The sequence below is a fragment of the Streptomyces sp. RKND-216 genome, assembly GCF_004795255.1.
In the GTDB taxonomy this organism is placed as follows: Bacteria; Actinomycetota; Actinomycetes; order Streptomycetales; family Streptomycetaceae; genus Streptomyces; species Streptomyces hazeniae.
This window is the reverse complement of sequence record NZ_SSBQ01000002.1, coordinates 5,180,001-5,293,072: the sequence shown is the minus strand read 5'-3', so window position 1 is coordinate 5,293,072 and position 113,072 is coordinate 5,180,001. Positions and strand designations below refer to the sequence as shown.

At 72.8% G+C, this 113,072-nt stretch carries 103 protein-coding genes, 2 rRNA genes and 4 pseudogenes (1 of these 109 only partly in view); 47 read left to right on the top strand and 62 right to left on the bottom strand.

The features are described 5' to 3' along the window. From E4198_RS23270 to E4198_RS23235, 8 genes and pseudogenes are all read right to left on the bottom strand, one after another. Window positions 1-650: the 5' portion of a sugar ABC transporter permease gene (locus tag E4198_RS23270; RefSeq protein WP_210732887.1), read on the bottom strand. The gene continues 271 nt to the left of window position 1, outside the view; the window shows 650 of its 921 coding nt (coding positions 1-650); its start codon is at window positions 648-650; its stop codon lies beyond the left edge, outside the window. 18 nt (window positions 651-668) lie between these two features. Further along, window positions 669-2,030 (bottom strand): sugar ABC transporter substrate-binding protein, encoded by a 1,362-nt coding sequence (locus tag E4198_RS23265; protein WP_136184877.1) that lies wholly within the window; start codon window positions 2,028-2,030, stop codon window positions 669-671. A gap of 171 nt (window positions 2,031-2,201) precedes the next feature. Then, window positions 2,202-3,082, bottom strand: a protein-coding gene (locus E4198_RS23260; protein WP_136184876.1) for an IS5 family transposase whose coding sequence is annotated in 2 segments (ribosomal slippage) — window positions 2,202-2,722 and window positions 2,722-3,082 — 882 coding nt in all. Because the reading frame shifts where the segments join, the coding sequence is not laid out codon by codon here. Between the two features lie 338 nt (window positions 3,083-3,420). After that, on the bottom strand, window positions 3,421-4,413 hold the full coding sequence (locus E4198_RS23255; protein WP_247597809.1) for a LacI family DNA-binding transcriptional regulator: 993 nt from the start codon (window positions 4,411-4,413) through the stop codon (window positions 3,421-3,423). Between the two features lie 31 nt (window positions 4,414-4,444). Next, window positions 4,445-4,684: pseudogene (locus E4198_RS23250) on the bottom strand (hotdog domain-containing protein); the annotation flags it as partial. 64 nt (window positions 4,685-4,748) lie between these two features. After that, window positions 4,749-5,012 carry a DUF4190 domain-containing protein gene (locus tag E4198_RS23245; RefSeq protein ID WP_136184875.1) on the bottom strand — a complete coding sequence of 88 codons (264 nt, stop codon included), beginning with the start codon at window positions 5,010-5,012 and terminating at the stop codon, window positions 4,749-4,751. A gap of 197 nt (window positions 5,013-5,209) precedes the next feature. Further along, window positions 5,210-6,550, bottom strand: coding sequence for an MFS transporter (locus E4198_RS23240; protein WP_136184874.1), 1,341 nt, complete (start codon window positions 6,548-6,550; stop codon window positions 5,210-5,212). Window positions 6,551-6,804: 254 nt separating this feature from the next. Beyond that, a complete protein-coding gene (locus tag E4198_RS23235; RefSeq protein WP_136184873.1) occupies window positions 6,805-7,716 on the bottom strand; it encodes a LysR family transcriptional regulator in 912 nt (303 codons plus the stop codon). 187 nt (window positions 7,717-7,903) lie between these two features. Here E4198_RS23235 and E4198_RS23230 point away from each other — a divergent pair, with 187 nt between their 5' ends. The 3 genes from E4198_RS23230 (at window position 7,904) to E4198_RS23220 (ending at window position 10,885) form a co-directional block, all read left to right on the top strand. Beyond that, the gene (locus E4198_RS23230; RefSeq protein ID WP_136185578.1) at window positions 7,904-8,821 is read left to right on the top strand and encodes a CoA-transferase; all 918 of its coding nucleotides are present in this window, start codon (window positions 7,904-7,906) and stop codon (window positions 8,819-8,821) included. 29 nt (window positions 8,822-8,850) lie between these two features. Continuing rightward, complete coding sequence (locus E4198_RS23225; protein WP_136184872.1) at window positions 8,851-9,630, top strand: CoA-transferase; 780 nt, start codon at window positions 8,851-8,853, stop codon at window positions 9,628-9,630. Between the two features lie 94 nt (window positions 9,631-9,724). Next, window positions 9,725-10,885 carry an acyl-CoA dehydrogenase family protein gene (locus tag E4198_RS23220; RefSeq protein WP_136184871.1) on the top strand — a complete coding sequence of 387 codons (1,161 nt, stop codon included), beginning with the start codon at window positions 9,725-9,727 and terminating at the stop codon, window positions 10,883-10,885. A gap of 37 nt (window positions 10,886-10,922) precedes the next feature. Here the strand turns inward: E4198_RS23220 and E4198_RS23215 are convergent, their stop codons facing one another. Beyond that, a complete protein-coding gene (locus E4198_RS23215; protein ID WP_136184870.1) occupies window positions 10,923-11,141 on the bottom strand; it encodes a DUF4236 domain-containing protein in 219 nt (72 codons plus the stop codon). Between the two features lie 134 nt (window positions 11,142-11,275). Between E4198_RS23215 and E4198_RS23210 the strand changes: the two genes are divergently transcribed. From E4198_RS23210 to E4198_RS23175, 8 genes are all read left to right on the top strand, one after another. Further along, entirely contained in the window at window positions 11,276-12,202 is a 927-nt protein-coding gene (locus tag E4198_RS23210; RefSeq protein ID WP_136184869.1) for a Ppx/GppA family phosphatase, read from the top strand. Window positions 12,203-12,299: 97 nt separating this feature from the next. Then, window positions 12,300-13,175: an STAS domain-containing protein gene (locus tag E4198_RS23205; protein WP_136184868.1), complete on the top strand. Its 876-nt coding sequence runs from the start codon at window positions 12,300-12,302 to the stop codon at window positions 13,173-13,175. A gap of 22 nt (window positions 13,176-13,197) precedes the next feature. Beyond that, window positions 13,198-13,641: an STAS domain-containing protein gene (locus tag E4198_RS23200; RefSeq protein ID WP_136185577.1), complete on the top strand. Its 444-nt coding sequence runs from the start codon at window positions 13,198-13,200 to the stop codon at window positions 13,639-13,641. A gap of 62 nt (window positions 13,642-13,703) precedes the next feature. Continuing rightward, window positions 13,704-14,144, top strand: coding sequence for an ATP-binding protein (locus E4198_RS23195; protein ID WP_136185576.1), 441 nt, complete (start codon window positions 13,704-13,706; stop codon window positions 14,142-14,144). Then, complete coding sequence (locus tag E4198_RS23190; RefSeq protein ID WP_136184867.1) at window positions 14,129-15,145, top strand: SpoIIE family protein phosphatase; 1,017 nt, start codon at window positions 14,129-14,131, stop codon at window positions 15,143-15,145. The genes E4198_RS23195 and E4198_RS23190 overlap by 16 nt, the downstream gene beginning before the upstream one ends. Beyond that, on the top strand, window positions 15,145-16,374 hold the full coding sequence (locus tag E4198_RS23185) for a PP2C family protein-serine/threonine phosphatase (RefSeq protein WP_136184866.1): 1,230 nt from the start codon (window positions 15,145-15,147) through the stop codon (window positions 16,372-16,374). The genes E4198_RS23190 and E4198_RS23185 overlap by 1 nt, the downstream gene beginning before the upstream one ends. Before the next feature lie 121 nt (window positions 16,375-16,495). Further along, window positions 16,496-16,930, top strand: coding sequence for an ATP-binding protein (locus E4198_RS23180; RefSeq protein ID WP_136184865.1), 435 nt, complete (start codon window positions 16,496-16,498; stop codon window positions 16,928-16,930). Window positions 16,931-17,059: 129 nt separating this feature from the next. Next, entirely contained in the window at window positions 17,060-17,938 is an 879-nt protein-coding gene (locus E4198_RS23175; RefSeq protein WP_136184864.1) for an RNA polymerase sigma factor SigF, read from the top strand. A gap of 89 nt (window positions 17,939-18,027) precedes the next feature. Here the strand turns inward: E4198_RS23175 and E4198_RS23170 are convergent, their stop codons facing one another. The 3 genes from E4198_RS23170 to E4198_RS23160 all read right to left on the bottom strand — a co-directional run bounded on the left by E4198_RS23170 (window position 18,028) and on the right by E4198_RS23160 (window position 22,321). Next, complete coding sequence (locus E4198_RS23170) at window positions 18,028-19,560, bottom strand: APC family permease (protein ID WP_136184863.1); 1,533 nt, start codon at window positions 19,558-19,560, stop codon at window positions 18,028-18,030. Between the two features lie 52 nt (window positions 19,561-19,612). After that, window positions 19,613-20,551, bottom strand: coding sequence for a hypothetical protein (locus E4198_RS23165; protein WP_136184862.1), 939 nt, complete (start codon window positions 20,549-20,551; stop codon window positions 19,613-19,615). Between the two features lie 114 nt (window positions 20,552-20,665). Further along, window positions 20,666-22,321 carry an FAD-binding dehydrogenase gene (locus tag E4198_RS23160; RefSeq protein ID WP_136184861.1) on the bottom strand — a complete coding sequence of 552 codons (1,656 nt, stop codon included), beginning with the start codon at window positions 22,319-22,321 and terminating at the stop codon, window positions 20,666-20,668. Between the two features lie 118 nt (window positions 22,322-22,439). Here E4198_RS23160 and E4198_RS23155 point away from each other — a divergent pair, with 118 nt between their 5' ends. The 4 genes from E4198_RS23155 to E4198_RS23140 all read left to right on the top strand — a co-directional run bounded on the left by E4198_RS23155 (window position 22,440) and on the right by E4198_RS23140 (window position 25,510). After that, a complete protein-coding gene (locus E4198_RS23155) occupies window positions 22,440-22,835 on the top strand; it encodes a DUF202 domain-containing protein (protein WP_136184860.1) in 396 nt (131 codons plus the stop codon). Further along, window positions 22,832-23,137 (top strand): DUF202 domain-containing protein, encoded by a 306-nt coding sequence (locus tag E4198_RS23150; RefSeq protein WP_136184859.1) that lies wholly within the window; start codon window positions 22,832-22,834, stop codon window positions 23,135-23,137. The genes E4198_RS23155 and E4198_RS23150 overlap by 4 nt, the downstream gene beginning before the upstream one ends. Before the next feature lie 103 nt (window positions 23,138-23,240). After that, the gene (locus E4198_RS23145) at window positions 23,241-24,290 is read left to right on the top strand and encodes a phosphotransferase family protein (protein ID WP_136184858.1); all 1,050 of its coding nucleotides are present in this window, start codon (window positions 23,241-23,243) and stop codon (window positions 24,288-24,290) included. A gap of 5 nt (window positions 24,291-24,295) precedes the next feature. Beyond that, on the top strand, window positions 24,296-25,510 hold the full coding sequence (locus tag E4198_RS23140) for an acyl-CoA dehydrogenase family protein (RefSeq protein ID WP_136184857.1): 1,215 nt from the start codon (window positions 24,296-24,298) through the stop codon (window positions 25,508-25,510). A 39-nt stretch (window positions 25,511-25,549) separates the two neighbouring features. Here the strand turns inward: E4198_RS23140 and E4198_RS23135 are convergent, their stop codons facing one another. Both E4198_RS23135 and E4198_RS23130 read right to left on the bottom strand, forming a co-directional pair. Then, window positions 25,550-26,134, bottom strand: a complete 585-nt coding sequence (locus tag E4198_RS23135; protein ID WP_136184856.1) for a TetR/AcrR family transcriptional regulator — start codon at window positions 26,132-26,134, stop codon at window positions 25,550-25,552. After that, complete coding sequence (locus E4198_RS23130; protein WP_136184855.1) at window positions 26,131-26,991, bottom strand: SDR family oxidoreductase; 861 nt, start codon at window positions 26,989-26,991, stop codon at window positions 26,131-26,133. Before E4198_RS23130 ends, E4198_RS23135 begins: the two co-directional genes overlap by 4 nt. Window positions 26,992-27,253: 262 nt before the next feature. On the opposite strand from E4198_RS23130, the gene E4198_RS23125 reads away from it, so the two are divergent. Continuing rightward, window positions 27,254-27,790: a hypothetical protein gene (locus E4198_RS23125; RefSeq protein WP_247597808.1), complete on the top strand. Its 537-nt coding sequence runs from the start codon at window positions 27,254-27,256 to the stop codon at window positions 27,788-27,790. A gap of 101 nt (window positions 27,791-27,891) precedes the next feature. After that, entirely contained in the window at window positions 27,892-28,353 is a 462-nt protein-coding gene (locus E4198_RS23120) for a MaoC family dehydratase (protein WP_136184854.1), read from the top strand. An 85-nt stretch (window positions 28,354-28,438) separates the two neighbouring features. On the opposite strand, the gene E4198_RS23115 is transcribed toward E4198_RS23120, so the two are convergent. Further along, complete coding sequence (locus E4198_RS23115) at window positions 28,439-29,059, bottom strand: TetR/AcrR family transcriptional regulator (RefSeq protein ID WP_136184853.1); 621 nt, start codon at window positions 29,057-29,059, stop codon at window positions 28,439-28,441. 223 nt (window positions 29,060-29,282) lie between these two features. On the opposite strand from E4198_RS23115, the gene E4198_RS23110 reads away from it, so the two are divergent. Beyond that, on the top strand, window positions 29,283-29,924 hold the full coding sequence (locus E4198_RS23110; RefSeq protein ID WP_136184852.1) for a TetR/AcrR family transcriptional regulator: 642 nt from the start codon (window positions 29,283-29,285) through the stop codon (window positions 29,922-29,924). Window positions 29,925-29,976: 52 nt separating this feature from the next. Here E4198_RS23110 and E4198_RS23105 read toward each other — a convergent pair whose 3' ends face one another. Continuing rightward, window positions 29,977-31,083, bottom strand: coding sequence for a Zn-dependent alcohol dehydrogenase (locus tag E4198_RS23105; protein ID WP_136184851.1), 1,107 nt, complete (start codon window positions 31,081-31,083; stop codon window positions 29,977-29,979). Window positions 31,084-31,100: 17 nt separating this feature from the next. Beyond that, window positions 31,101-32,229: pseudogene (locus E4198_RS23100) on the bottom strand (aldehyde dehydrogenase family protein). Between the two features lie 194 nt (window positions 32,230-32,423). Here E4198_RS23100 and hmgA point away from each other — a divergent pair. Both hmgA and E4198_RS23090 read left to right on the top strand, forming a co-directional pair. Next, a complete protein-coding gene (gene hmgA, locus E4198_RS23095) occupies window positions 32,424-33,743 on the top strand; it encodes a homogentisate 1,2-dioxygenase (RefSeq protein ID WP_136184850.1) in 1,320 nt (439 codons plus the stop codon). Between the two features lie 49 nt (window positions 33,744-33,792). Continuing rightward, window positions 33,793-34,551 (top strand): GntR family transcriptional regulator, encoded by a 759-nt coding sequence (locus tag E4198_RS23090; protein ID WP_136184849.1) that lies wholly within the window; start codon window positions 33,793-33,795, stop codon window positions 34,549-34,551. 30 nt (window positions 34,552-34,581) lie between these two features. On the opposite strand, the gene E4198_RS23085 is transcribed toward E4198_RS23090, so the two are convergent. Further along, window positions 34,582-34,845, bottom strand: coding sequence for a hypothetical protein (locus E4198_RS23085; protein ID WP_078528512.1), 264 nt, complete (start codon window positions 34,843-34,845; stop codon window positions 34,582-34,584). A 218-nt stretch (window positions 34,846-35,063) separates the two neighbouring features. Between E4198_RS23085 and E4198_RS23080 the strand changes: the two genes are divergently transcribed. Further along, entirely contained in the window at window positions 35,064-36,197 is a 1,134-nt protein-coding gene (locus tag E4198_RS23080) for a DUF5925 domain-containing protein (protein WP_136184848.1), read from the top strand. Between the two features lie 67 nt (window positions 36,198-36,264). Then, on the top strand, window positions 36,265-36,840 hold the full coding sequence (locus E4198_RS23075) for an NADAR family protein (protein ID WP_136184847.1): 576 nt from the start codon (window positions 36,265-36,267) through the stop codon (window positions 36,838-36,840). Here E4198_RS23075 and E4198_RS23070 read toward each other — a convergent pair. After that, window positions 36,827-37,204 (bottom strand): GntR family transcriptional regulator, encoded by a 378-nt coding sequence (locus E4198_RS23070; protein WP_136184846.1) that lies wholly within the window; start codon window positions 37,202-37,204, stop codon window positions 36,827-36,829. The two genes, E4198_RS23075 and E4198_RS23070, sit on opposite strands and share 14 nt — an antisense overlap. A 115-nt stretch (window positions 37,205-37,319) precedes the next feature. Between E4198_RS23070 and E4198_RS23065 the strand changes: the two genes are divergently transcribed. Next, the gene (locus E4198_RS23065) at window positions 37,320-38,252 is read left to right on the top strand and encodes a GNAT family N-acetyltransferase (RefSeq protein WP_136184845.1); all 933 of its coding nucleotides are present in this window, start codon (window positions 37,320-37,322) and stop codon (window positions 38,250-38,252) included. 84 nt (window positions 38,253-38,336) lie between these two features. On the opposite strand, the gene E4198_RS23060 is transcribed toward E4198_RS23065, so the two are convergent. From E4198_RS23060 to E4198_RS23040, 5 genes are all read right to left on the bottom strand, one after another. Next, entirely contained in the window at window positions 38,337-39,884 is a 1,548-nt protein-coding gene (locus tag E4198_RS23060; RefSeq protein ID WP_136184844.1) for a tripartite tricarboxylate transporter permease, read from the bottom strand. Between the two features lie 3 nt (window positions 39,885-39,887). After that, the gene (locus tag E4198_RS23055; RefSeq protein WP_247597977.1) at window positions 39,888-40,379 is read right to left on the bottom strand and encodes a tripartite tricarboxylate transporter TctB family protein; all 492 of its coding nucleotides are present in this window, start codon (window positions 40,377-40,379) and stop codon (window positions 39,888-39,890) included. Window positions 40,380-40,462: 83 nt separating this feature from the next. Beyond that, window positions 40,463-41,446 carry a tripartite tricarboxylate transporter substrate binding protein gene (locus tag E4198_RS23050; protein WP_136184842.1) on the bottom strand — a complete coding sequence of 328 codons (984 nt, stop codon included), beginning with the start codon at window positions 41,444-41,446 and terminating at the stop codon, window positions 40,463-40,465. A 185-nt stretch (window positions 41,447-41,631) separates the two neighbouring features. Beyond that, window positions 41,632-42,990 carry a hypothetical protein gene (locus E4198_RS23045; RefSeq protein ID WP_136184841.1) on the bottom strand — a complete coding sequence of 453 codons (1,359 nt, stop codon included), beginning with the start codon at window positions 42,988-42,990 and terminating at the stop codon, window positions 41,632-41,634. An 81-nt stretch (window positions 42,991-43,071) separates the two neighbouring features. Continuing rightward, on the bottom strand, window positions 43,072-43,950 hold the full coding sequence (locus tag E4198_RS23040; protein ID WP_136184840.1) for an alpha/beta fold hydrolase: 879 nt from the start codon (window positions 43,948-43,950) through the stop codon (window positions 43,072-43,074). 534 nt (window positions 43,951-44,484) lie between these two features. Between E4198_RS23040 and E4198_RS23035 the strand changes: the two genes are divergently transcribed. Further along, window positions 44,485-45,438: an IS481 family transposase gene (locus tag E4198_RS23035; protein WP_136184839.1), complete on the top strand. Its 954-nt coding sequence runs from the start codon at window positions 44,485-44,487 to the stop codon at window positions 45,436-45,438. Here the strand turns inward: E4198_RS23035 and E4198_RS25625 are convergent. Both E4198_RS25625 and dnaE read right to left on the bottom strand, forming a co-directional pair. Next, window positions 45,435-46,394: a hypothetical protein gene (locus E4198_RS25625; protein ID WP_247597976.1), complete on the bottom strand. Its 960-nt coding sequence runs from the start codon at window positions 46,392-46,394 to the stop codon at window positions 45,435-45,437. The genes E4198_RS23035 and E4198_RS25625 overlap by 4 nt on opposite strands. 542 nt (window positions 46,395-46,936) lie before the next feature. Further along, on the bottom strand, window positions 46,937-50,392 hold the full coding sequence (gene dnaE, locus E4198_RS23025; protein WP_136184837.1) for a DNA polymerase III subunit alpha: 3,456 nt from the start codon (window positions 50,390-50,392) through the stop codon (window positions 46,937-46,939). A 162-nt stretch (window positions 50,393-50,554) separates the two neighbouring features. On the opposite strand from dnaE, the gene E4198_RS23020 reads away from it, so the two are divergent. The 7 genes and pseudogenes from E4198_RS23020 (at window position 50,555) to E4198_RS22990 (ending at window position 57,072) form a co-directional block, all read left to right on the top strand. Beyond that, the gene (locus E4198_RS23020; protein WP_210732886.1) at window positions 50,555-51,154 is read left to right on the top strand and encodes a TetR/AcrR family transcriptional regulator; all 600 of its coding nucleotides are present in this window, start codon (window positions 50,555-50,557) and stop codon (window positions 51,152-51,154) included. Beyond that, window positions 51,147-51,887, top strand: coding sequence for an ABC transporter ATP-binding protein (locus tag E4198_RS23015; protein WP_136184836.1), 741 nt, complete (start codon window positions 51,147-51,149; stop codon window positions 51,885-51,887). Before E4198_RS23020 ends, E4198_RS23015 begins: the two co-directional genes overlap by 8 nt. Then, on the top strand, window positions 51,884-52,651 hold the full coding sequence (locus E4198_RS23010) for an ABC transporter permease (RefSeq protein ID WP_136184835.1): 768 nt from the start codon (window positions 51,884-51,886) through the stop codon (window positions 52,649-52,651). Before E4198_RS23015 ends, E4198_RS23010 begins: the two co-directional genes overlap by 4 nt. 219 nt (window positions 52,652-52,870) lie before the next feature. Beyond that, window positions 52,871-54,667, top strand: coding sequence for a glycoside hydrolase family 18 protein (locus tag E4198_RS23005; RefSeq protein ID WP_247597975.1), 1,797 nt, complete (start codon window positions 52,871-52,873; stop codon window positions 54,665-54,667). A 107-nt stretch (window positions 54,668-54,774) separates the two neighbouring features. After that, complete coding sequence (locus tag E4198_RS23000; protein ID WP_136184834.1) at window positions 54,775-55,161, top strand: TraR/DksA C4-type zinc finger protein; 387 nt, start codon at window positions 54,775-54,777, stop codon at window positions 55,159-55,161. 126 nt (window positions 55,162-55,287) lie between these two features. Then, window positions 55,288-55,966 (top strand): annotated as a pseudogene (locus E4198_RS22995) (metallophosphoesterase family protein); the annotation flags it as partial. Between the two features lie 77 nt (window positions 55,967-56,043). Beyond that, window positions 56,044-57,072 carry an aspartate-semialdehyde dehydrogenase gene (locus E4198_RS22990; protein WP_136184833.1) on the top strand — a complete coding sequence of 343 codons (1,029 nt, stop codon included), beginning with the start codon at window positions 56,044-56,046 and terminating at the stop codon, window positions 57,070-57,072. Between the two features lie 95 nt (window positions 57,073-57,167). Here the strand turns inward: E4198_RS22990 and E4198_RS22985 are convergent, their stop codons facing one another. The 3 genes from E4198_RS22985 to E4198_RS22975 all read right to left on the bottom strand — a co-directional run bounded on the left by E4198_RS22985 (window position 57,168) and on the right by E4198_RS22975 (window position 60,733). After that, complete coding sequence (locus E4198_RS22985) at window positions 57,168-58,244, bottom strand: S1 family peptidase (protein ID WP_136184832.1); 1,077 nt, start codon at window positions 58,242-58,244, stop codon at window positions 57,168-57,170. 172 nt (window positions 58,245-58,416) lie between these two features. After that, window positions 58,417-59,376: a slipin family protein gene (locus E4198_RS22980; protein WP_136184831.1), complete on the bottom strand. Its 960-nt coding sequence runs from the start codon at window positions 59,374-59,376 to the stop codon at window positions 58,417-58,419. A 112-nt stretch (window positions 59,377-59,488) separates the two neighbouring features. Further along, entirely contained in the window at window positions 59,489-60,733 is a 1,245-nt protein-coding gene (locus E4198_RS22975; RefSeq protein ID WP_136184830.1) for a DUF5685 family protein, read from the bottom strand. Window positions 60,734-61,055: 322 nt separating this feature from the next. On the opposite strand from E4198_RS22975, the gene sepF reads away from it, so the two are divergent. Continuing rightward, window positions 61,056-61,502: a cell division protein SepF gene (gene sepF, locus E4198_RS22970; protein ID WP_136184829.1), complete on the top strand. Its 447-nt coding sequence runs from the start codon at window positions 61,056-61,058 to the stop codon at window positions 61,500-61,502. A 44-nt stretch (window positions 61,503-61,546) separates the two neighbouring features. Here the strand turns inward: sepF and E4198_RS22965 are convergent, their stop codons facing one another. Then, window positions 61,547-62,728 carry an acyl-CoA dehydrogenase family protein gene (locus E4198_RS22965; protein WP_136184828.1) on the bottom strand — a complete coding sequence of 394 codons (1,182 nt, stop codon included), beginning with the start codon at window positions 62,726-62,728 and terminating at the stop codon, window positions 61,547-61,549. A 32-nt stretch (window positions 62,729-62,760) separates the two neighbouring features. Beyond that, a complete protein-coding gene (locus E4198_RS22960; RefSeq protein WP_136184827.1) occupies window positions 62,761-64,455 on the bottom strand; it encodes an MFS transporter in 1,695 nt (564 codons plus the stop codon). Between the two features lie 472 nt (window positions 64,456-64,927). On the opposite strand from E4198_RS22960, the gene E4198_RS22955 reads away from it, so the two are divergent. After that, window positions 64,928-65,884, top strand: a complete 957-nt coding sequence (locus E4198_RS22955; RefSeq protein WP_136184826.1) for a phosphatase PAP2 family protein — start codon at window positions 64,928-64,930, stop codon at window positions 65,882-65,884. A 59-nt stretch (window positions 65,885-65,943) separates the two neighbouring features. Here E4198_RS22955 and E4198_RS22950 read toward each other — a convergent pair whose 3' ends face one another. Together E4198_RS22950 and E4198_RS22945 are read right to left on the bottom strand one after the other, a co-directional pair. Then, the gene (locus E4198_RS22950; RefSeq protein WP_136184825.1) at window positions 65,944-66,159 is read right to left on the bottom strand and encodes a hypothetical protein; all 216 of its coding nucleotides are present in this window, start codon (window positions 66,157-66,159) and stop codon (window positions 65,944-65,946) included. Between the two features lie 305 nt (window positions 66,160-66,464). Further along, complete coding sequence (locus tag E4198_RS22945) at window positions 66,465-67,430, bottom strand: YafY family protein (protein WP_136184824.1); 966 nt, start codon at window positions 67,428-67,430, stop codon at window positions 66,465-66,467. 208 nt (window positions 67,431-67,638) lie between these two features. On the opposite strand from E4198_RS22945, the gene E4198_RS22940 reads away from it, so the two are divergent. Further along, on the top strand, window positions 67,639-68,442 hold the full coding sequence (locus E4198_RS22940) for a hypothetical protein (RefSeq protein ID WP_136184823.1): 804 nt from the start codon (window positions 67,639-67,641) through the stop codon (window positions 68,440-68,442). Between the two features lie 123 nt (window positions 68,443-68,565). Then, window positions 68,566-68,931: a hypothetical protein gene (locus E4198_RS22935; protein WP_168711341.1), complete on the top strand. Its 366-nt coding sequence runs from the start codon at window positions 68,566-68,568 to the stop codon at window positions 68,929-68,931. 125 nt (window positions 68,932-69,056) lie between these two features. On the opposite strand, the gene der is transcribed toward E4198_RS22935, so the two are convergent. The 4 genes from der to E4198_RS22915 all read right to left on the bottom strand — a co-directional run bounded on the left by der (window position 69,057) and on the right by E4198_RS22915 (window position 73,181). Continuing rightward, window positions 69,057-70,523 carry a ribosome biogenesis GTPase Der gene (der, locus tag E4198_RS22930; protein ID WP_136184821.1) on the bottom strand — a complete coding sequence of 489 codons (1,467 nt, stop codon included), beginning with the start codon at window positions 70,521-70,523 and terminating at the stop codon, window positions 69,057-69,059. A 17-nt stretch (window positions 70,524-70,540) separates the two neighbouring features. Next, the gene (locus tag E4198_RS22925; RefSeq protein ID WP_136185573.1) at window positions 70,541-71,161 is read right to left on the bottom strand and encodes a lysophospholipid acyltransferase family protein; all 621 of its coding nucleotides are present in this window, start codon (window positions 71,159-71,161) and stop codon (window positions 70,541-70,543) included. Between the two features lie 74 nt (window positions 71,162-71,235). Next, window positions 71,236-71,928 (bottom strand): (d)CMP kinase, encoded by a 693-nt coding sequence (gene cmk / locus E4198_RS22920; RefSeq protein WP_136184820.1) that lies wholly within the window; start codon window positions 71,926-71,928, stop codon window positions 71,236-71,238. A gap of 164 nt (window positions 71,929-72,092) precedes the next feature. Beyond that, window positions 72,093-73,181, bottom strand: coding sequence for a prephenate dehydrogenase (locus E4198_RS22915; protein WP_136184819.1), 1,089 nt, complete (start codon window positions 73,179-73,181; stop codon window positions 72,093-72,095). Window positions 73,182-73,246: 65 nt separating this feature from the next. On the opposite strand from E4198_RS22915, the gene E4198_RS22910 reads away from it, so the two are divergent. After that, a complete protein-coding gene (locus E4198_RS22910) occupies window positions 73,247-73,651 on the top strand; it encodes a hypothetical protein (protein ID WP_136184818.1) in 405 nt (134 codons plus the stop codon). Window positions 73,652-73,716: 65 nt separating this feature from the next. Here the strand turns inward: E4198_RS22910 and E4198_RS22905 are convergent. The 10 genes and pseudogenes from E4198_RS22905 to E4198_RS22860 form a co-directional block, all read right to left on the bottom strand. Next, window positions 73,717-73,884 (bottom strand): annotated as a pseudogene (locus E4198_RS22905) (nucleotidyltransferase domain-containing protein); the annotation flags it as partial. Beyond that, a complete protein-coding gene (locus E4198_RS22900) occupies window positions 73,881-75,005 on the bottom strand; it encodes a pseudouridine synthase (protein ID WP_136184817.1) in 1,125 nt (374 codons plus the stop codon). The gene E4198_RS22900 and the pseudogene E4198_RS22905, both read right to left, overlap by 4 nt. Beyond that, entirely contained in the window at window positions 75,005-75,700 is a 696-nt protein-coding gene (scpB, locus tag E4198_RS22895) for an SMC-Scp complex subunit ScpB (protein ID WP_136184816.1), read from the bottom strand. Before scpB ends, E4198_RS22900 begins: the two co-directional genes overlap by 1 nt. Beyond that, window positions 75,697-77,007 carry a segregation/condensation protein A gene (locus tag E4198_RS22890; RefSeq protein WP_136184815.1) on the bottom strand — a complete coding sequence of 437 codons (1,311 nt, stop codon included), beginning with the start codon at window positions 77,005-77,007 and terminating at the stop codon, window positions 75,697-75,699. The genes scpB and E4198_RS22890 overlap by 4 nt, the downstream gene beginning before the upstream one ends. An 83-nt stretch (window positions 77,008-77,090) precedes the next feature. Next, window positions 77,091-77,765, bottom strand: a complete 675-nt coding sequence (locus tag E4198_RS22885) for a hypothetical protein (RefSeq protein ID WP_136184814.1) — start codon at window positions 77,763-77,765, stop codon at window positions 77,091-77,093. Continuing rightward, window positions 77,762-78,946 (bottom strand): ParA family protein, encoded by a 1,185-nt coding sequence (locus E4198_RS22880; RefSeq protein ID WP_136184813.1) that lies wholly within the window; start codon window positions 78,944-78,946, stop codon window positions 77,762-77,764. The genes E4198_RS22885 and E4198_RS22880 overlap by 4 nt, the downstream gene beginning before the upstream one ends. A 373-nt stretch (window positions 78,947-79,319) precedes the next feature. Then, entirely contained in the window at window positions 79,320-80,438 is a 1,119-nt protein-coding gene (gene ald / locus E4198_RS22875; RefSeq protein WP_136185572.1) for an alanine dehydrogenase, read from the bottom strand. A gap of 251 nt (window positions 80,439-80,689) precedes the next feature. Next, window positions 80,690-82,723, bottom strand: a complete 2,034-nt coding sequence (locus tag E4198_RS22870) for a tetratricopeptide repeat protein (RefSeq protein WP_247597807.1) — start codon at window positions 82,721-82,723, stop codon at window positions 80,690-80,692. A 269-nt stretch (window positions 82,724-82,992) separates the two neighbouring features. Continuing rightward, the gene (locus tag E4198_RS22865) at window positions 82,993-83,625 is read right to left on the bottom strand and encodes an NUDIX hydrolase (RefSeq protein ID WP_136184812.1); all 633 of its coding nucleotides are present in this window, start codon (window positions 83,623-83,625) and stop codon (window positions 82,993-82,995) included. Beyond that, window positions 83,622-85,325: a CTP synthase gene (locus tag E4198_RS22860; protein ID WP_136184811.1), complete on the bottom strand. Its 1,704-nt coding sequence runs from the start codon at window positions 85,323-85,325 to the stop codon at window positions 83,622-83,624. Before E4198_RS22860 ends, E4198_RS22865 begins: the two co-directional genes overlap by 4 nt. Before the next feature lie 304 nt (window positions 85,326-85,629). Between E4198_RS22860 and E4198_RS22855 the strand changes: the two genes are divergently transcribed. Further along, a complete protein-coding gene (locus E4198_RS22855) occupies window positions 85,630-87,441 on the top strand; it encodes a glycoside hydrolase family 15 protein (RefSeq protein ID WP_136184810.1) in 1,812 nt (603 codons plus the stop codon). A gap of 39 nt (window positions 87,442-87,480) precedes the next feature. Here E4198_RS22855 and E4198_RS22850 read toward each other — a convergent pair whose 3' ends face one another. Next, window positions 87,481-88,671, bottom strand: a complete 1,191-nt coding sequence (locus E4198_RS22850; protein ID WP_247597806.1) for a beta-1,3-glucanase family protein — start codon at window positions 88,669-88,671, stop codon at window positions 87,481-87,483. A gap of 154 nt (window positions 88,672-88,825) precedes the next feature. On the opposite strand from E4198_RS22850, the gene E4198_RS22845 reads away from it, so the two are divergent. Next, window positions 88,826-89,866, top strand: coding sequence for a LacI family DNA-binding transcriptional regulator (locus E4198_RS22845; protein ID WP_136184809.1), 1,041 nt, complete (start codon window positions 88,826-88,828; stop codon window positions 89,864-89,866). A 65-nt stretch (window positions 89,867-89,931) separates the two neighbouring features. On the opposite strand, the gene E4198_RS22840 is transcribed toward E4198_RS22845, so the two are convergent. The 3 genes from E4198_RS22840 to E4198_RS22830 all read right to left on the bottom strand — a co-directional run bounded on the left by E4198_RS22840 (window position 89,932) and on the right by E4198_RS22830 (window position 92,055). Further along, window positions 89,932-91,101 (bottom strand): glycosyltransferase family 4 protein, encoded by a 1,170-nt coding sequence (locus tag E4198_RS22840; RefSeq protein WP_247597805.1) that lies wholly within the window; start codon window positions 91,099-91,101, stop codon window positions 89,932-89,934. A 108-nt stretch (window positions 91,102-91,209) separates the two neighbouring features. Further along, the gene (locus tag E4198_RS22835; RefSeq protein ID WP_136184808.1) at window positions 91,210-91,713 is read right to left on the bottom strand and encodes a bacterial transcriptional activator domain-containing protein; all 504 of its coding nucleotides are present in this window, start codon (window positions 91,711-91,713) and stop codon (window positions 91,210-91,212) included. A gap of 18 nt (window positions 91,714-91,731) precedes the next feature. Beyond that, a complete protein-coding gene (locus tag E4198_RS22830) occupies window positions 91,732-92,055 on the bottom strand; it encodes a hypothetical protein (protein ID WP_136184807.1) in 324 nt (107 codons plus the stop codon). 294 nt (window positions 92,056-92,349) lie between these two features. Between E4198_RS22830 and E4198_RS25855 the strand changes: the two genes are divergently transcribed. Next, on the top strand, window positions 92,350-92,634 hold the full coding sequence (locus E4198_RS25855) for a trypsin-like serine protease (protein WP_348771319.1): 285 nt from the start codon (window positions 92,350-92,352) through the stop codon (window positions 92,632-92,634). Between the two features lie 100 nt (window positions 92,635-92,734). On the opposite strand, the gene recN is transcribed toward E4198_RS25855, so the two are convergent. After that, window positions 92,735-94,477, bottom strand: a complete 1,743-nt coding sequence (gene recN / locus E4198_RS22820) for a DNA repair protein RecN (protein ID WP_136184806.1) — start codon at window positions 94,475-94,477, stop codon at window positions 92,735-92,737. A 234-nt stretch (window positions 94,478-94,711) separates the two neighbouring features. Here recN and E4198_RS22815 point away from each other — a divergent pair, with 234 nt between their 5' ends. The 4 genes from E4198_RS22815 to E4198_RS22800 all read left to right on the top strand — a co-directional run bounded on the left by E4198_RS22815 (window position 94,712) and on the right by E4198_RS22800 (window position 97,861). After that, on the top strand, window positions 94,712-95,245 hold the full coding sequence (locus E4198_RS22815; protein ID WP_136184805.1) for a WXG100 family type VII secretion target: 534 nt from the start codon (window positions 94,712-94,714) through the stop codon (window positions 95,243-95,245). Window positions 95,246-95,374: 129 nt separating this feature from the next. Next, on the top strand, window positions 95,375-96,949 hold the full coding sequence (locus E4198_RS22810; RefSeq protein ID WP_136184804.1) for a peptidoglycan-binding protein: 1,575 nt from the start codon (window positions 95,375-95,377) through the stop codon (window positions 96,947-96,949). A gap of 4 nt (window positions 96,950-96,953) precedes the next feature. Then, on the top strand, window positions 96,954-97,442 hold the full coding sequence (locus tag E4198_RS22805) for a protease inhibitor I42 family protein (RefSeq protein ID WP_136184803.1): 489 nt from the start codon (window positions 96,954-96,956) through the stop codon (window positions 97,440-97,442). Between the two features lie 11 nt (window positions 97,443-97,453). Then, a complete protein-coding gene (locus E4198_RS22800; RefSeq protein WP_136184802.1) occupies window positions 97,454-97,861 on the top strand; it encodes a hypothetical protein in 408 nt (135 codons plus the stop codon). On the opposite strand, the gene E4198_RS22795 is transcribed toward E4198_RS22800, so the two are convergent. From E4198_RS22795 to E4198_RS22770, 6 genes are all read right to left on the bottom strand, one after another. Beyond that, window positions 97,858-98,802 carry an NAD kinase gene (locus E4198_RS22795; RefSeq protein WP_136184801.1) on the bottom strand — a complete coding sequence of 315 codons (945 nt, stop codon included), beginning with the start codon at window positions 98,800-98,802 and terminating at the stop codon, window positions 97,858-97,860. The two genes, E4198_RS22800 and E4198_RS22795, sit on opposite strands and share 4 nt — an antisense overlap. Further along, a complete protein-coding gene (locus E4198_RS22790) occupies window positions 98,799-99,620 on the bottom strand; it encodes a TlyA family RNA methyltransferase (protein ID WP_136184800.1) in 822 nt (273 codons plus the stop codon). The genes E4198_RS22795 and E4198_RS22790 overlap by 4 nt, the downstream gene beginning before the upstream one ends. A gap of 7 nt (window positions 99,621-99,627) precedes the next feature. Beyond that, entirely contained in the window at window positions 99,628-100,071 is a 444-nt protein-coding gene (locus tag E4198_RS22785) for a hypothetical protein (RefSeq protein ID WP_136185568.1), read from the bottom strand. A gap of 190 nt (window positions 100,072-100,261) precedes the next feature. After that, entirely contained in the window at window positions 100,262-101,020 is a 759-nt protein-coding gene (locus E4198_RS22780; RefSeq protein ID WP_247597974.1) for an ABC transporter ATP-binding protein, read from the bottom strand. A gap of 193 nt (window positions 101,021-101,213) precedes the next feature. Continuing rightward, the gene (locus E4198_RS22775; protein ID WP_136184799.1) at window positions 101,214-102,254 is read right to left on the bottom strand and encodes an iron chelate uptake ABC transporter family permease subunit; all 1,041 of its coding nucleotides are present in this window, start codon (window positions 102,252-102,254) and stop codon (window positions 101,214-101,216) included. Then, entirely contained in the window at window positions 102,251-103,303 is a 1,053-nt protein-coding gene (locus E4198_RS22770; protein ID WP_136185566.1) for an iron chelate uptake ABC transporter family permease subunit, read from the bottom strand. The genes E4198_RS22775 and E4198_RS22770 overlap by 4 nt, the downstream gene beginning before the upstream one ends. 134 nt (window positions 103,304-103,437) lie before the next feature. Between E4198_RS22770 and E4198_RS22765 the strand changes: the two genes are divergently transcribed. Next, window positions 103,438-104,475 (top strand): ABC transporter substrate-binding protein, encoded by a 1,038-nt coding sequence (locus E4198_RS22765; protein ID WP_136184798.1) that lies wholly within the window; start codon window positions 103,438-103,440, stop codon window positions 104,473-104,475. A gap of 23 nt (window positions 104,476-104,498) precedes the next feature. Then, on the top strand, window positions 104,499-105,365 hold the full coding sequence (locus tag E4198_RS22760) for a siderophore-interacting protein (RefSeq protein WP_136184797.1): 867 nt from the start codon (window positions 104,499-104,501) through the stop codon (window positions 105,363-105,365). 77 nt (window positions 105,366-105,442) lie between these two features. On the opposite strand, the gene E4198_RS22755 is transcribed toward E4198_RS22760, so the two are convergent. Then, window positions 105,443-106,468 (bottom strand): HAD hydrolase-like protein, encoded by a 1,026-nt coding sequence (locus E4198_RS22755; protein ID WP_136184796.1) that lies wholly within the window; start codon window positions 106,466-106,468, stop codon window positions 105,443-105,445. Between the two features lie 93 nt (window positions 106,469-106,561). Between E4198_RS22755 and E4198_RS22750 the strand changes: the two genes are divergently transcribed. Further along, a complete protein-coding gene (locus E4198_RS22750) occupies window positions 106,562-107,872 on the top strand; it encodes a DUF1015 domain-containing protein (protein WP_136184795.1) in 1,311 nt (436 codons plus the stop codon). A gap of 116 nt (window positions 107,873-107,988) precedes the next feature. On the opposite strand, the gene E4198_RS25230 is transcribed toward E4198_RS22750, so the two are convergent. After that, on the bottom strand, window positions 107,989-108,762 hold the full coding sequence (locus E4198_RS25230) for a tetratricopeptide repeat protein (protein ID WP_247597804.1): 774 nt from the start codon (window positions 108,760-108,762) through the stop codon (window positions 107,989-107,991). Window positions 108,763-109,116: 354 nt separating this feature from the next. Here E4198_RS25230 and E4198_RS25225 point away from each other — a divergent pair, with 354 nt between their 5' ends. Continuing rightward, the gene (locus E4198_RS25225; RefSeq protein ID WP_210732884.1) at window positions 109,117-109,623 is read left to right on the top strand and encodes a hypothetical protein; all 507 of its coding nucleotides are present in this window, start codon (window positions 109,117-109,119) and stop codon (window positions 109,621-109,623) included. A 76-nt stretch (window positions 109,624-109,699) separates the two neighbouring features. Here the strand turns inward: E4198_RS25225 and rrf are convergent. Further along, window positions 109,700-109,816 (bottom strand): 5S ribosomal RNA (gene rrf / locus E4198_RS22740). A gap of 118 nt (window positions 109,817-109,934) precedes the next feature. After that, window positions 109,935-113,060 (bottom strand): 23S ribosomal RNA (locus E4198_RS22735). Window positions 113,061-113,072 lie beyond the last annotated feature (12 nt).

Genomic DNA, 113,072 nt, shown 5'->3' with positions numbered 1-113,072 from the left:
GCGACGGTCCAGCCGCCGGCGCCGTCCGCCCGTGCGGCCTCCAGGACGTCCTGCGGCACGGCCTGCAGGGCGGAGTAGATGATCAGCATGTTGTAGCCGGTGTAGGTCCAGGTGACGACGTTGCCGATGGACCACAGCACGGCGCCGGGGGCGAGGAGGTCGGGGCTGGTACCGAGGTCGCGGAGCACGTCGACGACGGGCGAGAGCCGCGGGTCGTAGAGGAAGGCCCACATCAGGGCGGCGACGACGCCAGGGATGCCGTAGGGCACGAAGTAGACGACACGGAAGAACTTCTTCAGCCGCGCCACACCGGAATCGAGCAGCAGGGCCAGCGAGAGGGCGAGGAGGAGCATCAGGGGGATCTGCACGATGCCGAACAGCAGTACGCGGCCCACCGAGGCCAGGAAGGCGTCGTTGCCGAGGACCTCCGCGTACTGCTCGAAACCGGCGAAGACGGTGGTCGTACGGCCGAACGTGCCGCCGACGCGCTCGGTCCTGTGGAGCGACTGCCAGAAGGCGTAGCCGACGGGCAGCAGCGTGAAGAGGACGAAGGGAACGAGGAAGGGGGCGAGGAAGAGCAGCGGGGCGAGGGAGCGGCGCCGGCGTCCGGTGGGCGCGGGCGCCGCTCGTCGCGGGGCGGCGGATGTCACGGAGGGCCCTTTCACCCGTCAGTCGGCGACATTCAGGGACTGTTCGCGCAGCGACTCGGCGGTCCGGCGGTCGGTCTCCGCGAGGACGTCGCCCAGGGTCTTCTCGCCGCCCGTCACCGCCGCGGTGCCGTCGCTCAGGTGGCGGTAGGTGTCGGTCATGGTGGGACCCCAGGTGAACTCGGTGTCGACGTTGCGGGAGGCCTGCGCGAAGACGTCGAAGATCTTCTGGCCGTCGTAGAACTCGACGGGCTTCTGCAGGGCTGGCAGGTCGAGGCCGGCGGTGGCGGCGGGGTACAGGCCGCCCTCGCGGTTGAGAATCCGCAGGGCCTGCGGGTCGGTGTTGAGCCAGGTCGCGAACTGCGCCGCCTCGTGCGGGTGTTCGGTCCCGGCGAGTACGGCGGTGGTCGAGCCTCCCCAGTTGCCGGCGCGCTGCTGCCCTTCGGACCACTGGGGCATCGGTGCCACCGCCCATGCGCCCGCGGTCCTGCCGGCGTTGTCGCGGATGGTGCTGTAGCCCCAGGCGGCACCGATCCAGGTGACCACCTCACCGGAGTTCCATGCCTTGTACAGGGCGGGCGAGAAACCCTGGAGGTCGGTGGCGACGAGTTCGTCGTCGATCAGGCCCTGCCAGAACTCGGCGACCCGGCGGCTCTCCGGCCGGTTCACCGTGACCCTCCAGGTGTCGTCCTGCCGCTGGAACATCTCGGCGCCGTTCTGCCAGAACAGGCCGGCGAGCCAGTTGGGGTCGGTCTGGGAGAAGTGGGTGATGTACCGGTCGCCGTCCGCCTTCTGCACGGTGCGGGCCGCCGCCTCGTACTCCTGCCAGGTGGCGGGGGGTTCCAGGCCGAGGCGGTCGAAGACGTCCTTGCGATAGAACAGCGCCATCGGCCCGGTGTCCTGCGGGATCGCCCACACGCCGTCCTGGCCGCCCTCGCCGAAGGTGACCTGCGACCACGTCCAGTCGACGAACTCGGCCTCGGCCCGCTGCACCGGCTCGCAGGCGGCGATGTCCCGGAGTCCCTGCTTGAGCCGGAAGTTGGCGAGCGAGTCGTACTCGACCTGTCCCAGGTCCGGCGCCTCGTCCGCCTTCAGGGCGTTGGACAGCTTCTGGTAGGCGCCCGCGTTGCCTGCGGGGGTGGTGCGCAGTTTCACGCGGATGTCGGGGTGCTGCCGGTTCCACAGGTCGACGGCCTGCTGCATGCCGGGGACCCAGGACCAGTACTCCAGGGTCACCTCGCCCTCGGCCGGGGTGCACGAGGTGTCCGCGTTCGTCTCGCCCGCGTCGTCCGTCCCGGCGCAGCCCGACAGGCCGGCCAGCAGCAGGGCGAGTGCCGGGGCGAGCAGACGGCGTGAGCGCGGAAGTCGCCTTCGGTGGGTCATCGGTTCTCCTCATCCCTGGGTCACTCGGCTCTTCGGCGGACCGGCGCTCCGGCCTGGACCGATGCCGGACCGGTCGAGGCGGGCACCGTGCGGTGACTGGCGTACGCAATCGATTGCGTGCCGGGTAGCCAAACACAAAGACGGCAGCGGGGCTAGGGTCTGTCCGGCGGATCATGGTCGGAGCCACAATCGGATAGCTGCGGCTGTGACGGTGCCGTGGAAGACGTAGGCCCTCTTGTCGTAGCGGGTGGCCACGGCTCGGGAGTTCTTGAGCCTGTTGATGGTGCGTTCGACTTCGTTGCGGCGCTTGTAGTTCTCGCGGTCGAAGCCGGTGGGCCTGCCGCCTCGGCTGCCGCGCCGTTTTCGGTGGCCGCGCTGGTCCTTCGGTTCCGCAATCGTGTGCTTGATGTGGCGTCTTCGCAGGTAACGGCGGTTGCGGCGGGAGCTGTACGCCTTGTCCCCACCGAGGTGGTCCGGCCGGGTTCGTGGGCGGCCACCGTGAGGGCGGGGAATGCTGATGCGCTCCAGGACCTCGATCATCTGGGGCGCGTCGCCGAACTGGCCCGGCGTGACCAGCATGGCCATGGGGCGGCAGCCGCCTTCTCCGACGAGATGGATTTTGCAGGTCAGGCCGCCCCGGGACCGTCCAAGTCCCTCGTCGGGGCGGTGATGCCGGGGCGTCGTTCTTTTTTCGGGATGCGTGGCTTCCTCTTGCGTGCCCCGGCCGCGTGCTGGTGAGCCCGGCAGGAGGTCGAGTCGACGCTGACCATGCTCCAGTCGATCCGGCCGGCCAGGTCGGCGTCGGCCTGGACGGCACGCAGGATTTGGTCCCACGTGCCGTTCGCGGACCAGCGCCGGTGCCGTTCGTAGACGGTCTTCCAGCTGCCGTACCGCTCCGGTAGATCACGCCACGGTATGCCCGTGCGCAGTCGGAACAGGATCCCGTTGATCACCTGCCGGTGATCGATCCACCTGCCTCCACGACGCCCCGTCGTCGGTAAGTGCGGCTCCAGCCGGGCCCACTCCGCATTACTCAGATCACCCCGCCCCATGCCGAGCACAACGAGCCATCAACCCGAAAGTCACATGATCCGCCGGACAGGCCCTAGTGCTGTGGCCGGGAAGGTTTACCGGGAAGCTCGCGGCACCTGGTGCATGGGGTCTCCCCAGGTCCGCCAGGACCTGGGGAGACATCGCAAGGCGGAGGATCGCAGCTCGTACTTGTCCGTACTCGCGCGATGCGACAACGGTGGGGGCACCCCCGTGCCCGAAGTGCCACGGGGAGAGGTGCCGTGCCAGGCGTCGCGAGCCGGTGAACCTTCCCGGCCACAGCACTGGGTGTCTACGGGAAGTCGCTACGCCGTGAGCGGGGGCCGGATGCGGCGGAGTTTCAGGCCGAGGCGCGTGGCACCCAAGTGGTCGCGACGCGCACCGTACGGGCTGCGGACCTGCCGTCGAGCCTGCTCAGCAGCAGCCGGGCACAGGACCGGCCGACCTCGATCGCGGGGTAGCGGACAGTGCTCAGGCGGGGCCGGACCAGGGAGGCGAACTCGATGTCGTCGTGACCCGTCAGGGCGACGTCGCCGGGGACGTCGACGCCCAGCTCCTCGGCTTTCTCCAGGGCGCCGACCGCCGTGACGTCGTTGACGCAGAACACCGCGTCCGGGGGCTTCGGAAGGCCCATCAGGGCCTCGAAGGCGGCGGCGCCGGCCTCGCGGGTGTGCTCGCCGGGGACGACGTACGGATCGGCCAGCGTCAGCCCGAAACGCCCGGCCTCGGCGCGCAGCACGTCGAGGCGGGGGTCGCCGCCGGTGACGTCGCGGGGACCGGCGATCATGCCGACCCGGCGGCGGCCCGCCGCGGTGATGTGCGCGAGCGCGTCGCGGAAGGCTGCGGCCGAGTCGGGGGCCACGTGGTCCACGTCGCCGAACCGGACGTCCGCGCTGACGACGACGGGGATGCCCGCGTCGGCCAGCGGGCCCAGGTCGTCCGGCCCGATGCGGAAGGGGGTGATCACCACTCCGGCCATCCGCTGCTCCACTGCCTCCTCGAGGAAGGCACGCTCCTCGTCGCGCTGGGCGAGGGAGGAGCCGACGACGAGATGGTAGCCCGGGCCGCGCAGCGACTCCTGCAGGCCACGGGCGAGTTGGGCGTAGAAGGGGTTGGCGAGGTCGGGCACGACCAGCGCGACGATCGTGGACCGCCCGGTGCGCAGGTTGCGGGCGACGGTGTTGAGGGTGAAGCCCAGATCGGCGACGGCCTTCTCCACCGCGCGGCGCGTGTGCGGGGCGACCGGCCGTTTGCCGCTGAGCACGTAGGAGACGGTGGTCACCGAGACTCCCGCAGCGCGCGCGACGTCGCTCATGGTGACCGGTTGCGGCACCCGTCTTCCTCCCTCGGGACAGGCGACCACCTTACGTCACCTGCTTTCTCGGCACGGTCGCCACCGGCCTTCGGGTCAGGGGGCGCGCCACCGTCCGGGGCCGGCGGCAGCGCGACCTGGTCTGGGTGGTCTGCGCGAGGAGAGGTTCCCGGTCGTCGGTGAGGTCGTTCTGCACCACGATCAGCGTCCGGCCGACGTGCAGCGGGCGGGCGGTGGCGCGGACGGTGCCGGAACGGACGGCGCGGAAGAGGTCGGTCCTGGTCTCGATCGTGGCGGTGCCGGCAACGGTCGCCGAGGACCGCCGGAATCCTGAAGTGGTAGGAGACCCGGGGTGATCAGAAGAGGGGACCGAGCCAGTCGCGCTCCACCGCGAGGGACACCGCGAAGACGAGGACGTCCGCGGTTCCCAGGGCGAGTCCCAGCCGCGCGCGGCCGCCGAGCGTGGTGTCGCGCCGCAGTGCGAGGACGCCCAGCACGATCGCGACCGGGCCGAGGCAGATGGGCAGAACCACGAGGCCGACCAGGCCGAGGACGAACGCCGCGTTCGCCATGCCGTCGGGTCGGCGCAGGCCGGTGTCGCGCCGCGCGGTGTCGTCCATGGCGTACTCCAGGATCGGGCTCCCTGCGCCGGCCGCCGGCCGACATGACTGAGAAGCGTAACGCCGGAATCCGCGTGCGTAACGCGGACCGCCTTCTCGTAGGGATATCACCAGAGGCGGCATGCGCCGCTCCCGTTGCACGCGGCCCTCCGGGGGCGGCCCCGCTGGGAGGGCCCGCCCCTGGATGTGGTGGATGGTCAGGCGAGGGCGGTCGCGCGGGTGGGTTCCGGCCCGCGGGCGGCGGCGCGGTCGTCGTGGTTGGGGCGGCGGAGGAGCAGGAGGACGCAGCCGAGGGTCAGCAGCACCTGGAAGACGGCGTAGGCGATCACAGCGGTGATCGAACCGGTCCGGTTGAGCAGGAACTGGCCCATGATCGGGGTGGTGCCGCCGAGCAGCGTGCCGCAGAGCTGGTAGCACAGGGAGATGCCGGTGTAGCGCAGGTGGGCGGGGAAACGGCTGGCGAGCATGCCGGCGAGTGCGGCGTAGTAGAGGCAGTGCGGCACGGTCGCCACGACGACGCCGAACATCGCCAGCCCGTAGTTCTCGCTGCGGATGAGCAGGAACATCAGGGGCATCAGCACGATCTCGGGCAGCAGGATGAGCGTGACCGCCTTCGACCAGCTCCTCATCCTGGTGACGATGAGGGCACCGAAGGGCTGCACGACGATCTGCACCAGGGTGGCGACCAGAATGATCGTCAGGAAGTCGCTGCGTTCGAAGTTCAGGGCGGAGGTGGCCCAGGACAGGGCGAACGTCGTCTTGAAGTAGGTGGCGGACAGCCCGATGGTGCAGGCTCCGATCCCGAGGACGATGAGCGTGGGGTGCTTCCGCAGAATCTCGGACAGCGGCACCCGGGCGGCCTGCTTCTTCTCGATGACCTGGGCCATGGCCGGGGATTCGGCGACCTTGAGCCGGACGACGAGGCCGACGACGACGAGCACGGCCGACGCGAGGAAGGGGATGCGCCAGCCCCACGCGAGGAAGTCGTCGTCGGGGAGTTGGCTGATGAGCAGGAAGCTCAGGGTGCTGAGGCTGTTGCCGACGGGCGAGCCCTGCTGGGCGAACGCCCCGTAGAGGATGGATTTGCCCCGGGGCGCGTGTTCGGAGGCGATGAGGACGGAGCCGCCCCACTCCCCGCCGAGGCCGATGCCCTGGATCATGCGGATGGTGACCAGCAGGATCGGCGCCGCGACGCCGATGGAGGCGTAGCCAGGGAGCAGCCCGATCAGCGTGGTCGATATGCCCATCATGAGGAGCGTGATGACCAGGGTCTTCTTGCGGCCGAGCCGGTCGCCGAAGTGACCGAAGACGATCCCCCCGAGGGGGCGGGCGAGGAAGCCGACCCAGAAGGTGGCGAAGGCGACGAGCGTGCCGACCGGGCCCTCGAGTTCGGGGAAGAAGACCTGGTCGAAGACCAGGGCGGCCGCGGTGCCGTAGATGTAGAAGTCGAACCATTCGATCGTCGAGCCGACGAAGGCTCCGATGCCCGCACGCCCGGCCGTCCTGCGCCGTTCGCGGGCGGCTTGTGCCGCACTCATGCTCGCTCCCATCGGCGTCGTGGGGAGGGGCGGTGCGGGGCCGGGTGGAGCCGGCGGGCGCCCGCCTCGGAAGGTGATGGCGGTAACCGTGCCAGTCGGCACCGAGACGGGTCCAATACTGAATCGCTGATGCAGTGAGACGCTCTCCGTCTCACTGCCGACGGGATTCGGCCACGGACAGGGCGCCCTGGACGCGGCCGGCACGACACGCGGCCGCCCGCCGGCGAGGGTGCCGCGTTTTGGCGCGGGGACAGTCAGTCCCGCCGGGCGGCGGGCGCGGGGACGGGCAGCGCGTCCTGGGCGACGGCGAGGACCGTGCGCAGGGCGGCCGACGGATTGTCCCGCCGCCACGCGAGGGCGGCCTGAAGTCGCACCGGGGAGCCGGCCAGCGGCCGGTAGACCAGCCCGGTCTGCTGGATGTGCTGGCAGGAGGTGAGGGTGAGCGTCACGCCGACGCCGGCGGCCACGAGGGCGAGGATGGTGTGCGAGTCGGGCGCCTCCTGCACGATGCGCGGCCGGAAGCCCGCCTCCTCGCAGGTGCGTACGGCCGCGTCGCGCAGCGAGGACCCGGCGTTGGCGGGGAAGCTGACGAAAGGGTCGTCCGCGAGGTCCGCCGGGGCGATGGCGCTCAGGCCCGCCAGCCGGTGGTCCGAGGGGAGGGCGCAGACGAGTTCCTCCTCGGAGATCACCCGGGTCCGCACGCCGGGACGGTCGGCGGGCAGGCGGACGAAGCCGAGGTCGAGGGAGCCGTCGGCGACGCGTTCCAGCGCGACGTGGGCGTAGGTCTGGCCCTGCATGGCCAGTTCGATGCCGGGGTGGGCCAGGCGCACGGCGCGGGTGAGGAGCGGCAGCGTCTCGTGGCTGGAGGCGCCGGCGAACCCGACGGTGACCCGCCCGTACTCGCCGCGTCCGGCGGCCTTCGCGGCCCGGGTGGCGAGGTCGAGATCGCGGAGCACGGTGTGCACCGGCTCGAGGAAGGATCGGCCGGCGCTGGTCAGCCGCACCGAGCGGGTGTTGCGTTCGAAGAGCTGGACGCCGAGTTCCCGCTCGAGCTGGCGGATCTGCTGGCTCAGCGGAGGCTGTGCCATCTGGAGCCGCTTGGCCGCGCGCCCGAAGTGCAGTTCCTCGGCCACGGCGACGAAAGCCGTGAGGTAGCGCAGTTCCATCGTCGTTCCGGTCCGTTTCCATCGCCCGGGGCGACCTGCGGCGCACCCGGCGGCGCCGGGTCCACCCCTACATTCATCTCTCTGGCATCTTGATTCGACCTTAATTCGGTATTGGACACTAATCAATGGCGGCTGGCAGCGTGGAACGCCCGACCGCGACGCCGAGGAGCCCTTCGTGGACAAGACCATGACGATGCGGGAGGCCGTCGCGGCCTTCGTGCACGACGGCGCCACGGTCTGCCTGGAAGGCTTCACCCACCTGATCCCGACGGCCGCCGGACACGAGATCGTCCGTCAGGGACGGCGCGACCTGACGGTGGTGCGCATGACCGCCGACATCGTGGTGGACCAGATGCTGGCCGGCGGGTGCGTGTCGAAGCTCGTCTCCTCCTTCGTGGGCAACTCCTCGGCCGGGTCGCTCGGCGAGCTGCGCCGCCGGGTCGAGTCGGGCGAGCCGGAGCCGCTCGCGTTCGAGGAGTACAGCCACTACGGGATGGTGTGCCGCTACCTGGCCGGAGCGTCCGGCCTTCCCTTCCATCCGCTGCGCTCGTACGCCGGCAGCGACCTCCCGTCCGTCAACCCGGGCCTGCGCACGGTCGCCTCGCCCTACCCCGGGCCCGACGGCGAGCGGGAGCAGGTCTACGTGGTGCCTCCGGTGCACCCGGACGTGACCTTCGTGCACGCGCAGCGCGCCGACCGCAGCGGCAACACCCAGATCTGGGGGCTCACCGGCGTCCAGGCGGAGGCGGTGTACGCCGCGGCCCGGGCGGTGGTGGTGGTCGAGGAGGTCGTCGACGACGAGGTGGTGCGCTCCGATCCCAACCGGACCGTGATCCCGGCACACGCGGTGGACGCCGTCGTCGCGTGCCCCCGCGGCGCGCACCCGTCGTTCGCACAGGGCTACTACGACCGCGACAACGCCTTCTACCGGTCGTGGTCGCGGATCAGCCGCGATCCGGCGCGTCTGAAGGACTGGATGGCCGAGTGGGTGCACGGCACGACGGACCACGCCGCATACGTGGCCCTGCTCGGCGAGGAGCACTGGTCGGCGCTGGCCGTCGGAGAGGCATTCAGCCTCCCCGTGAACTACGGGCGGCGCCTGTGACCGCCCGCCACCGCGAAGGAGAACCGCCCATGCCATCCGCTCCCACGAGGGCAGCCGTGACGTCCTCGGAGCTGATCGCGGTCGCGGCGTCCCGCGAACTCGCCGCCCGGCGTACGGTGTTCGCCGGGATCGGGCTGCCGACGCTGGCCGCCTCGCTGGCCCATCTGACCGTCGCCCCGCGGCTGGAGATCGTCTACGAGTCCGGGGTGTGCGGCGCGCACCCCTCGCACCTTCCGGAGACCATCGCCGACGCCGTCCTGGTCACCGGCGCCGAGGCCGTCCTCCCCATGCCCGCGCTGTTCGGCTACGTGCTGCAAGGCGGCCACATCGACGTCGGGTTCCTCGGCGCGGCCCAGATCGACAGGTGGGGCAACCTGAACTCCTCGGTGATCGGCGACTGGCACCGGCCCGGAGTGCGGCTGCCCGGACCGGGCGGGGCGATGGAGGTGATGGCCGGTGCCCACGAGGTCTTCGTCGTGATGCGCCGCCACGATCCCCGGTCGCTCACCGACAGCCTCGACTTCTGCACCTCACCGGGGCCGGACCGGGCACTGCGGGAGGGCGTCACCCCACGCGGCGCCGGGGTCACGCGGGTCGTCACCGACCTCGGCGTCCTCGCCCGGAACGGGGCGGGCGACGAACTGACGCTGGTCGCCGTGCATCCCGGTGTGACCGTCGCCCAGGTGCGCCGCGCGACCGGCTGGGACCTGCGGGTGGCCGACTCGGTGACCACCGTCGAGCCCCCGACCGCCGACGAACTGCACCTGCTGCGGGACACCGTCGACCCCGACCGCGTGTACCTGCGCTGAACCGGCGGGGCCCGGCCGCACCGCGCGGGCCCTGCGCGCACCGACCGGTCCGGCCCGAGGGCCGGGCGCGACCACCGACCAGGAGGCAGGCACCGTGCTCGCACGCGACTTCGGACTCACCGGCACGCAGCGCGAATTCCGGGCCATGGCGGCCCGCTTCGTCGACGCCGAGATCGTGCCGCACGCCCGCGAATGGGACCGCGCCGAGCGGGTCGATCCCGGCATCGTGCACGCGCTCGGCGCGCTGGGCTTCCTGGGCCTGACGCTCCCCGAGGAACACGGCGGCGTGGACGCGGACATGCTGTCCTACACGCTGGTCACCGAGGAACTCGGCCGAGGTGACTCCGCAGTGCGCGGCATCGTGTCCGTCTCCCTCGGGCTGGTCGCCAAGACCGTCGCCGCGCACGGCAGCGCGGCGCAGCGGGCGGAGTGGCTGCCGCGGCTGGCCGCTGGGGAGACGCTCGGCTGCTTCGCTCTCACTGAGCCGGGAACGGGGTCGGACGCCGCGTCGCTGACCACCCGGGCCACCCGGGACGGCGACGACTGGGTGCTCGACGGGACCAAGACCTTCATCACCAACGGCTCGGTGGCCGGGGTGGCGCTCACCTTCGCCCGGACGAGCGACAGAGGCGTCACCGCGTTCCTGGTGCCGACCGATCGGCCGGGCTTCACCGCCCGCGAGATCCACGGCAAGCTGGGCCTGCGCGGCCAGGCCACCGCGGAACTCGCCTACGAGGGCGTCCGCGTCCCGGACGCGGCCCGCCTCGGGCCGGTGGACAAAGGGCTGGGCATCGCCCTCGGAGCGCTGTCCCGCGGCCGCGTCTCGGTGGCCGCAGGCGCGGTGGGGGTCGCCCAGGCCGCGCTGGACGCCGCCGTCGGTTACGCCACCGAGCGGACCCAGTTCGGGCGGCCCATCGCCTCGTTCCAGCTCGTGCAGGAACTCCTCGCGGACTCGGCCGTCGACGTTCAGGCGTCCCGGCTGCTCACCCACCACGTGGCGCGCATGGCCGACGCGGGGCTCGGGCCCCGGGACTACGGCACCGACGCCTCGACCGCCAAGTACCACGCCGCGGAGACGGCCGTGCGGGTGAGCAACAACTGCCTCCAGGTCTTCGGCGGCTACGGCTACATCGACGAGTACCCGGTCGGCAAGTACCTGCGCGACGCCCGGGTGCTGACGCTCTACGAGGGCACCTCGCAGGTGCAGAAGCTCCTCATCGGCCGCGCCCTGACGGGCGTCGACGCCATGACCTGACCGGTTCGGGACCACCAGGAGGGCCGGCCCAGGCGTCTCAGCGGCTGGCGGTCCGCCCGCCGCCGCGGCGCGAGCGGTGGGAGCGGCGGTAGCCGAACGGCCCGGGCAGGTCGTAGCTGGTCGTGCGGCGACCGGTGGAGGACCAGGTGTGCTTCGGACCACGCCGCGAGCCGACGGTCAGCGACCAGGACCGGCGGTTCAGGTTGAACCGCACTCCCGGCAGGATGCGGATGCTGCGGCGGAAGGTGATCGCCATGGCGTCTCTCTCCTCTCCGTGGGTCCGCATGTCGTCGCGGAACCCGCGTACACCGTGTCGCGTACCCGGTGTTCGGCGGAGTGCACCCGGAGGGCGACGGGTGTTCCGTGCCCGGTGCGGGTACGCACGAGCGCATGCGAGTGGGTGTGCTGGATGCGGGATCGAACACGGTGCGGCTGGAGGTCGCGGACCTCGACGGGGCGGTGCCGACAGGGGTGCACACGGCCAAGCAGCGGCTTCGGCTGGCGGAGTTGGTCGAGCGGGACGGGCGGTTGCCCTCGTGCGCGATCACCCTGCTGGCCGACGCGGTGGCCGACGCCCGCAAGGAGGCGGAGAGCTGGGGCGTCGCGGACCTGGACGCCTTCGCGACGGCGATCATCCGGGACGCGCCGAACCGGGACGAGGTGCTGAACGCGGTCCTGGCCGAGACGGGGCTGGAGTTGCGGGTGATGTCGGGGGAACGTGAGGCGGAGTTGACGTTCTTGGCCGCACGGGCCTGGATGGGCTGGCGGGCCGGGCCGATGGTCGTCCTGGACATCGGAGGCGGGTCGCTCGAGATCGCCTTCGGCGGGACCGGGGTGCCGGACTTCGCGGCCTCGATGCCGTTGGGCGCGGGTCGGCTGACCCGGCGGTACTTCGGCCGCGCCGACCCGCCTCCGAAGCGTGCGGTGAAGGCCGTCCGCTGCCGGGCAGAAGAGCAGCTGCGGGAGGTCTCCGCCCGCGTGCGCGCCGCGGAGCCGCTGACAGCCGTGGCGACGTCGCGTACGTTCCAGCAGCTGGCCCGGCTGTGCGGGGCGCCGCCCGCCAAGAAGGGCGTCCACGTGCCGCGTGAGTTGTCCCGCGCCGACCTGCGGAAGGCGGTGACGATACTGGCCGGCCTGCCGGCCGCCGAGCGCGCGAAGCTGCCCGGCATCAGCCGGCCGCGCAGTCGGCAGGCGCTGGCCGGTGCCGTGGTGGCGCACACCGCGATGCGGCAGCTGGATCTGGCTTCGGTCACCGTCTGCCCGTGGGCGGTGCGGGAGGGCCTGCTGCTGCAGCGCCTGGCGGAACTGGAGCGGTGAGCGTCGGAGTCGGCGGGCGGCCCCGGGACGGCCCGTCCCGGGGCCGCACAGGCCCACTGCGGAGGGAGCCGGCACCGGGGTGTGGCAGAGTTCGGGCATGAGTGTCACGGAGTCTGCTGTTCGGGATCGCCTGAGCGAGGTGCTGTCGCAGCGCGGCACCGAGATCGCCGACCGCTGGGTGCAGCTGCAGGTGGAGCGGTCCGGGCTGCACGACGGCCTGGTCGAGTCGGAGCTGCACGAGGATGCGGACGCCCTGGTGACGGCGCTGGGTTCGGCGCTCTCCGCCGGGCTGCCGGCGGAGCGCATCATCCTCGAGCACGCCGGGTTGCGCGACGTGGTGGTCGACCTGTCGCTGCGCCGGGCGCGGGCAGGCGCCTCACCGACGGTGACGTCGCTGGCGGTGATGCAGCTCAAGGAAGCCCTGCTGGAGGCCGTGCAGGAGGAGTTGGTCGAAGGCCGGCAGATGCTCGCCGCGGCACTGCTGGTCAGCCGCATCCTCGACGCCTCGGGCGCGCTGTGCTTCGAGACGTTCGTGGACGGGCGCGAGGAGATCATCCGGCGGCAGAGCCGTCAGCTGCTCGAACTCTCGACGCCGGTGGTCCGCCTGTGGCGCCAGGTGCTGGCGGTGCCGCTGATCGGCAACCTGGACACCGCGCGCAGCCAGGTGGTGATGGAGAACCTGCTGGAGGCCATCCAGCAGCACGAGGCGTCCGTGGCCATCATCGACATCACCGGTGTGCCGACGGTCGACACCTCCGTCGCGCAGCACCTGATGCAGACGGTGAAGGCGGTCCGCATGATGGGCGCGGACTGCGTCATCAGCGGCATCCAGCCGGGCATCGCGCAGACCATCGTGCAGCTGGGCATCGACCTGTCGGACATCCTGACCCGGGCCACCCTCGCCGACGCGCTGGAGACCGCGATGGAGCTCACCTCGCGGCAGGCGGATCCGCGGAGCGGCGCCCGTGGCTGACTCCCTCCCGGCGCGGCCCCCGGTGCCCTTCCCGGAGAACGCCGCGAGCGCCGGCACGCTGCCGATCCTCCGGCTCGGCGACACACTCGTCACCGGACTGCTCAGCGAACTCGACGACACCACCGCCATGGCACTGGCGGACGAGCTGACCACCCGGATCGTCTCCGACCGTGCCCGCGGGGTGCTGCTGGACATCTCCCGTGTGGAGATCATCGACTCGTTCGTGGCGCGCGCGCTGATGGAGCTGAGCACCATGGCCCAACTGCTCGGTGCGCGGGTGATCGTGGCCGGGATGCGGCCGCCGGTGGCCATCACCCTGGTGGAGCTCGGCATCGAACTCACCGGAGTGGAGACCGCGCTGAACGCCGAGACGGGTATGGCCGCGCTCGGCTGGCGGCAGACCTGGGAGGGCGCCCGGCCCGACCCGCAAAGCGACGGTGACGGCGAGAGGGTGACCGAGGAGTGACCCTCCCCGACGATCCGCGTGACGCGCCGCATTCCCGGTCGGGAGGCGCCCCCGGCCACCGGATCGGGCACCAGCGGACCGGGGCGGGAGCCTCGCCCGACTCCTCGTCGGAGTCGTACCCGGTGCGCACCGAGGAGGACCTGCTGGCGGTCCGGCACGCCGTGCGCTCCGCCACACAGGCGCTGGGATTCCGCCTGGTCGACCAGACGCGCGTGGTGACGGCGGCCAGTGAACTCGCCCGCAACGCCTACATCCACGGCGGCGGCGGCACGCTGACCCTGGAGTCGCTGCGCCAGGCCCGCGGCGCCGGGCTGCGGCTGACCGTGCGCGACGACGGGCCGGGCATCCCCGACCTGGAGGGTGCGCTGACCGACGGGTTCACCACCGGTGCCGGGCTCGGGCACGGCCTGGGCGGTGCGCGGCGCCTCATGCACGACTTCGAGGTGCGCTCGGCGCCCGGAAAGGGAACCGTGGTGACCGCCGTGCGATGGGCGGACCGGTGAACGGCCGCCGCGGGGAGCCGTCGCCGACGGTCGAGGTGCGCATCGACCACTACAGCGCCGTGCATCTGGCCGCGTCCCGGGCGCGGGAGATCGCGGTCCGTTGCGGACTGACCGGCCCGCTGCCCGACCAGGCCGGGGCAGTGGCCAGCGAGCTGGCCAGCAATCTGGACAAGCACGCCGTGGACGGTGTGGTGTACCTTCAGCCGGTCCCCGGGGTTCCGGGCCTGGAGATCCTGGCCGCCGACCGCGGCCCCGGCATGGCCGAACTCGCCCGGTGCCTCTCCGACGGGTACACCACCACCGGCACCCTCGGCACCGGGCTGGGCGCCGTGCAGCGGATCTCCGGCCGGTTCCTGGTGCGCACCGAGCCCGGCGAGGGCACGGTCGCGGCCGCGCGGATCACCGCTCCCGACACGCCGCCGGCAGTGAGGCGGACGGGCCTTGTCCGGCTGCCCGCCGAGGGCGAGGAGTTCTGCGGGGACGGCTGCGCCGTCGGCGGGGAGGCCGGGGCGCCGACGGCACTCGTCGTCGACGGGCTGGGCCACGGGGAGCCAGCGGCACTCGCCGCGCACACGGCGCTGCGCGCGTTCGAGGGACTGGCCGACCGCACGCTGCCGGAGATCGTGCAGGGGCTGCACCGGAGTCTGCGGCACACCCGCGGCGCCGCGGTGGGCCTGCTCCGCCTGTGCGAGGGCCGCGCCCTGTACTGCGGCGTCGGCAACGTGCGGCTGTGCGTGCTGTCCCCGCGCGAGGAGCATCGCCGGATGGACGGCCGCCCCGGCGTGGTGGGCTGGAACATCCCCACACCGCAGGTCCGCAGCGTGCCGCTGCGCACCGGCCAGGTGGCGGTGCTCTACTCGGACGGCATAGCGTCCCGCTGGTCGCACGCCCCCAGCCCGTTCCTGCTGCGGCTGCCACCGGAGCTGCTGCCGGCCGCCCTGGCGCACCGTCACCGCAAGTACCGTGACGACGCCACGGCACTCAGCCTGGGAGGACTGTGATGAGCCCGTCGGCCACAGCCCTGTTGTCGACCCTGCCGGACGTACGGAGGGCGGTACGGCGCCTCGCGCGGCTGCACGGGCTGCCCGCCGAGCAGCGGGCCCGGCTCACCCTGTCGGTCGCCCTGGTCGCCCGCCGCGCAACGGAGGCGGGCCATGGCGTACGGCTCACCGCGGAGGCCGGGCCGGGCGTCCTCACCGTGACGCTGGACGCGGGGCACGCGCGCGAACGCGCCGTCCCGGCCAGGCTGCCGCTGTCCGCCGAGACGATGGCGGACGGCCGTACCGTGTGGCGTCTGCCACTGACCGCGGACCCGGTCCGGCCTGTGGTGCTCGACGGCGCGGACGGCGAGGGTGACGAGGACGCGGCGGAGGAGGAACTGCGCGCCGTCCTGGACCGGGCGGACTCCCTGGCGGCCGAACACCGCAGGCTCACCCACGAACTCGACGAGACCAACAGCGGCGTCCTCGCGCTGTACGTCGAACTGGAGGAGCGGGACGAGCAGTTGCGCAGCGCCCACGGCCGCATACTGCGGGAGCTCGAGGACGCGCTGCGTCCCCCGCCGCTGACCGTCCCGGGGCTGGAGCTCGCCGTGCACTACGCCCCGGCCGACACCCACGCCCCGACCGGCGGCGACCTCTACGACTGGTTCACCCTCCCCGACGGCACCGTGCACATCACCGTGGTCGACGCGCTGGGCCACGGGGTGCGCAGCACCCGGGACGCCCTCAACGTCACGCACGCGGTGCGCACCCTTGCGCTGGAGGGGCATCCGCCGGCGACACTCGTCGAACGCGCCGGGGAGATCGTCTCGGGGGTGGACGCCGAGACGATGGCCACCGTGCTCCTCGCCCGGCTGGACCCGGCGACCGGGCTTCTGTCGCTCGCCAACGGCAGCCATCCGCCGGCCCTGCTGGTGCGGCGCGACGGCACCACGGAGTACCTGGAGGTACGCGGCCGCGGCGTCGGCTTTCCCCTCCCCGGCAGCGAAAGAACCCTCACCGTCGGCCTCGCGCCTGGCGACCTGGTGCTGCTGTACACGGACGGCCTCACCGAGAGCCGACGCGACCCGGTCGAGGGCGAGGCACGGCTGGTCACCGCGGCCGTCGAACACCGGGAGCGGCCCATCGAGGAGGTGCCCGGCGCCGTCGCCGACGCCATGCACACCGTGGTGCTGCATCCCGACGACACCCTCGCGCTGGCCATGCGTCTCCCTCACGAGGACGCATGAACGACCTACCCGCATCCGGACGGCGGCGCCGGTGCCCCGGGTCGGCGCCCGGGGCTCCGGCGCATGCGCGGCCGACAAGCGGGCATGCGAGACGGAGACGCAGACGGAACGAGACGCCCAGATGGAACAGCTCAGAAACCAGCGGCCGCCGGCCGACGCCCGGGAACCGATACCGCCGCCGGACACGGCGGCGGAGGCCCGGGAACGCGTCATCCACCTGCTGGAGCTGCACTTCGGCACCGCCGGCGCGGAGCTCCAGGACGGCACGGTCACGGTCGCGGACGCCCTGCTGGTGACCTCCGAACTGGCCACGAACGCGATCCGGCACGGCGGCGGGATCACCGCCTTCCAGGCGCGCATCCACCGCGACTGCCTGATCCTCACCATCGCGGACGGCAGCGACGAGATGCCGCGGCGGTGCGAGCCGTCGACGAACGGCACGCCCACTCTGGGCGGGTACGGCTGGGCCCTGGCCTGTCGGCTCGCCCGCCGGGTGACGATCGCCCGGCACGGCGGCGGCGGCAAGACCGTCACCGCGCACCTCCCCCTGCTGTGAGATTCCGCCGGTCCGTCCCGTGAACGACGCGTTCGGGCCGGTCGGAGACCGGGGACGTGTACGGATCGCTTTCCGGGGCAGGTCCTTCTTGTTGCCGTCCGACGACAGTTCACGAGGAGAGGGCCCGGAATGACTCCCGCGACCGAGATGTCCACGGTGGAGCCCCACGGGGCCGAGGCGGAGACCTCCGACGGCGACGTCGCCGGGCTCCCCCAGCTCGACGTGCCGAGCGCCGTCGCTCCCAAGGACGCCCGCCGGTTGTCACGGCTGTTCTTCGAGCGGCTGCGCACGCTGGAGGAGGGCACGCACGCCTACCAGTACGCCCGCAACACGCTGATCGAGATGAACCTGTCGCTGGTCCGGTTCGCGGCCGCCCGGTTCCGGCACCGCGGCCAGCCGGAGGAGGACATCGTCCAGGTCGGCACGATCGGTCTGATCAAGGCGATCGACCGGTTCGACCTCGACCGGGGCGTGGAGTTCACCTCCTTCGCCGTGCCGTACATCCTCGGCGAGATGAAGCGCTTCTTCCGCGACACGACCTGGGCCGTGCACGTGCCGCGCGCCCTTCAGGAGCTGCGAATCCGGCTGGCCGTCGCGGGCGAGGAACTGCTCGCCTCGCTCGGCCGGTCGGCGACGCCGCAGGAGCTGGCCGACCATCTGGGCATCGGCGTCGAGGAGGTCATCGAGGGCCAGGTCGCGGCGAACGGCTACACGGCCGACTCGCTGGACGGCGCCTCCGACGACGGGGAGGACGACCGCGACGGGCCCCGGCTCGCCGACCGGCTGGGCGACTGCGACCCGACGTTCGAGACCATCGAGTCGCTCCACGCGCTCAAGCCGTACCTGGCCCGGCTGGGGACGCGGGACCGGCGCATCCTGGAGATGCGCTTCGGCGAGGAGCTGACGCAGTCGCAGATCGGCGAACGGCTCGGCATCTCCCAGATGCACGTGTCCCGCCTGCTGTCGGGCTGCCTGAAGCGGCTGCGCACCGCGCTGGTCGAGGACTGACGCCTCGGCCTGCGCCCTCACCGGGACGTCATCGCACGGCCGCGGACCTGCGGGTGCCGGAGGGTCCGCGGCCGTGCAGCGTGCGGAACCTACCGGGCCTGGTCGCTGCTCTTCGCCGCCGCGTTCTCCAGGCGGAACGCCTCGTTGCCCAGGCCGATGCGGGCGTACGACTCCGGGCTGCGGGCCCGCAGCGCCAGTGCGGCTGCCACACCGACCGCACCGGCCACGAGCAGCACGCCGGGCAGGATCCAGCGCAGTGCCGATCCGTCCCCGGTGCCGATGAGCACCTCGAAGTCCGCTACGGCGTAGCAGAAGATGACCGTGAGGCCGAGGGCGGCAAGGCCGGAGCAGAGCAGCCTGGGGCCCTGGGCCGCGCCCGCGCCGCGCCGTACGAAGAAGGCGATGACCGCGACGGAGGCCAGCGCCATCAGCACGATGACGCCGAGCGCGCCGAGGTTGCCGAGCCAGGTGAACAGCCGCAGGACCGGGGTGGTGGGGTCGCCCACCGGCGTGTCGTCGGTGATGGCGAAGCCGACGACCACCAGGAAGGCGACGACGGTCTGGAGCAGCGAGCCGAAGGCCGGGGCGCCCGTCGACGCGGAGGCGCGGCCGATCCGGGCGGGGAGCAGACCCTCGCGGCCCATGGCGAAGGCGTAGCGCGCGACGACGTTGTGGAAGGCCAGCATCGAGGCGAAGATGCCGGTGACGAAGAAGAGGTGGAGCGCGTCGGTGAAGGTGCCGCCCAGGCGTGCGTCGCTGAGCACGAAGAGCAACTGCGGGCCGTGCTCCTGGGAGGCGCTCACCACCTTGCCGGGCCCGGTGGCGACGCTCATGAGCCAGGAGGTGAGGGCGAAGAACACCGCGACGCAGCCGACGGCGAGGAACATCACGCGGGCCACCACGGTCTGCGGGCGGCTCGTCTCCTCCGCGTAGACGGGAGCCTGTTCGAAGCCGACGAAGGCGGCGACGGTGAAGCACAGGGCGGTGCCCAGTCCGGCACCGGAGAGCGTGGCGGGGTCGAAGGCGGCGAGGGAGAGCCCGGACGGGCCGGGGTCGGCGGCGAACGCCAGGTCGACCACGACGATCAGCAGCACCTCGATGATCAGCAGCACGCCCAGCACCCGCGCGTTGAGGTCGATCTTCAGGGCGCCCAGCACCCCGGTCAGGGCGACCGCGACGAGGGCGGGAACCCACCAGGCGACCTGGACGCCGAGGTAGGTGTCCAGCAGCAGGGACGCCTCGAAGCCGAAGATGCCGTAGATGCCGACCTGCATGGCGTTGTAGGCGGCGAGCGCGACGTACGAGGCGCCGGCGCCGGTGAAGCCGCCGAGGCCGCGGGCGATGTAGGCGTAGAAGGCGCCGGCGTTGTGCACGTGGCGGCTCATCTCCGCGTAGCCGACGCTGAACAGCGCCATCACAACGGCCAGGATCACGAAGAGCAGCGGCTGGCCGGTGATGCCCATCACGGCGTACGTGGTGGGCATGACGCCGGCGACGACCATCAGCGGCGCCGTGGCCGCGAGAACGGAGAGCAGCAGGCCGACGGTGCCGATCCGCCCGGCCCGCAGGGCTCTGTGCTGCCCCTTGTAGGTGCTGATCTCTTCTGTGCTGCCCGTGAGCATGGCGGGTTCGGTTCCTCTCCGGTCGCCGGGATCGGTTCTCCGTGGTGCGGGGTCAGGCGCTGCCGTACGCGGTGGCGCGGGCCGCGCGGAACGCCTTGTACGCGTCGCGGCCGGTGTACGACCAGGGGGCCGGGGTGACGAGGGAACCGACCCGCTGGAAGAGGGCGGCGGCCTCGGCGAGCCGTCCCTCGTGGAACTTGGCGTAGGCGAGGAAGTTGAGGTCCACCGCGCGGCGCGGGTGCCCCTCCTCGCCTCCCCATTCCAGCCACCAGTCGAAGGCGCTGCGCACCAGGTGGGCGGCGTGACGGCCGGTCCAGTGCTCCCCCGCGGCGCGGTCGGCCGTGCGGGCGCCGCCGCGGTGGGCGCGGAACCGCTCGGCGTGGGCGACGACCGGGAGCAGAGCCAGCGGGGAGTCGGCGGGGGCGTGGGAGGCGGAGCTGTGGGCGAACTCGTAGAGCGTGTGGGGGTCGGGGCTCTCGGCGAGCACGGCCGCCATCAGGTGGTGGGCGTGGTGGTGCTCGCGGTGCCGGACGGTGACTTCGTGGAACGCGCGGCGGGCCTCGTCCGTGGTGCCGGTGTACCGCGCGAGGAGCAGCGAGGCCAGCCACGGGCTGGGGTCGGCGGGCGTGCGGGCCGCGGCGTCCGCGACGGCCTGCCGGGCGTTCTCGGGGCGTTCGCGTCCCCGCACGGCGGCGCTGACGGCCGCGCAGGCGGCCAGCGCGGCGGCATCGCCGCTCTCCGGTTCGGTCTGCTGCCACTCGCGGGCCCACGCGAGGCTGCCCGGGCTGTCGGCGAGGACGACCAGGCGGTGGCCGCGCCGGTCCCAGTCCTCACGGGTGTGGGCGAGCAGGGTACGGCTGTCGCCCCAGCGGCCCTGTGCGAGGGCGTCGCGGGCGGCGGCGAGGTCCGTGTCGTCGAGTGCGGCGTCGGGTGCGTTGCCGCCACCGCGCCGGGACAGCCGGAAGGAGGGTGGTGGGGGTGGGGGTGTCATGGTCGACGCTCACGAAACCTGAGTGACGGGATCACGTCAAGCAAGGTTCTGTGAACTCCCTGTGAAGCCCCGGGGAGTGGAAGTGGTGCGGCTCCTTCCGCTTGGGTCGGCGGCTCAGCCGACCGCCTCGGCGGCGGCCCGGCCGGCCGTGCGGCCGGAGAAGAGGCAGCCGCCGAGGAAGGTGCCTTCCAGCGAGCGGTAGCCGTGCACACCCCCGCCGCCGAATCCCGCGACCTCACCGGCGGCGTACACGCCGGGCAGCGGCTCGCCGTCCTCGGTGAGCACGCGGGAGGACAGGTCGGTCTCCAGCCCGCCGAGCGTCTTGCGGGTAAGGATGTTCAGGCGCACCGCGATCAGCGGACCGGACTTGGGGTCGAGGATGCGGTGCGGCGTGGCGACGCGGATCAGTTTGTCGCCCAGGTATCCGCGCGCTCCGCGCAGTGCGGTGATCTGGAGGTCCTTGGTGAAGGGGTTGCCGATCTCGCGGTCCCGGGCCTCGATCTCCCGGCGCAGGGCGCTCTCGTCGATCAGCTGCTCGCCGGTGAGCGTGTTCATCCGCCGCACCAGGTCGGGCAGTTCGCGTTCGACGACGAAGTCGGCGCCGTTGTCGAGGAACGCCTGCACGGGGCCGGGGGCGCCCGGCTTCACCCGGGCGAGGACGTCGCGGACGGACTTGCCCGTCAGGTCGGGATTCTGCTCGGAGCCGGAGAGGGTGAACTCCTTCTCGACGATCTTGCGGCTGAGGACGAACCAGGTGTGGTCGTGCCCGGTGCGCATGATGTGGTCGAGTGTGCCGAGGGTGTCGAAGCCGGGGAAGAGGGGGACGGGCAGTCGTTTGCCGGTGGCGTCCAGCCACAGGGAGGACGGGCCGGGCAGGATACGGATGCCGTGCCGGGCCCAGATCGGGTTCCAGTTCTCGATGCCCTCGGTGTAGTGCCACATGCGGTCGCGGTTGATGAGGCGGCCCCCTGCCCCTTCGGTGATGCCGAGCATCTCGCCGTCGACGTGGGCGGGCACGCCGGACAGCATCCGGCGCGGCGGAGTCCCCAGCCGTTCGGGCCAGTTGGCGCGGACCAGGTCGTGGTTGCCGCCGATCCCGCCGGAGGTGACGATCACCGCCTGCGCGCGCAGTTCGAAGGCACCGGTGGTCTCGCGGCTGCTGGCGGTGCCGCGTTCGGCGTCGCTGGGTGCCAGGATCTCGCCGGTGACCGTGTCGACGGCGCCCGCGCTGCGGGCCAGGCCGGTGACCCGGTGCCGGAACCGCAGGTCCACCAGGCCGCGTGCCACTCCGGCCCGCACGCGGCGGGCGAAGGGCTCCACCAGCCCGGGGCCGGTGCCCCAGGTGATGTGGAAGCGGGGGACCGAGTTGCCGTGACCGGTCGCGTCGTAGCCGCCGCGCTCGGCCCAGCCGACGACGGGGAAGAATCGCACGCCCTGCTGCCGCAGCCAGGACCGCTTCTCCCCGGCGGCGAAGTCGACGTACGCCTCGGCCCAGCGGCGCGGCCAGTGGTCCTCGGCGCGGTCGAACCCGGCGGTGCCGAGCCAGTCCTGCCAGGCCAGTTCCCGGCTGTCGCGGATGCGCATCCGGCGCTGCTCGGGCGAGTCGACGAGGAAGAGACCGCCGAACGACCAGTGGGCCTGGCCGCCGAGCGACTGTTCAGGCTCCTGGTCGAGCAGGATCACCCGGCGTCCGGCGTCGGCCAGTTCGGCGGTGGCCGCGAGGCCCGCCAGACCCGCGCCGACCACGATCACCTCGGCGTCGTACGTCATGCCTTCACCTGCTTCTCCGCTCGCGGGACGACGGGAAACTGGAGAGTAATCTCTCGGTCGCCCCGGTGACACCCCTCACGGGACCGCCGGGGGCCGCCGCACCTTCTAGGCTCGTCCCATGATCCACCGGTTCTTCGACACCTTCCGGCTGTGGCTGGCCCCCCAGCGGCTGCGCGCGGAGGGCAGAACGCCCGACTACCGCTTCTCACTGGCCAACGAGCGGACGTTCCTCGCCTGGATCCGTACGGCCCTGGCCCTCGTCGCGGGGGGCATCGCGGTGGACCAGTTCCTCACCGGCATGAGCTGGGGCGCGCGGACGGCGATCGCGCTTGCACTGCTGGCGGGCGGTGGCCTGTGCGCCCTGCGGGCCGTGAACCACTGGGTGCGCTGCGAGCGGGCGATGCGGCGCGGCGAGGACCTGCCGGCCTCCCGGTTCCCCGTGCTGCTGAGCCTGGCCACGGCGGTGGCCGCGCTGGTCGTGGTGAGCTCCGTGGTGCTGGACCGGGTCACGTGAGCGGCCCGGAGCCGCCCGGCGCGCAGCCCGAGCGGACCCGGCTGGCCTGGCGGCGCACCACCCTGGCCTTCGCGGTGGTGGCCGCGCTGGCGGTGCGCAGTGCGCTCTACGATCCGGCCCCGGCCGCGTACGGCGCCGCCGCGCTGGGGGCGCTGGCGTGGCTGAGTTTCCTGGTGGTGGCGCACCGCCGGATCAGGACGCTGGCGGGAGCCGCGGGCGCGGCCCCGGAGGGCGGACCGGTACGGGCGACGGTGCTCTGCGCCCTGGTGATGGCGCTGCTCGGGGTGGTACTCCTCTGGTAGACGGGGCCGGCAGGGTTTTGGCGGCCCCCCTATGGACGGCATACCGACCAGTCGGCATGATCGGTACCGGTTCCGCTGAGACGTCCGAGTGCGAGGAGGCCGCATGACCGAGGAGACCGGGGGCGGCGGGGACGCCGCAGCGCACCCGCCGGGGCTGGACCTGGCGCGGCTGGGCGCCTACCTGGAACGGGAGCGGCCCGGACGGGTGGACGGCCCGCTGCACGCCGAGGTGATCGAGGGCGGCCGGTCCAACCTCACCTACCGGGTCGACGCGGGGACGTCCCGCTGGGTGCTGCGCCGGCCTCCGCTGGGCCACGTGCTCGCCACCGCGCACGACATGGCACGGGAGTACCGGGTGATCCGGGCACTGCGGGACACTCCCGTGCCGGTGCCGGGGACGCTGCTGCTGTGCGAGGACCCCGACGTGCTGGGCGCGCCGTTCTACCTCATGGAGTACGTGCCGGGGACGCCCTACCGTTCCTCCGCCGAGCTGTCGGCGCTGGGCCCGGAGCGCACCCGCGCCCTGGTTTTGTCGCTGGTCGACACCCTCGTCGCGCTCCACACCGTCGAGCCGCGGGAGGCGGGCCTGGAGTCGTTCGGGCGCCCGGAGGGCTTCCTGGAGCGGCAACTGCGCCGCTGGGGAAAGCAGTTGGAGGCGTCGCGCAACCGCGATCTGGAGGGCGTGGACGACCTGCACCGTGCGCTGGCCGAGGCGCTGCCCCGCTCCCCCGAACCGACGGTGGTGCACGGGGACTTCCGGCTGGACAACGTCCTCGCGGACGGCGAGGGCCGGATCACCGCGGTGCTGGACTGGGAAATGTCCACGCTCGGCGATCCGCTCACCGACCTCGGCCTGCTGGCGATGTACAGCAGCCATCCGGACGTGCCCGGCTCCCCCCTCACCTCGGTACGCGGCGCCCCCGGGCATCCCGAACCGGTCGAGCTGGTCGAGCGGTACGCCGCCGGGTCAGGCCGCGACGTGTCGGGGATCGGCTGGTACACCGCGTTCGCCTACTTCAAGCTCGCCGTGATCCTGGAAGGCATCCACTACCGCTGGAAGCTCGGGCATACCGTGGGCCCCGGCTTCGACCGCATCGGGGATCTCGTGCCGCTCTTCATCCACCACGGCCTCGCCACCCTTCAGGAGGGCTGACCCGCATGGACTTCGCCTACGACGCGCGCACAGAGGAACTGCGCCGGCGGCTGCTGCACTTCATGGACGAGCACGTCCACCCGGCCGAGACGGTAGCACGCGAGCAGCGCGCGGAACTGGAGTCGCCGTGGCAGACGCCGCCGGTGGTGGAGGAGCTGAAGGCGGCGGCGCGCCGGCAGGGCCTGTGGAACCTCTTCCTGCCGGACCGCACCTACGGCGCCGGGCTGACGAACCTCCAGTACGCACCGCTCGCCGAAATCACCGGCCGCAGCCCGCAGTTGGCCCCCGTCGCCCTCAACTGCTCCGCTCCGGACACCGGGAACATGGAGCTGCTCGCCGAGTTCGGCGATCCGGAGCAGCGGCGGCGGTGGCTCGAGCCACTGCTGACCGGCGAGCTCCGCTCCGCGTTCGCCATGACCGAGCCCGAAGTCGCCTCCTCGGACGCCACCAACATCGAGACGAGCATCCGGCGCGACGGCGACGCGTACGTCGTCACCGGGCGCAAGTGGTACATCTCTGGGGCGATGCACCCGGACTGCCGGATCTTCATCGTGATGGGCAAGACCGACCCGGACGCCGAGGACGTGCGCCGCCAGCAGTCCATGGTGCTGGTGCCGCGGGAGACTCCCGGGGTCGGGATACGGCGGGCGATGACCGTCTACGGGTACGAGGACCACTACCACGGCGGGCACGCCGAGGTGGTCTTCGACGAGGCACGGGTGCCGGTGGAGAACCTGATAGGCGAGGAGGGCGGCGGGTTCGCCATCGCCCAGGCACGTCTGGGCCCGGGCCGCATCCACCACTGCATGCGGCTGATCGGCATGGCGGAGCGGGCGATCGAGCTGATGTGCCGGCGCGCGGCCGGCCGGGAGGCGTTCGGCAGGCCCCTCGCCGACCAGGGCCAGGTACGGGCGTGGATCGCCGACGCGCGGGTGCAGGTGGAGCAGCTGCGACTGCTCGTCCTCAAGACGGCGTGGCTGATGGACACCGTCGGCAACCGGGGGGCGCACACCGAGATCCAGGCCATCAAGATCGCGACGCCGCGGGCGGTGGCGGACATCCTGGACCGCGCGGTGCAGCTGCACGGCGCCGCCGGGGTGAGCCAGGACCTTCCGCTCGCCGAGCTGTGGGCGGCCGCGCGGACGCTGCGGCTGGCCGACGGGCCGGACGAGGTGCACCAGCGGTCGCTGGCCCGGCGGGAGCTGAAGAGGTTCACCTGATGTGGCGGGGCGGACCGGGCGCCGGTCCGCTCGCGGACGTCAGGGCCGCAGGGCGCGCAGCAGCAGACCGGCCAGATGGTCGGCGACCTGCTGCGGGCTCAGCGGCCCCTCCGGGCGGTACCAGCTGCTGAGGTGGTGCACGGAGCCGAAGTGGTAGTCGACGACCAGGTCGGCGGGGGTGGCGTCGCTGAACACGCCGCCACGCTGACCCTCCTCGATCAGCGCGCGGAAGCGTTCGTGGTACCGGCGCCGCTCGGCCCGCACCTGCTTCTGCTTCTCGTCGGAGAGCTGGTGCATGGAGCGGAAGAAGATCCGCGCGTCGTCGAGGTTGTCGATGGTGGTCACCACCACGTCGGCGGCGGCGTCCCGCAGCCGGCTCTCGACGGAGGCCTCACGGCCCGCGACGGCGTCCAGCCGTTCCTGCTGGAGCCGGAGCAGGCGACCGTAGATCTCGTGCAGCAGGTCGTCCTTGGACCCGAAGTAGTGATAGAGCGCGCCCTTGGTGACGCCGGCCGCCTCGACGATCTCCTGTACGGAGGTGCGGTCGTAGCCCTGGTCGGCGAAGAGCCGCGTGGCCGCCGCGAGCAGGCGCTGCGGTACGGGAAGCCGGGCCTCGTCCGTCACGTCTGCGTCCCCGCCTTCCCCCGGTGCTCTCCGCGGTCCTTCTCCCGGCTCCCGCTGTCGTCCTCGGGCCGGTCCAGCGTACGCTCCAGTTTCTGCTGGAGCCGGTTCATGCCTCCCAGCCAGCGACCGGGATCGGTGGCACGCAGCGCGTACTGGCCCGCGGTCTCCGGGTGGGGCAGCACCAGAAAGCGGTCCTCGGCGACGGCCTCGAGGAGGGCGTCGGCGACGGCTTCCGGCTCGATGGCGTTCGGTGCCAGTACCAGGTCGCCCGTGCGGCCGGTGCCGCGCAGCATGTCGGTGCGCACCCCCTGCGGGCATACGGCGTGCACGTGGACCCCGCGGTGCCGGTAGGTGAGGTGGAGCCATTCGGCGAAGGCGTAGGCGGCGTGCTTGGAGACGCTGTACGGCGCGGAGCCGACCATGGTGAGCAGCCCGGCCGCGGAGACGGTGGCGACGAACCGGCCGTGGCCGCGCTCCAGCCAGCCGGGCAGCAGCTCCCGCGCGGCGCGCACATGGGCCATGACGTTGACGTCCCACGCCGACGCCCACAGCTCCTCCGGGGCATCCGGGCCTCCCCCGGGGGCGGCGCCGGCGTTGGCACAGAAGACGTCGATCTCGCCGCCCAGCGCTTCCCGGGCCGGTGCGAGAGCCTCGGAGGCGTCGCCCGGCACGGCCACCCCGCCGATGTCGCGCGCGACTCCGGCCGCCCGTTCGGCGTCGAGGTCGTTCACCGCGACCAGCGCGCCCTCGGTGGCGAAGCGGCGCGCGAGCGCCTCCCCGATACCCCGCGCGCCGCCTGTCACCACGACGCGCTGCCGGGCGGCTCCGCCTGTCCGCGCACTCACCGTCTCCGCCATGTTCCCCTCCGTCTCCGGGGCTCCTCACCGTGCCCACGGGCCGACCCCGGTCGGCAGACTAACCGGTCGGTATGTCGACGGGAAGGGCGGGGAGGGTGAAGAGACCGGCGGGAACGGGCCGCCGGTGTACTGCGTTGACGGAATACGGGGCACCCGGTCCCGTGGGACGACGACAGGACTCCCGGGAAAGCGGATCCGATGCGGCCTCCGGTACGTCACACCACCGGAAGGCATCGGGTCCACTCAGCCGGAGGTGGGATGATTGGCCGGTTTCAGAGCACTCGCCGAGCAGGTTCGCGACCCCGACAGAGCCCCCTCGCAGCGGCGGCAGGCCCTGCGCAGATGCCTTGAGCGCTTCGCCCCGTACGGCCACCGGGCCACGTGGCACCACCTGTGCAGCCGGGCGGGCATCTCCCCCGAGGACCGCGAGCCCGACCCGGAGCTGCTGGTCTCGGCGCTGGAGGAGCTGGAGGAGGCGCGGGACGTCTGGCTGGCCTACGAGGAAGAGGTCGCGCAGCGCAGACGGCGGGAGAAGCACGACGGCATCCGCCAGCCCACGGCACTGGACGACTGGCACGCGGCCACCTGGGGCGGAAGGTCGCTGCTCCCCTGCAAGGACCCGACGGCCCCGCCCGACACCCCTCTGGCCGTAGTACTGCGGCGGCTAATCCAGGCGATGGAGCGCGCGGCGGCTCCGCCGCCTTCCGTGGTGACCGGGAACATCGACGACTCTCGGTGCGCGCGGGACGGGGCCGCGCGCACCGGGGACAGCGCCCGCCTCGCGGGTACTCCCCGGTAACTCCCGTTGACAGCACGACCCGCGCGTCGCATGCTGAGCGAGCGCTTAGTGGCACTCCGGCCACCAGGTGTACCGAGCACGGCGTGCGGGAGGTTGCAGCGATGGCGGAGCCCCGGGTGTTCACCTCGGCGGAGGAACTGCGGGCGGCGGTCGGCGAGGAGCTGGGTGCCAGCGACTGGCTGGAGGTCGACCAGAAGCGTGTCGACCTCTTCGCGGACGCCACCGGCGACCACCAGTGGATCCACGTGGACCCTGAGCGCGCGGCGGACGGACCGTTCGGCGGCACCATCGCGCACGGCTACCTCACCCTCTCCCTGCTGCCCGCGTTCGTGCCGCAGGTGATCCGGGTCGACGGCGTGCGCATGGGCATCAACTACGGCGTGAACAAGGTGCGGTTCCCCGCTCCGGTACCGGTCGGCTCCCGGCTGCGAGCGCGGGCCGAACTCACCGACGTCTCCGACGTCGACGGCGGCGTCCAGCTCACCACGAAGGTGACGATCGAGCGGGACGGCGGCGCCAAGCCGGTCTGCGTCGCGGAATCGGTGAGCCGCTTCTTCTGGTGACCTTCCCGCCGCGCGTCACCGGCGGGCCGGCGAGCGTCCCGGACCGGAGCGCGCACGCCGGGCGGGCGGGGGTCCTTCCGCCGGGTCAGTCCGCGACGGGTACCGGGGCGCCGACCATGCGCAGGACCAGTCCGGCGTAGAGGGCGCCGATCTCCTCCGGCGTGCGGGGACCGCCGGGCCGGTACCAGCGGGCGACGTCGATGCACAGCGAGAGAACGGCGACGGCCGTCCCGCGCACGTCGGGGACGGTGAACTCGCCGGCCGCGACGCCGTCCTCCAGCAGCCCGCGCAGCACCTCCTCGGTGCGCCGGCGCATGGCCACGATCTCGGCGTAGTGGCCGTCCTCCAGGGCGGACAGTTCGTACTGCACCACGCGGGCGGTGGTGTGGTGCTCGGCGTGCCAGCGGACGAACGTGCGGACCGCGAAGTCGAGCCGGTCCGCGGCGCCGCCCTCTACACCGGCGGCGTCCTGGAGGATCGCCACCGACCGCTCGTGACCCACCCGGCTGATCTGGTAGAGCAGCTCTTCCTTGGTGCGGTAGTGGATGTAGAGCGCGGCGGGGCTCATGCCGGCGCGGCCCGCGATGTCCCGGGTGGTCGTGGCGTGGAAGCCGCGTTCCGCGAACGCGTCGACGGCTCCCAGCAGCAACCGCCGCGCGGCGTCCGGGGTGACGCCGCCGAAGGACTCGTCCGCCGTCTGTGCCATGCTCCCTCGCCCCGCTTCTCCGGCGCCCCTGCGGCCGGGCGAACACCATACACGGATCACTGAGCATGCGCTTAGCGATGCGGCGGGCTCCGGGGGACGGCCGGGCCCGCGCAACCGGAGCACTCCGGGGCGGCACGAGGCCCTTCGCCGGCCGCTCGGCTCCCCGCCGCGCCCCACTGCTGCGGCCGGCAAACCTTCCCGGCCACCGCACTAGCATGGCCGCATGGCCCGCCCGCGCAAGCCGCTTCTGAGTCGCGACCGGATCGCCGGATGCGCCCTCGCGCTTGTCGACGCGGAGGGCCTGGGCGCCGTCTCGACCCGGCGGCTCGCCGCGGAACTGGGCGTCAGCGGGCCGTCGCTGTACCACCACTTCGCCACCAAGGACGCGATCCTGGACGCGGCCGCCGACGCCGTCTGCGCACGGGTGGACCTGTCGATGCTCGAGGACGGCACGCCATGGCGCGAGGCGCTACTGGGCTGGGCGCGCTCCTACCGGGCGGCACTCACCGCGCACCCCAACATCGTGCCCCACCTCGCCAAGGGTCCGGGGCGGCGGCCGAGCCAGCTCCGGATGGCCGACGCCGTGTTCGGGGCGATGATGGACGCCGGCTGGTCACGTGCGCACGCGACGCACATCGGCGCCCTCATGCGCTACTTCGTGGCCGGGTCGGCGCTGGGCTCCTTCGCCTGCGGCTTCGTCGACGACGCGACGCTGTACGCCCGCGACTACCCGCGTCTGGACCAGGCCCACCTGCTCGCCGAGCAGCGGCAGCGCGTGGACGAGGGCGCCTTCGAGACCGGACTGCGCGCACTGGTGGACGGTCTGGGCGTGCGGTTCCCCGGCCAGGAACGCGAGCCGGGCTGAAGCCCCGCAGCCGTGCGCGCCCCCGCCTGCACGCGCCGCGGGGTGGCACGGCTCACGCGGACGGCTGGTCGAAGACCACCAGGGAACGACCGCCGCGGCCCGCGTTCATCTCCTCGAAGGCGGCCGGGATGTCCTCCAGGCCGATCCGGCGGGTGACCAGGGTGTTCAGGTCAAGTCGTCCGGCGCGCACGTGCTCGGCAAGTACCGGCAGGTCCCGGGCCGGTTCGCAGTCGCCGTAGACGCAGCCGGAGAGCGTGCGGGCGAAGTGGAAGACCTCCAGCGCGGACAGCGAGAAGGTGTCGTCCTTGCGTCCGATGCCGACCACGGTGACCCGGCCGCCGCGCCGGGTGCAGTCCCAGGCCGTACGGATGGCCGCGGCACGGCCCGCGCACTCCACGGCCACGTCGGCACCTCCCCCGGTGAGCCGGCGGATGTCCTTGGCGGTGGTGTCCGACGCCGCGACGAAGTCGGTGGCCCCTGCCGCCCTGGCCAGCTCCTCCTTCTCCGCAGTCACGTCCACGGCCACGATCCGCCCGGCTCCGGCGATGCGCGCGGCCTGGAGGGTGGCCAGACCGACGCCGCCGATGCCGAGGACGGCGACCGACTCGCCCTCACGCACCCGCGCGTTGTGGTGGACGGCGCCGTGGCCGGTGAGGGCCGCGCAGCCCAGCAGTGCGGCGTCGGCGAGCGGAACGCCGTCGGGCAGCGGCAGCACGGCCCCGGCCGGTACGACGGTCTCCTCGGCGAAGGCGGCGACGCTCAGGCCGGGGTAGAGGTCGTCACCGGCGGCGGTGCGGGCGTGGGGCACGGTGGTGGCGGCCTGCGCGTTGCTGCACAGCCACGGTTCGCCGAGCCGGGCGCAGTAGTCGCAGGTGCCGCAGGAGGGCGCCCAGTTGAGGACGACGTGGTCGCCGGGGGCCGTGCCGGTGACGCCGGGGCCCACGGCGACGACCGTACCGGCGCCCTCGTGGCCGAGGACGGCCGGGACGGGCTGGCGCAGCGTGCCGTTCGAGAGGGATAGGTCGGAGTGGCAGACCCCGGCCGCCGCCAGTCGGACGCGGACCTGCCCCTCCCCCGGTTCGGGCAGCTCGATGCCGGTGATCTCGAGCGGTGCTCCGACAGCTGGCAGTACGGCGGCGCGGACCTGCTTGCGAACCATGGCGGGTGGCACTCCTGTCAGAACTGGAGGGACTTGGTCTGGAGATACTCGGTCAGGCCGTGCACACCGAGTTCACGCCCGACGCCGGACCGCTTCCAGCCACCGAAGGGCGCGAGGGGGTTGAAGCGCCCGCCGTTGATGTCGATCTGGCCGGTCTCCATGCGGCGGGCGAAGGCCACCGCCTCCTCCTCGTCATCGGACCATACGGCGCCCGCGAGCCCGTAGTCGGTGTCGTTGGCGATGCGCAGGGCGTCGTCGGTGCCGTCGTAGGCCAGGATGCTCAGCACCGGGCCGAAGATCTCCTCCCTCGCGACGGTCATCCGCGGGGTGACGTCGGCGAGCGACGCCGGCCTTGACCGCGCGGGCGAGATCGGCGCCGGGGAGGACCACGCTGGCGGACTTTCTGCCGAGTTCGAGGGCGACGCGCTTGACGGCACCCCCGGCGAGCGCGCCGACGCGGCCGCCGACCACCGAGGAGCCGGTGAAGGAGACCATATCGACGCCGTCGTGCTCGACGAGTGCCTGACCGGCGACCGGTCCGTGTCCGGTGACCACTTTGACGACGCCGGCCGGCAGCCCGGCCTCGTGCACGGCCTCGGCGAAGAACCGCGCGACGAGCGGGGTGTTCTCGGCCGGTTTGAGCACCACGGTGCAGCCCGCGGCGAGCGCGGGCGCGACCTTGGCGACGATCTGGTGCAGGGGGTAGTTCCAAGGCGTGACGGCGGCAACCACGCCGACCGGCTCGTGCAGGACGCGTGAGGTGCCCACACGTTCCTCGAAGGGATGCTCAGCCGCCAGCTTCGCGTAGACGCCGGCGACGGCGACCGGCAGTCCCGCGTGCACGGCACGGGAGAAGGTCAGGGGTGCGCCGAGTTCGGCGGTGACGGTCCGCGCGATCTCCTCGCCGCGCGCCTCCAGCCGGTCGCGTAGGGCGGCCAGACGTCCCGCGCGCTCGGCGGGCGGGGTGGCGCGCCATCCCGCCAGGGCGGCCCGGGCGGCGGCGACCGCGGCGTCCACGTCGCGGGCGTCGCCGGCCGGGACGGTGCCGAGGACCGTCTCGTCGGCGGGGTTGACGACCTCGATCGTCCCGGTGCCCGCGGCCGGACGCCACGCGCCGTCGATGTACATGCCGTCGTGTTGCCGCATCCCGCCAACCTAGCAGCGCTAGTTTCCAGTGTCAGCCCTCCGCATCCGTGCCCCTGGATCACGACGCCCGCCGGTGGTACTCCTGAGCGGACACCGAACACCGGGATGCGAACCGATCACCCTCCGGTCGTTGACGCGACCCTCCCCGATTCCTATGGTCTTCCATAGGAATCCGATGCGGTGGGAGCAGGTCGATGAGCAGCAGCGAGCAGGCACGCAAGACGGCGGAGGGGCTGGCGTACCTTTCCGGGTTCGGCAACGAGCACAGCAGCGAGGCCGTACCGGGTGCCCTGCCGGTGGGCCGCAACTCACCGCAGCGCGCCCCGCTGGGCCTGTACGCGGAGCAGCTGAGCGGTTCGGCGTTCACCGAGCCCCGGACGGCGAACCGCCGGTCGTGGCTGTACCGCATCCGCCCCTCGGCGGCCCACCCGCGGTTCACCCGCATCGACAACGGCGGCCTGCGCGGCGCCCCGTTCACCGAGACGGTCCCCGACCCGAACCGGCTGCGCTGGGACCCGCGACCGGAGCCGGCCGCCGGCACCGACTTCCTCGACGGACTGTGGACGCTGGGCGGGAACGGCGACGCCACCCAGCGCACGGGCATGGCCATCCACCTGTACGCCGCCGACACCGCGATGACCGACCGCGTGTTCAGCGACGCGGACGGCGAACTGCTGATCGTGCCCGAGGACGGCGGCCTGCTGCTGCACACCGAGTTCGGGCTGCTGCGGGCCGAGCCAGGGGAGGTGGCCCTGATCCCGCGCGGCGTCCGCTTCCGCGTGGACCTGCTGGACGAGACGGCGCGCGGCTACGTCTGCGAGAACTACGGGGCGCCGTTCACCCTGCCGGACCTCGGTCCGATCGGCGCCAACGGCCTCGCCAACGCGCGGGACTTCCTCGCCCCGGTCGCCGCGTACGAGGACGTCGAGCGCCCGGTGCGCGCGGTGAACAAGTTCTGCGGCAACCTGTGGGCGGCCACGCTGGACCACTCGCCGCTGGACGTCGTCGCCTGGCACGGCAACCACGTCCCGTACGTCTACGACCTGCGGCGCTTCAACGTGCTGGGCAGCATCAGCTACGACCACCCGGACCCGTCGATCTTCACGGTGCTCACCTCGCCGTCGGACACGCCGGGCCTGGCCGGGGTGGACTTCGTGGTCTTCGCGCCGCGCTGGCTGGTCGGCGAGGACACCTTCCGCCCGCCGTACTTCCACCGCAACGTGATGAGCGAGTACATGGGCCTGATCGAGGGCGCCTACGACGCGAAGGCGGAGGGCTTCGTTCCCGGCGGCGGCTCGCTGCACAACATGATGTCGGCGCACGGCCCGGACCGGGACACCTTCGAGAAGGCCAGCGCCGCCGAGCTGACGCCGCAGAAGGTCGACGACGGCCTGGCGTTCATGTTCGAGACCCGCTGGCCGGTGACGCTCACCGCGCAGGCGGAGGCCGCGGAACACGTGCAGGACGACTACGACGACGTGTGGCGGGGTCTGGAGCGTCACTTCCGTCCGTGAGCGGGGCCGCCCCGCCCCTGCCGTCTCCTCACCGAAGGGAGCCGTCCCGGTGTCCGTCTTCGCGCCCGACTCCCTGGTGCTCAACCGCAAGCTGCCGCTGTGGTACCAGGTGTCGCAGTCGCTCCGGGCCTCGATACTGGGACGGGCGCCGGACGCGCCGCTCCGCCTGCCCACCGAGGAAGGGCTGGCGGAGCACTACGGCGTGAGCGTGCTGACCATGCGCCAGGCGCTGAGGGAACTGGAGGGCGAGGGCCTGATCAGCCGGCACCGGCGGCGCGGCACGTTCATCGAGCCCGGCGCGCGACGGGAGCGGACCGTACGGCTGCTGGGCTCGGTCGACGCCATCGTGGCGCAGCAGTCTGGCGAGGAGACCACCCTGCTCGGCCACGGCTCGCAGCCGGTGCCGGCCGAGTACGCCGGGCACTTCCCGGGGCTGGACGAGGCGACCGGCTTCCGGCGGCTGCGCCGCGACCGGGAGAGCGGCGAACCGGTGAACTGGGCGGAGAACCTGGTCCGTCCGGACGTCGCCGCTCGGATCGATCCGGGCCTGCTGGAGCGCGGCTGGCCGATGACGAAGGTGCTTCGGGACGCGGCGGGCGTACGGATCAGCCGGATCACCGACACGCTGGAGGCCCGGCTGGCCGACCCGGAGACCTCACGGCTCCTGGAGGTGCCGCTGCTCAGCCCGATCCTGCACTACACCGGGGTCACCCTCGACGACCGGGGCCGGGCGGTGGACGTCGTACGCATCCACTACCGCGGCGACCGCTTCTCGTTCTCGGTGACCGTCGAGGCCGCCCCGGAGTGAGGCGGCCCCACGGCATGCGGCGAACCGGCGTCAGCCGCGCCCGCCGAACAGCGAGCGCTTGAGCCTGCTCAGCGGCGCGAGGAGGGAGACGCGCGCCCCGCGGTTGCGCCGGCTGCGACCGGCGTCACGCGTGGTGATCTCCCGCATCAGCGTGGTCGCCTCCTCGGTCTGCCGGTACGACACGGCAGGCCCGGCGAGCACGGCGAGGTGACGGTCGAGACGCGAACTCGTCGCGCCGGTACCGCACGTGATCGCCGGCACGCGCGCCCTGTGACGCACTGTTATCTGATCCATGACACTCCCCACCCGTACGAGGGCACCCGGCCCGGGCAGGTTAACCCTACCGCCCGGCACAGACACTGCGGTATTCCGGCCACCTGAATAGCCTTCCCCGCAAGGGGGTTGGCGAACACCGCGTGTCACCCGTCCGAGGCGCCGAGGGGTGCCCGCCGCACGCAGCCGGGCGGGAAGAGCCGGTGCGCGGACCGCTGGTGTCGCGGATCATGAGGGCCATGAGTGCCGACCGCCGACCCGCCGACGGAGCGGGCCCGCCGCCCGTGCCCGTCGCTGGAGTGCTGCCGTTCCGGCTGAACGTGGACGACAACGACTCCCCCTCCGACATCATCGACGCGCTCTTCCTCGGCCGCTTCACCACCGGCGAGCAGCCGTACTCCCGCAGCCGCTCCGTGGACCGGGTGAAGAAGGGCAGCACCCTGCTGCCGCACGGCGCCACCGTGCTGCGCGAGGCACGGGACGACAACCGCAGCAGCCTGCTCGCCGAGGGCGACGGCTGGACGGCGCTGGTGTCCCGCTGGAGCCAGGGCGCGGACGTCACCGTGACCGCGGTGAGCGACGACCTGGCCGCCGAGCGGCTCCGGGAGGCCGTCGACGGCGCGGAGGACGAGCCGGAACCGCAGCCGGACACGGTCGCCATGGGCTTCTGGTACCACTCGCCACGGCGCGGCCCGTACCGCACCACGCGCACCATCGGCGCGGGCAGCTGGGAGGAGGTCCGGGGCAACTACACCGCGACCGTCGCGGACGCCTTGGGCGGCCTGATGAAGACGACCCCCGACGACGTCTCGGGGCGGCTGCTGCTCCTGCACGGACCACCGGGCACCGGCAAGACGTCCGCGCTGCGGACGCTGGCCCGCTCCTGGCGGGACTGGTGCCAGGTCGACTGCGTGCTGGACCCGGAGCGGCTGTTCAACGACATCGGCTACCTGATGGACATCGCCATCGGCGCCGACGACGGCGAGTTGGGCGAGGGCCGCTGGCGGCTGCTGCTCCTCGAGGACTGCGACGAGCTCATCCGCGGCGAGGCCAAGCACGCCGCCGGGCAGGCTCTGTCCCGGCTCCTCAACCTCACCGACGGGCTGCTCGGGCAGGGCCGCAACGTGCTGGTGGGCGTGACGACGAACGAGGACCTGGAGCGCCTGCACCCCGCGGTGGTGCGGCCCGGGCGCTGCCTCGCACGCATCGAGGTGGGGCCGCTGAGCCGCACCGAGGCGGTGGCCTGGCTGGGCACGGAGGAGGGCGTGGGCCGGGACGGCGCGACGCTCGCAGAGCTGTTCGCCCTCCGCCGCGGCACCGCCCCGGCCACGGTCACCCCGCACCCGCGTGCGGACTCGGGCCTCTACCTGTAGGCGCCGCCGCGGCGGTTGTCGGTGCCGGCTGTCACACTGGGGAAGAGGTGGAGGAGGGAGCGCGAGGGTGGACGTGGCCGAGCTGGCAGCCCGGATCGAGCGGGGCGAACGCGTGAAGTATCTGCATTTCTGGGGTCACCGCCCGCGGCCGGACGGCAGCGTGGGCGCGGGCTGCCTCAGCCAGTGGTGGCCCTCGCCGTTCCTGGTGGACGGGACGCGGTACGCGACCGCCGAGCACTGGATGATGGCGGGCAAGGCGCGGCTGTTCGGCGACCCGGAGGCGGAACGGGCGGCGCTCGCCGCGGCCCACCCCCGCGAGGCCAAGGCCGCCGGGCGCGCGGTGCACGGCTTCGACGAGGAGACGTGGCGGCGGCACCGGTTCGGCCTCGTGGTGGAGGGCAGCGTGCACAAGTTCGCCCAGCACGACGACCTGCGGACCTGGCTGCTCGGCACCGGCGACCGCGTGCTGGTCGAGGCGAGCCCGCGGGACCGCGTGTGGGGCATCGGCATGTCAGCCTCGCACGAGGCGGCCGAGGACCCGGGGCGCTGGCGCGGGCTGAATCTCCTCGGGTTCGCGCTGATGGAGGCCCGTCGCCGGCTGGCGGCCGCCGGGGAGCCGGCCTCCGGGGTCAGCCGTCGATGAAGGCCGCGCGGAGGGCGTCCTCCGCGGCGGCACGGGCCGTGGCGCGGTCGGCGCCCAGCCGGCGCGCCCGGCGGGCGAACGTCTGGGCGGCGTCGGCCAGTTCGCGGTCGGCGGCGTCTCCCGCGGCGGCGACGAAGGTGCCGTTGCGACCGCGGGTCTCGATCACTCCGTCGGTTTCCAGGGCGCGGTAGGCCTTCGCGACGGTGTTGGCGGCCAGCCCGAGTTCCCCGGCCAGTCCCCGCACCGTCGGCAGCCGGTACCCGACGGGCAGCGCTCCGGCCCTCGCCTGTTCCGCGATCTGCGCGCGCAACTGCTCGTACGGTGCCTCGGCCGCGTCCGCGTCGACGGCGATCTTCAGGGTCACGTGGTCTCCGGCTCTCGCTGGTGTCTGCCCTCCCGATTCTGCCGCACCCCGCGGTTCCCGTGTGCCGCGGAAATCGGGGTGCGCGGGACCGGGCCGGTGACTAGCCTCCGGGCGCATGCCGATCATCGTGCGCGCGTTCCGTCCGGAGGACGCCGAAGACGTGGCCGCGGTGCACAGGGCCGCCGTACCGCACCAGGTGCGCTCCCCGGAGGCGGTCGTCTGGGACGCGTTCCGCTCCCCCGCGGCCATGCGGCGGCACCGGCTCGTCGCCGTCGACGAGGACGGCCGGGTGACGGGCTGCGCCGACACCGGGATCGACGTCGAGAGCGCCGAGCCCGGACACGGCTTCCTGCTCACCGAGGTGCGGCCCGACGCGCGGGGCCGGGGTGCCGGCCAGGTGCTGACGGCCGCCGCGGAGACCCGTCTGGCGTCGCTCGGTGTGACCGCCGTGCACAGCCGGGTGGCGGACGACGGATGCTCCCCCGGGTTCGCCGAGCGCCGCGGCTACCTCCGCGGCGGCCCGGTGCGGTACCTCGCCCTGGACCTGGCGGAGGCCGTACTGCCGGAGCCGCGCGCTCCGCTGCCGCCGGGCACGGAGCTGCGCACCGCCGCCGCCTTCACCGGCGACCTGCGCCCGCTGTACGAGGCGGACGTGGAGTGCGTCGCCGACGAGCCGGGCGACATGGTCGTCGCCCCCGTGCCCTTCGAGGACTGGCTGCTGCTGAACTGGGCGCGTCCCGACTTCGACGCGGACCTGACGACGGTGGCGCTGGTCGACGGCGCGGTGGCCGCCTACAGCGTGGCCCAGGTGGACGGCCGCGACCGCTACTGGTCGGGGATGACCGGCACCCGCCGGGCGTTCCGGGGCCGGGGGCTGGCGCGGCTGGCCAAGACCGCGTCGCTGCGGCGCGCCCGGGCCGCCGGCTACCGGCACGCGTTCACCGGGAACGACGCGGACAACCGCCCGATGCTCGCCGTCAACGCCCGTCTGGGGTACCGCCCGGCCGCCATGCAGTGGCGCTGCGTCAAGCGGCTGCCGCCACGCTGACCGGGCGCCCCGCACGCGGGCGGCCGGACGGCCGACACCGTCCGGCCGCCGCGTCGCGCCGGGGCCCGCCGTTCCTTCCCGGGGTCACTCCCGCCGGGCCGGCTCCGTTGCGTCCGCGTCCGGTGCGAAGGCGCCGTCCGCAGCGACGGTGCGTCGCCGCGGCAGCAGGCGGCGGAGCCACGGCCAGGCCAGGAGGAGCGCGATCACTGTGTAGACGGTGACCGAGAACGGCGTTCCCACCAGGCCGAGGACGCTGCCGTCACTGATCTGGAGTGCCCGGCGCAACTGCTGTTCGGCGGCCGGGCCGAGGATGACGCCGATGACGGCGGGGAGCACCGGCAGTCCGTAACGCCGCATCACCAGCCCGATGAGCCCGATGACCAGCAGCACCACCAGGTCGACGGACTGGCCGCCCACCGCGTAGGCGCCGACGGCGGCGAAGAACAGGATGCCCGCGTACAGGTACTGCCGGGGGATGCGCAGCAGCTTCGCCCACACCGGCGCCAGCGGCAGGTTGAGGACGAGCAGCAGCACCATGCCGACGAAGAGGGAGGCGATGAGGCCCCACACCAGGTCGGGTTCGCGTTCGAAGAGCAGCGGACCGGGCTGGATGCCGTAGCTCTGGAACGCCGCCAGCAGGACGGCCGCGACCGCCGTGGTCGGCAGACCGAGAGTGAGCAGCGAGACCAGGGTGCCCGCGGCGGACGCGGAGGCGGTGGACTCGGGCCCGGCGACGCCCTCGATGGCGCCCTTGCCGAACTGCGCCTTGTGCTTCGAGAGCCGCTTCTCGGTGACGTAGGAGAGGAAGGTGGGGATCTCCGCCCCACCGGCCGGAATGGCGCCGAACGGGAAGCCGATGAAGGGGCCGCGCAGCCACGGCTTCCAGGTGCGCCGCAGTTCGTCCCGGCCGAGCCACGGGCGGCCGACGGGGATGGACTCGCCGGAGGTGCGGCGCAGATGGGCGGCGACCCACAGCGCCTCGCCGATGGCGAAGAGGCCGACGGCGACGATGACCACGTCGATGCCGTCCGCGAGCAGCAGACTGTCGAAGGTGAGCCGCTGCTGCCCGGTCATCTGGTCCAGGCCGACCAGGCCGATGGTGAGGCCGATCAGCAGTGACGCGAACCCGCGCACCCGGGAGCGGCCGAGCACGGAGGTGACCGCGATGAAGGCGAGCACCATGAGGGCGAAGTAGTCGGGTGCACCGATGTCCACGGCCCAGGCGGCGACGGTCGGGGCGAGGGCGACCAGGGCGATCGTGCCGAGCATGCCGCCGGCGAAGTGGCCGATGGCCGCGGCCGCAAGGGCCTGCGCGCCGCGCCCGGCGCGGGCCATGGGGTTGCCGTCGATGGCGGCGACCACCGCCGCGCTCTCCCCGGGCGTGTTCAGCAGGATGGAGGTGGTGGACCCGCCGAACATGCCGCCGTAGTAGATCCCGGCGAACATGATGAACGCTGCCGTGGGGTCGAGCCCGTAGGTGACCGGGAGCAGCAGTGCGCACGCCATGGCCGGGCCGATTCCGGGCAGCACACCGATCGCGGTGCCCAGCAGCACGCCGATCGCCGCGAACAGCAGGTTGAGCGGAGTGAGGGCGGTACCGAATCCGTCGAGGAGGGAGTTCAGGGAGTCCATCTCCTACAGCACCTCCATCAGCGGTCCGCCGGGCAGGGGAACGCCCAGCAGGGTGTCGAAGACCAGGAAGGTCACCACCGACAGCACGGCGGCGATCAGCGGGTCGCGGGTCGTGTTGCGGCTGCCCAGCGCGTAGGCGGAGCCCCAGAAGAGGAGCGCGCCGGCGGCGGGGAAGCCGAGCGGGACGAAGAGGAGCGCGCAGGCGAGGAAGACGCCGGCGAGCAGGGCCACGGTGCGCCAGTCGGCGGGTGCGTCGAGGTCGACGTCCTCACCGCTCTCCGCCTCGCCGCGGCCGCCGCGCAGGACGTCGACGGCGAGGACGACGGCGACGACGAGCAGCGCGCAGCCGACGACGATCGGCACGGTCCTGGGCCCGACGGGTCCGCGCTGGACGAAGCTGCCCTCCATGGTGAGGGCGTCGGTGAGGACGAGGACGCCGACCGCCAGCAGGAGGGCGCAAACGCCGAGTTCGGAGTGTCCGCGGAGTCTGCTCAGTGGCCCCCTCCTCCCGGGGGCGGCGGATGCGGGGGTGGTTCCGGTCTCGTCGGCTTCGCCGGGGTCGGTGCCGGTTTCGGTGTTCACAGGCCGAGCTCCTTCAGGACCGAGTCGACGCGGTTCTCCTGCGAGGTGAGGAACCGTCCGAACTTCTTTCCGGTGAGGAACGCGTCGTCCCAGCCGTTGCGGCGCATGGAGGCACGCCATTCCTCGGTGCCGTGCAGGGCGGAGAAGAAGGCGATGAGGCGTTCGCGTTCGGCGTCGCTGAGGCCGGGGGGCGCGACGATGCCGCGCCAGTTGGTGAACTCGACGTCGACGCCCGCCTCCTTCAGCGTGGGCGCGTCGAAACCCCCGACCCGCTCGGGGCCGGTGACGGCCAGGAGCCGCAGTTCGCCGGACTCGATCTGGTCGCGGTACTCGCCGACGCCGGAGACGCCGAAGGCGACCTTCCCGCCGAGGACGGAGGCGAGGAGCTCACCGCCCCCGTCGAAGGGCACGTAGTTGACTGACGTGGGTGCGATGCCGGACGCGCGGGCCATGAGCATCGGGGCCAGGTGGTCGGGGCCGCCGGGCGAGGAGCCGCCGCCGACGGGCAGTGAGCCCGGGTCGCGCTTCCAGTCGGCCATCAGCTGCTCGATGGTCCGGTACTTCGAGTCCTTGGAGACCACGACGATGTTGGGCTCCTCGATGAGCCGCGCGATCGGGGTGGCGTCGCTGAGGGTGGAGGGCGCGCGGTTGGTCTCGACGGCTCCGACGACGCCGAGGCCCATCAGCATGGTCAGCTTGCCGTTGCCCTGCTCGTTGACCGTGCGGGTGAGGCCGACGGTGCCGCCCGCGCCGGGCAGGTTGAACACCTCGGTGCCGTGGGTGAGGCCGGCGTCCTCGGCGTTCTTGGCAGCCGTGCGGGCGGTGATGTCGTAGCCGCCGCCGGGGGTGTTGGGCACCATGATGCGCAGGCCGGGGATGTTGGTGCCCGTCCGGTCGCTGCTGCCCGAGGTGAGCAGCGGCGGTCCGGCGAACACGAGCAGCGCCGCCCCGAGCAGCGCGAGGGTGGTGCGAAGGCGCACGCGTGACACCGCCTTCCGTGGGATCGGGGGTGGGTGTGAAGCGGCCCACATGCTTCCCACGGGAGGGCGGTGCTGTCTCGCTTGTGGTCTTAAGAAGAGTTGTGGTCGTTGTGGTCACGGCCGGGACGGGCCGCTTCGGCGCCTTTCGCCCGGTACGCGCCCTACCGCGGGCGCGCACTCACCGGTCAGAATCCGCCACCGAAGTCGCCGAACCCGCCGCCACCACCGAAGTCGCCGCCGCCGAAGCCGCCGAAGTCCCCGCCGGAGAAGTCGGAGCCGGAGACGTCGCCTCCCTCGAAGCCGCCGTCACCGTACCCGCCGTACGGGCCGGTCATCATCGACCCGAGCATGGTGCCCATCAGCAGGCCCGGCAGGACGCCGCCGCCGAAGTAGCCGTACGCCCACGGCCCGTACGCCGGTCCGGCCTCCCAGTAGGGGCGGCGTCCGTCGGCGGTGTCGACCTCGCGGCTCATCGGTTCCTCGCCGCCGGCGAGCCGGGTGGCGTCCGCGGCGCAGACCGGCACGGTGCGTTCGCTGCCTCCGGGCGGCGCCCAGTCGACGTCCTGGACGGACGGCCCGTGCCGCGGGTCGAAGAAGCAGGGCGGCCGGCGCTCGGGCAGCGGCTTGCCGGTCCGCCGCGCGTCGAGCACGGCCAGCGAGTAACGGCCGTCCTCGAGCGCCTCGGTGACGCCGCGCACGTCGCCGGGGCGCCGCGCGGCGGCCATCTTTTCCTTGGCGCGGTCGTAGGCGTCCAGGGCGTGCGTGTAGTCGGCCCGCTTGGCCTCGTCCGCACCGGGCTCGGAGGGGGAGAAGTCGAGCCGGTCGAGTTCCTCGCCGAACGCGGTGATGTCTTCGTCGACCACCGGCCGCAGCGTCTCCAGTCGCTCCCGCTCCGCCTGTGCGCGGCGCTTGCGGCCGCGGCTGCCCACCAGGGCGACGCCGCCCAGCACGATCCCGAAGAGGGCGGCCAGGACGGCGAGACCGGCCAGGAACGAGCCTGCGGAGGTGCCCTCGGAGCCCACGCCGTCCCAGGAGGCAGGCGCGGTTCCGTTCGCCTGCGGCACGGCCTGGTCCACGAAGTCGTCGACCATGGCGGCGACGTTCCCCTCGTTGCCGCGTTCGACGGCGCCTTCGAGATTGGTGACGGCGTTGTTCGACATCACCTGGGAGTCTGCTGCCGCGGCGAACCGGTCACCGAGTGCGACGACATACACACCGGTGACGCCGACCTCGGTGCGCAGGTCCTGCATGAGCGTCTGCGCGTCGAACTCCGGCGCGTCCGGCAGGACGGCGACGAAGACGGGCTTGTCCGCGTCGCGGATCGTGTCCGCGAGGGCGTCCGCACCGCCGTCGGGCAGGGTGCCCGAGGCGCGCGGGTCCACGTACACCGGTCCCTCCCTGAGGGCCGCGGCGGCGCTGTCGAGCCCGGTCGCGGCACGGGCTGCGGAGGCCGACCCGACCACCAGCAGCACGACCGCGGCGAGAACCGCCAGCACCAGCGCGAGCGGGTGCCTGCCCGCGCGGGACTTCGCTGCGATGTTCATATTTACGACGTTAACTCCGAAACCGGCCGATCGGGCGATTTCTTTACCCGGCCGGCCGGCTTCGGTTCTTTCCGGCGCGCCTCAGGAGAAGCAGTTCGCCGGGGTGGCGTGCGCGGGGTCGAGGGCGTTGACCGTCTCGTGGAAGGTCACACGGTCGACGAGCGCGACGGTGAGGTGCTCCGAGATGTCCACCGGGCAGCGGTCCTGCACCAGGATGTTCCGCACGTTCGGGCCCTCCAGGAACTGGGTCCGGTACGGCGTGACGACCTGGTCGTAGCGGGTGGCGATCACGGTGTACTCCACGCCGGGAACGGTGTCGCCCCCGTCGTTGAGGTGCTGCAGGAAGTCCGACCCGGCCACCTGCTGGGTCAGCGCGGGCGCGCTGCCGTCGATGGCGTCCTCCAGACCGGGGAAGAGATCGAGCAACCTGGTGAGGCCGAGCAGGGTCGTCCCGTGATTGCTGGGCGCGATGCCGACGAAGGTGTGGACGTTGTCGGCGCCGCCGAGGAACTTGAGGTAGTAGCGGGGCATCATGCCGCCCTGCGAGTGGCCGACGATGTCCACCTCGTCGGTACCGGTCGCGGTGAGCACCCGGTCGACGTACGCGGACAGTTCACCGGCGGAGTCCTCGATCGGACCCAGGCCGTGGAAGAAGGGCACACCGTCGAGCCGGCCGTAGTCGAGGGAGAACACGCAGTAGCCGCGGTTCACCAGGTAGGGCGCCAGGCCGAGCCAGTTGTCGACGGAGTTGCCACCCGTGCCGTGCACCAGGACCACGGCGCGGGGGTGGGCGGCGGAGGGCTTGCAGGAGAAGTCGTTCCAGCCGCTGCTCGACGCGGCGGCGGACCGCGGCGCGGACTGTTCGGCGGCGGCTGCGGTGGTGGCCGGCAGCAGGACCAGGGCGAGCACCCCGGCCAGGGCTGCTGCGGGTCTGAGGGCACGTTTCCAGGACAGCTTCATGCGGTCTGCCTCCTTGCGGCTCAGGGGGTACGGCGGTGGGGTGGCCGGACCAGGGGGTCTCCCCCCTGAGCGCAAGGTACGGATCAGTAACAAGTGTGGCCAGCGTCACAACGGTGAAGGTTCCGTGCCCACTTCGGCGGCTCCGGGTCGGCGGCCGACGGCGGGAGCGCGCCCCGCCGCGCACCGGAGCCCATCCGGCACAGGGGCTCCGGCCCCGGCGTGCGGTACGGGCGACGGGGTGCAGGCCGCCCCCGAGGGCCGGCCCCCGGCGTCCGTCTGATGCTCCGGCCACACGACACGCCCTCCCGCCACCCAGCAGTGACACGCCTCCGTCGCCCGCGCCCGGCGGCGGTCGGCGACCGCTCCGGCCGCCGGGGACGGGCAGGGGCCCTCGCCGTCGGCCGCCCGGGACTAGGTGTGTTGTCCCGGCACGTTGGTGACAGGCGACACGCTGCTTGTGGTCCTTGCATGAGGTGAGGGCCTTCTGGTTCCGGTGTGGATTGCGACATCTACGCCGAACGCCAGGAGGCCCTCGTGTCCCACCGTAACGCCCCGTTGACTCCGACCGGTCGCCTGCGTCTGGCCCGTTGTGTCGTGGACGACGGGTGGCCGCTGCGGCGGGCAGCCGAGCGGTTCCAGGTCGCTCACACCACCGCCGCCCGCTGGGCAGGCCGCTACCGCCGGCACGGCGAAGCCGGAATGTGTGACCGCTCCAGCCGCCCCCACCACTGCCCACGGCAGACCGTTCCCGAGCTGGAGAACCGCGTGCTGCAACTGCGGCGCGAGCACCGCATCGGCCCTCTGCGACTGGCCGTCCGCACGGGCCTGGCGCCTTCCACCTGCCACCGCATCCTGCACCGCCACCACATGCCCGCACTCGCGACGCTGGACCGCGCCACCGGCGAGCCGATACGCCGCTACGAACACGAGCGACCCGGTGAACTGATCCACATCGATGTCAAGAAACTCGGCCGTATCCCCGACGGCGGCGGCCACAAGGTCCTGGGCCGGGCAGCCGGACGCAAGAACCGCACCCAGACCGGCTACGCCTTCCTGCACACGGCGCTGGACGACCACACACGACTCGCCTACACCGAGGACCTGCCCGATGAGAGGGCCAACACCTGCGCCGGCTTCCTCACCCGCGCTACGGCCTGGTTCGCAGCGCGGGGCATCACCGTTGAGCGGGTGCTGACCGACAACGCCTGGTCCTACACCAAGAACACCTGGCGCGACACCTGCCGTGACCTGGGCATCAGCCCCCGCTGGACGCGGCCCTGGCGACCCCAGACCAACGGAAAGGTCGAACGCTTCCACCGCACCCTGCTGGAAGAATGGGCCTACCACCAGCCCTACACCTCAGAAGCCGAACGCCAAGCCGCCTTCCCCCACTGGCTCGACTGGTACAACTACCACCGACCCCACACCGGCATCAGCGGCAACGTGCCAGCCAGCCGCGTCACCAACCTCACCGAACAACACAACTAGGCCGCGTCGAGACCGCCTGCGGGATGTGCGGCGCCGGGGCCGAAGCGGAGGCGCGCCCGGTCTGCTGCCGCCTCGGCGCGGCGTGCCTTCTCCTCGCCGGGGTCGAAGGAGAGCTGGTGGGTCGCGAGTTCGGCGGCCGTCAGCTCCTCCGCGCGCAGCGCGACCGCCCGCACCCGGGCGCGCTGGAGGCCGAGCCCGTCGTGGAGGGCGTACGCGAGCGCGGTCAGCGCGGGAGTGTGCGCCGTGGGCTCGGGCAGCCTGCGCGTGCGCGTGAGCGTGGACCGGTCCGCGCACCGGACGGTGAGGGTGAGGGCGCGGGCGACCTGCCCCTCCGTCCGCATCCGGAAGCCGAGCTGGTCGGCGAGGGTCAGCAGGGCCCGGCGGCGTACGTCTGCGTCCAGCTCGTCCCGCCCGAAGCGGTGTTCGCGGCTCATCGCGCGCGCCGGAGCGCTCGGCACGACCGTCGTGGGATCGACGCCGCACGCCAGTTCCCGCACCCGGCGGCCGGCGGCGGCTCCCAGGATGCGCTGGAGCGTACCGGGGCGTGCGGCGGCGACCCGGCCGACGCTGTCCAGGCCGTACGCGGCGAGCGCCCGCGCCGTCGCGGGCCCCACGCCGTGCAGCGCGGCGACGGGCTTGCGGTCCAGGAACGCGGCCGTGCCGCGCGGGTCGGCCGGCACGCACCGTACGGCACCCGGCGGTCCGTCGTGCGCGGCCATCCTGGCGAGCAGCGGGTTGGCGGCGACGCCGACGGTGCAGTCGGCGTCGTACAGCGCCAGCGCCCGCAGCCGCATCATGGCCGCGAGGCCGGCGGCGTCCCTGCGGAAGTAGCGCAGCGCGCCGCGCACGTCGGCGAGGGCGGCGTCGGGGGGCAGCGCCTGAACCACGGGGGTGAGGTCGGCGAGCAGTTCGAGCAGTTCGGGGTAGTGGTCGCGGGCGGCCTCACCGAAGTGCACGTAGAGGACACGGGGCGTCGGCCCCGGCTCGGAGGATCGCCCGGAGGGGACCCGGCCGGAGGTGTTCTCCCCGTCGCCGCCACTTCCCGGTTCCCCCGGTTCCGGGCCCCCGCGGCGGGGCCGCCGCACCGGGTCGCGCACCGGGTCGCGGGCCTCCACGGCGGCCGCCGTTGCCGGACGCCCCGCCGTGAAGGCGGCGGAGGCGGCGCGGGCCGCCGCGACGCGGACGCGGTCCGGCAGTACTGCCGGCAGGCCGGGCGTGCGGGAACCGCTCCCCGCACGCGCGGAGGCGGGCGGCTCCTCTCCTCCGGGGCCCGGTGCCGCTGCGGCCGCGCCGCGGGAGGCGCCCGTCGCGCCGCCGCCTCCCGCGGGGTCCGGCGCCTTCGGCCGCCGCCGGGCCGGGCCGGCGGGGGACCGGGAAGCGCCGACGGAACCGCGCTCACCCCGCGCACCCGCGCGGGGTGAGCGCAGGGCGAGGGCGGTGTAAGCCGCGGCGAGACGGGCGGGGTCCGGCAGAGCGGGGGACGGTGCCGGCCGGCGGGTCATCCCGCGCTCCCGGGGCTGGAGTGCCAGAACTTCCGCGGCGTCCTGGCCGGGTCCCCGGCCGGGCGGAGGTCGGCCCAGGGGTGCATGCGGTAGCCGGTGGACATCTCGATCCGCCGTCCTCCGGTGGGGTCGCCCTCCTCGGCGGCGCCCTCGTCCGGGGCGTCACCCTCGCCGGTGCCGGCTCCCCCGCCGGAGGCGAGGCGCGCGGCGACCGCGTCGAGACCGCCGGTGCGGCGGAGTTCGGCCAGTTCGGCGAGGTTCCACGCGGCGGCGCCGACCACGCTGAGGCTGCGCGGCCCGCGCCGCTGCACGACCCCGCGCACCAGCAGCAGCCAGGAGTGGAAGACGGTGTGCGCGCAGGCGGCGTGGCTGTCGTCGAAGAAGGCGAGATCGACCAGCCCGGTGCCGTCGTCCAGGGTGGTGAAGATGACCCGGCGGCCGCTGCGGATGGGCGGCGTCTGGGTCGCCGCCTTGGCCCCGGCGACCAGCACCGTCTCACCGTGCCGGACGGTACGCAGCGACCGCGCGGAGTGGGCGCCGAGTTCGCGCAGGAACTCGGCGTGGTCGCCCATCAGGTGGCGGGAGGTGTCCATGCCGAGGACGCCGAGCTCCGCACCGAGTCGTTCGTCGCGGTTGAGATCGGGCAGGCCCGCGGCCTCCGGTGCGGCGGCCTCACCGAGGGCGAGCTGGCCCTCGCGGGCGCCGTTCCCCCGCTGGTGGCGGTGAAGTTCGGCGATGTGCAGCAGCATGTCGCGCCGGTTGCCGCCGAAGGCGTCCAGCGCGCCGACCCGGGCCAGGTTCTCGGTGACCGGGCGGGAGGGGCGGGCACGGCGCCACAGGTCGGCCAGCGAGTCGTAGGGCTGTCCGGCGGCGATCCGGCCGGCGTCCGCCTCGTTGATGCCGTGGACCTCGCGGAGCGCGAGCCGCAGCCCCCACTCCCCCGAGCCGGACTCCCGTTCGATCCGGTAGGAGGTCCCCGAACGGTTCACGTCCAGGGGGAGGACGGGAATCCCGCGCCGCCGGGCGTCCGCCAGCAGCAGCCGTTTCGGGTACATGCCGGGGTCGTGTTCGAGCAGCCCGGCGTAGAAGGCGGCCGGGTGATGGGCCTTCAGCCAGGCGGACTGGTAAGTGGGCACGGCGAAGGCGACGGCGTGCGCCTTGCAGAAGCCGTACGAGCCGAACGCCTCGATGATCTCCCAGGCGCGGGCGACCGTCGCCTCGCCGTAGCCGCGCCGGCCGGCCTCGCGGGTGAACCAGGCGCGGACCCGGCCCTGCCGTTCGGCGTCGGAGAGTGCGCGCCGAGCCTCGTCGGCCATCGGACGGCCGCAGCCGGTCATCACGTCCAGTACCCGGATGATCTGCTCGTGGAAGACCACCACGCCGTGGGTCTCGCGCAGCGCGGGCTCGAGGTCGCGGTGCGGGTACCGCGCGGGACGGCCGCCGCGCCGGGCCTCGATGAAGGGGCGCACCATGTCGGCGGCCACCGGACCGGGACGGAACAGCGAGATGTCCACGACCAGGTCGTGGAAGGTCTCCGGCTGGAGCCGTCCGATCAGGTCCCGCTGCCCGGGGGACTCGATCTGGAAGCAGCCGAGGGTCTCGGTGGAACGGATCAGGTCGTACGTGGCCGGGTCGCCCTGCGGCACGGAGTCCAGGTCGATCCGCTCGCCTGAGGCGCGGGCGACCTCGCGCACGGCGTGCGCCATCGCGGACTGCATCCGGACGCCCAGCACGTCCAGCTTGAGCAGGCCGAGTTCCTCCACGTCGTCCTTGTCGAACTGGGACATGGGCAGGTGTTCCCCGCTGGTGGGCACCACCGGGGTGCGGGCGCGCAGCGAGCGGTCGGAGAGCAGCACCCCGCAGGGGTGCATGGCGACGCCGCGCGGCAGCCCGTCCAGCGCTTCGACCAGCGACCAGAAGCGGTCGCCGTGCTGCTCGGCGGCGACGTCGCGCAGTTCGGGGAGTTCTGCGAGCGCGGCCCGCGCGTCCTTCGCCCGGATGTGCGGGAACGCCTTGGCCAGCCGGTCCACTTCGGCCGGGTCCATGCCGAGGGCGGCGCCCACGTCGCGTACGGCGTGCCGCACCCGGTAGGTCTCGGGCATGGCGACGGTGGCCACCCGCTCCTCGCCGAAGCGGTCGAAGATCGCCCGGTAGACCTCGATCCGGCGGGCGGACTCGACGTCGATGTCGATGTCCGGGAGGGCCTTCCTGCGCGAGGAGAGGAAACGTTCCATCAGAAGGTCGTGCTCGACCGGGTCGGCGTTCGTGATGCCCAGCAGGTGGGCGACGAAGGAACCGGCGCCGGAACCGCGGGCGGCGACCCGGATGCCCATGCCCTTCACGTCCTCGACCACCCGGGCGACGGTGAGGAAGTAGGAGGAGAAGCCGAGCTGCTCGATGATCCGCAGCTCGTTCTCCAGGCGGCGCCAGCGCGCGGCATCGCGGTCGTAGCGCATGCGCACCATGCCGGCCGTGCAGTGCGAGCGCAGCACCCGCTCGGCGGTGCGCCACGCGGCGCCCACCAGCTGCGGCTCGGGGAAGTGCACCCGGCCGATGCCCAGGTCGTCCTCGGGGTCGATCCGGCACTCGGCGGCGGTCTCCTCGGTGACCCGGAGCAGCCGGTGTGCGACGTCACTCCGGTAGCCCGCGGCCTCGGCGACCGCTGCGGCCATCCCGGCCATCTCCTCCGGGCCCTTCAGCCACCGCTGGCCGCCGTCCAGCCCCCGGCGCTCGTCGATCGGCACCAGGCGGCGCGCCGCGTCGAGGACGTCGGCGACCGGCCCCTGCCCGGGGTCGGCGTACCGCACGGCGTTGGTCAGCACCGGCCGTACGCCCTCCTGCACCGCCAGGCCGAGCGTCCGTGCGGCCTCGCGCAGCGGTCCCGAGGCGGTGGCGGCGAGCCGCAGCCCGTCGCCGAAGAGGTCCCGCCACGCGCCGAGCAGGCGGGCCGCCCGGTCGGGGCGGCCGGCGGCCAGCGCGCGACCCACGTCGGACTCCGCCCCCAGCAGGACGACCGGACCGGCGGTCCCGTCACCGTTCCCGGCGAGGTCCTGCCAGTCCAGCTGGGGGCGGTCGCTGCCGGAGGCGTGGGCGGCGGTGACGGCCCGGCACAGCCAGGCCCAGCCGGGTGCGCCGCCGCGCGCCAGGAAGACGGCACGCTGGGCCGACTCGTCGACGAAGGCGCCGCCGCGGACGGGGGTGCGGCGGCGGCGCACGGCGGTCGCGGCCTCCGCCTGCTCCGCCACGGCCAGCTCCACCCCGTACACCGGCCGGACCCCCTCCCGCGCGGTCGCCCGGGCGAACCGGACCGCGCCGGCGAGGGTGTCCCGGTCGGTCAGGGCGACCGCCTCCATCCCGCGTTCGGCCGCCCGGTGCGCCAGCGCCTCGGGGGACGAGGCGCCGTACCGCATCGAGAAACCGCTGGTCACGTGCAGATGCACGAATCCCGTCATCCGCACGCACCTCCCACCGTGTCCGCACCCCCCGGCTCACTCGCCTCTCACCTCCCACCATAGCGCCTTGCTCGAATACATGTTCGATCCCCTTGGGGGACGACGCGCACTCCTTGCGACGACCGCTTGCCACGGAGAAAAGTTAGTCTCTAACATGAGCCTGTGGCAGCACCCGACTCGGCGACCAGCAAGCGGCAGCGAACCTCCGCGCGCATCCTGCGCTGCGCGCTGGACCTGTTCGAGCGCCAGGGGTTCGAGCGCACGACGGTGGCGCAGATCGCGGCCTCGGCCGGGGTGACGGAGATGACCTTCTTCCGCCACTTCCGGGCCAAGGAGAACGTCGTTCTCGACGACCCGTACGACCCGCTCATCGCCGCCGCCGTCGCCAGTCGGCCGCACTCCCTGGGGGCGCTGCCACGCACTGTCCGGGGCATCCGTCACGCCTGGCGGGAACTCGGTGAGCCGGAGAGCGATCTCGTCCGCCGCCGGGTCCGGATCGTGGCGCTCACCCCCACCCTGCGTGCCGCCGCGTGGCGCAACAACGCCGCGACCGAACAGCTCATCGTCGACCAGCTCGTCCGCGACGGCACTCCCGTACTGCGCGCCCACGCGGCGGCGGGGGCGGCGCTGGCGGCGCTATTGGCGGCCCTCTTCGAGTGGGCGCGCCGCGACGACGTCGCCCTGGCAGAGGCGGTTGCCGTGGCACTGGACACCCTGGACCCGCCGGACACGCCGGACACCGCGGAGCACTCTCATGACTGACCTCCGGCTGACCGCGCGGGGACTCACCCGAGGATTCTCTCCGCACACCGGCGTACGCGGCATCGACCTCGAGGTCGCCGCGGGGGAGATCCACGCGCTGGTGGGGCTCAACGGAGCCGGCAAGACCACCCTGATGCGCCTGCTGCTCGGCATGCTGCGCCCGGACTCCGGCACGGCACGCATCGACGGGCACGACGTCCGCACGGCGGGGGCGGAGGCGTGGGCACGAGTGGGGCACCTCGTCGACGGCCCACTCTGCTACGCGGACCTCGACACCCGCACCAACCTGCGGATCGCCGCGGCGCTGCGCGGAGTCCCCCGCGGTCGTCTCGAGGAGGCGGTGCGCGCGGGCATCACCGCGTTCGGCCTCGAACGCTACGCGGGAGTGCGTGCGCGCGTGCTGTCGCAGGGCAACCGGCGACGGCTCGGCCTCGCCGCCGCGCTCCTGCACGATCCGTCCGTCGTCGTCCTCGACGAGCCGACCGACGCCCTGGACCCGAGGGGCGTGATCCGGCTGCGGGAGATCCTGCTGCGGCGGGCGGGCGCGGGGGCCGGCGTCCTCGTCTCCAGCCACCACCTCGACGAGGTGGCGCGCATCGCCGACCGCGTCACCGTCCTCCACCGCGGCGGGGTGATCGGCTCCCTCGACCCCGAAGGCGCGGACATCGAGCGGGCGTTCTTCCGCCTCGTGCACGCCGACGAGGAACGGCACGGCGACCGGGAGGCCGCATGAACGGCACCGTCGGCCTCGCGGCCCTCACCGTGGAGGGGCGCAAGACCTCGGCCTCCCGGGCGGTCCTCGTCACCACGGTCCTCCTGGTCGTCGGCATCGCCCTGCTCGCCGGTTCTCTCACGTGGGCGGCCGCCCGGGGCAACGAACGGGTACTCGCCCAGCTCGGGCCCCTCGCCGGGGAGGCCGGCTGGGACCGTCTGATGGGTGTGGTCGCCCAGGTCACCGCTGCCGCCTCCCTCCTCGGCTTCGGCACCGTGCTGAGCTGGATGTTCGGCCGCGAGTTCACCGAGGGCACCATCAGCGGGCTGTTCGCTCTGCCCGTAAGCCGTCCGGCCGTCGCCGCGGCGAAACTGGCCGTCTACCTGCTCTGGGCACTGGGCGTCGCCGCGCTGCTGACGGCGCTGCTCGGCGCGGTGGGCACCGCTCTTCGCCTCGGGGCGGTGGACGCCGGCGTGACCGGCGCGCTGGCCCGGCAGTTCACGCTCACCGCGCTGTCCGCCCTCCTCGCCCTCCCCGCCGCGTGGGCCGCCACGCTCGGCCGGGGCCTGCTGCCCGGCATCGCCACCACCGTGGGCATCCTCGTCGTCGCGCAGGTCGTGGCCGTGGCCGGAACGGGTGCCTGGTTCCCCTTCACCGCGCCGGCGCTCTGGGCCCTGCACCCGGCCGGCGTCTCCCCCGCCCAGCTCGCGCTCGTCGGCCTGGTCCCCGTCGTCTTCGTGCCGGCGGTCCTCCTGACCTGGCACCGCCTCCAACTCGACCGCTGACGGGGCGGGTTGGTCTGCGCCCTCCGCGCCCGGCGCACGGCGTCCTTCCCCCGGGTTGGGGAGAACCCCGTGGCTACGCACCCCCTTGACAACCCCATTGGTCTGGACCAGATTGCGTCGACACTCGCCCTCGTCCACCCGGAGGTTGTCGTGGACCGCCCCAGACGTTCCGGACGCCCTGCACCGCCCCGTCCGCCCCGCCGTCGCGCGCGCCACTGGCTGCGCGCCCTGCTCCTCACCGCGACCCTGGCGGCTGGCGGGCTGGCTGCCGTGGGGCCGGCCTCCCACGCGGCGGGCGCCGAACTCGCCCGGAACGGCGGCTTCGAGTCCGGCCTGGACGGCTGGAGCTGCGCGGAGGGCAGCGGCACGGCCGTGGACAGCCCGGTGCGCAGCGGCACTTCGGCGCTGAAGGCGGTGCCCGGCGGCGGACACAACGCCGAGTGCAGGCAGACGGTGACCGTGCGGCCGGACTCCACCTACACCCTGAGCGCCTGGGTCCGGGGCAGCTACGTCCACCTGGGCGCGAAGGGCACCGGCACCACCGACGTCTCGGCGTGGACCCCCTCCGCGGCGAACTGGACCCGGCTGTCCACGATTTTCACGACCGGCCCGGACACGACCTCGGTGACCGTCCACCTGCACGGCTGGTACGGCACGCCCGCCTACCACGCCGACGACCTGTCCCTCACCGGCCCCGGCGGCGATCCGGACGACCCGCAGCCGCCCGCCGCACCCACCGGACTGACCGCCGGCGCCACCACCTCCACCAGCGTGTCGCTGAGCTGGGACGCGGTCGACGGCGCCACCGGCTACCGCGTCCACCGCGACGGCGCCGGGGCGAGCGAGGTCACGGGCACCTCGACCACGGTCACCGGCCTGTCCCCCGCCACCTCGTACACCTTCCAGGTCACCGCCGTGAACTCCGCGGGCGAGTCCGCAAGGTCCGCCACGGTCACCGCCACCACGCGCGACGGCGGTGGCGGCGACGGCGCCGGAGCCCTGCCGGAACACGCCTTGGTCGGCTACCTGCACGCGAGCTTCGCCAACGGCTCCGGCTACACACGGATGGCCGACGTGCCCGACTCGTGGGACGTCATCGACCTCGCCTTCGGCGAGCCGACCGCCCCCACCTCGGGCGACATCCGCTTCTCCCTCTGCCCACAGAGCGAATGCCCGGACGTCGAGTCCGAAGCGGAGTTCAAAGCCGCGATCAAGGCCAAGCAGGCCGCCGGCAAGAAGGTGCTGATCTCCATCGGCGGCGCCAACGGGCAGGTACGGCTGGAGACCGCGGCGGCCCGCGACGCCTTCGTCTCCTCCGTCGGCGCCATCATCGACGAGTACGGACTCGACGGTCTGGACATCGACTTCGAGGGGCACTCCCTGTCCCTCGACGAGGGCGACACCGACTTCCGGAACCCGACCACCCCGGTGATCGTCAACCTGATCTCCGCGCTGGAGACGCTGACCGCGCGGTACGGCGAGGACTTTGTCCTGACCATGGCGCCCGAGACCTTCTTCGTGCAGCTCGGCTACCAGTTCTACGGCTCCGGCGAGTGGGGCGGCCAGGACCCGCGCGCGGGCGCCTACCTGCCGGTGATCCACGCCCTGCGGGACGACCTCACCCTGCTGCACGTCCAGAACTACAACTCCGGGCCCATCATGGGGCTGGACGACCGGCACCACACCATGGGCTCCGCCGACTTCCCCGTCGCCATGACCGACATGCTGCTCACTGGATTCCCGGTGGCCGGCGACCAGGACGCTTTCTTCCCTCCCCTGCGCCCCGGCCAGGTGGCGATCGGACTGCCCGCGTCGGTCAACGCGGGCAACGGCCACATCTCCCCCGCCGAGGTCGACAGGACGCTGAACTGCCTGACCCGGGGCACCGACTGCGGCTCGTACGCGCCACACGGCACCTGGCCGGGCATGCGCGGGCTGATGACCTGGTCGGTGAACTGGGACGAATTCAACGGCCGGGAGTTCTCCCGCAACTTCGACGCCTACTACGGACGCTGAGCGACCCGCCCGACCAGTCCGCCCGCGCCCGGGGGAACCCCAAGCGGGCTGGTCCGCTGCTGCCCCGGGCGGGGAACGCGGGCCGGGCCGTCGGCGTTGTCGGTGACGTGAGCGAGCACTCCGACAGCGGACCCCCTCGGGAACACGAGCAGACCGTCCATGAGCGGCTGAGCGCCCGGCGTATCGAGACGCGCGCGCAGATCACGGCGCTGACACGTGAGTACGAGGGGATCGTCGAGGCGAACGCCCTGGTGGCGATCGACGACGAGCACGACCCGGAGGGGTCCAGCACCGCCTTCGAACGCCAGCATGTCGTTGCCCTTCTGCATCGGGCGCGAGCCCACCTGGACGAGCTGGATCAGGCACTGCGACGGCTCGAGCACGGTGCGTACGGACGGTGCGAAGGGTGCGGCGAGCCGATCCCCGCCGAACGCCTGGAAGTACGCCCGGCAGCCACGCTCTGCGTCCGCTGTGCCGAGGCCCACCCCCGTTGACGAAAGGCGGAACGCGTCGGGGCCGCGAGGCCGCACGGGGACACGAGGGAGGGCACGGGATGGACGAGGGCGCGTGGGAGACGGCGGGGCGGCTGGCGACATGGCTGGACGGGGCGAGCGGCCACCCTGGACCTGCTGGCCGGTCTGGGCGACCGCGCGGTGTGGGTGTCGGGCAACGCCGACCGGGAGCTGGTCGAGTACCGCCGCGGCCGGCGCACGGAGCTTGCCGACCCGATTGCCCCCTGGGCGGCGGAGCGGTTGCGCGCGGACCAGGTGGAGCTGCTGGCCGGGCTGCCCGCAACCGCCACCCTCGACGTCGCCGGGCTGGGCCGGGTGCTGTTCTGCCACGCCACGCCGCGCGACGACGAGGAGGTGGTGCTGGTCGACTCGCGTCCGGAGCGCTGGGCGGAGGTGCTCTCCGGGGTGGGCGACGACGTGGCGGTCGTGGTCTGCGGCCACACGCACATGCCGTACGTCCGCCTCACCCACGGACGGCTCGTGGTCAATCCGGGCAGTGTCGGCATGCCGTACGGGCGCCCGGGGGCGCACTGGGCGCTGCTCGGGCCGGGCGAGGCCGTGTCGCTCCGCCGCACCGCGTACGACGCCGACGCCGCAGGTGCCCGCATCGCCCGCCGCGTCCGGGATTCCGGACGCCGCCGCCTGGGCGGACGAGTACGTCCGGGCACGCAACAGCGCGGAGGACGCGCTGGCCGCCTTCGGCCCGCCCGGCGGCCGGCCGCCGGGCGGCACGGAGTGTGACCGATGTCAAAGAATTGGCCCCCGTGAGCGACGCGGTGCAGGGTAGGGGAAGCACAAGGACACAAGCACACCCCCTGCACACAGCTGACACCAGCGCTGCACGCGCACTGCAGAAGGAGCCACATGAGGATCGGGATCGTCGGAGCCACTGGTCAGGTCGGCAGCGTGATGCGCGAGATCCTGGCCGAGCGGAACTTCCCGGTCGAGACGCTGCGCCTGTTCGCCTCGGCGCGTTCGGCCGGCCGCACCCTGCCCTGGAAGGACGGCGAGGTCACCGTCGAGGACGCATCGACCGCCGACTACGCGGACCTGGACATCGTGCTCTTCTCCGCGGGCGGCGCGACGTCGAAGGCGATCGCGGAAAAGGTGGCCTCCCAGGGCCCGGTCGTGATCGACAACTCCTCCGCGTGGCGGCTGGACCCCGAGGTGCCGCTGGTCGTCTCGGAGGTCAACCCCGACGCGGCGAAGAACCGCCCGAAGGGCATCATCGCCAATCCGAACTGCACCACGATGGCCGCGATGCCGGTGCTGCGCCCGCTGCACGACGAGGCCGGCCTGACCGCGCTCGTGGTCGCCACCTACCAGGCGGTCTCCGGCAGCGGCCTGGCCGGTGTGGCGGAGCTGGACGAGCAGGCCCGCAAGGCGGTGGAGACGGACGCCACCCGCCTGACGTTCGCCGGCGACGCGGTGGACTTCCCGGAGGGGAACAAGTTCAAGCGCCCGATCGCCTTCAACGTCCTGCCCCTCGCCGGCTCGATCGTGGACGACGGCCTCGACGAGACGGACGAGGAGCAGAAGCTCCGCAACGAGTCCCGGAAGATCCTTGACGTTCCCCACCTGAAGGTGTCGGGCACCTGCGTGCGCGTGCCGGTCTTCACCGGCCACTCCCTCCAGGTCAACGCCCGCTTCGAGCGCCCGCTGAGCCCGGAGCGCGCGCGGGAGCTGCTGGCCGGCGCGCCGGGCGTGGAGCTGTCGGACATCCCGACCCCGCTCCAGGCCGCGGGAGCCGACGCCAGCTACGTGGGCCGCATCCGCGCCGACGAGACCGCGGAGAACGGGCTGTCGCTGTTCCTGTCCAACGACAACCTGCGCAAGGGCGCGGCGCTGAACGCCGTGCAGATCGCGGAGCTGGTCGCGGCCGAGTCCCGCTGACGCTCCCGCCCGAGCGCGCTGCGCGCACACGACGGTGCCCCCGGACCGGGAAGGTCCGGGGGCACCGTCGTGGTGTCACCGCGTGCGCGTCGGCGTCAGGGGAGAGTCGCCCCGTACACGTCGAGCGCCTCGCTGACGGGCTGGAAGAAGGTCTGGCCGCCCGAGCTGCAGTCGCCGCTGCCGCCGGAGGTCAGGCCGATCGCCTTGTCGCCCGCGAAGAGCGCGCCACCGCTGTCACCCGGCTCGGCGCAGACGTCGGTCTGGATCAGACCGTCGACCGTGCCCTGCGGGTAGGAGACGGAGGCGTTGACGGCCTCCACGGTGCCGCTGTGCACCTGGGTGGTGCTGCCGCTGCGGGTCACCTGCATGCCCACGGTGGCCTCGCCCGGGCCGGAGATGGCCTGGGTGGTGCCGTCGTAGAGGTTGACCTCGCTCGGGTTGTCCACGCTGCCCGAGTACATCACCAGACCGTAGTCGTCGCCCGGGAAGCTGCTGCCCTCGGTGTCGCCGAGGGTGGCGCCGGCCTCGTCGGTCCAGGTGGAGACGGCCTCGGTGCAGTGGCCGGCGGTGATGAAGCCGGGCTGGCCGCCCACCGTGACGTTGAAGCCGAGCGAGCAGCGGGAGCCGCCGCCGTAGATGGCGTCCCCGCCTGCGATGCGGGTGGTGAACTCGCCCTCGGTGCGCTTGAGGACGGCCTTGCCGCCCTCGGCCTTCACCTGCTTCTTCAGGTCGGCCAGTTCGGCTCCGGAGACCGTACGGTCGGCGGTGATGACGACCTTGTTGGTCACCGGGTCGACGACCCGGGAGGTGCCGGTCAGGTCTCGCTCGGTGAAGGTGTCCTTCACCGAGTTCAGCTGGGCCAGGGTGTGCTCGACGACGCGGGCCTCGGCACCGGCCGCCTCGACGGTCTTCTCGGCCGCCGCGTCGACGACGTTCACCACGAGGCGCTTGGCGTCCGCGTCGTAGTACGCGCCCGCGTGGCCCTCGACGTCGCCGACGAGCTTGTCGGCGAGGCCGGTCGCCGCCTGCACCGAGAGGGTCTTGGGTGCGGGCGCGGGCGCCGGGCTCTCACTGGCGTTGGCGTTGGCCAGGGTCAGCGATCCCCCGACGAGGGCGGCCACGGCCGCTCCGGCGACTGCGGCGCGGCGCTTGGGTATCCGACGGTGTCTCAACTCTCGACCTCCTGTGGGGGCGGGTGGGCCCGAGACGGGGCACACCCGGAGGGTGGAGGCACGGGCACGCCGAAGTGGGGGGAGGCGCGTCCATGCCAATGTGACCGCCGAGTATCACGCGTCACTCCAGGCGACACAACCCCCGAAAAGCCGGAACTGTCCGGTAATCGGCCTACTGGTTCCCGGAATCCGTCCGCTTTTCCCCGAGTTCGAGTTCGGGGTGAACGTCCACAGGGGGCACGATCCCCACATCCTGGTCGGGACCTGCACCGATCTCCCCCTCGGCGGGCACGCCTTCGGCAGCCAGCTCGCGTCGGACGGCGTCCGCCTCCGCCTCTTCAGCCGAACCGGCGCCCGCATCCGGGGGACCGTAGTCGCCGGTGCGCTGCGAGCGGTCCAGGAAGCGGAGCAGCTCGACGGGGAAGGGCAGTACCAGGGTGGAGTTCTTCTCTGTGGCGACGCTGGAGACGGTCTGGAGCAGCCGGAGCTGGAGCGCCGCCGGCGTGTCGGACATCGCCCGCGCCGCCTGGGCGAGCTTCTTCGACGCCTCCAGTTCGGCGTCGGCATTGATGACGCGCGCCCGCCGGTCGCGCTGGGCTTCGGCCTGCCGGGCCATCGACCGCTTCATGCTCTCCGGAAGCGAGACGTCCTTGATCTCCACGCGGTCGACGTTGACCCCCCATTCGACCGCCGGGCTGTCGATCATGATGGCCAGCCCCTGGTTCAGCTTCTCCCGGTTGGACAGCAGGTCGTCGAGCTCACTCTTGCCGATGATCGACCGCAGCGAGGTCTGCGCCATCTGCGAGACGGCGAACCGGTAGTCCTCGACGCGCACCACGGCGTCCGCCGGATCGATGACGCGGAAGTAGACGACGGCGTCGACCCGTACCGTCACGTTGTCCCGGGTGATGCCCTCCTGGGCGGGGATGGGGAGGGTCACGATCTGCATGTTGACCTTCTGCAGGCGGTCGATCCCGGGCACCACCATCGTGAACCCGGGATCGCGCAGCGTGGACTGCAGTTTGCCGAGGCGGAACACCAGCCCCCGCTCGTACTGCCGGATGACGCGTGCGGCGGCGCCTGCGTAGACGGCGCCGCCGGCCAGTGCGGCAAGGATGAGCTCGACGATCATGACTGGCCCCCAAAGTCCGACTTATCCCCCACGGTAAACCCGCCGGTAGCCGGGGTCGAGCCCTCCGGGAAGGGCTTCGGGACCCGCTCGGAACCGTCGCGGCGGGGCGGCGTCAGGCCCCGCAGTCGCAGCAGCAGCCGTCGCACTCGCAGCAGTCGCACGCGCAGTCCCAGTGCCGGGAGCACCCCTTGCGCCTCTTGCGCGACCAGGGCCCCCGATACTCCTTGGCACAGCAGATCCGGCAGGTGCAGAGGAGGCCCAGGAAGGCCCCGCAGCCGGCCAGCAGCCCGCGGGACGGCTGCTGTCCACCACCGGGCAGGTGCGCTCCCGGCCCGCCGGGGCCGCCCGGTCCACCGGAACCGCCCCGTCCGCCGGAACCGGAAGGCCCACCTTGGCCGAACGGGCCAACCGCGCCGTCGGGGTCGCCGCCGCCCGCCGCGTACGGGTTGCCGGGGACCGGCTTCCCGAGGGGCACCGGGCCGGGCGCGCCGTGGCTGCAGGTGGTGGCGCCGAAGGCGCGGTCGACGGCGCGTGGCAATTCGTGGGCCAGCAGCCGGTGCACGAGCCGGCCGTCCGCGAAGTCGACGTCCCGCAGGGCGAGCCGGACCCCGTGCGCCGCGTCGTCGCACAGGCGCCGCACCTCGGGCAGGGGCGTGGCCGTGATCGTGACCGGGTTCCAGGCGCCCGCGGCCTCGTCGGCCGCACGGTCCTCCACGGCGTCGAGCAGGTGGGCGAGGCGGCCGAAGAGCCGTCCCGCCTCGGCGAGCGGGGCGGCGTTGTGCGGACGTCCCGCAAGCACGGCGGTGTGGGCGAAGGCCGCGGCGGTGGCCGTCTCGGCGGGTTCGGTGACGGCGAGGAGGTCGCCGCCCGGACCGGCGGCGGCCTCCACCAGCGGCTGCCGGTCGACGGCGTCGACCAGCGGCGCGGTGTCGAAGCCGAGGGACGCGCCCGTACGTGCACCGGCCCGTTCCCAGCCGGTGGCGACCCGACGGGCGGCCGCGGCCACCGGCCGGCGAGCGAGGAGTCCGTCTCCGTCGGCGACGTGGTCGCGGGTCTTCGCCGAGGCCAGGACCAGGGAGACCGAGGCGGCGAGCCGTGCGCCCTCGCCCTGCGCCACAGACGCGGTCCGCATGCCGCGCAGCGGGCACGGGCCGGCCGTACGCCTGCCGCCGCGCACGTCGGCCGTCTGGGCCTCGGTGAGAGCGGACAGAACGAGTCCGTCGTAGTTGGTGACCACACGGGCGAACTGCCCGTGGTCGGTGCGCAGGGCCAGGCACAGTCCGCAGAGGTGGGCCGCCCAGGCACGCTGCATTTCCGTTCCCAGTCGATGGCGGCAGGGCCTGATGATTCCGAACATCGTTTCCCCCGTTACGTCGTGACAGCGCATCATCGCAGGAAGCGGGGGAAGGCTGGAAGCCACGCCCCGGTCACCCGTATGTCGTTCCTGCCACCCGTCCGGGGGGAAGGGCAGAATCTTTCGCACCGTCATCACCCGTATACGGCAGGATCGCTGATCGGGCAGCATGTTTTCTGCACCAGAACCGTCACGAAACACCCTCGGAGCGGCAATCTGCTTGGCACATTGTCAGCCTCATGGAAGACCATAGGAATGGCGGGCCCCGCGGCGGGCCGGTCACGGCAGCACTTTCGAAGCCGCGCGCAGAGGAGAGGAGGCGTCCATGGGATCGGTGCGCAAGGCGAGTGCCTGGCTGGGCCTCGTCGACGACAGCGAGATGCGCTACTACGACGACGATTACGCCGAGGGGCCGGAGCCGGGCGACGCCGCCCGGGAGTCGTGGGTCACCGACCCCCGGGTCCAGGTGACGGCCGAGACCGCGCAGGACCAGGGCACCCGCATCGCCACGATCACCCCGGATGGCTTCCGGGACGCGCGCGGCATCGGAGAGCTGTTCCGGGACGGCGTTCCGGTGATCGTGAACCTCACGTCCATGGATTCCGCGGACGCCAAGCGGGTCGTGGACTTCGCCGCCGGGCTGACGTTCGGGCTGCGCGGCTCCATCGAGCGGGTGGCGACGCGGGTCTTCCTGCTCACCCCCGCCGACTACAAGATCGTCAGCGGTGAGGAGCGCCGCGCCTCCGAGGGCGGCTTCTTCAACCAGAGCTGAGGGTAGGGACGTCCCTCCCGGACGCCCCTCCCCCGCTCCGACGGTCAGCGGAAGGCGTCCACGCCGGTGAGCGCCTTGCCCAGGACGAGCTGGTGCATCTCGACGGTGCCCTCGTAGGTGAGCACCGACTCCAGGTTGGTGGCGTGCCGCATCACCGGGTACTCCAGGGAGATGCCGTTCGCGCCGAGGATCGTGCGCGCGGTGCGGCAGATCTCGATGGCCTCGCGCACGTTGTTCAGCTTGCCGAAACTCACCTGCTCCGGACGCAGCCTCCCGGCGTCCATGCGCGCCCCCAGGTGGTGGGCGAGCAGGATGCCCTTGTGCAGCTCGAGGGCCATGTCGGCCAGCTTGGCCTGCGTGAGCTGGAAACCGGCCAGCGGCTTCCCGAACTGCTCCCGGGTGCGGGAGTAGTCCAGGGCGCTCTCGAAGCTGGCCCGCGCGGCGCCCATCGATCCCCACACGATGCCGTAGCGGGCGTGGCTCAGGCAGCTGAGCGGACCGCGCAGCCCCTTCGCCTCCGGCAGCACAGCGTCGGCGGGCAGGCGCACCTCGTCGAGCACGAGTTCGCTGGTCACCGAAGCCCGCAGGGACCACTTGTGCCGGATCTCGGGTGCGCTGAAGCCCGGGGTGTCGGTGGGCACCACGAAACCGCGGATGCCGTCGTCGGTGCCGGCCCAGACGACGGCGACGCCGGCCACCGAACCATTGGTGATCCACATCTTGCGGCCGGTCAGCAACCAGTCGGACCCGTCGCGCTTGGCGTAGGTGCGCATGCCCGCCGGGTCGGAGCCGTGGTCGGGCTCGGTGAGGCCGAAGCAGCCGATGACCTCACCGGAGGCCATCCGGGGGAGCCACCGTTCCTTCTGCTCCTCGCTGCCGAAGCGGTGGAGGGCGTACATGGCCAGCGAGCCCTGCACGGAGACCAGCGAGCGGATTCCGGAGTCGGCGGCCTCCAGCTCCAGGCAGGCCAGGCCGTACTGGACGGCGGACGCGCCCGCGCATCCGTAGCCGGTCAGCGACATGCCGAGGGCGCCGATCGAGCCGAGTTCGCGGGCCAGGTCGCGGATGCCGGGCAGTTCGCCGCGCTCGTACCAGTCGGCGATGTGCGGCAGCACCCGGTCGGCGGCCCAGGAGCGCACGGTGTCGCGGACCGCCCGGTCCTCCGGGCCGAGCAGGTCGTCGAGGCCGAGCGGGTCGGCCGGGTCGAATGGCGGCAGCGCGGACATGCGTTCCTCCGGGGTGATCGTCTGGTCCGACGCTAGGTGCGTGCGGCGCCGCTGGACAAGAGGGCACCGGCGCCCTTGGCCGGTTGTTCCCGCTGCTCCCGCGCGCCACGGTGGCTGTGCTCTCCCGGTGCGGGGCGCGGCGGGTCCGCGGGGCGACGGGCGGTGTCCGCGCTGCCCGGCAGCCGCAGCGCGGCCAGCGCGCCGAGCAGCAGCAGTCCGGCGCTGACGAGGAGCGTGACGTGCAGGCCGTGCACGAAGGCGCTGCGGGCGGCGGCCCTCAGCGCCTCCCCCGCCACGCCGTCGAGCCGCTCGGCGACGCCGTACGCCTCGCCGAGCGAGTGTCCGGCGTCCCTGCTCGCCGCGGACGGCACGCCGGGCAGGTCCCGTACGCCCGGGGCGTAGGCGGCGTTCATCACGCTGCCCAGCAGGGCTATGCCGACGCCCGCGCCGAGCTGGTACGCCGTCTCTCCCACCGCCGCGGCCCCGCCCGCACGGTCCGCAGGCGCCTCGCTGAGCATCGACTCATAGCAGCCGAACAGCGTCGTCTCTAGGCCGAAGCCGAGCAGGACGAACGCGCCGACGAGCAGCACGGGCCGGTCGTCCTGGCCGACGACCGCGACCAGGCAGAGCACCGCGAGCGCCGTCACCCCGAAGCCGAGCGCGACCATCAGCCGGGGGCCCATCAGGCGCAGCATGCGGGCGCCGACCAGCCCGGCGGCGATTGCGGCGACGGAGAGCGGCAGCAGCCGCAGCCCGGTCTGCAGCGGCGACAGGCCGAGCACGAGCTGGAGGTACTGCGCGGCGAGGAGCGCCAGCCCGACCAGGGCCAGGACGGTGAGCACGATGCAGCCCAGCGACGTCCCGAACGCGGGGCGGGCGAGCGCCTTCATGTCGATCAGCGGGTGCGCGTGCCGGCGCTGCCTGCGGACGAACGCCGCCAGCAGCGCCGCACCGGCGAGCAGCGGGAGCAGGGTGCCCGGGGCCAGCGGCACGCCGTCCCCGGCCTGCTTCACGCCGAGGATCACGGCGAACAGGCCGGCGGCGGCGAGCAGGGCGCCGAGCACGTCCCAGGGCCCGTCGCCCGAACCGGTCGACTCGGGGAGGAGCCGGCGGCCGACGGGCAGGCTGACCGCCATCAGCGGAATGTTGATCAGGAAGACCGCGCCCCACCAGAAGTGTTCCAGCAGGAGACCTCCGAAGAGCGGGCCGAGCGCCGCCCCCACCGCGGCCACCGCGCTCCAGACGCCGACGGCGAGCGCGCGCTCCCTCCGGTCGGTGAAGACCTGCCGGAGGATGGACAGCGTGGCCGGCATGATCATCGCTCCGCCGACGCCGAGCAGCGCCCGGGCGCCGATGAGCGTCTCCGGGGTGTGCGCGTACGCGGCGAACGCGGAGGCCAGCGCGAAGATGCCGTAGCCGATCAGCAGCACCCGCCGTCGGCCGGTGCGGTCGCCGAGGGTGCCGAAGAGGATGAGCAGCGACGCGCAGACCAGCGGGTAGGCGTCGACGATCCAGAGCAGCTGTGTCGAGGTCGGCTGCAGGTCCTGTGACACGGCGGGGACGGCGACGTGCAGGACGGTGGCGTCGACGGAGACCAGCAGCAGGCTGGCGCAGAGGACCACGAGGACGGTCCAGCGTCCGGCCCCGCGTTCGCCTGCGGGGGGTGGAGCGGACCTCTGTGCGGGGACTTCCGCCGTCTCGCGTGCCACGGGAGTGTTCCCGGGCATGTACGCACCTCCTCCTGCACTCGCCGCCGTCGGCCACCGCGGGGAGTGCCGGGCGCGGCGGGGTTGTCGCCCGGCTCGGTGCTTCGGGCACGAGTGGGCGCCAGCGTACGCGAGTCCGCGGCCGGTTCCCGTGGCGCCTGTCACGTACGCGGGCCGACGCGCAGGTCCGCCGTGTGCGGAGGGGCCGCGGGGGTACCCGTGGTGGTCACACGACCGCCCGCCGTGCGCACGCCCGGTGAACGGACGGGCGAACGTGCACTGGAATTCCGCATTAAGCGACGGTTAACGCCGTCCCGCTCTTCCGGGAACTCCTTACGTGGCGACCCGGTGGTGGAATGCGAGTCGACCGAGGGAATTGAGCGGCGAAATGCGAGGGATAAGACCGGGAACGAGACGAACTCCACATCACATCGGCATCACAAAGGCGCGGACACGCGCGTTCACCTCACCGACGCGTTGTAACGTCGACTGGGTGCGTACCGACCGATTGCTCGCCAGGCTCGAGCAGGAGCCTGAGCGGCCCAGCAACCCCGCCCCGCGGATGAGCGGGACCCGCAAGGTCCTGTTCGCCGCGACGGGAGTCGTGTACGCACTCATCGTGGCCGCCGTTCTGCTGACCACCGAACTGGTGCGCTGGGACTGGCAGCTGATGCTCCTGAGGCCCTACAAGCAGTGGCCGGAGTTCCACGCCTTCCTGGACTACTTCGTCGTCCTGGGCCAGCGCGGACCGACGGCCGTGCTGGTGGCGGCCTGGCTGGGCTGGCGCTCCTGGCGCCAGCGAACCCTCCGTCCGCTGCTGGTGCTGGCCTCCGCACTGCTGGTCCTCAACGTGTCGGTCGGCGCGGTGAAGATCGGCCTGGGCCGCCTCGGCCCGCACTACGCCACGCAGGTCGGCTCGGCCGAGCTCTTCGCCGGCGGCGACATATTCCCCTCCGGGCACACCGCGAACGCGGTCGTGACCTGGGGAATCCTGGCGTATCTGGCGACCACCCCGCGCGCCCGGCGGGTGCTGTCAGTGGTGGCCGCCGTGTTCGCCCTCGGGGTGGGGGCCACCACCGTCTACCTCGGTACGCACTGGCTGAGCGACGTGCTGCTGGGCTGGGTGGCCGGCCTGATCATCCTCCTGGGCCTGCCGTGGTGCGAGCCCTCGATCGCCCGGGTGGAGGCGAAGATCTACGCCTACCGCGAGCGTCTGCGGCCCGTCGGCCGGGCCCGACCGTTCCCGGTCCCGGTGACCCCGATGGCCGGCCCGCCGGTCGTCGCCCGCGCGGGGCACGGTGACGGGCAGCACGCCGGGGCGCACGCCGAGCCGACGGGTGCCGGGCGCGCCGCCGCCGTGCGGGGCCACACCACGGGGCGGGCCCACCCCGCGCGGGGGGACCGCCCGTCCGCGACGCGTACCGCGACGCTGGGGCCGCGGGGACGCTGAGGTACGGCGCCTCCGCCGCCCCGGCCCGCCGGGGCGTGCACACCCGGCCGGGGCGGCGGTCAGCCCTTCCAGGAGCGCACCACGGTGCCGTCCCGGACGGCGAGGTTCAGCCGCCCGGAGAGGAACTCCATCGTGATGATCGCGTCCGGGGCGAGGGTGCGGACGGTGGACCAGCCCTGCTCGCGCGCCCGTCGTTCGGCGTCGTCGGCGGCGAGCCCCACGTAGCGCTCGGGGTCGTCCTGCGGGGACTCGGGATCTGCGGATTCGGGTGCCATGGCCGCCACCGTACGGCGCGGCGGCGCGGGCGCGGAAGTCCGGACCGTATCCGCGGGGCGTCACACTTGTGTCACAACGTGGAACACTCGCGTGGCGTTATCCGTTCACCCGTTCGCGCGATGCGAGGGTGAACGGCCGGCAGGGTGGGAATTCCCTCCCCTGACCCTCGTGGGACGCCTCCGGGAATTGCGCGGGAGGACCCGTTTTTCGGTCTTCTGTTCTCCTGTGGCTACAGAGGCATTCACCCGTTTCCGGTGGATGTCGGCACGCCCCGGAATTCTCCCCGCACCGTCCGGAGGACGGGTCACGGCTCGCCCAGCGCGCGCCCCAGTCGGTCCCGGAGGGAACGCAGGTGGGCGGCCAGCTCCACGGGCTCGCGGACCTCGAAGTCGAAGCCGAGCATCACCAGGTGCACGGCCATGAGGTCCAGCGAGTGGGCCCCGGTGCGCAGCAGGCAGCTGTGCTCGTCCACGCCCTCCAGGGTGCCCGCGGACAGCGAGACGCGTTCCGCCGCCTCCTCCACGGGGGCGTGCAGCAGGACGGTGGCCTGCTCGGCGTACACCCTCGTCGAGACGCCCTCCGAGACCCAGGCGGCCAGGTCTTCCGCGGGCGGGGTGCGCGGGGTGAATCCCGGGCCGTGCGGCGGCTTCGGTGTGAGGCGGTCGGCCCGGTAGGTGCGCCAGTCCGCACGGTCCCGGTCCCAGCCCACCAAATACCAGCGGCGCGCGGTGCTCACCAGCCGGTACGGCTCCACGACGCGGCGCGACTCCTCCCCGTCGTGCGCCCGGTAGGAGAACCGCAGCACCTGGTGGTCCCGGCAGGCGTGGGCGAGTTCGGTGATGGTGGCGGGATCGACGGCGGGCCCGCGAGGGGGGCGCGCCATCGGCACGGTGTAAGCGGTCAGCGCCCCGACCCTGCGGCGCAGCCGGTGCGGCAGGACCTGCTCCAGCTTGGCCAGCGCGCGGCCGGAGGACTCGTCGATGCCGCGGACGCCGAGCTGCGCGGCGGCCTGGAGGCCGACGGCCACGGCGACCGCCTCGTCGTCGTCCAGCAGCAGCGGGGGCAGCTCGGCGCCCGCGCCCAGCCGGTAGCCGCCGGACGTGCCCGTCGAGGAGTGCACGGGGTAGCCCAGGCCGCGGAGCTTGTCCACGTCACGGCGCACCGTGCGCGGGGTGACGCCGAGCCGCGCGGCGAGATCGGCGCCCGACCACTCCCGGTGGGCCTGGAGCAGGGACAGCAGACGCAGCAGGCGTGCGGAGGTCTCCACCATGCGGAGGAGTCTGCCAGGCATGGAGGACGGTTCCGTTCCTCAAAGAGTGCGGGCCACCCTACGCGCCTCGACTGCGCCCGGCAGCCCGCTGCCACGAGGTGCACTCGATCCGGCGAACCCGGCGTCCCGCACGTGACCGCCGGAGTGACGCGCCGGTTGGCCGGGCGGACAGTCATCCGCGAGAAGCCACGAGAAGCCAGGAGTCCCCGTGCCCCCCATGCTCGACGTCAGCGACGCCGTACGCGCCGAGATCGGCGACGAAGAAGCCGGCCGGCTGCTGGCCGGGGAGAACGCCCCGGGCAGCTACGACTGCACCTCGTGCCGTACCCCCGGCGACACCGGCCGGGAGCCCACCAGCACCGTGCTCTTCGTGGGCGACGAGACGGCCGTGCTCGCCTTCGCGCACTCCGCCTGCGTGCCGTCCCAGGTGGTGCGGGTGTCGGAGGAACAGCTCCAGGGCGCCGTGGCCACCATCACCGGCGGGCAGAACCCGGCCGCGGGAGCCGAAGCGGGCACGCTCGGCGGCGCCCCCCGCCAGGCCGTGCTCGGAGTCACCTGCGGGCAGGTACTGATCGGCGACACGCTGCACCCCGCGATCGTGGTGGAGCCCACCGGTCCGATCGCCCGGCCGGGCACCGACGGTCCGGGCGACGACTTCCTGCCGATGCTGATCGAGGAGGGCTTCAAGCCCGTCGCGGACATGGACACCACTCCCGGCACGGTGGACGGCTGGTCCGTGCTGATGGCCGTCGGCCAGCTGCACGGCATCCTCCAGCCGCCGCCGGAGGGCACCACGCAGCCCACCTCATGGTGGCAGGCCCACCAGCCGCTGGACGTCACCGAGGGCTGGCGCACCGCCGCCAACAAGAACCACACGGTGCTGGTGTACGCCTCGCCGCACGGCACCATCGGGCAACAGCCACGTGAGGACCTGCTGCGCGACGCGCTGGAGAAGTCGGCCCGGCGCGGCACGCTGGTGGCCGCGGCGATGCCGCTCGCCGGAACGTCCTGAGGCACCGCGGCCGCCCGGGACCGCCCCCGCGGCGGCCGCTCCCCTCCCCCGCTCCATCCCATCGATCAGGTCATTCGCCGCCCGGCCCCGCATCCGCCGGGCGGCGGTGTCGTTTGGACAGTCGTGCAGCCCTACGAATCCAGCAGCGACCCCGCCCCGCGCCACCGTCACGTCCCCGCCATGCGGCATCCGCACGGAGTCTCCGGCGCGCCGGGCACGTCCGTCGCCTCCGTGTACCCGGCGTACCCGCGCTCGGCGACGCCCATCTACGACGCGCTCTACGCCGAGTACCAGCGGCTCTTCCGGGCACTGCCCGGCGACAGGACGGGCGAGGAGGAGATGCGCTTCGAGCGGTTCGAACGCGTCGGACGTCTCGACTCCCTGCGGCCGCTCGACGGCGGTCCGTGGGGCGAGCAGTCCACCACGCGGCGACACGCCCGCGCGGCACTGCCGCCCGCGCCGCGCGACGGCCACGGGTACGGGCTGTAGAACCCGCCCGGCCCCGCGGCGGCACCGCCGCGGGGCCGGAACACTCCTGTTCCCGGCCCCTGCGGTGCACCGTCACGTTCCCTCGTACGCCGGCGGCCCCGGCGGCGGCCGCTCACCCCCGCGCCTCACTTCTTCCTGCCGCGCTTCTCCCGCACCCGTACGGACAGGTGGATCGGCGTGCCCTCGAAGCCGAACTGCTCGCGCAGCCTGCGCTCGACGAACCGCCGGTAGCCGGCCTCAAGGAAGCCGGAGGCGAAGAGGACGAAGCGGGGCGGGCGGGTGCCCGCCTGGGTGCCGAAGAGGATGCGCGGCTGCTTGCCGCCGCGCACCGGATGCGGGTGGGAGGCGACGATCTCGCCGAGGAAGGCGTTGAGGCGTCCGGTCGGGACGCGCGTCTCCCAGCCCTCCAGCGCCGTCTCGATCGCCGGGACGAGCTTCTCCATGTGCCGCCCGGTGCGCGCCGAGACGTTGACCCGAGGCGCCCACTGCACCTGTCCGAGATCCCGCTCGATCTCGCGCTCGAGGTAGAAGCGGCGCTCCTCGTCCAGGGTGTCCCACTTGTTGTACGCCAGCACCAGCGCGCGGCCCGCGTCCACCGCCATGCTGATGATGCGCAGATCCTGCACGCTGATCGATTCGCTGACGTCGACGAGGACGACGGCGACCTCCGCCTTCTCGAGCGCGGCGGCGGTGCGCAGTGAGGCGTAGTAGTCGGCGCCCTCCTGGAGGTGGACGCGGCGGCGGATGCCGGCGGTGTCCACGAACTTCCACGTCACGCCGCCGAGTTCGATCAGTTCGTCGACGGGGTCGCGGGTAGTGCCGGCCAGGTCGTCGACAACGACCCGGTTCTCCCCCGCCACCTTGTTCAGCAGCGAGGACTTGCCGACGTTGGGACGGCCGATGAGGGCGATGCGGCGCGGGCCGCCGAGTCCGCCCCCGAAGGTCTGCTGCGGCGCATCGGGCAGCACCTTCAGCACCTCGTCCAGCATGTCGCCGGTGCCCCGACCGTGCAGCGCGGACACCGGGTGCGGCTCGCCCAGGCCCAGCGACCAGAGGTACGCGGCGTCGGCCTCGCCGGACGGACCGTCGACCTTGTTGGCGCACAGCACCACCGGCTTGCCCGCCCGGCGCAGCAGCTTGACGACGGCCTCGTCGGTGTCGGTGGCGCCGACCACGGCGTCCACGACGAACACCACGGCGTCGGCCGCCTCGATGGCGAACTCGGCCTGCGCCGCCACGGAGGCGTCGATGCCGAGCACGTCCTGCTCCCAGCCGCCGGTGTCGACGACCTTGAAGCGGCGGCCCGACCACTCGGCCTCGTAGGTCACCCGGTCGCGGGTGACGCCCGGCCGGTCCTCGACGACCGCTTCGCGGCGGCCGATGATGCGGTTCACCAGTGTCGACTTGCCGACGTTGGGGCGGCCGATGACGGCGAGCACGGGGAGCGGGCCGTGACTCGCCTCGCCGAGTGCGCCTTCGACCTCGTCGAGGTCGAAGCCCTCCTCGGCGGCGAGTTCCATGAACTCCGTGTACTCGGCGTCGCCGAGTTCGCCGTGGTCGTGACCGTCGCCGGTCGCGTGCTGCTCGTTCATGCCGTCGTGGTCCTCGTTCACTGTGCTCGTTTCCCGTTCGGGTGGGGGCTGCGGCGGCCGGTCAGCACCCGGGCTTCGGCCAGGTGCTCGGTCAGCCGCTGCTGGATGCGTACGGTCGCGGCGTCCAGGGCCGCGCGCGTACGCCGGCCCGGGCCGTCCCCGGCGTCGAAGGGCTCGCCGAACACCACGTCCACCCGGCCGCGCAGCGGCGGCAGCGCGCCGACGACGCGGCTGCGCCGCTCGGCGCTCCCCAGTACCGCAACCGGTACGACGGGGGCGCCGGAACGCAGCGCGAAGTACGAAAGGCCGCCGCGCAGCGAGGCGAAGTCGCCCTCGCCGCGGGTGCCTTCGGGGAATATCCCCAGCACTCCGCCCTGCGCGAGGACGCCCAGGGCGTCGGTCGTGGCAGCCCGGTCGGCCGCGTGCCGGTCGACGCCGATCTGCCCGATGGAGCGCAGGAACGGGCCCAGCGGGCCGACGAACGCCTCCTTCTTGATCAGAAAGTGCACCGGGCGCGGCGAGGTGCCGAGCAGCAGCGGGCCGTCGATGTTGTGGCTGTGGTTGACGGCGAGGATCGCGGGCCCGGTCGCGGGGACGCGCCAGGCGCCCAGCACACGCGGCTGCCACAGGCCGTGCATCAGACCGATGGCGATCCCGCGGCCGACGGCGGCGCCGCGCGGCCCGGGACCGGCTGGTCCGGGACCGGTACCGCTCACCGCGCCTGCTGCTTGTCTTCGACGAGGGTGACCACGCACTCGATGACCTGCTCCAGGGTGAGGTCCGTGGTGTCGACCTCGACCGCGTCGTCGGCCTTCTTCAGCGGGGACGTCTTGCGGCTGGAGTCGGCGGTGTCCCGCTGGAGCAGAGCCGCGCGGGTCGCGGCCAGGTCGGTGGCCTCCGCTCCCTTCAGCTCGCCGCTGCGGCGGGCCGCGCGCGCCTCGGGGGAGGCGGTGAGGAAGACCTTCAGGTCGGCGTCGGGGAGCACGGTGGTGCCGATGTCCCGGCCCTCGACGACGATGCCGCCCGGCGCCTCGGTCGCGATGGCCCGTTGCAGCGCGGTGATCCGCTCCCGCACCTCGGGGACGGCGCTGACCGCGCTGACCGCATCGGTGACCTCCTTGGTCCGGATCGGGCCGCTCGCGTCGGCGCCGTCCGCGGTGATGGTGGGATCGGCCGGGTCGGTGCCGGAGACGATGTCCGGGCGTCCGGCGGCGGCCGCGACGGCGGCCGGGTCGTCGACGTCCGTACCGTGGCTGAGCATCCACCAGGTGAGGGCCCGGTACTGCGCCCCGGTGTCGAGGTAGCGCAGCCCGAGCTTGGCGGCGACCGCCTTGGAGGTGCTGGATTTGCCGGTGCCGGAGGGACCGTCGATGGCGACGATGACGGGGGCCGGGGCGGTTTGCACGGTGAAGTGGACCTTTCTCGGGCACCGGGTTCGGATCACGCGGGGCGGGGCGCACGGTGCTGCGCTGGGGCCCCGCACAAGGCTACCGGCTCCCGGACGGCCTCCGTCCCGGGAGGGCGGCCGTACCGGAGGGCGCCCCCGGCAGGGCGCGCAGGGCGAGCGGGCTACTGCGTGCGCAGCGCCCAGCCGCGTTCCCTGAGGGCCGCGGTGAGGACGGCGACGGCCGCGGGGTCGACCATCAGCTGGACGTGGCCGGCCTGCTGGCCCGTGGCGTGCTCGATGCGTACGTCCTCGATGTTGACGCCCGCGGCGCCGGCGTCCGCGAAGATCCGCGCCAGCTCGCCCGGCCGGTCGCTGATCAGCACCGCCACCGTGTCGTACGCGGCGGGTGCCTGGCCGTGCTTGCCCGGGACGCGGGACCGGCCGGCGTTGCCGCGCCGCAGCACGTCCTCGATGCCGAGCGCCCCGCTGCCGCGCTTGGCCTCGTCGTGGGAGTCCAGCGACCGCAGCGCGGACACCGTCTCCGCGAGGTCCGCGGCGACGTCGGCGAGGATGTCGGCGACCGGGCCGGGGTTGGCGGAGAGGATGTCGATCCACATCCGCGGGTCGGAGGCGGCGATCCGCGTCACGTCGCGGATGCCCTGGCCGCACAGGCGTACGGCGGTCTCGTCCGCGCTCTCCAGCCGTGCCGCGACCATGCTGGAGAGCAGTTGCGGGGTGTGCGAGACCAGCGCGACGGCACGGTCGTGCGCGTCGGCGTCCATCAGCACCGGCACCGCCCGGCACAGCGCGACCAGCTCCAGCGCGAGGTTGAGCACCTCGGTCTCGGTCTCCCGTGTCGGAGTGAGCACCCAGGGTCTGCCCTCGAACAGGTCGGCCGTGGCGGCCAGCGGACCGGACTGCTCCCGCCCGGACATCGGGTGCGTCCCCAGGTAGCTGGTCAGGTCTCCGCCGGCCGCGCTCAACTCGCGTCGCGGTCCGCCCTTGACGCTGCCCACGTCCAGGTAGGCGCGGGCCAGGCCGGCCCGCTGCGCCTCGGCCACGGTGGCCGCCAGGTGGGCCGGGGGCACCGCCACGACGGCGAGGTCGACGGGGGCCTCCGGCTCCGCCGCGGTACCGGCGCCCAGCGCAGCCGCGGTCCGCGCCCGCTCGGGGTCGGCGTCCCGCAGGTACACCCGCACACCGCGCGCCGCGAGCGCGAGGGCCGCGGAGGTGCCGATGAGACCGGAGCCGATGACGAGGGCGGTGCGCATGGCGTACAGCCTACGGACCGGCCGGGGTCCCCGCCCGCGTCGTCCACCCCTCGGGCCCTCCGGCCATGGGTGTCGGCCCTGCGATGATGGCGCGGCAGCACCGCAAGATCGAGGCGGCCCGGGTGCGCCGGGGTGCGCCGCCGGGCAAGCCCGCCATGCACCTGCTGCGGCTCCAGCTCGCCCTGCTGGATCTGCTGTGCACGGGCACGCTCACGCTCGACGTGGGCGAACAACGCGACGAGCTGCTGGCCATCCGGCACGACGAGACCCCGTGGGCGCAGGTCGAGAAGCGGTTCCGGACGCTGCGGGACGGTGTCGGAGGCTGCCGCCGCGCGGACGCCGCTGCCCGCCGAGCCGGACGTGCGCCGGATCGAGGACTTCCTCGTCCGCGTCCGCCGCGCCTCGGCCCCGGGGTCGGCGCCGGACTCGGGGTCGGGGTCGGGGTCGGGCGGAGCCCGGACAGGTCCTAGGTGTCGCCGAGCCGGGCGCGGACGACGAGGTCGTGCAGCGCGTCCCGGGCCGAGGGCTGATCCGGCAGTGCGGAGGCGGGCAGCAGGTGCACGCCGCGCAGGTCCACGTCGGAGTCGCGGGAGGGGAAGGCGTAGAGGCGGGCGCCGGAGACGGTGGCGAACAGCAGCGGGTGGCCGTCCCGCTGCTGCTCGGCCAGGACGGGGGCGAGGTCCGGCAGCCAGGTGAGGGTCAGAGGCCGACCTCGTTCATCAGCATGCCGACCTCGGTGTTGGTCATGCGGCGCAGCCATCCGGACTTCTGGTCGCCCAGTGCGATGGGCCCGAAGCGGGTGCGTACCAGCTTCTCCACCGGGAAGCCCGACTCGGCCAGCATGCGGCGCACGATGTGCTTGCGGCCCTCGTGCAGGGAGACCTCGACGAGGTAGTTCTTGCCGGTGTTCTCCACGACCCTGAAGTGGTCGGCCTTGGCGTAGCCGTCCTCCAGCCTGATGCCGTCCTTGAGACGCTTGCCCAGGTCGCGCGGAAGCGGACCCTGGATCGCGGCCAGGTAGGTCTTCCGCACCCCGTAGCGGGGATGGGTGAGGCGGTGGGACAGCTCACCGTGGTTGGTGAGCAGGATCAGACCCTCGGTCTCGGTGTCCAGGCGGCCGACGTGAAAGAGCCGGGTCTCGCGGTTCTGCACGTAGTCGCCGAGGCACTGGCGGCCGTCCGGGTCCTCCATTGCGGAGACCACGCCGGCCGGCTTGTTGAGCGCGAAGAACAGGTGCGACTGGGTGGCGATGGTGAGGCCGTCGACCTTGATCTCGTCCTTGTCGGCGTCGACCCGGAGGCCCTGCTCGACGACGATCTTGCCGTTGACCTCGACGCGGGCCTGCTCGATCAGGTCCTCGCAGGCCCGGCGGGAGCCCATGCCCGCGCGGGCGAGGACCTTCTGCAGTCGCTCGCCGTCCACCTCACCGAACGTCTTCGGCAGCGTGACCTGCGGCTTGCTGTGACGGGCGCGGTTGCGCTCCTCGATCTGCGCCTCGTACTCGCGCGGACGCGCCGGGGCGGATGCGCGGCGATTGCGCGTCTTGGGGGCGCCGCTGCGGGTGGTGCTCCTCGGTGCCGCTCCCTTGCCCCCGGCCTTGCCGCCGGCCTTCCCGCCCGCAGGGCGGCCCTTGGCTCCGGGGGCGCCCTTGCTTCCCGGAGCACCCTTGCCTCCGGGCGTGCTCCTGCCCGATCCGGCGCCGCCGGTGTCGTAGCGGCGCTCCTCGGGACGCGGCTTGCCCGTCCGCTGCTGCTTCTCGTCCCTCTTGTTCCCCGCGCCGCGCTGGTTACGGTCGCCGCCGGGGTTCCTGCCGCTGCTTCGCATCAATGTTCCGTCGTCGTCTGGGTGTCGCCGCTGTCGTCTACGTCGAACGACGGCATGCCCTCCTGGGTGTCCCCCTCGACCGCGTCCGCCTCCGGGAGGAAGGGCGCGAGTTCCGGTAGCTCGTCCAGGCCGCGCAGGCCCATCCGCTCCAGGAAGTAGTGCGTCGTCCTGTACAGGATCGCACCTGTCTCGGGTTCCGTGCCCGCCTCCTCCAGCAGACCGCGCTGGAGGAGCGTGCGCATCACGCCGTCGCAGTTCACGCCGCGCACGGCGGATACCCGCGAACGGCTGACCGGCTGACGGTACGCGACGACGGCCAGGGTCTCCAGCGCGGCCTGGGTGAGCCGGGCCTGCTGGCCGTCGAGCACGAACCGTTCCACGGCGTCGGCGTACTCGGGGCGGGTGTAGAAACGCCAGCCCCCGGCGACGAACCGCAGGTCGAAGCCGCGACGCTGGACGGCGTACTCGTCGACGAGCTCGCGAAGCGCGTCGGCGACGGCGCGGCGCGGGCGGTCCAGCACCTTGGCGAGATGCTCCTCGGTCGCGGGCTCATCGACGACCATCAGCACCGCTTCCAGCGCGGGCTTGAGCTCGAGTTCGGCGACGCGGTCGCCACCCGCGGGCGCCGTCCCGTCCGTCGCCTCCGGGACGGCGGGCACGTCCTGCTCGAGGACGTCGTAGGTCTCCTCGCTCATGGCTGCGGCTCCTTCTCGGGCTCCGGTTCGGGTTCCTGCTCCGGCTTCTGCCCGGGCGGCGTCCCGGGCTGCGGCTGCGGTCCCTGGTCGAACTCGTCGGTGACCAGCGGACGGCCGGTCGCCGCCCCGCCGGTCCACCGCACGGTCAGGTCACCGAGCGCCTCGGGCTGGTCGAGTGCCACGGCGCGTTCGCGGTACAGCTCCAGGAGGGCGAGGAAACGGGCGACGACTGTGAGCGTGTCGGGCGCGTCGGCGACCAGGTCCCGGAACCTCGCCTCACCGAGCTCCCGCAGCCGGGCCACGACCACCTCGGCCTGCTCCCGGACGCTGACCAGCGGGGCGTGGATGTGCTCCACGTACACCTGCGGCTTGGGCTTGGGCTGCATGGCCTTGACCGCCAGCCTGGCGAACCCCTCGGGCCCGATGGTGAGCGCCACATCGGGCAGCAGCTCGGCGTGGTGGGGCTCCAGGCCGACCGTCCGCGGATGGCGGCGCGCCTCGGCCGCGAGTCGGTCGGCGAAGATGTCGGCGACCCGCTTGTACGCGCGGTACTGGAGGAGCCGCGCGAAGAGCAGGTCACGGGCCTCGAGCAGCGCGAGGTCCCCCTCGTCCTCCACCTCGGCCGCGGGGAGCAGCCGCGCCGCCTTGAGGTCGAGCAGGGTGGCGGCGACGACCAGGAACTCGGTGGTCTGGTCGAGATCCCAGTCCGGGCCCATGGCGTGGATGTGGGCCATGAACTCGTCGGTGACGCGGGACAGCGCCACCTCGGTGACGTCCATCTTGTGTTTGGAGATCAGCTGGAGGAGCAGGTCGAACGGCCCCTCGAAGTTGTCCAGACGGACCGTGAACCGGCCGTCGTCGACGGCCTCCGCGCGCTCCCCCTCGTCCGCGTCCTGGGTCTGTGTGGCGGAGGACTCCGTGATCTCCGTCGCGTCCGCGGCGTTCGTCTCCGCCGGAGGCGGAGGGGAGGACGTGACGGCTCTCGCGCCGCCGGCGTCCCCGTCGTCGTCGGAGGTCTCCGTGGCGGGCCGTACCGCGTCGTCGCGCGGCGGTTCCGATTCCTCGTGGTGCACGTGGACGGCGTCGGTGGCCGTCGCCTCCTGCAGCGCACCGGGCGCAGAGGCGGGCTCCGGGTCCGGGTCCGGCGCGGGACGCCGAGCGGCGGCGGGCGGCTCGTCGGCGGCCTCGGAAGCCTGCGCCGCGCCGTCGGCCGCCACGTGCGGGCGCGCGGAGGGTGCGCCGGGGCCGCGGCCGAGGGGGCGGCGGGAGGCCCGGGTGGGCGGCTCGTGGTCGTCAGGTGTGGGCATGTGCGGGGCAGCGTACTGGGCGCGACCGGTGTCAGACGGCCGGTGTCACCCCGTTGGACCTGCGTTTCCCCGGAGCGGCGTGCTCATCGGCCGCGGAGACGGCGGACCAGGATGCTGGCGTCGCCCCGGGACTCCAGGTCGGCGAGGACGACGGCCACCGCCTCCCGGACGATACGGCCGCGGTCGACGGCGAGTCCGTGTTCGCCGCGGAGGACGAGCCGGGCGTGTTCCAGGTCCATCAGTTCCTCGGCGGACACGTAGACCGTGATCTTCTCGTCGTGGCGTTCCCGCCCGCTGGGGCGCCGTGCGGCCCGGCTGCGGCGCGGAGTGGCCGCTCCCTCGGGCTGGCGGTTCATGCCCGCGGCGGAGCGGTTCGGCCCGCCCGCTCCGGTGCTTACGGGGGCGCCGCCCGCGGCCGTGGCGGTCGGTCCGCCGCCGGACGAGGTGCCGTTGGTGCCGGAGCCCGAACGGCCGTTCGGGCCACCGGAGTTCTGGCCGGGGACGGCACCGCGCCCCGGCCGGGCCGTGCTGCGCGTGCCGTGCTCGGCGGGTCCGGCGTCCGCGGCGCGCCCGGTGGTGGGCCGATCGCCCGCGCGGTCGCCGGGCGAGTCGGCCGACGGCGCGTCGTCCACCGCCGGGGCGTGCTCACCGCCGGGCGCCGGGACGCGTGGGGCGCCGCCGGGCTGCGGTGGGGTGGAGGGCTGGACCGCGGATCCCCCGGTGGTACGGAACAGTTCGTCGGCTGCCGGCAGACTCACTCGGCGTGGCACCGGGCGAGCACCTCCCTGGCGAGCTGGCGGTAGGCGGCGGCACCGACGGAGTTGGACGCGTAGGTGGTGATCGGTTCGCCCGCGACGGTGGTCTCCGGGAAGCGGACGGTACGGCCGATCACCGTGTGGTACACGCTGTCGTCGAACGCCTCGACGACCCGCGCGAGGACCTCGCGGCTGTGCACGGTGCGGGAGTCGTACATGGTGGCCAGGATGCCGTCCAGATTCAGCTCCGGGTTGAGCCGCTCCTGCACCTTCTCGATGGTCTCGGTCAGCAGCGCCACGCCACGCAGGGCGAAGAACTCGCATTCCAGCGGCACTATCACCTTGTGTGCGGCGGTCAGCGCGTTGACGGTGAGGAGACCGAGCGAGGGCTGGCAGTCGATGACGATGAAGTCGTAGTCGGGCAGCAGCGGGGCGAGGGCACGCTGGAGCGTCGACTCGCGGGCCACCTCGCTGACGAGCTGCACCTCGGCAGCCGAGAGGTCGATGTTGCTCGGCAGCAGGTCCATCCCCGCGACCGCCGTCTTGAGCAGCACCTCGTCGGGCGACATGCCCCGCTCCATGAGCAGGTTGTAGACCGTCAGGTCGAGTTCCATCGGATTCACGCCCAGCCCGACGGACAGCGCGCCCTGCGGGTCGAAGTCCACGAGCAGCACGCGGCGTCCGTACTCGGCGAGCGCGGCGCCCAGGTTGATGGTCGAGGTGGTCTTGCCCACCCCGCCCTTCTGGTTGCACATCGCGATGATCTTCGCCGGGCCGTGCTCGTTGACCGGGCCGGGGATCGGAAAGTACGGCAGCGGACGGCCGGTGGGGCCGATGCGCTCGCGGCGCTGGCGGGCCGCGTCGGGCGCGAGGGTGGCCGCGTACTCGGGGTCCGGCTCGAACTCCGCGTCGGGGTCGTAGAAATGACCTTCCGGCAGGTCCGGGGCGTTGTGGTCGTAGTCGGCGAAGCGGTCGCCGGATGCGTGGTCCGTGCCGTCGCCGGCCGAGGCGTTCACGTGGTGACCGTCCATGCTCTGGTGGGCTGTCGAGTGCGGCTGGGTGCCCTGGCGGGCGGTGAAGGTGCGAACGGCGACGGAGCCGACAGCCTCTGGCCCCGTGGCGCCCCGTCCCGCTACCGACGCTCCCGGCTGACCACCCCCGGGAGTGAATGTCGACTCGTTCACAAGTCGTTCTACCTCCTAGGCGACCAGGAAACTTATGGACAAGGTCAGCGTGCACCGTGCCGACGACTGGTGACTCTATGGCGTGTCGGCCCCCCGCAGCAACACAAACCGTCGGACACGGTGCGATCCGTCGGCATGTGAACGTCCCGCTGTCAAGGGCGTCACGGCTCTGCGCGCGAGGTTTCCGGGCGGCACGTAACGGATGAACAGCACAGTTCCGCTCGAGTCGACCCGCTCGACAGCCGGTCGTGCGACCGGCGGGCGCCCGCAGCTCACACGACCGGCCGGGCCCCGAGTGTCGGAGCCCGGCCGGTGACACGGCGTCGGTGACGTTGACGACGGACATTGACCCGTCGCCGCCCAGGTCGACTTGTCAGCCGAGCAGCGTGGAGAGGTCCACGGTGGAGGACAGGCCGTGCGCCTCCGCGACGGGACCGTAGACGACCTGGCCCTCGTGCGTGTTGAGGCCCTTCGCCAGAGCGGCGTCCCGGCGCAGGGCGTCCCGCCAGCCGCGGTTCGCGAGTTCGACGATGTAGGGCAGCGTCGCGTTGGTGAGCGCGTAGGTCGAGGTGTTGGGCACCGCGCCGGGCATGTTGGCGACGCAGTAGAAGACCGAGTCGTGCACCTGGAAGGTGGGTTCGGCGTGGGTGGTGGGGCGGGAGTCCTCGAAGCAGCCGCCCTGGTCGATCGCGATGTCGACAAGGACACTTCCCGGCTTCATGCGGGAGACCAGCTCGTTGGTGACCAGCTTCGGGGCCTTCGCGCCCGGGATCAGCACGGCCCCGATGACCAGGTCGGCCTGAAGGACGGCCTGTTCGAGGGACAGCGCGTTCGAGGCGACCGTCTGCACCTTGGTGCCGAAGATGCGGTCGGCTTCGCGCAGCTTGTTCATGTCCTTGTCCAGGAGCGTGACGTGGAAGCCCATGCCCACTGCGATCTGGGTGGCGTTCCAGCCGGAGACGCCGCCGCCGATGACGACCGCGCGGCCCGCGGGGGTGCCCGGAACGCCGCCCGGCAGCACGCCACGACCGCCGGCCGAGCGCATCAGGTGGTAGGCGCCGACCTGCGGGGCGATCCGGCCGGCCACCTCGGACATCGGGGCCAGCAGCGGCAGCGCCCGGTTCGCGGTCTCGACGGTCTCGTACGCGATCGCGGTGGTGCCGGACTGGAGCAGTGCGTCCGTGCAGTCGCGGGAGGCGGCGAGGTGCAGGTAGGTGAAGAGCGTCTGGTCCTTGCGGAGCCGGTGGTACTCCTCGGCGATCGGCTCCTTGACCTTCAGGAGCAGGTCGGCGGTGGCCCACACTTCGTCGGCGGTGGCCAGGATGGTGGCCCCGGCGGCGGTGTACTCGTCGTCCGCGATGGAGGAGCCGAGGCCGGCTCCGAGCTCCACGTAGACCTGGTGGCCGTTGCGCACGAGTTCGTTGACGCCGGCCGGGGTGATGGCCACTCGGAACTCGTTGTTCTTGACCTCGCGGGGGATGCCGACCTTCACGTCGATCACGGTCCTTGCTTCGGGGATGCAGGAGAAGGGCCAGGCCCGTTTCCTGCCATCTCAGCATAGAGGGGTGGATGCCGGATGCAGGCGGAACGGCCACAGCGCAGCCAGTCTAATGAAGGATGCCGCACTGTCTAGCCTTGCAATGGGTCAATCTTTTCCGATCCTGCTATTGATTTCGCAGGTCGGCACCAGGGGTGACGCGGCTGCCACCTTGGGTCCACCACGCGGGCCCGCACGCCCTCGCCCTACCGCTCGGTAAGGTCGCGCAGCTCCTCACCCGCGGAACGGTGCCGCGCGGCGGCGACCGGGTCGCCCGCCGCGTCGCACACGTCGGCCAGGCACATCCGCAGCTCCGCCTGGAGCAGCGGGTCGCGGGCCCGGCGCGCCTCGGCGAGCGCCTCCCGGCAGCTGCGCAGCGCCTCGTCGGGCCGGCCCCGCCGCTGCTGGAGGCGGCCGACCTCGCCGAGCGCGCGTCCGCGGCCTGCCGGGTCGCGCAGCCTGCGGTGCAGGGCGGCGGCCGCACGCCATGTGCGCAGGGCCTCGCCGGTGTCGCCGTTCCGCGCCTGGGCGTCGGCGACCAGGCCGTGCAGGCGGGCGACCTCGTGCGGGTCGCCGGCGGACTCGCGCAGGGAGAGCGCGCGACCGTACCAGTCGGCCGCGCGCGCCCAGTCGCCGAGCCGTCCGTGGGTGTCGCCCAGGCGCTCCGGGATCACCGTGGCGGCGACGCCGTCCCGGCAGGCCCGGGCGGCGTCCAGGGCCCGCCGGTAGCGGTCGCCGGCGGCGGCGAGGCGTCCGGCGGCGGCGTCCATGTCGGCGAGGGCGAGGAGGGCGGCGGCGCGATCGGGCTCCAGGGCGCGGCGTTCGGCGACCTGGAGGGCCAGTTCCTGGAGCCGGTAAACCTCGGGTGCGGCCTCCTCGGGGGTGCGGTGCGCGGCGAAGCAACGGCCCAGCGCGTGCACCAGGCGGCGGAGCAGGGTGTCGAGTTCGCCGGCGCCTTCGGCGACGGCGAGGCGGGCCGCGGCGAGGAGCGAGGGCCGCCGCAATTCCAGCCAGTCACGGGCTTCGCGGGCGCTGTCGAAGCGCAGCGGGCGCGGCATCCCGGCGAGTTTCGTGCGGGCGGGCGACCCGGGCGGCTCGGTGACGGCGCGGCAGGCGTGCAGCCGCCGTACGGTGCGCTCCAGCATGCGAGCGCGGGCGAGCATCACCTCGGCCGGGCGTTCGCGGGCGTCGAGTTCGGCCCGCAACAGCGGGTCGAGGCAGCCGGGGACCGTCCAGCAGCCGGGCGCGGCGTGGTGCAGCAGGCCCAGGGCGTGCAGCCGGTGCAGCGTCTCCTCGGCGGTCTCCGGCGAGCAGCCGGTGAGGGCGGAGGCGTGCTGCGCGTCGACGAATCCGGCAGGCGCCACGGCGAGGAAGCGCAGCAGCCGGCCGGCGGGCGCCGGCAGGGAGCCGGCGACCAGGTGGAAGGCGCGAGCCAGGAAGTCGGGGGTGCGGGTGCCGGAGGTGCCGCCGGTGTCCGGATGGCCGTCCGGGGTGCCGAGAAGCTGGGCGGTGGCGTCGGAGACGGAGAGCTTGGGGCGTGCTGCGAGCCAGCCGCCGACCATGCGCAGGGCTGCGGGGAGGTCGCCGCAGGCCTCGGCGAGCGATTCGGCGCGCCGCGGGTCCACGGTGAGCCGGGGCGAGGTGCCGACGCGGCTGCGGAGCAGTTCCACGGCGGCGGCCCGGTCGATTCCGCCCATCGCGCAGGGGCGGATGTCGGGGACGCCGGTCAGGGGGCCGGAGGCGACGGCGACCACGAGGCAGTCGCGGTTCTCGGGGACGAGTTCGCCGAGCTGCTCGGCGGCGGCCACGTCGTCGCAGAACAGGAGCACCCGTCGCCGTGCCAGTTCGCTGCGGAGCACGGCGGTGAGGTCGTCGGGGTCGGCGCCGGGGGGTGCGCCCCCGGCGCCCAGCGCGGTCAGCAGGTCGCGTGCGGTGCGTTCGGTCGGCACGGGCATGCCGCCGGGGTCGGTGAGCCGGGCCCGCAGCACGCCGTCGGGGTAGCGTCCGGCAACCTCGCGGACGAAGGCCTCCGCCAGCGTGGTGCGCCCGGAACCGGGCCGCCCGGCGACGAGCAGCACCCGGCTGTGCGGGGCGGGGCGGCCCGCGAGGGTGCCGAGTCCGGCGGACTCCAGATCGGTGCGGAGCCGCCGCAGTTCCCGGTCCCGTCCGACGAAGAAACATCCTCCGTCGGGGCGGCCGCCCGCCGTCGGCGTGCCGTGCCGCACCGCCTGCTCCGTCACGGGCCATGCTCCCGTCCGCCTGCGCCTGTGGGGGAACCCTCCGCGCCGGGGGTGCGGGGGCGTACGACCCGCCGCGCGGAGCGGGCGGGGACCCGTCGAGCGTAGTTCACCGTGCGCGTCCCGGAAGGACGCGCACGGCGGGCGGGCGGCCCGACGGTTCCCGAGGATCACTGCACCGGGCCATGGACCTCACGAGGCGTCAGGTGCGTGCGCACGGGACACGAGACGTCGGGCGGGACGGGACGGGACGGGCGGATCACACTCCCTGGTCAGGCCTCGAAGGGCCGCGCCGGCCAGGGGGCGTCGGCGGCCCGGAGCGCGTCGAGACCGTCGGAGGTGAGGGCGGCGTGCAGGGCGAGCGCGCCGACGACGAGGCAGTTGTTGTGCAGCTCGCCGGCGAGCGCACCGCAGAGCAGATCGGACAGCGGGACCCGGGCCTGCTCCATGGTGGCCTCCTCCTCGCTGACCGCGAAGCGTTCGCCCTCCGCGTCGGTGACGCCGCGCGCCAGGAAGATGCGCACGGCCTCGTCGCAGCCGCCGGGCGTGGTGTAGACGTCGACCAGCACCCGCCAGTCCTCCGCCTTGACGTGCGCCTCCTCGTACAGCTCGCGCTGAGCGGCGTGCAGCGGGTTCTCCCCGGGTACGTCGAGCAGGCCGGCCGGGATCTCCCACAGCGTGTGCCGCACGGGGTGGCGGTACTGGCTGAGCACCAGCACCCGGTCCTGGTCGTCCAGGGCGAGAACAGCCACCGACCCGGGGTGCACCTGGTAGTCGCGCCCGACGACCTGCCCGTCGGGCATCTCCACCTCGTCGGTGCGGACGCTGGTCTTGTTGCCGCGGAAGGGGACGTCGGTGCCGACGACGGGCCATTCCTCGGCCCTGTCGGCGAGGCGGTCGGTCACGCTCCGGCCTCCTCGGCGGTACGGTCGGCTGCGACCTGCCCGGGCCGGCCACCCTGCCGTTCGACGGCGGCCCGGACCAGGCCCGCGAACAGCGGGTGCGGGCGGGTCGGCCGGGAGCGCAGTTCCGGGTGGGCCTGGGTGGCGACCAGGTAGGGGTGGGCCTCGCGCGGGTACTCGACGTACTCGACCAGCTTGTTGTCGGGGGAGGTGCCGGAGAAGACCAGTCCGGCCTTCTTCTCCAGCTCCGAGCGGTAGGCGTTGTTGACCTCGTAGCGGTGGCGGTGCCGCTCCTCGACGTAGGGCTCGCCGCCGTAGACCTCGCGCACGAGGGAGCCCTCGGCGAGCTTGGCGGGGTAGAGGCCGAGCCGCATGGTGCCGCCCATGTCGCCCTCACCCGCGACGATGTCGAGCTGCTCCTCCATGGTGGAGATCACCGGGTGGGCTGCTCCTTGGTCGAACTCGGTGGAGTCGGCGCCGTCGATGCCCGCGAGGTTGCGGGCGGCCTCGACCACGATGCACTGGAGGCCGAGGCACAGGCCCAGCAGCGGGACCCGGTTCTCGCGCGCGTAGGTGATGGCGGCGAGCTTGCCCTCGACGCCGCGTTCGCCGAAGCCGCCGGGGATGCAGACGGCGTCCACGTCACCGAGCTGCTCGCGGGCGCCGGCGGCGGTGCGGCAGTCGTCGGAGGTGACCCACTTGATGGTCACCCGGGCGTTGTTCGCGAAGCCGCCGGCCCGGATGGCCTCGGTGACGGAGAGGTAGGCGTCGGGGAGGTCGATGTACTTGCCGACCAGCGCGACGGTCACCTCGTGGTCGGGCTGGTGGACGCGGCGCAGCAGGTCGTCCCACTGCGTCCAGTCCACGTCGCGGAAGGGCAGGTCGAGCTTGCGGACGGCGAACGCGTCCAGGCCCTCGGAGTGCAGCACCTTGGGGATGTCGTAGATCGACTTGGCGTCGATGGCGGCGACCACGGCGGCGTCGTCGACGTCGCACATCAGCGAGATCTTCCGCTTGATGGAGACGGGCACCTCGCGGTCGGCGCGCAGCACGATGGCGTCGGGCTGGATACCGATGTTGCGCAGCGCGGCCACGGAGTGCTGGGTGGGCTTGGTCTTCAGCTCGCCGGAGGGCCCGATGTAGGGCAGCAGCGAGATGTGCACCACCAGCACGTTGTCCCGGCCCACCTCGTGCCGGACCTGGCGGACGGCCTCCAGGAAGGGGAGGGACTCGATGTCGCCGACTGTGCCGCCGACCTCGGTGATGACGACGTCCACGTCGTCGGCGGCCATCCGGCGGATGCGGTTCTTGATCTCGTTGGTGATGTGCGGGATCACCTGGACGGTGTCCCCCAGGTACTCGCCGCGCCGCTCCTTGGCGATCACCGAGGAGTACACCTGGCCGGTGGTCACGTTCGCGGACCCGTCCAGGTCGACGTCCAGGAACCGCTCGTAGTGGCCGATGTCCAGGTCCGTCTCGGCGCCGTCGTTGGTGACGAACACCTCGCCGTGCTGGAAGGGGTTCATCGTGCCCGGGTCGACGTTGAGGTACGGGTCGAGCTTCTGCATGGTGACCCGCAGGCCGCGCGCCTTGAGCAGCGCTCCGAGGCTGGAGGCGGTCAGCCCCTTGCCGAGCGAGGAGGCGACACCCCCGGTGACGAAGAGGTGCTTGGTCGTCACGGACGACGAAGGTCGGTTCGGCATGGCCAAGAGGGGGCTCCCGTGGTCGCTTGGTGGGGTGCGCACCGGCTACCAGGCAGGTCGCGCAGGGGTACCGTCGCTGCGGTCGGGGGGCTGCCGTCTCGGGATCGGATGCCGATTCCGTGCCCACCGGTCCACGGGCCACCAGGGTATCAGTGGCAGGCTGTGACCGTGGCGGTCCAGGGATGGACCGCGAGGTCGGACGAATCACATTGCACGGCACGTATGCTGCCCGGACACTCGCATGGGCAGGATGGACGTATACGCGCCCCGCGGCGCGTGAACCGCAGCTCGACTGGAGACGCACGTGGCAGGGCGCATCGAGGATTACGCACTGATCGGAGACATGCAGACGGCCGCCCTCGTCTGCCTGAACGGCTCCGTCGACTGGCTCTGCCTTCCCCGCTTCGACTCCGACGCGGTCTTCGCCGGTCTGCTGGGGACGGAGGACAACGGCTTCTGGCGGATCGGCCCGGCCCACTCCCCCGACGGCACCCCGCCGCCGGCCACCCGCCGGCGGTACCGCGGCGAGTCGCTGGTCCTGGAATCGGAGTGGGACACCGCCCGCGGCACCGTGCGCGTGATCGACTTCATGCCGCCGCGGGGCACCGGCACGCCGCAGCTGACCCGGATCATCGAGGGCGTGAGCGGCCGGGTGCCGGTGCGCTCCGCCCTGCGGATGAGGTTCTCCTACGGCTGGGTGGTGCCGTGGATGCACAAGGTCGACGGCCGTTCGGTAGCCGTGGCCGGCCCGGACTCGGTCTGGCTCGACACGGATGTGGAGACGTACGGCGAGGACCTCACCACGTACGCCGACTTCACCGTGGCGCCGGGCGAGCGGATCGCCCTGTCGATCAGCTGGCAGCCCTCGCACAAGGAGCCGCCGCCGCTTCCGACACCGGAGGCCGGGCTGCGCAACACCGAGGAGTTCTGGCGGCGCTGGGTCGAGCACTGCACCTATCACGGGCCGTACCGCGAGGCGGTGGTGCGTTCACTGATCACCCTGAAGGCGCTGACCTACTCCCCCACCGGCGGCATCGTCGCCGCCCCGACCACCTCGCTGCCGGAGGACATCGGCGGCTCGCGGAACTGGGACTACCGCTTCACCTGGCTGCGGGACGCCGCGATCACCCTCTCGTCGCTGCTGCGTACCGGCTACCACGAGGAGGCCAGGGCCTGGCGGGAGTGGCTGCTGCGCGCGGTCGCCGGCGACCCGGAGCACCTGCAGATCATGTACGGCATCGCGGGCGAACGCGACCTCGGTGAGCGGGAGCTGACGTGGCTGCCGGGCTACGAGAACTCGGCGCCGGTGCGCATCGGCAACGGCGCGGCGGGGCAGCTCCAGCTGGACGTGTACGGGGAGGTCACCGAGGCACTGCACCTGGCCCACATGACCGGTCTGGCCCGCAACGACTACGCCCAGCTGCTGCAGCTCAGGCTGATCCACTACCTGGAGGAGCACTGGGACGAGCCGGACGAGGGCATCTGGGAGGTGCGTGGCCCGCGCCGCCACTTCGTGCACTCGAAGGTGATGGCCTGGGTGGCGGTGGACCGCACCTGCAAGCTGATCGAGACCGGTGACGTCGACGGCCCGCTGGAGCGCTGGCAGGAGCTGCGCGACACCATCCACCGCACGGTGTGCGAGAAGGGCTACGACGCCGAGCGGAACACCTTCACGCAGTACTACGGGTCCAAGGAGCTGGACGCCTCGCTGCTGCTCATCCCGCAGATGGGTTTCCTGCCGCCGGACGACAAGCGGGTCATCGGCACGGTCGAGGCGATCCAGCGCGAGCTGTCCACCCACGACGGCTTCATCCTGCGCTACCCGACCTCCAGTGAGGAGGGTGACACGAACGTCGACGGCCTGGAGGGCAACGAGGGCGCGTTCCTGGCGTGTTCCTTCTGGCTGGCGGACGACCTGGCGATGATCGGCCGGGTGGACGAGGCGCGGAAGCTGTTCGACCGGCTGCTGGCGCTGCGGAACGACCTGGGGCTGCTCGCCGAGGAGTGGGACCCGGTGCGTGGCCGCCAGGTCGGGAACTTCCCGCAGGCGTTCAGCCACGTGCCGCTGATCGACACGGCACTGCGGCTGACCGCCTCGGGTGCGTACGGCGGCTGACGCCGCCGTACGCGGACGCCTGATGCGCCGTGGGCCGGCCTAGAACGGCGTGAGCGTCAGGGTGAAGGAGCGCGGAGCTCCGTCCTGGATGTAGGAGGCGTAGCCTCCGACGTCGTCGAAGGCGAAGCCGTAGGCCTTCCCGTCCTCGGTGGCCTCGTGCATCGCACGGGCGTAGGCGTGCGCGGGGTCGTCCTGGTAGAAGCCGCCGGGGTCGCCGGTCGGCTGGTCGGCGTGCGCGGCCAGGGTGGTGCGGTTGAACCCGGCGCCGAGGATCGCGGCCACGGGGCCGGTCGTGCCGTCGTTGGGGGCGGCGAGCGCCCCGTCGCAGAAGAGGACGTCGCGTGTCGAGGGCCGGTCGAAGGACACGTTGGCGGGGCCGGTGAAGGAGAGCCTCCCGCCGGAGACGCGGCCGGTGAACGTCCCGGCGTTGGTGGTGACCCGCAGGTCGCGGGAGGCGTAGGTGTCCCACACCCGGTCGATGTAGCCGCCGAAGTAGTCGGCGGGGAACAGCCCGGCGTCCAGGCCGTGGCCGGGGGCGATGACGCGCCGGTCGTCGACGACCAGGGACGAGAACGGTCCGCTGCCGCGCAGCGCGTCGAAGATCTGCGCCCGTCCGCCCGGGCGGAGGGTGCCGGTGGTCTGGTCGGCCGCTCCGGTGAGGCGGATGGACAGCGGCACGCTGAACATGTCGACCATGGTGGTGTTGCAGAACATGCCGGCGGAGTTGAACGTGAACTCCGCGCAGTCGTGCAGCACGTCGTAGTTGGGGTCGCCGGAGACCCAGCCCGCGGGGTAGGCGAGGGCGGCGTTGCCGTTGCCGTCGCGGACGGCCTTGAACTTCAGGTCCGCGCCGAGCGCGACGTACATGCGGCCGGACATGTGCGGCAGCGTCAGGGTCGTCGCGCCGCCGGCCGCGAGGGGGATGGCGTAGTCGGTGTAGCCGTCCGGACCGTTGTCCGACAGGGCGACGGGCGCGACGGTGCCCTCGGGGGTCAGGCGCACCTGGCGGGTGCCGTCGTTGCCGACCACGTAGAGACGGATGTCCGCGTTGCCGTAGCGGCCGGTCTCGTTGACGACGGTGAGGTCCATCGTCGCCGCGGTCCCGCGCGCGGGTGCGGAGCGCGGGGTGCCGGCGGTGGCGAGGCCGGCCGCTGTTCCGGCGGAGACGGCGGTGGCGGCGACGCCGCCGAGGAACATCCGCCGCGTGAAGCGGCTGTTCATCGTGCCCATGTCATTCACCTCTCGCAGGTGGGGGTCGATTTCGGGAGGGGTGGGGCCTTTCCGGCGGAACCGCGCCTTCTTGAGAGCGCTCTCACGCCGTGGTCATGCACCATGCCGCGCGCTCGCGGTAGCGTCAAGGGCCGACGACGGATAGGAGTTCGACGTGCACGGTGTCCGCGGTTCCCGGCCCACCCTGGAGGCCGTTGCCGCCCATGCGGGCGTCTCCCGCGCGACGGTCTCGCGGGTCGTCAACGGCGGCCCCGGCGTACGGACCGAGGTCCGCGAGAGAGTGCAGCGCTCGGTCGAGGAGCTGGGCTACGTGCCGAACAGCGCCGCGCGCAGCCTGGTGACCCGCCGCACCGGAGCCGTGGCCGTGGTCATCGCCGAACCGGAGACGCGGGTGTTCTCCGACCCGTTCTTCTCCCAGCAACTGCGCGGCATCAGCCGCGAACTGTCCGAGCGGGACACCCAGTTGCTGCTCATGCTGCTGGAACACCGCCGGGACTACGCGCGGATCGGCCGCTACCTCTCCGGCGGCCACGTCGACGGCGCCCTGATGTTCTCGCTGCACTCCGAGGACCCGCTTCCGGCGATGGCGGCGGAGTCCGGGCTGCCCACGGTCTTCGGCGGCCGCCCCGGCTGGCCGGGCGCGGACAAGGACCCCGACCTGCTGTACGTCGACACCGACAACCGGGGCGGCGCCCGGCAGGCGGTCGCACACCTGCTGGAGCGGGGCCGGCGCCGCATCGCCGTCATCACCGGCCCGCTGGACCAGACCTCGGCGCTGGACCGCCTCCAGGGGCACCGGGACGCGCTGGCCGCCGCAGGGGCTGCGGGCGCGGGCGAGGCGCACGGCGCGTTCACCGCCGAGGGCGGCGAACGGGCGATGCGCGAACTGCTCGCTCGTGAGCCGGAGCTGGACGCGGTGTTCGCCGGATCGGACCTGATGGCGTCCGGCGCGCTGCGCGCGCTGCGCGCGGCGGGGCGCCGGGTGCCGGAGGACGTCGCGGTCGTCGGCTACGACGACCTGGAGCCCGCGGCGTGGGCGGACCCCCCGCTGACGACGGTCCGTCAGGACGTGGAGGGAATGGGGCGGATGATGGCCGAACTGCTGCTGCGCCGTCTGGACCCCTCCCCGTCGGGCCCGCTTCCCACCCCGGTCGTCACCCCGGCCCAGCTCGTCGTCCGCGCCTCCAGCACGTAGGGCGCGACGCGCGCCGGACGACGTTCTCGGGCGCCCCCGCCCCGACGGCGGCGCGAGGGGGTGCGTCAGCGCCGGAGGCCCAGGAGCTCGTCGTAGACCGCCAGCACATGGGTGACGCGCTCTTCTCCGGTCGGGAGGGCGGCGGCGCGCTCGGCGCACGCGGCACGCAGCCGGGCGAGCCGTACCGGGTCGCGGAGCAGTTCCGCGACTGTCTCGCCCAAGGCCGTCGCGTCGCCGGGCTCGGTCAGTGCCCCCGCTTCCCCGACGAGTTCGCGGGCGCCCTCACCCCGCCGGGTGGCTCCCGCGACGGGGACCCCGGCGCGCAGCGCCTCCTGGGCGAGGAGCATCGCCGACGCGCCGCCCTCCGGCAGCAGGACCAGGTCGGAGGCCCGCAGCAGGTCCAGTGCGTCGTCCCGTCGGCCGGGCAGCGTCACCGGGAGGTTCTCGGCGACGATCTGCCGTTGCAGCGCCGCCCGTTCGGGGCCCTCCCCGGCAACGACGGCGAGCGGCGGCCGCTTCAGGCCGCGCCACGCGCGGGACGCCGCGACGACCGTGCCGTAGCCGTGCCGCGCGTCGAGGCGGCCCAGGGAGAACAGCAGGGGCCGGTCCACGGCGCCGATCTCGGCGCGGGTCTTGTCCCGGCTCTCCGCCGCGCCGCACGGGGGCGTCGCCGGCACCGGCAGCGTGACGGGTGAGAGGCGCGCGTCGCGGGCACCGCGCCGCCGGGCCCGGTCGACCTGGCGCGGGGTCGGGCAAAGGACGACGGCCGCTGCCCGCGCGGCCCGCCGCTCCAGCGTGCGCAGCAGCCCTTCGCGCGGACCGTCGACGGGCTCGCGCTCGTGCCAGCCGACCACGAGCGGCACCCGTCGGCGTGTCAGGTCCCGGGCGAGGGAGGCCAGGGCGGCGGCCCGCAGCCCGTGGGCGTGCACCAGGTCGGCGCCGGTGAGGGCCGAGCGCAGCGCCATGACCGCTTCCGGTTCCGTGCGGGCGTGGGCGGGGAGGAAGGCCGCGCCCGAGGAGGCGTCGGGGCAGGCGGACCCGGCCTCGGGCGGCGCGTGCACCGTGACCCGCACGCCGTGCGCCACCAGCCCGTCGGCCAGCGCCCGAAGGCTCAGACAGGCCAGGGCGGACGGAGGCTCCTGCCCCAGCCCGGGTGACGTGCCGCCGAGCACGTGGACGACGTGCACGGGGGCGCCGCCGTGCGGCGGCGGGGTCGGCTCGGCGCTGCGGATCACGGCGGGGCAGGCTCCTGGACGCGGTGGCGGTCGGTGGTGCGCGGGAGGCGCGGGGTGCCGGGCGCGGGGTGTGCGCGGGCGCGTGACAGTCTGACAGGTGCTGCGGGTTCATCCGACCGCGCCGGGCCGCCGGTCTCCCGTGATCGCCGTGTAGAGCCGCTGGGTGGCGGGCGAGGATTCGGTCGCCAGCTCCTCCCGCAGCCGTTCGCGCAGCAGCAGGTAGCTCCGTACGGCCTCGGCGCGTCTGTCCTGCCGTGCGCAGACCTCCATCAGGACGCGCCAGGCGCGCTCGCGCAGCGGGTCGTGGCCGATGACGTGGCGGGCGTGCACTTCGGCCTCCTCGCAGGCGCCGGTGGCGAGGAGGCCGGCTGCATGCCCCTCCAGCGCCCACAGCCAGTCCAGCGCAAGCCGTTCGCGTTCCCGGCGGACCCAGTCCTGGCCGAAGCCGGGGAGGAGGCCGCCCCGGTACAGCGCCAGGGCGTCCTCGCAGGCCTGGCGGCGCGCCCGGCCCGTGCTGCGCCGGGCCGTCCCGACCTGGGCCTCGAACCGCGCGAAGTCGGCGGTGACGCGCACCTCGTGGGCGATGCGGTAGGAGCCGGCACGGTGCTCCACGTAGTTGGCATCGGGGCGCTAGGGCGGGCGCAGGGCGTGCCGGAGGAGACGCCTGGTGCTGCGCAGACGCACCTCGGTGCGGCGCACGTCGTCCTCCGGCCAAAGGAGGTCGAGGAGTTCGTCGCGCGTGGCGCCGCCGTTCGCGACCAGGTACACGAGGATGAGCTGTGCGTGCAGCGACGTCCACCTGTCGGGCGGCACGGGGGCGCCGACCCGGACCTCGTAGCCGCCCAGGCACCGCAGGTCCAGGCCCGGCAGCGGTTCGGCAGCCGCGGCGGACAGCGTCTCGGCGACGCGGGCGCGTACGGCCGGGCTGTCGTCGTGGTGGCCGGCCAGCAGCACAACGCCCGTGGAGAGGGTCGGCCGGAGAGCGCGATGACGGCCCAGGTGCGCACCCGCTCGTCCGGGGAGGCGAGCAGATCAGCGGCAAGGGATGCGAGGGAGTCGTCCCCGCCGCCATCGGCTACCGGGAGCGCGACGGCCACGCGGTCGGCGACGGGCGGGAGGAGGCTGCGCAGCCGCCCGGCGATGAGCGGGGTGAGGCCGGGGTAGCGGCCCATGTCGGTGACGAGTGTGGTGACGTGACCGGCCAGCGCCTCAAGGTCGCCGCGGTCGTGGGCGTGCCGGGCTGCGACGGTGTGCCGGCGCAGCGCCTGGTGGCGGCGGAAGAGGGCGCCGCTTCGGCGAGGCGTCCGGCGCCGGCTGCGGCACCGTGCAGCGCACCGGCGTCACCGTCAACTACCCGCAGGGGCAGTGCGCCAGCTCGTCCAGACCGCCGCCAGGGTGAACTCCGGCGACTCCGGCGGCGCTCTGTTCGCCGGCCGCACCGCATTCGGCATCACCTCCGGCATGGGCGGCGGAAGCTCCTACTTCCAGCCCGTGCGTGAGGTCCTCAACCGCTACAACGTCCGCATCAACTGAACACGGCTCAGCGACGGCCGCAGCACCCCGGATCCGTCGGCGGTGCGCCGGACGGCCGGTCCTCCCTGCGGTGGCCGGTCACCCGCGGCGTGGCGCACGGTCACGCCTCGGCGCGGGCGGCCTCCAGCAGTTCCTCCGCGTGCGCCCGCGCCAGCTCCGAGTCCTCCTGACCGGCGAGCATCCGCGACAGCTCCCGCACCCGGTCCTCCCCGTCCATCGCCTGCACGCCGCTGCGCGTGACGCTGCCGTCGTCGGTCTTCTCCACCACCAGGTGCCGGTCGGCGAACGCCGCCACCTGCGGGAGATGGGTGACGACCACGACCTGCGCGGAACGGGCCAGCCGGGCCAGGCGTCGCCCCACCTCGACCGCCGCCTTGCCGCCCACTCCCGCGTCGACCTCGTCGAACAGGTACGTCGGCACCGGGTCCGAGTCCGCGAACACGACCTCGACGGCCAGCATGACCCGGGACAGTTCGCCACCGGAGGCGCCCTTGGCGACCGGCCGGGGCGGCGCCCCGGGATGCGGGGCGAGCAGCAGCTCCACCTCGTCGGTGCCGTGCGGCCCGTAGGCGTAGGCGCCACCGTCGATCTCCAGACCCTGCGGGTCCTCCGTGCGGCGCAGCGCGAACGACACCCGGGCGTGCGGCATGGCCAGTTCGCCCAGCTCGCCGGTCACCGCGTCCGCGAACCGCTTCGCCGCGCCCGTACGTGCCTCGGTGAGCTGTGCGGCCAGACCGGCCAGCTCGGTGCGCAGCGCGTCGCGTTCCGCGGCGAGTTCGCCGATCCGGTCGTCGTCGCCCTCGAGTTCGGTGAGCCGGGCGGCGCTGCGTTCGGACCAGGTGAGGACGCCCGCGATGTCGTCGGCGTACTTGCGGGTGAGCTGCGTCAGAGTGGCTCGGCGCTCCTCGACCGCGGCGAGACGGAGCGGGTCGGCGTCCAGGTCGTCGGCGTAGCCGGCGAGTTCCCCGGCGACGTCGGTGAGCAGGATGGACACCTCGCTCAGCCGGTCGGCGAGGGCGGCCAGCGCCGGGTCGTGGGCGCGTACCGCCTCCAGCGCGCGGTGGGCGCCCGCGACCAGCGCGTTCGCGTCCACGCCCTCGGGATCGGCGGGGTCGCCGGCGAGCGCGCCGTGCGCCGTGGCGGCGGCCGAGGCGAGGGCCTCGGCGTGGCGGAGACGTTCCGCCTCGGCGGCCAGCTCGCCGTCCTCCCCCGCGCGGGGCTCGGCGGCGGCGATCTCCTCGATGCCGAACCTCAGGAGGTCGGCCTCCTGCGCCCGCTCGCGGGCCCGGGTGGTCAACGCCTCCAGCTCCAGCGTGACCGAGCGCAGCCGCTTGTAGGCCTCGCCCCAGGCGGCGAGCGGCCCGGCGACGGCGTCGCCCGCGTACCGGTCCAGCGCCTGGCGCTGGCGGGAGGGGCGCAGCAGCCCCTGCTGGTCGGTCTGGCCGTGCACCGCGACCAGGTCGTCACCCAGGTCGGAGAGCAGCCCGACCGGGACGGACCGGCCACCGACGTGGGCCCGGGAGCGGCCCTCGGCAGAGACGGTACGGCTGACCAGCAGCGCGTCCTCGTCCAGTTCGGCGCCCGCCTCGGCGGCCCGTACGGCCGCGGGGGCGTCCGGTGCGACGACGATGCGGCCCTCCACGACGGCGGACCTGGCTCCGACCCGCACCAGGGCGGCGTCGGCACGGCCCCCGAGCAGCAGGCCGAGGCTGGTGACGACCATGGTCTTGCCCGCGCCGGTCTCGCCGGTCACCGCAGTGAAACCGGGCGACAGCTCGACGACGGCGTCGTCGATCACGCCGAGGTCCTTGATCCGCATCTCCTGCAACACGGATACGACCATACGAGGTTCCCTGCCGGAAACCACCCCCGGCCGTCGTACGCCCTCCCTGCGGGGCCCTCCGCACGGGTGCACGAGCCACGGCGGCACGTCCGCCCGTGCCGGGCGTGTCGGCACGGCAACGGCACCTGACCTGCACCGGGCGTCCGTGGTCATGACACCGAGCGCGGGTATGCTCATGATCGGCGTACCGGGGCCGAGGGGGCGTGCCGGTCGGAGCGAGCAGGGGGACGCGGCATGTCCGGCGAGGCGGGGAACGGTTACGAGGTCCGGAAGAGCGGCATGGCCGGCGAGGCCGGCAAGCTCGACCGGGCGGGCGACGACGTCGGCGACATCCGCAAGGCGGTCGACATGCAGGTGTGCTACCCGGCCGACACGCTGGGCGGCTCGGACTCGGGCCCGGCCCACGACGGTTTCGCCGACGCCTGGCAGGCCGAGGCGAAGGTGTTGGAGGCCGCGTTGCACGAGCTGGCGGACAAGGTCCGCATCTCGCAGCAGAACTACCAGGGCGCCGACGCCTTCGCGCAGAACGGGCTGAACTCGGCCGTCGGCGGAGACGGCCTGACGACGATGCCCGCCCCGGCCACGCTCCCCCACCCGGGGGTCACCGGCGGACCGGCGCCCGGCGAACGCCCCGCAGTCATCGGCGACCCGCCGCTCGTCGGTGGGCCCGTGCCCGGCGAACGCCCCGCCGCCCTCGGCGACCCGCCCCTCGTCGGCGGACCCGCACCGGCCAGGCACACGCCCCCGGGCCTCGCCGACTTCGGCTGAGCCCCACCGCAGCAGGCCTCACCGAACCTCCGCATCTCCCGTCGTGCGCCCCGACGGCCGCGCCCGCCGCGGCCGGCCCGGTGAGCGCGTCCGCCGTCACCCACCCACCACCCACGGGGCGAACACGTCATGGCCGCAGTAGGCGAATCCACCACCGACCGCAGGGAAGCGATAGCCGGACACCGGAAGTCCGTCTCCGACGCCGGGGACAAGAACACCCTGCTCGACGCGATCGGCAAACTGCTCGACGTCTCGGCACCCGTCGGCTCCCCGAGCACGCTGGACGGCCTCGCGAAGACGTACAAGAGCCAGGCCGACGACGCCGGGGACGTGCAGACCCGCGTCGAAGCGGTGGCCAGGTCCGGCCTCCCCTCGGTCTGGGTGGGCGGCACGGGCGCCAGGGCCGCCGAGGTTGTGGCCGCCGCCGGCCGTTCCGCCGAGCAGATGGAGGAGGCGTTCCGCAAGGCGTCGAAGGCGCTGTACGACCTGTCCGACGCCCTGACCTCCGCGCAGTCGACCGACGAGTCCGGCCGCGGCCAGCTGCGTCGGGCCCGCACCATCCTCGGCGGCGAGGACGGCTTCTTCGACGACTGGGTGGAGAAGGACGCCGAGGAGGAGGAACGCAAGCGTGCTCAGAAGATCGCCGTCGGGGGCGCGGACGAGCTGCACGCGGCGGCCGTCAAGGCGGACGACGCGGCGCGGACGGCCGCGCGGGTGCTCAACAAGTTCGCCTCCGAGGCGCGCGCCGGACAGATGCGGACGGACGAGATCTCCGCCGCCGACCGCCTCGTCCTCGCCGACATCGGCCAGGTCGGCGGCCCGCTGGAGCAGAACGAGCTCCTGACGGCCAACGACCTGGAACGGTCGGGGCGTCACCTGGAGAAGATGAGCCCGCAGGAGCAGGTCGAGTTCGAACGGATGCTCGCCGACTCCGGGTCCCCTCAGGAACGCGCCTACCTCGTCAAGGCACTCGCGGCGGGCTACAGCCTCGACGAGGTCGGGGAGTTCCGCGACAAGATCCACGGCAAGGACCCGGTCTGGCTCCAGGAACACCTATCGCCCATCACGACGGGCTACGGCAGCAAGGTCGGCACCGAGGATCAGACGTTCGCGGCGGGGCGCGGAGACGAGAACTGGTCACAGGAGGGAGCCACGTGTGTGCCCTCCTCAACGGTCACGGCCCGTGCCATGGTCGACCCCGTGTACGCGCTGGAGCTGACCGGAGGGCCTTCGGGCCAGGAGGACGATCCTCAGGCGTTCAGAGAACGTCTCGGCGACGAGCAGATGCGCTTGCACGAAGAGGGAGACGGCAACTACGACGGCTGGTTCTCCGACACCCCTGCGGGCATGGACAACGAGGGGAAGACCGAGATCGTCAACGACGAGATCAGCCCGCATACCGGAAGCGGCTACGAGTTCGAGGAGACCCGCAGCGCGGACGCCCGCCGGGACGTGCTGCCGGAGATCGAGAAGTCCGTGGCCGAGGGCAAGCCGGTGCCGATCGGCGTGGAGGGCTACGGCCCGAACGGCCGTGAGGGGCACGCAATGATGATCGTCGGCCAGGAGGGCGACATGCTGCAGATCTACAACCCGTGGGGAACCACGACATGGGTAAGTGAGGACGACTTCGTCAACGGCAACATGCAGGCGGCTTCCGACGAACGGTTCCCCGACGCCTACGCCGTTCATCTGCCCGCCGACTGACGAAATGAGCACCATGCACCGCACCGCCCGCTCAACAGGACGAGGGTCCGCCACCTGCATTCTGCTGGTGTTCGCCCTCGCAGGCTGCAGCCTCTTCGGCTCCGACACACACGGCCTCGACGACCGGCGAATCCGAACCGAGGTGGGCGAGGAGTTCACCCTTTCCGTACCGCTCGACGTCGCCATGGGCGAGCACTGGTACGTCACCGTGCCCCGGCCCGACGACGCGGTCGTGCGCGATGTCGCCGACGAAGAGGACTGGGGCGGGAGCGGAGTCGGGGAGGGCGGCGCAAAGGGTACGCACTCCTTCCGCTTCAAGGCAGTGGGCGAGGGCACCACGAAGATCCGCCTCATCCAGTGCCCCTACACCGCCTGCACGGGCGGCGGGGACAGTGGCGGGCCGGTCGTGCCCAGCCCGGTCCCGAGCGGGAGCCCCACGCCCGACGCCGAGGACCGGGCGAAGATCCACACCTACACCGTGACCGTGAAATGACCGAGGCACGCATGCACTCCGCATCCACTCCCCCGCCCTCGTCGCGGACCGACGACGAGCTGGCGCAGGCCGATCCGGCGGCGATGCTGCGCTACGGACTGTCGTTCGGCGGGCCGCACCGCACCGCGCTGTTCGGCGACGGCGCCGTCGGTGCCGCCGTGCGCCTGGACCGGCTGGGCGTGCCGCCGCGCGCGGTGGCGTTCCTCGCCAAGGTCGTCCGCAGCGGCGGCGCCCGCTACGCGGCGGAACTGGAGGGGCCCGTGCCGGGCGAGGCCGCCGCGGAACAGGTCCGCGGCTGGCTGGAGACGGCGGCCACGGTCGTCACCGGGCCGGACGGCGACGAGCAGGCGGCGCGCTGGCTGGAGGCCGTCGCGGAGATCCTCTCCCTCCGCGTCACGACCCGCCGCTCCGCCGCCTAGGGGCGGCGGGCACCACGCCAGCCGGCCACCGGGAGGGCGAACTTCGCGACCAGGCGGTCCGTGAACGACGCGTGGTGCAGTCGGGCGAGACGTACCGGGACGGCGCCACGGCGGACCTCCACCCGGGCGCCGGCGGGGAGTTCGACGCTGCGGCGCCCGTCGCACCACAGGACGCCGTGCGGGGTCTGCCGCTGCACCTCCACGGCGAGCACCGATTCGGGCGCGGTCACCAGCGGCTTGGCGAACAGCGCGTGGGCGCTGATCGGCACCATGAGCAGGGCCTCCACCTCGGGCCACACCACGGGGCCGCCGGCCGAGAAAGCGTAGGCCGTGGAGCCGGTGGGCGTGGCGCAGACGACGCCGTCGCCGCCGAACCCGGTGACGGGCCGGCCGTCGACCTCGGTGACGACCTCCAGCATGCGTTCGCGGGCGGCCTTCTCGACGGACGCCTCGTTGAGCGCCCAGTCGGTGTGCACCACCTGGCCGTCGTTGCGCACCAGCACGTCGAGCGTCATACGCTCCTCGACCTCGTAGCTGCGGCCGACCACCCGGTGCACGACCCGGTCCAGGTCGTCACGTTCGGCCTCGGCGAGGAAGCCGACCCGGCCGAGGTTGACGCCGAGCATGGGCACACCCGACGCGCGCGCGAACTCCGCGCCGCGGAGCAGCGTGCCGTCGCCGCCCAGCACGACGAGCAGTTCGCAGCCGTCGAGCACGTCCGGGGCGGCCTCGACGGTCTCCACGGCGGGGGGCAGCGGCATGTCGCTGGCCTCGTCGCCCAGCACGCGCACACCAATGCCGTTGCGCAGCAGTCCCTGGACCACGAGTTCGGCGCTGCGGACGGCGGCGGGCCGCCCGGTGTGCGCCAGCAGGAAGACGGTGCGGGCGGCGTCGGCCTCCGCACGCGTCCCCGGGGTCGTCTCGGTCGCCTTCGTCGTCACTGGGGCCCCTCCGCCACCGCTCGTTCGACGTCCGCCGGATCCAGCTTCGGTGCACCGGCGCGCAGCCACAGGAAGTACTCGACGTTCCCGGACGGCCCGGGCAGCGGGCTGGCGGTGACGCCGCGCACGCCGAGGCCGAGGTGCGCCGCCCGTTCCGCCACCGTCCGCACGGCCTCCGCGCGCAGGGCGGCGCTGCGCACCACGCCGCCGCTGCCGAGCCGTTCCCTGCCGACCTCGAACTGCGGTTTGACCATCAGCAGCAGGTCGGCGTCGGGTGCGGCGCACCGGACGAGCGCGGGCAGCACGAGTCCGAGCGGGATGAACGACAGGTCGCCGACGACCAGGCCGACGGGCCGGCCGTCCACGTCCTCCGCGGTCATCTCGCGTACGTTCGTGCGGTCCTTGACGGTGACGCGCGGGTCGCTCTGGAGGGACCAGGCGAGCTGGCCGTAGCCGACGTCGGCGGCGACGACGTGTCCGGCCCCGGCCCGGAGCAGCACGTCGGTGAACCCGCCGGTGGACGCGCCCGCGTCCAGCGCGCGGCGGCCGGTGACCTCCAGCCCCTGCGGGACGAAGACCTCGAGAGCGCCGGCGAGCTTGTGGCCGCCTCGGGAGACGTAGTCCGGGTCGGCGTCGTCCTCCCGGACTACGAGAGCGGCGCTGGTCTCGACCTGGGTGGCCGCCTTGGTGGCGGTCGCACCGCCGACGGTCACCCGCCCCTCGGCGATCAGCCGGCTCGCGTGCTCGCGGGAACGGGCGAGCCTGCGGCGCACCAGTTCCGCGTCGAGACGCTTGCGTTGCGGGCGGGTCGCAGCCACGTGCGGGTCAGCTCCTGGTGTCGTGCCGGTCGAGCGCGGTCAGCGTGTCGCGCAGGCCGCGGTGCACATCCTCGTACACCTCGAGGTGGCCGGACACGGCGAGGTGGTCGGCGTCCTCCAGGCGCTGGAGCTGCGCGTCCACGTCGGGGTCGCCGGTCTGCTCGATTCGCACGCCGAGCGGCTGCGGACCATGGTCCTCCTCGTCCGGGCGGCCGTCGTGGTGCGCGTCGAGGCCGTCGTGGCGCGCGTCCGCAAGGGCGTTGGCGGGGGTCGCCGCCTCGGGCGGGCCGGGCTCGGTCGCATCGGGCTCGGTCGCTTCTGGCCCGGGCGTGCCGGGCCCGGACGTCCCCGGAGCTGGAGCCTCCGGAGCGGGCTTCGGCGCCGGCTCGGGAGCGGCGGGAGCGGGCGTGTGCGGACCCGCGCCGCCGTGCGTGCCCAGCGGGCGGCGCACGGGTCCGGGCGCCCCCGGTCCGTGCGGCGGCGGGCCCGGCAGCGGGCGGGGGCCGGGACGGGGTCCGGGCTGGTCCGGGGCGTCGCCGGGCGTCGCGTCGTTCATGGGGGCGACGCTACCCGTTCGGGGCGGGCGGTCGCGCGGCCCGTCGCGCCGACGGCGCAAAGTCGCCCCCGTGTGCGGGAGGCGGCTACCGCCGGCGGGCGGCCGGGACGACCAGGGGGGTGCCGGTCTCCGGGTCGTCGATGACCCGGCACGGCATGCCGAAGACGTTCTCCACCAGCTCCGCGGTGACGACGTCCTGCGGCCGCCCCTCGGCGACGACGCGGCCGTCGCGCATCGCGATGAGGTGGGTCGCGTACCGGGCGGCGTGGTTGAGGTCGTGCAGGACGGCCACCACCGTGCGGCCGTCCTCGTGCAGCCCGGCGCACAGGTCGAGGATGTCGATCTGATGGGCGATGTCCAGATATGTCGTGGGCTCGTCGAGCAGCAGCAGCGGCGTCTCCTGGGCCAGCACCATCGCGATCCACACCCGCTGCCGCTGACCGCCGGAGAGCTCCTCGACGAAGCGGTCGGCCAGGGCGGAGACGCCGGTGGCGGCCATGGCCCGGTCGACGATCCGCTCGTCCTCGCGCGACCACTGGCGCAGCAGGCTCTGGTGCGGGTAGCGGCCGCGTCCGACGAGGTCGGCGACGGTGATGCCGTCCGGAGCGAGGGAGGACTGCGGCAGGAGGCCGAGGGTGCGGGCGACCTGCTTGGCGGGCAGCGCCGCGATGTCGCGGCCGTCCAGCAACACCCGGCCCACGGCGGGCTTCAGCATCCGGGACAGGGCGCGCAGCAGCGTGGACTTGCCGCAGGCGTTGGGGCCGACGACGACGGTGAAGGACTCGTCGGGGACGGAGACGGACAGCGCGCGGGCGATGGTGCGCTGATCGTAGGCGAGGGTCATGTCCACCCCGGCGAGCCGGGTGGCGTCGATGCCGCCACCGGCCGCAGGGGACTCGCCCTTCGTCATCCGGACGCCCGGGCCGGTGCCGGTGAATTGCTTCATGTCGCGGGTCCTCTTCCTGTGCCCGGCCGTCCGGGCGTGCGGGGGCGGCGGGTCGGGCGGCGGGCGTCCGCCGTGGGCGGGCCGGCGGGGGTCATATCCGTCCCGCCCTGCGTTCGGTGGCCAGCAACCACACCAGATACGCGCCGCCCGCGACGCCGGTGACGACGCCGACGGGCAGGGTGTGTCCGGGTATCAGGCGTTGGGCGGCGAGGTCGGCGACGACCAGCAGCGCGGCGCCCATGAAGAGCGCCGGCAAAAGGTTCGGGCCGGGGGCGCGGGTCAGGCGCCGGGCGAGCTGCGGCGCGGTCAGGGCGACGAAGGCGACGGGGCCGGCGGCCGCCGAGGCGAAGGAGACCAGCAGGACGGCGGCGGTGAGCACCGTCAGGCGGACACGTTCGACCGGTATGCCCAGGCCGGAGGCCGCGTCGTCGCCCATCTCCAGCATGCGCAGCGGCCGCGCGCAGTACAGCAGGACGACCGGCAGCAGCACGACCAGCGCGACGAGCAGGGGCAGGGCGTCCTCCCAGCCGCGTCCGTCGAGGCTGCCGGTGATCCACAGCACGGCGCGCCCGGCTTCGAGGATCTGGGCGCGTGTGAGCAGGTAGCCGTTGACGCCGGTGAGGATGGCCATCACACCGATGCCGACGAGGACGAGGCGATAGCCGTGCACGCCCTGCCGCCAGGCGAGAAGGTAGATGAGCAGGCCGGTGGCGAGTCCGCCGACGACGGCGCCGAAGGCGAGCGCGGTACTGCCGCCGCCCACGAGGACCACGGCGGTGAGGGCGCCGGTCGCGGAACCGCTGGTGAAGCCGAGCACGTCGGGGCTGCCGAGCGGGTTGCGGACCACCGTCTGGAAGACGGCGCCGCCGAGGCCGAACGCGGCGCCCACCAGGAGGGCGGTGGCACTGCGGGGCAGGCGCAGCTCCTCGACGACGAACTCGTCGCCGGGCGCGCCGGAACCCGCCAGGACCCGGAGTACGTCCAGGGGGTTCATCGGGTAGTCGCCGCTGCCGGCGGCGATCGCGAACACGGCGCCGACCAGGGCGAGTACCGCGCAGCCGGTGCCGACGGCCAGGGCGCGGGGCCGGATGACGACGGAGCAGCTCCCTGCGGCGGCGCGTTTGACGCTCATGCGCGGGCCACCTTCCGCCGGGTCACGAAGTACAGGAACAGCGGGCCGCCGAGCACTGCGGTGACGATGCCGACCTGGAGTTCGGAGGGCCGGGCGAGGAGGCGGCCGGCCACGTCGGCGGCCAGCAGCAGGACGGGGGCGAGCACGGCGCAGTACGGAAGCATCCAGCGCAGGTCCGGGCCCGTGAGCGCGCGGACCATGTGCGGGACCATCAGGCCGACGAAGACGATGGGACCGCATGCGGCGGTGGCGGCGCCGCAGAGCAGCGTCACGGCCACCATGGAGCCTCTGCGGACCTCTGCGGGGCGGGCGCCGAGGGCCCGCGCGGAGTCGTCGCCCAGCGCGAGGGCGTTCAGCGGACGGGCCAGGGCGAGGGCCCCGACCGTGCCGATCGCGACGAACCACCCCAGGCTCTCGAGGATTTCCGGCCGTGTCCCGGCGAGCGAGCCGACCGTCCAGAACCGCATCAGGTCCAGCGACGAAGTGTCCAGCAGCATCACGGCGTTGACATAGCTGAACAGCGCGGCGTTCAGGGCGGCGCCGGCGAGCGCCAGGCGTGCCGGGGTGGCGCCGCGTCCGCCGCCGACGGTGTAGACCAGGACGGCCACGGCGGCGGCGCCGGCGAAGGCGAACCACACGTAGCCGGAGAAGCCGGTGATGCCGAGGAACGAGATGGCGGTGACGACGGACGCGGCGGCGCCGGCGTTGATGCCGAGCAGGCCGGGGTCGGCCAGCGGGTTGCGGGTCAGGGCCTGCATCACCCCGCCCGCGAGCCCCAGCGCGGTACCGACCATGAGCCCGAGCACCGTGCGCGGCAGCCGCATGTCATGCACGACGGTCCAGCTCCCGGACGTGTGGTCGGTCAGGCCGGCCCACACCTCTTCGAGGGAGAGGGCCTTGGCGCCGAGGGCGACACTCAGGGCGAGCAGCACGCACAGCAGCGCCAGCGAGGCGAGGAGGCCGGCGGCGCGTACGGCGTTCCGCCCGCGGGGCGGCCGGGGGCCCGGCGATGCCGCCCGGGGCGACTCCGGCGGCGGGGACTTGGTCAGCGACACGTACGCGGCTCCGGTCGGGGCCCGGTGACGCGACTCACCCGGCCACGGGACAGTGCTTTGTTAGGTTAACCTAACCTCGCACGCGGACCCTGCGGCCCCCCCCAGCACGTCCCAGGAAGGCACCTGCCATGTCTGAGCCCCGACCGTCCACTCCCACCAGGCGCGGCGTCATCGCGGCGGGCGGCGCCGTCGGCCTCGGCGCTCTGCTCGCCGCCTGCGGCGACGGCGGTCCGTCCGGGAAGAGCGGCGACTCGGGCGGGAACGACGGCGGCTCCTGGTCGTTCACCGACGACCGCAAGAAGAAGGTCACCCTGGACGCGGTACCGGACCGGATCGTGGCCTTCACCGGCACCGCCGCCGCGCTGCACGACTTCGGCATCGACGAGCAGGTCGTCGGCGTCTTCGGCCCGACGAAGCTACCGAACGGCAAGGCCGACCCGCAGGCCGGCGACCTCGACGTCGACCGGCTGGAGATCATCGGCAACGCCTACGGTGAGTTCAGCATCGAGAAGTACGCCAGGACCCGTCCCCAGGTGCTCATCACCAACACGTACGAGCCGGGTGCGCTGTGGTTCGTGCCTGAGGAGAGCAAGGACAAGATCGTCAAGCTGGCGCCGACCATCGCGATCACGGCGTCCCGCACCTCCCTCAAGAACGTCATCGGCCGCTACGCGGATCTGGCCGAGTCCCTGGGCGCCGACCTGAAGGCGCAGCAGGTCACCTCCGCGAAGGCGCGTTTCGAGAAGGCCTCCGAGCGGCTCCGCAAGGCCGCGAAGGCGAGAGGCGGCCTGAAGGTCCTGGCCTGCTCGGGCAGCAAGGACCTCTTCTACGCCTCCAACCCGGGGATGAGCGCCGACCTGATGTTCTTCCAGGAACTCGGCGTGCAGCTCGTCACACCGGACAACCTGGACGAGGGCGGCTACTTCGAGAGCCTGAGCTGGGAGAACGCCGACAAGTACGACGCCGACCTGCTCTTCCTCGACGACCGCACCGCGACGCTCCAGCCGGAGCAGCTGCAGGCCAAGCCCTCCTGGCGCGACCTGCCCGCGGTGAAGGCCGGCCAGGTCACCCCGTGGTCGAGCGAACCGCGCTTCTCCTACGCGGGCTCCGCCCCGCTGGTGGAGCGCCTGGCGAAGGCCGTCGAGGACGCCGCGAAGGTCGACTGACCCCGCGCACGGAAGGATTCCGTATGAGTGCCGCCGCTCGCAAAGCACCCGCGCCCGCCGCGCCGTTCGCGTTCTTCGAACTGCAGGTGGTGCGCACCCGCCGGCTCGGTCCGACGATGCTGCGCGTGACCCTCGGCGGCGAGGCCATGGCGGGCTTCGCGAGCGGAGGGAGCGACCAGAGCTTCTCGTTGTTCCTTCCGCACCCTGGCCAGTCCGCACCCGTCGTGCCGACGGGTCCGGACTGGTTCGCCCGTTACCGCGCGATGGACCCGGAGGAACGGGCCGTGATGCGCGCCTACACCGTCCGCGCCCAGCGCGCGGACGAGTTGGACGTCGACTTCGCCCTGCACGGCGACGGCGGACCGGCCTCGCGGTGGGCGCGGACCGCCGGCCCGGGCGACCGGGTGACGCTGCTGGGTCCGGTGGTTCCGGACAACAAGAGCGTCTGCTTCCGGCTCCCGGACGACGCCGACTGGGTGCTGCTCAGCGGCGACGAGACGGCGCTGCCCGCCCTCGGCGCCATCCTGGAGTCGCTGCCCGCGGGGCTGCCGGCCCGGGTGTTCGTGGAGGTCCCCGAGGCGGGCGACCTCACGGAGCTGGACACCACGGCCGACGCCGAGATCACCTGGCTGGTCCGGTCCGGCCGGTCCGGGCACCGTACGGACGTGGCGGTGGAGGCCCTGCGGTCGGCGACGCTGCCGACGGGAGCGCCGTACGCCTGGATCGCCGGCGAAGCGGGCACGGTACGCGCGCTGCGCCGCCATCTGGTGAACGAGCGCGGGTTCGCGCGCCGTGCCGTGACGTTCGGCGGCTACTGGCGGCTCGGCTCCTCGGAGGAGAAGCTCGCCGCCGAGGCCGAGGCCGGCCTCTCCCGCGTCCCGGAGGACTGAACCCCGCCTGCGGGCACCCCACGTGGGCTGCGGCCGCCCCCGTAGGAGAGCGCGCCCGCGCCAGACGGCCCCCGCCGTTACCAGCCCAGGCGGGCCAGTGCCTTGGCGGAGTCGAGGTCGCAACCGCCGTCGCCCCCGGCCGCCCAGGCGGCGCCGCACAGGGCACGCAGGCCGTCGACGGGGTCGCCGCCGCCCTCCAGGGCGAGCACACCTTCCGCGGCGCGTGCGCGCCAGCTGCCGCAGCGGAACCCGGTCACCGGGTCGCCGCTGGTCCCGGGGTGCGGGGCGAGCAGCCCCCGCAGGTCCGCGGCGACGTACGAGGGTCGGTGCGGCGGCGGCGCGGCCAGGAGTTGCGCCCCGTCCGTCACCCCCGTCATCACCAGCAAGGCGTCCACGCCACCGGCATGCGCGCCCTCGATGTCGGTGTCGAGCCGGTCGCCGACCACCAGCGGCCGTACGGCACCGGTGCGCAGGATCGTCTCGCGGTGCATGGGCGGCCGCGGCTTTCCGGCCACCTGTGGTTCGGGAGCATCCCGCATCCACCGGGTGGCGATCCGGACGACCTCCACAGCGGCGCCGTTGCCGGGGGCGATGCCCCGTCCGCTGGGAATGGTGAGGTCGGTGTTGGAGGCGTACCAGGCGGCACCGCGTCCGACTGCAAGCGCGGCCTCGGCGAGACGTCCCCACGCCAACTCCGGCCCGCCGTAGCCCTGCACGACAGCGGCCGGGTCGTCGTCCGCGGACTCGACCGTCTTTAGGCCGCGTTCGGTCAGCGCCACGCGCAGCCCCTCGCCGCCGACGCACAGCACGCGGGAGCCGGGCGGAAGCTGCTCGGCGACGAGACGCGCCACAGCCTGCGCGGAAGTGATTACTTCGTCCGCGGCGGCGGGCACGCCGAGGCCGGTGAGGTGGTCGGCCACGATCTGCGGGGTACGGGCGGCGTTGTTGGTGACGAACGCCTGCCGCATCCCGTTCCGGCGGGCGGCGTCGAGTGCCTCGACGGCGTGCGGCACCGCGGCGCCGCCGGCGTACACGACGCCGTCCAGGTCGAGCAGGGCGGTGTCGTACGCCTGGCTCAGTGCCGTCTCGCAGGCTCGCAGCATGGTTCTTCCCTGGTCCTCGGTCGGGTGTCTTCCCCACCGATCATCGCGTACCCGCCCCCTGGCGCCGTGCGCCGGTCCGCATAGCATTCCGGGATGCGCACTGACGGCAACGACGCCCACGACGCCCCTGCCCGGGCCACCGACGGCCTGCGACTGCTGCCCTTCCGCGGACTGCGCTACGTCCCGGAGCGCGTGAGTTCGCTCGCCGCGGTGACGTCCCCGCCGTACGACGTCATCGTGCGCCCCGACGGTGTACTGCACCTGGAGACGGCCGACCCGTACAACATCGTGCGGCTGATCCTGCCGCACACCGTCGACCCGGCGGCGCGGCACCGCCAGGCCGCCGACACCCTGCACCGATGGCGCGGGGAGGGCGTGCTGGCCGCCGACGGGACACCGGCGCTGTACGTCTACGAGCAGCGGCGCGGCGAGGTGCTGCAACGTGGGCTGATCGGCGCGCTGCGCCTGGACGGGCCGGTGCTGCCGCACGAGGACGTGGTCCCGGAGATCGTCGCCGACCGGGCGGCGCTGATGCGGGAAACCGCGGCCAACTTCGAGCCGCTGCTGCTCGCCTACCGGAGCGAGGGCACGGTCACGGGGGCGACCGCCGTGATCGAGGGCGCGCTGACCCGGGCCCCGCTCCTGACGACCACCACCGAGGACGGTTTCGCGCACCGCCTGTGGTCCGTGACCGATCCGGCCGAGATCGACGCGGTGTGTGCGGATCTCGCCTCCCGGGAGGCGCTGATCGCCGACGGGCACCACCGCTGGGCGACGTACCAGCGGCTGGCCGAGGAGCACCGCGGCGGAGGCGCCGGGGCGTGGGCCAGCGGCCTGGTGCTGCTGGTCGATTCGGCCCGCTACCCGCTCCAGGTTCGGGCGATCCACCGGGTGCTGCCGCGGTTGCCACTGGGCGACGCACTGGCGGCGCTGGACGGGGTGTGCCGGGTGCGGGCGGTGGACGGGCCGCTGCCTACGGCGCTGGAGGCCCTGGCCGGGACGCCGGGCAACGCCTTCCTGCTCTCCGGTGGGGGTTCGGCGGGAACCGGCGCGTTCCATCTGGTGGACTGCCCGGACCCGGACCTGCTGGCACGCACGGTCCGCACCGACCGGCCGGAGACATGGCGACGGCTGGACGCGACGGTCCTGCACTCGGCGCTGCTGGACGCCGTGTGGCGGGTCCCGGACCGGCCGTCGGACATCTCCTACCTGCACTCCGCGGAGGACGCGGTGGAGCAGGCGGGTCAGCGCGGCGGCACCGCCGTCCTGCTGCGCCCGGAGCGTGAGGAGACGGTGCGCGAGCTGGCCGGGCAGGGCGTCACCATGCCCCGGAAGTCCACCTCGTTCGGGCCGAAGCCCGCCACCGGCCTGGTGCTGCGCGACCTCGCGGACGAAGCCGGCTGAGGCCGGCTCCACTCGTCGGCACGCTGAACGATCCGATCGATCGTCCGGTTCGCCTGACACCGGGGGCGTGTGTGGAGAGGGCGGGCCCTGCCGGCCCGCGCCCTCCACACGTCGACTCAGGCCTGCGGCGGCTCTTCGCCGGAGTCGCTGTCGGCGCTCTTCGGCTCGGACACGGGCTCGGGCTCGGGCTGGGCCGCGGTGGTGCCTTCCGGGGCCTCCGGGGCCTCTTCCCGCTCGTCCTCCTCCCCGGCTTCCTCGTCGAGCGCGTCGAGGAACTCCACGCCGTCCAGTTCGGCCAGACGGTCGGATGCGTCGGTAAATCCGCCCTGGTCGGCCTCGAGCGCCCTGGCGAACCAGTCACGGGCCTCCTCCGTCCGGCCCACCTCGAGCAGCGCGTCGGCATAGGCGTACCGGAGACGCGCGGTCCAGGGCTGCACGGAGTTCGAGGCCAGTTCCGAACTCTGCAGCGTCACCACGGCCGCGTCGGCCTGGCCCATGTCGCGACGGGCGCCGGCGGCGACGATGCGCATCTCGACCTGTCCCGCCTTGTCGAGCTTCCGCACCTCGGACTCCCCGGCCATGGCCAGGGCACGCTCCGGGCGCCCCATCCCGCGCTCGCAGTCGGCCATCACGGGCCACAGGTGAACACCGCCGGTCATGCGCCGCGCCGCACGGAACTCGGCCAGGGCCTCCGCGTACTTGCCGACACCGTACGAAGCGAAGCCCGCCGCCTCACGGACCGCCGGAACGCGGGAAGCGAGGCGCAGTGCCACACGGGAGTAGCCGTAGGCCTGCTCGGGTTCCTCGTCCAGCAGCCGCCCGACCATCACGAGGTTCTTGGCCACGTCTTCGGCAAGGGTCTTGGGGAGGCCCATGAGCTCCTGGCGCACGTCACGCGGCACTTCCTCACCGGTGACGTCCTCAGGGATCGGCAGGCGCCGCAACGGCTGGCCGTCACCGCGCGAGCCGCCCCTGCGGTCGTCCCGTCGGCCGTCCCGACGATCGTCCCGTCGGCCGTCCCGACGATCGTCCCGTCGGCCGTCCCGACGATCGTCACGGCGGCCACCGCCCCTGCGGTCGTCCTGCCGGTCCCGGCCACGGAAACGGTCATCGCGCCGGAAGCCGCCGCGGTCGCCGCCCGGACGGCCGCGCTCACGGTCGTCACGGCGGTCACGGCCTTCGGTGCGCCGGTCCTCCCAGCGCCCGCCTTCGGAGCGCCGGTCGTTGCGCCGATCATCGCCTCGATGTCCGGCGCCACGATCCTCCCAACGGCCGCTCCTGCGGTCGTCCCGACGGTCGCCGGAGCGCTCGTCGCGCCGGTCCCGCCCACGGAAACGGTCGTCGTCGCGACGGGTGTCGCGGCGGAACCCACGCTCGTCGTCGCGTCGGGGGCCGCCGCTGTGGCTCGGCCGCTCGCCGTCGCCGTAACGCCCGCGGTCGCGGTCGCGGTCGCCGTAACGCCCGCGGTCACGCCCGCCGTCACGGCCACGGTCACCGTGGCCGCTGCGGGAGCCTCGGTCACGGTCCGAGCGCCGGTCGCTCTCGCCACCACGGCGCCCGTCGTCGCCCCGCCGGCCCTCGCCGTAAGGGCGCCGGCCGCCCTTGTCGTCGCGGCGGAAACCGCCGCGGTCGTCACCGCCCCTGCCCGGGCGGCGCGGACGGTCGTCACCCCGCCGCGGCGGCCCCTGGCGGCGGGGGCGCGCGGAATCGTCGTCGGACGAATTGGTGGACATGGGGTGACTCCTGTCTGAGATTTCCCTGTGGGAGAACGCAAAAATGCCGGTGGCTCCAGCGCATGTACGCTGGAGCCACCGGCTCTCAATGATTGTTCGGCGGCGTCCTACTCTCCCACGAGGTCCCCCTCGCAGTACCATCGGCGCAATGAGGCTTAGCTTCCGGGTTCGGAAAGTAACCGGGCGTTTCCCTCACGCTATGACCACCGAAACCCTATTCGAGCTGCCGAATGTGATCCGGCACTCAGAGTTCTAGCGAACAAGCACACTGTTCAATTGAAAGTCTGCTGGTTGTGGTCTCAGAACCCACACAGTGGACGCGAGCCTCTATGGACAAGCCCTCGGCCTATTAGTACCGGTCACCTCCACCCATTACTGGGCTTCCAGATCCGGCCTATCAACCCGGTCGTCTACCGGGAGCCTTAACCCCTCAACGGGGGTGGGAGTCCTCATCTCGAAGCAGGCTTCCCGCTTAGATGCTTTCAGCGGTTATCCCTCCCGAACGTAGCCAACCAGCCATGCCCTTGGCAGAACAACTGGCACACCAGAGGTCCGTCCGTCCCGGTCCTCTCGTACTAGGGACAGCCCTTCTCAAGACTCCTACGCGCGCAGCGGATAGGGACCGAACTGTCTCACGACGTTCTAAACCCAGCTCGCGTACCGCTTTAATGGGCGAACAGCCCAACCCTTGGGACCGACTCCAGCCCCAGGATGCGACGAGCCGACATCGAGGTGCCAAACCATCCCGTCGATATGGACTCTTGGGGAAGATCAGCCTGTTATCCCCGGGGTACCTTTTATCCGTTGAGCGACGGCGCTTCCACAAGCCACCGCCGGATCACTAGTCCCGACTTTCGTCCCTGCTCGACCCGTCAGTCTCACAGTCAAGCTCCCTTGTGCACTTACACTCACCACCTGATGACCAACCAGGCTGAGGGAACCTTTGGGCGCCTCCGTTACTCTTTAGGAGGCAACCGCCCCAGTTAAACTACCCACCAGACACTGTCCCTGATCCGGATCACGGACCCAGGTTAGACATCCAGCACGACCAGAGTGGTATTTCAACAACGACTCCACCCAAGCTGGCGCTTGAGCATCACAGTCTCCCACCTATCCTACACAAGCCGAACCGAACACCAATATCAAGCTATAGTAAAGGTCCCGGGGTCTTTCCGTCCTGCTGCGCGAAACGAGCATCTTTACTCGTAGTGCAATTTCACCGGGCCTATGGTTGAGACAGTCAAGAAGTCGTTACGCCATTCGTGCAGGTCGGAACTTACCCGACAAGGAATTTCGCTACCTTAGGATGGTTATAGTTACCACCGCCGTTTACTGGCGCTTAAGTTCTCAGCTTCGCCATCCCGAAGAATGACTAACCGGTCCCCTTAACGTTCCAGCACCGGGCAGGCGTCAGTCCGTATACATCGCCTTACGGCTTCGCACGGACCTGTGTTTTTAGTAAACAGTCGCTTCTCGCTGGTCTCTGCGGCCACCCCCAGCTCAAGGAGCAAGTCCCATCACCAGACGTGGCCCCCCTTCTCCCGAAGTTACGGGGGCATTTTGCCGAGTTCCTTAACCATAGTTCACCCGAACGCCTCGGTATTCTCTACCAGACCACCTGAGTCGGTTTAGGGTACGGGCCGCCATGAAACATCGCTAGAGGCTTTTCTCGACAGCATAGGATCATCCACTTCACCACAATCGGCTCGGCATCAGGTCTCAGACACAAGCCAGGCGGATTTACCTACCTGACGTCCTACACCCTTACCCCGGGACAACCACCGCCCGGGATGGACTACCTTCCTGCGTCACCCCATCACTCACCTACTACCAGCTCGGGCCACCGGCTCCACCACTCCGACTTCATCCGAAGAATCCACCGGCGGCTTCACGGGCTTAGCATCACTGGATTCGATGTGGGTCGCTTCACAGCGGGTACCGGAATATCAACCGGTTATCCATCGACTACGCCTGTCGGCCTCGCCTTAGGTCCCGACTTACCCTGGGCAGATCAGCTTGACCCAGGAACCCTTAGTCAATCGGCGCGCACGTTTCTCACGTACGTATCGCTACTCATGCCTGCATTCTCACTCGCATACCGTCCACAACTCGCTTCCACGGCTGCTTCACCCGGCACACGACGCTCCCCTACCCACCCACACGGTCGTTGGACCTATTGTGTGAGTGACACGACTTCGGCGGTGTGCTTGAGCCCCGCTACATTGTCGGCGCGGAATCACTTGACCAGTGAGCTATTACGCACTCTTTCAAGGATGGCTGCTTCTAAGCCAACCTCCTGGTTGTCTCTGCGACTCCACATCCTTTCCCACTTAGCACACGCTTAGGGGCCTTAGTCGATGCTCTGGGCTGTTTCCCTCTCGACCATGGAGCTTATCCCCCACAGTCTCACTGCCGCGCTCTCACTTACCGGCATTCGGAGTTTGGCTAAGGTCAGTAACCCGGTAGGGCCCATCGCCTATCCAGTGCTCTACCTCCGGCAAGAAACACACGACGCTGCACCTAAATGCATTTCGGGGAGAACCAGCTATCACGGAGTTTGATTGGCCTTTCACCCCTAACCACAGGTCATCCCCCAGGTTTTCAACCCTGGTGGGTTCGGGCCTCCACGAAGTCTTACCTCCGCTTCACCCTGCCCATGGCTAGATCACTCCGCTTCGGGTCTTGAACACGCTACTCAACCGCCCTCTTCGGACTCGCTTTCGCTACGGCTCCCCCACACGGGTTAACCTCGCAACATGCCGCAAACTCGCAGGCTCATTCTTCAAAAGGCACGCAGTCACGACCGCCGGAACAAGTTCCGACGGCGACGCTCCCACGGCTTGTAGGCACACGGTTTCAGGTACTCTTTCACTCCGCTCCCGCGGTACTTTTCACCATTCCCTCACGGTACTATCCGCTATCGGTCACCAGGGAATATTTAGGCTTAACGGGTGGTCCCGCCAGATTCACACAGGATTTCTCGGGCCCCATGCTACTTGGGTGCCGCACAAACGAGTTGCAGATGTTTCAGCTACGGGGGTCTTACCCTCTACGCCGGGCCTTTCGCATGCCCTTCGCCTACACCCACAATTTATGACTCGCCCAGCCGCCGGCAGACAACTGAAGTACGGTCCCACGACCCCGCATGCGCAACCCCTGCCGGGTATCACACACATACGGTTTAGCCTCATCCGGTTTCGCTCGCCACTACTCCCGGAATCACGGTTGTTTTCTCTTCCTGCGGGTACTGAGATGTTTCACTTCCCCGCGTTCCCTCCACACACCCTATACATTCAGGTGCGGGTGACAGCCCATGACGACTGCCGGGTTTCCCCATTCGGACACCCCCGGATCACAGCTCGGTTGACAGCTCCCCGGGGCCTATCGCGGCCTCCCACGTCCTTCATCGGTTCCTGGTGCCAAGGCATCCACCGTGCGCCCTTAAAAACTTGGCCACAGATGCTCGC

Coding starts and splice junctions, on each gene's coding strand:
- E4198_RS23265 (WP_136184877.1), bottom strand. CDS start 2,030: ATGACCCACCGAAGGCGACTTCCGCGCTCACGCCGTCTGCTCGCCCCG.
- E4198_RS23245 (WP_136184875.1), bottom strand. CDS start 5,012: ATGGACGACACCGCGCGGCGCGACACCGGCCTGCGCCGACCCGACGGC.
- E4198_RS23240 (WP_136184874.1), bottom strand. CDS start 6,550: ATGAGTGCGGCACAAGCCGCCCGCGAACGGCGCAGGACGGCCGGGCGT.
- E4198_RS23235 (WP_136184873.1), bottom strand. CDS start 7,716: ATGGAACTGCGCTACCTCACGGCTTTCGTCGCCGTGGCCGAGGAACTG.
- E4198_RS23230 (WP_136185578.1), top strand. CDS start 7,904: ATGACGATGCGGGAGGCCGTCGCGGCCTTCGTGCACGACGGCGCCACG.
- E4198_RS23225 (WP_136184872.1), top strand. CDS start 8,851: ATGCCATCCGCTCCCACGAGGGCAGCCGTGACGTCCTCGGAGCTGATC.
- E4198_RS23215 (WP_136184870.1), bottom strand. CDS start 11,141: ATGGCGATCACCTTCCGCCGCAGCATCCGCATCCTGCCGGGAGTGCGG.
- E4198_RS23210 (WP_136184869.1), top strand. CDS start 11,276: ATGCGAGTGGGTGTGCTGGATGCGGGATCGAACACGGTGCGGCTGGAG.
- E4198_RS23205 (WP_136184868.1), top strand. CDS start 12,300: ATGAGTGTCACGGAGTCTGCTGTTCGGGATCGCCTGAGCGAGGTGCTG.
- E4198_RS23190 (WP_136184867.1), top strand. CDS start 14,129: ATGGGCGGACCGGTGAACGGCCGCCGCGGGGAGCCGTCGCCGACGGTC.
- E4198_RS23185 (WP_136184866.1), top strand. CDS start 15,145: ATGAGCCCGTCGGCCACAGCCCTGTTGTCGACCCTGCCGGACGTACGG.
- E4198_RS23180 (WP_136184865.1), top strand. CDS start 16,496: ATGGAACAGCTCAGAAACCAGCGGCCGCCGGCCGACGCCCGGGAACCG.
- E4198_RS23175 (WP_136184864.1), top strand. CDS start 17,060: ATGACTCCCGCGACCGAGATGTCCACGGTGGAGCCCCACGGGGCCGAG.
- E4198_RS23170 (WP_136184863.1), bottom strand. CDS start 19,560: ATGCTCACGGGCAGCACAGAAGAGATCAGCACCTACAAGGGGCAGCAC.
- E4198_RS23165 (WP_136184862.1), bottom strand. CDS start 20,551: ATGACACCCCCACCCCCACCACCCTCCTTCCGGCTGTCCCGGCGCGGT.
- E4198_RS23160 (WP_136184861.1), bottom strand. CDS start 22,321: ATGACGTACGACGCCGAGGTGATCGTGGTCGGCGCGGGTCTGGCGGGC.
- E4198_RS23155 (WP_136184860.1), top strand. CDS start 22,440: ATGATCCACCGGTTCTTCGACACCTTCCGGCTGTGGCTGGCCCCCCAG.
- E4198_RS23145 (WP_136184858.1), top strand. CDS start 23,241: ATGACCGAGGAGACCGGGGGCGGCGGGGACGCCGCAGCGCACCCGCCG.
- E4198_RS23140 (WP_136184857.1), top strand. CDS start 24,296: ATGGACTTCGCCTACGACGCGCGCACAGAGGAACTGCGCCGGCGGCTG.
- E4198_RS23130 (WP_136184855.1), bottom strand. CDS start 26,991: ATGGCGGAGACGGTGAGTGCGCGGACAGGCGGAGCCGCCCGGCAGCGC.
- E4198_RS23120 (WP_136184854.1), top strand. CDS start 27,892: ATGGCGGAGCCCCGGGTGTTCACCTCGGCGGAGGAACTGCGGGCGGCG.
- E4198_RS23115 (WP_136184853.1), bottom strand. CDS start 29,059: ATGGCACAGACGGCGGACGAGTCCTTCGGCGGCGTCACCCCGGACGCC.
- E4198_RS23110 (WP_136184852.1), top strand. CDS start 29,283: ATGGCCCGCCCGCGCAAGCCGCTTCTGAGTCGCGACCGGATCGCCGGA.
- E4198_RS23105 (WP_136184851.1), bottom strand. CDS start 31,083: ATGGTTCGCAAGCAGGTCCGCGCCGCCGTACTGCCAGCTGTCGGAGCA.
- hmgA (WP_136184850.1), top strand. CDS start 32,424: ATGAGCAGCAGCGAGCAGGCACGCAAGACGGCGGAGGGGCTGGCGTAC.
- E4198_RS23085 (WP_078528512.1), bottom strand. CDS start 34,845: ATGGATCAGATAACAGTGCGTCACAGGGCGCGCGTGCCGGCGATCACG.
- E4198_RS23080 (WP_136184848.1), top strand. CDS start 35,064: ATGAGTGCCGACCGCCGACCCGCCGACGGAGCGGGCCCGCCGCCCGTG.
- E4198_RS23065 (WP_136184845.1), top strand. CDS start 37,320: ATGCCGATCATCGTGCGCGCGTTCCGTCCGGAGGACGCCGAAGACGTG.
- E4198_RS23060 (WP_136184844.1), bottom strand. CDS start 39,884: ATGGACTCCCTGAACTCCCTCCTCGACGGATTCGGTACCGCCCTCACT.
- E4198_RS23045 (WP_136184841.1), bottom strand. CDS start 42,990: ATGAACATCGCAGCGAAGTCCCGCGCGGGCAGGCACCCGCTCGCGCTG.
- E4198_RS23040 (WP_136184840.1), bottom strand. CDS start 43,950: ATGAAGCTGTCCTGGAAACGTGCCCTCAGACCCGCAGCAGCCCTGGCC.
- dnaE (WP_136184837.1), bottom strand. CDS start 50,392: ATGACGGGATTCGTGCATCTGCACGTGACCAGCGGTTTCTCGATGCGG.
- E4198_RS23015 (WP_136184836.1), top strand. CDS start 51,147: ATGACTGACCTCCGGCTGACCGCGCGGGGACTCACCCGAGGATTCTCT.
- E4198_RS23010 (WP_136184835.1), top strand. CDS start 51,884: ATGAACGGCACCGTCGGCCTCGCGGCCCTCACCGTGGAGGGGCGCAAG.
- E4198_RS22990 (WP_136184833.1), top strand. CDS start 56,044: ATGAGGATCGGGATCGTCGGAGCCACTGGTCAGGTCGGCAGCGTGATG.
- E4198_RS22980 (WP_136184831.1), bottom strand. CDS start 59,376: ATGATCGTCGAGCTCATCCTTGCCGCACTGGCCGGCGGCGCCGTCTAC.
- E4198_RS22975 (WP_136184830.1), bottom strand. CDS start 60,733: ATGTTCGGAATCATCAGGCCCTGCCGCCATCGACTGGGAACGGAAATG.
- sepF (WP_136184829.1), top strand. CDS start 61,056: ATGGGATCGGTGCGCAAGGCGAGTGCCTGGCTGGGCCTCGTCGACGAC.
- E4198_RS22965 (WP_136184828.1), bottom strand. CDS start 62,728: ATGTCCGCGCTGCCGCCATTCGACCCGGCCGACCCGCTCGGCCTCGAC.
- E4198_RS22960 (WP_136184827.1), bottom strand. CDS start 64,455: ATGCCCGGGAACACTCCCGTGGCACGCGAGACGGCGGAAGTCCCCGCA.
- E4198_RS22950 (WP_136184825.1), bottom strand. CDS start 66,159: ATGGCACCCGAATCCGCAGATCCCGAGTCCCCGCAGGACGACCCCGAG.
- E4198_RS22945 (WP_136184824.1), bottom strand. CDS start 67,430: ATGGTGGAGACCTCCGCACGCCTGCTGCGTCTGCTGTCCCTGCTCCAG.
- der (WP_136184821.1), bottom strand. CDS start 70,523: ATGAACGAGCAGCACGCGACCGGCGACGGTCACGACCACGGCGAACTC.
- E4198_RS22925 (WP_136185573.1), bottom strand. CDS start 71,161: ATGCACGGCCTGTGGCAGCCGCGTGTGCTGGGCGCCTGGCGCGTCCCC.
- E4198_RS22915 (WP_136184819.1), bottom strand. CDS start 73,181: ATGCGCACCGCCCTCGTCATCGGCTCCGGTCTCATCGGCACCTCCGCG.
- E4198_RS22910 (WP_136184818.1), top strand. CDS start 73,247: ATGGGTGTCGGCCCTGCGATGATGGCGCGGCAGCACCGCAAGATCGAG.
- E4198_RS22900 (WP_136184817.1), bottom strand. CDS start 75,005: ATGCGAAGCAGCGGCAGGAACCCCGGCGGCGACCGTAACCAGCGCGGC.
- scpB (WP_136184816.1), bottom strand. CDS start 75,700: ATGAGCGAGGAGACCTACGACGTCCTCGAGCAGGACGTGCCCGCCGTC.
- E4198_RS22890 (WP_136184815.1), bottom strand. CDS start 77,007: ATGCCCACACCTGACGACCACGAGCCGCCCACCCGGGCCTCCCGCCGC.
- E4198_RS22860 (WP_136184811.1), bottom strand. CDS start 85,325: ATGCCGAACCGACCTTCGTCGTCCGTGACGACCAAGCACCTCTTCGTC.
- E4198_RS22850 (WP_247597806.1), bottom strand. CDS start 88,671: ATGGGCACGATGAACAGCCGCTTCACGCGGCGGATGTTCCTCGGCGGC.
- recN (WP_136184806.1), bottom strand. CDS start 94,477: ATGGTCGTATCCGTGTTGCAGGAGATGCGGATCAAGGACCTCGGCGTG.
- E4198_RS22815 (WP_136184805.1), top strand. CDS start 94,712: ATGTCCGGCGAGGCGGGGAACGGTTACGAGGTCCGGAAGAGCGGCATG.
- E4198_RS22810 (WP_136184804.1), top strand. CDS start 95,375: ATGGCCGCAGTAGGCGAATCCACCACCGACCGCAGGGAAGCGATAGCC.
- E4198_RS22805 (WP_136184803.1), top strand. CDS start 96,954: ATGAGCACCATGCACCGCACCGCCCGCTCAACAGGACGAGGGTCCGCC.
- E4198_RS22800 (WP_136184802.1), top strand. CDS start 97,454: ATGCACTCCGCATCCACTCCCCCGCCCTCGTCGCGGACCGACGACGAG.
- E4198_RS22780 (WP_247597974.1), bottom strand. CDS start 101,020: ATGACCCTCGCCTACGATCAGCGCACCATCGCCCGCGCGCTGTCCGTC.
- E4198_RS22775 (WP_136184799.1), bottom strand. CDS start 102,254: ATGAGCGTCAAACGCGCCGCCGCAGGGAGCTGCTCCGTCGTCATCCGG.
- E4198_RS22765 (WP_136184798.1), top strand. CDS start 103,438: ATGTCTGAGCCCCGACCGTCCACTCCCACCAGGCGCGGCGTCATCGCG.
- E4198_RS22760 (WP_136184797.1), top strand. CDS start 104,499: ATGAGTGCCGCCGCTCGCAAAGCACCCGCGCCCGCCGCGCCGTTCGCG.
- E4198_RS22755 (WP_136184796.1), bottom strand. CDS start 106,468: ATGCTGCGAGCCTGCGAGACGGCACTGAGCCAGGCGTACGACACCGCC.
- E4198_RS22750 (WP_136184795.1), top strand. CDS start 106,562: ATGCGCACTGACGGCAACGACGCCCACGACGCCCCTGCCCGGGCCACC.
- E4198_RS25225 (WP_210732884.1), top strand. CDS start 109,117: ATGTCCGGCGCCACGATCCTCCCAACGGCCGCTCCTGCGGTCGTCCCG.